The organism is Photobacterium jeanii, assembly GCF_001650345.1.
GTDB lineage: Bacteria > Pseudomonadota > Gammaproteobacteria > Enterobacterales > Vibrionaceae > Photobacterium > Photobacterium jeanii.
In genome coordinates, this window is sequence record NZ_LVHF01000029.1 from 1 (window position 1) to 115,343 (window position 115,343).

At 43.5% G+C, this 115,343-nt stretch carries 98 protein-coding genes, 1 tRNA gene and 3 pseudogenes; 49 read left to right on the forward strand and 53 right to left on the reverse strand.

From position 1 onward, the window contains the following. Positions 1 to 177: 177 nt before the first annotated feature. From A3K86_RS23115 to A3K86_RS14860, 3 genes and pseudogenes are all read right to left on the reverse strand, one after another. Positions 178 to 342, reverse strand: a pseudogene (locus A3K86_RS23115) (hypothetical protein); the annotation flags it as partial. A 713-nt stretch (positions 343 to 1,055) separates the two neighbouring features. Further along, positions 1,056 to 1,391: a ribonuclease E inhibitor RraB gene (locus A3K86_RS14855; protein ID WP_068332672.1), complete on the reverse strand. Its 336-nt coding sequence runs from the start codon at positions 1,389 to 1,391 to the stop codon at positions 1,056 to 1,058. 103 nt (positions 1,392 to 1,494) lie between these two features. Beyond that, a complete protein-coding gene (locus A3K86_RS14860) occupies positions 1,495 to 1,848 on the reverse strand; it encodes a cell envelope integrity TolA family protein (RefSeq protein WP_068332674.1) in 354 nt (117 codons plus the stop codon). Positions 1,849 to 2,097: 249 nt separating this feature from the next. Here A3K86_RS14860 and A3K86_RS14865 point away from each other — a divergent pair, with 249 nt between their 5' ends. Then, positions 2,098 to 3,087, forward strand: a complete 990-nt coding sequence (locus tag A3K86_RS14865) for an integron integrase (protein ID WP_068332676.1) — start codon at positions 2,098 to 2,100, stop codon at positions 3,085 to 3,087. Positions 3,088 to 3,532: 445 nt separating this feature from the next. Here the strand turns inward: A3K86_RS14865 and A3K86_RS14870 are convergent, their stop codons facing one another. The 16 genes from A3K86_RS14870 to A3K86_RS14945 all read right to left on the reverse strand — a co-directional run bounded on the left by A3K86_RS14870 (position 3,533) and on the right by A3K86_RS14945 (position 17,359). Further along, positions 3,533 to 4,432 (reverse strand): metal ABC transporter solute-binding protein, Zn/Mn family, encoded by a 900-nt coding sequence (locus A3K86_RS14870; protein WP_415860039.1) that lies wholly within the window; start codon positions 4,430 to 4,432, stop codon positions 3,533 to 3,535. Positions 4,433 to 4,435: 3 nt separating this feature from the next. Continuing rightward, positions 4,436 to 5,311: a metal ABC transporter permease gene (locus A3K86_RS14875; protein ID WP_068333894.1), complete on the reverse strand. Its 876-nt coding sequence runs from the start codon at positions 5,309 to 5,311 to the stop codon at positions 4,436 to 4,438. Beyond that, the gene (locus A3K86_RS14880; RefSeq protein ID WP_068332684.1) at positions 5,311 to 6,054 is read right to left on the reverse strand and encodes a metal ABC transporter ATP-binding protein; all 744 of its coding nucleotides are present in this window, start codon (positions 6,052 to 6,054) and stop codon (positions 5,311 to 5,313) included. The genes A3K86_RS14875 and A3K86_RS14880 overlap by 1 nt, the downstream gene beginning before the upstream one ends. Positions 6,055 to 6,056: 2 nt before the next feature. After that, positions 6,057 to 6,968, reverse strand: coding sequence for a metal ABC transporter solute-binding protein, Zn/Mn family (locus A3K86_RS14885; protein ID WP_068332685.1), 912 nt, complete (start codon positions 6,966 to 6,968; stop codon positions 6,057 to 6,059). 37 nt (positions 6,969 to 7,005) lie between these two features. Continuing rightward, complete coding sequence (locus tag A3K86_RS14890; protein ID WP_068332686.1) at positions 7,006 to 7,626, reverse strand: DUF6162 family protein; 621 nt, start codon at positions 7,624 to 7,626, stop codon at positions 7,006 to 7,008. Beyond that, positions 7,623 to 7,940, reverse strand: coding sequence for a hypothetical protein (locus A3K86_RS14895; protein WP_068332687.1), 318 nt, complete (start codon positions 7,938 to 7,940; stop codon positions 7,623 to 7,625). The genes A3K86_RS14890 and A3K86_RS14895 overlap by 4 nt, the downstream gene beginning before the upstream one ends. Before the next feature lie 48 nt (positions 7,941 to 7,988). Next, a complete protein-coding gene (locus A3K86_RS14900; protein WP_068332693.1) occupies positions 7,989 to 8,825 on the reverse strand; it encodes a DUF4198 domain-containing protein in 837 nt (278 codons plus the stop codon). Positions 8,826 to 8,840: 15 nt separating this feature from the next. Continuing rightward, positions 8,841 to 9,371, reverse strand: coding sequence for a DUF2271 domain-containing protein (locus A3K86_RS14905; protein WP_068332697.1), 531 nt, complete (start codon positions 9,369 to 9,371; stop codon positions 8,841 to 8,843). Between the two features lie 87 nt (positions 9,372 to 9,458). Beyond that, complete coding sequence (locus A3K86_RS14910) at positions 9,459 to 10,085, reverse strand: PepSY-associated TM helix domain-containing protein (RefSeq protein WP_198160431.1); 627 nt, start codon at positions 10,083 to 10,085, stop codon at positions 9,459 to 9,461. 137 nt (positions 10,086 to 10,222) lie between these two features. Next, the gene (locus tag A3K86_RS14915; protein ID WP_107270342.1) at positions 10,223 to 11,431 is read right to left on the reverse strand and encodes a tetratricopeptide repeat protein; all 1,209 of its coding nucleotides are present in this window, start codon (positions 11,429 to 11,431) and stop codon (positions 10,223 to 10,225) included. Beyond that, positions 11,428 to 12,042: an energy transducer TonB gene (locus A3K86_RS14920; RefSeq protein WP_068332700.1), complete on the reverse strand. Its 615-nt coding sequence runs from the start codon at positions 12,040 to 12,042 to the stop codon at positions 11,428 to 11,430. Before A3K86_RS14920 ends, A3K86_RS14915 begins: the two co-directional genes overlap by 4 nt. Continuing rightward, positions 12,042 to 12,446: an ExbD/TolR family protein gene (locus A3K86_RS14925; protein ID WP_068332707.1), complete on the reverse strand. Its 405-nt coding sequence runs from the start codon at positions 12,444 to 12,446 to the stop codon at positions 12,042 to 12,044. The genes A3K86_RS14920 and A3K86_RS14925 overlap by 1 nt, the downstream gene beginning before the upstream one ends. Further along, positions 12,446 to 13,000, reverse strand: coding sequence for a MotA/TolQ/ExbB proton channel family protein (locus A3K86_RS14930; RefSeq protein WP_068332714.1), 555 nt, complete (start codon positions 12,998 to 13,000; stop codon positions 12,446 to 12,448). The genes A3K86_RS14925 and A3K86_RS14930 overlap by 1 nt, the downstream gene beginning before the upstream one ends. Further along, on the reverse strand, positions 13,000 to 14,340 hold the full coding sequence (locus tag A3K86_RS14935; RefSeq protein WP_068332715.1) for a MotA/TolQ/ExbB proton channel family protein: 1,341 nt from the start codon (positions 14,338 to 14,340) through the stop codon (positions 13,000 to 13,002). Before A3K86_RS14935 ends, A3K86_RS14930 begins: the two co-directional genes overlap by 1 nt. Position 14,341: 1 nt before the next feature. Continuing rightward, positions 14,342 to 15,121, reverse strand: a complete 780-nt coding sequence (locus A3K86_RS14940) for a DUF3450 domain-containing protein (protein ID WP_068332718.1) — start codon at positions 15,119 to 15,121, stop codon at positions 14,342 to 14,344. A 168-nt stretch (positions 15,122 to 15,289) separates the two neighbouring features. After that, positions 15,290 to 17,359, reverse strand: coding sequence for a TonB-dependent siderophore receptor (locus tag A3K86_RS14945; protein ID WP_068332720.1), 2,070 nt, complete (start codon positions 17,357 to 17,359; stop codon positions 15,290 to 15,292). A gap of 282 nt (positions 17,360 to 17,641) precedes the next feature. Here A3K86_RS14945 and A3K86_RS14950 point away from each other — a divergent pair, with 282 nt between their 5' ends. Continuing rightward, positions 17,642 to 18,070 carry a hypothetical protein gene (locus tag A3K86_RS14950; protein WP_068333902.1) on the forward strand — a complete coding sequence of 143 codons (429 nt, stop codon included), beginning with the start codon at positions 17,642 to 17,644 and terminating at the stop codon, positions 18,068 to 18,070. Positions 18,071 to 18,230: 160 nt separating this feature from the next. Here the strand turns inward: A3K86_RS14950 and A3K86_RS14955 are convergent, their stop codons facing one another. The 3 genes from A3K86_RS14955 to A3K86_RS14965 all read right to left on the reverse strand — a co-directional run bounded on the left by A3K86_RS14955 (position 18,231) and on the right by A3K86_RS14965 (position 22,733). Continuing rightward, positions 18,231 to 20,264 carry a hypothetical protein gene (locus tag A3K86_RS14955; protein WP_068332721.1) on the reverse strand — a complete coding sequence of 678 codons (2,034 nt, stop codon included), beginning with the start codon at positions 20,262 to 20,264 and terminating at the stop codon, positions 18,231 to 18,233. Positions 20,265 to 20,627: 363 nt separating this feature from the next. After that, complete coding sequence (locus A3K86_RS14960) at positions 20,628 to 22,001, reverse strand: sensor histidine kinase (RefSeq protein ID WP_068332724.1); 1,374 nt, start codon at positions 21,999 to 22,001, stop codon at positions 20,628 to 20,630. Positions 22,002 to 22,070: 69 nt separating this feature from the next. Then, positions 22,071 to 22,733: a response regulator transcription factor gene (locus A3K86_RS14965; protein WP_068333905.1), complete on the reverse strand. Its 663-nt coding sequence runs from the start codon at positions 22,731 to 22,733 to the stop codon at positions 22,071 to 22,073. 805 nt (positions 22,734 to 23,538) lie between these two features. Here A3K86_RS14965 and codB point away from each other — a divergent pair. After that, positions 23,539 to 24,780 (forward strand): cytosine permease, encoded by a 1,242-nt coding sequence (codB, locus tag A3K86_RS14970; protein WP_068332725.1) that lies wholly within the window; start codon positions 23,539 to 23,541, stop codon positions 24,778 to 24,780. Between the two features lie 10 nt (positions 24,781 to 24,790). Beyond that, positions 24,791 to 26,083 carry a cytosine deaminase gene (locus A3K86_RS14975; protein ID WP_068332727.1) on the forward strand — a complete coding sequence of 431 codons (1,293 nt, stop codon included), beginning with the start codon at positions 24,791 to 24,793 and terminating at the stop codon, positions 26,081 to 26,083. Positions 26,084 to 26,239: 156 nt separating this feature from the next. Here A3K86_RS14975 and A3K86_RS14980 read toward each other — a convergent pair whose 3' ends face one another. Together A3K86_RS14980 and A3K86_RS14985 are read right to left on the reverse strand one after the other, a co-directional pair. Further along, entirely contained in the window at positions 26,240 to 27,562 is a 1,323-nt protein-coding gene (locus A3K86_RS14980; RefSeq protein ID WP_068332729.1) for a S1 family peptidase, read from the reverse strand. Between the two features lie 212 nt (positions 27,563 to 27,774). Next, positions 27,775 to 28,245 (reverse strand): hypothetical protein, encoded by a 471-nt coding sequence (locus A3K86_RS14985; RefSeq protein ID WP_232322009.1) that lies wholly within the window; start codon positions 28,243 to 28,245, stop codon positions 27,775 to 27,777. Between the two features lie 237 nt (positions 28,246 to 28,482). Between A3K86_RS14985 and A3K86_RS14990 the strand changes: the two genes are divergently transcribed. Then, positions 28,483 to 29,058 carry a PhnA domain-containing protein gene (locus tag A3K86_RS14990; RefSeq protein ID WP_068332734.1) on the forward strand — a complete coding sequence of 192 codons (576 nt, stop codon included), beginning with the start codon at positions 28,483 to 28,485 and terminating at the stop codon, positions 29,056 to 29,058. 140 nt (positions 29,059 to 29,198) lie between these two features. Here the strand turns inward: A3K86_RS14990 and A3K86_RS14995 are convergent, their stop codons facing one another. From A3K86_RS14995 to cobU, 3 genes are read right to left on the reverse strand one after another with little or no spacing between them, the layout of a single operon-like run. Then, positions 29,199 to 30,695 carry a cobyric acid synthase gene (locus tag A3K86_RS14995; protein ID WP_068332736.1) on the reverse strand — a complete coding sequence of 499 codons (1,497 nt, stop codon included), beginning with the start codon at positions 30,693 to 30,695 and terminating at the stop codon, positions 29,199 to 29,201. A gap of 60 nt (positions 30,696 to 30,755) precedes the next feature. Next, positions 30,756 to 31,382 carry a histidine phosphatase family protein gene (locus tag A3K86_RS15000; RefSeq protein WP_068332738.1) on the reverse strand — a complete coding sequence of 209 codons (627 nt, stop codon included), beginning with the start codon at positions 31,380 to 31,382 and terminating at the stop codon, positions 30,756 to 30,758. Positions 31,383 to 31,396: 14 nt separating this feature from the next. After that, positions 31,397 to 31,945 (reverse strand): bifunctional adenosylcobinamide kinase/adenosylcobinamide-phosphate guanylyltransferase, encoded by a 549-nt coding sequence (cobU, locus tag A3K86_RS15005; RefSeq protein ID WP_068332745.1) that lies wholly within the window; start codon positions 31,943 to 31,945, stop codon positions 31,397 to 31,399. Positions 31,946 to 32,122: 177 nt separating this feature from the next. On the opposite strand from cobU, the gene A3K86_RS15010 reads away from it, so the two are divergent. From A3K86_RS15010 to A3K86_RS15045, 9 genes are all read left to right on the forward strand, one after another. Next, positions 32,123 to 32,509, forward strand: a complete 387-nt coding sequence (locus tag A3K86_RS15010; RefSeq protein ID WP_068332765.1) for a YgiW/YdeI family stress tolerance OB fold protein — start codon at positions 32,123 to 32,125, stop codon at positions 32,507 to 32,509. Positions 32,510 to 32,929: 420 nt separating this feature from the next. Next, entirely contained in the window at positions 32,930 to 33,097 is a 168-nt protein-coding gene (locus A3K86_RS22685; protein WP_157599467.1) for a hypothetical protein, read from the forward strand. Between the two features lie 144 nt (positions 33,098 to 33,241). Further along, positions 33,242 to 35,368, forward strand: a complete 2,127-nt coding sequence (prsK, locus tag A3K86_RS15015) for an XrtA/PEP-CTERM system histidine kinase PrsK (protein ID WP_068332766.1) — start codon at positions 33,242 to 33,244, stop codon at positions 35,366 to 35,368. A 120-nt stretch (positions 35,369 to 35,488) separates the two neighbouring features. Beyond that, entirely contained in the window at positions 35,489 to 36,826 is a 1,338-nt protein-coding gene (prsR, locus tag A3K86_RS15020) for a PEP-CTERM-box response regulator transcription factor (RefSeq protein ID WP_068332772.1), read from the forward strand. 240 nt (positions 36,827 to 37,066) lie between these two features. Further along, the gene (locus tag A3K86_RS15025; RefSeq protein WP_068332774.1) at positions 37,067 to 37,924 is read left to right on the forward strand and encodes a hypothetical protein; all 858 of its coding nucleotides are present in this window, start codon (positions 37,067 to 37,069) and stop codon (positions 37,922 to 37,924) included. Positions 37,925 to 38,037: 113 nt separating this feature from the next. Continuing rightward, a complete protein-coding gene (locus A3K86_RS15030) occupies positions 38,038 to 38,391 on the forward strand; it encodes a hypothetical protein (protein ID WP_068332777.1) in 354 nt (117 codons plus the stop codon). Then, a complete protein-coding gene (locus A3K86_RS23005; RefSeq protein WP_068332785.1) occupies positions 38,372 to 39,385 on the forward strand; it encodes an HprK-related kinase A in 1,014 nt (337 codons plus the stop codon). Before A3K86_RS15030 ends, A3K86_RS23005 begins: the two co-directional genes overlap by 20 nt. A gap of 64 nt (positions 39,386 to 39,449) precedes the next feature. Then, positions 39,450 to 40,445 (forward strand): nucleotidyltransferase domain-containing protein, encoded by a 996-nt coding sequence (locus A3K86_RS15040; RefSeq protein WP_232322018.1) that lies wholly within the window; start codon positions 39,450 to 39,452, stop codon positions 40,443 to 40,445. A gap of 291 nt (positions 40,446 to 40,736) precedes the next feature. Next, the gene (locus tag A3K86_RS15045; RefSeq protein ID WP_068332791.1) at positions 40,737 to 41,375 is read left to right on the forward strand and encodes a porin family protein; all 639 of its coding nucleotides are present in this window, start codon (positions 40,737 to 40,739) and stop codon (positions 41,373 to 41,375) included. A gap of 83 nt (positions 41,376 to 41,458) precedes the next feature. On the opposite strand, the gene A3K86_RS15050 is transcribed toward A3K86_RS15045, so the two are convergent. After that, positions 41,459 to 41,947 (reverse strand): ComEA family DNA-binding protein, encoded by a 489-nt coding sequence (locus A3K86_RS15050; RefSeq protein WP_068332793.1) that lies wholly within the window; start codon positions 41,945 to 41,947, stop codon positions 41,459 to 41,461. Positions 41,948 to 42,489: 542 nt separating this feature from the next. Between A3K86_RS15050 and A3K86_RS15055 the strand changes: the two genes are divergently transcribed. The 9 genes from A3K86_RS15055 (at position 42,490) to melA (ending at position 51,481) form a co-directional block, all read left to right on the forward strand. Further along, positions 42,490 to 43,059, forward strand: coding sequence for a TadE/TadG family type IV pilus assembly protein (locus A3K86_RS15055; protein ID WP_068332795.1), 570 nt, complete (start codon positions 42,490 to 42,492; stop codon positions 43,057 to 43,059). Beyond that, the gene (gene tadF / locus A3K86_RS15060; protein ID WP_068332797.1) at positions 43,046 to 43,588 is read left to right on the forward strand and encodes a tight adherence pilus pseudopilin TadF; all 543 of its coding nucleotides are present in this window, start codon (positions 43,046 to 43,048) and stop codon (positions 43,586 to 43,588) included. The genes A3K86_RS15055 and tadF overlap by 14 nt, the downstream gene beginning before the upstream one ends. A gap of 1 nt (position 43,589) precedes the next feature. Next, complete coding sequence (locus tag A3K86_RS15065) at positions 43,590 to 45,341, forward strand: pilus assembly protein (RefSeq protein ID WP_068332800.1); 1,752 nt, start codon at positions 43,590 to 43,592, stop codon at positions 45,339 to 45,341. Between the two features lie 163 nt (positions 45,342 to 45,504). Beyond that, entirely contained in the window at positions 45,505 to 46,479 is a 975-nt protein-coding gene (locus A3K86_RS15070) for a DMT family transporter (RefSeq protein WP_084406636.1), read from the forward strand. 7 nt (positions 46,480 to 46,486) lie between these two features. Further along, positions 46,487 to 47,014, forward strand: a complete 528-nt coding sequence (locus tag A3K86_RS15075; protein ID WP_068332802.1) for a MerR family transcriptional regulator — start codon at positions 46,487 to 46,489, stop codon at positions 47,012 to 47,014. Positions 47,015 to 47,266: 252 nt separating this feature from the next. Further along, complete coding sequence (locus tag A3K86_RS15080; RefSeq protein ID WP_068332817.1) at positions 47,267 to 48,283, forward strand: sugar ABC transporter substrate-binding protein; 1,017 nt, start codon at positions 47,267 to 47,269, stop codon at positions 48,281 to 48,283. Further along, positions 48,283 to 49,038 (forward strand): ATP-binding cassette domain-containing protein, encoded by a 756-nt coding sequence (locus tag A3K86_RS15085; protein ID WP_068332819.1) that lies wholly within the window; start codon positions 48,283 to 48,285, stop codon positions 49,036 to 49,038. The genes A3K86_RS15080 and A3K86_RS15085 overlap by 1 nt, the downstream gene beginning before the upstream one ends. Then, positions 49,038 to 50,027: an ABC transporter permease gene (locus A3K86_RS15090; protein ID WP_068332826.1), complete on the forward strand. Its 990-nt coding sequence runs from the start codon at positions 49,038 to 49,040 to the stop codon at positions 50,025 to 50,027. The genes A3K86_RS15085 and A3K86_RS15090 overlap by 1 nt, the downstream gene beginning before the upstream one ends. Positions 50,028 to 50,116: 89 nt before the next feature. Next, positions 50,117 to 51,481 (forward strand): alpha-galactosidase, encoded by a 1,365-nt coding sequence (gene melA, locus A3K86_RS15095; RefSeq protein ID WP_068332829.1) that lies wholly within the window; start codon positions 50,117 to 50,119, stop codon positions 51,479 to 51,481. Between the two features lie 106 nt (positions 51,482 to 51,587). Here melA and A3K86_RS15100 read toward each other — a convergent pair whose 3' ends face one another. Continuing rightward, positions 51,588 to 52,127 (reverse strand): redoxin domain-containing protein, encoded by a 540-nt coding sequence (locus A3K86_RS15100; RefSeq protein ID WP_068332832.1) that lies wholly within the window; start codon positions 52,125 to 52,127, stop codon positions 51,588 to 51,590. A gap of 206 nt (positions 52,128 to 52,333) precedes the next feature. Then, complete coding sequence (locus tag A3K86_RS15105; RefSeq protein WP_068332835.1) at positions 52,334 to 53,179, reverse strand: enoyl-CoA hydratase/isomerase family protein; 846 nt, start codon at positions 53,177 to 53,179, stop codon at positions 52,334 to 52,336. Positions 53,180 to 53,354: 175 nt separating this feature from the next. On the opposite strand from A3K86_RS15105, the gene A3K86_RS15110 reads away from it, so the two are divergent. The 4 genes from A3K86_RS15110 to A3K86_RS15125 all read left to right on the forward strand — a co-directional run bounded on the left by A3K86_RS15110 (position 53,355) and on the right by A3K86_RS15125 (position 60,576). Next, entirely contained in the window at positions 53,355 to 54,341 is a 987-nt protein-coding gene (locus A3K86_RS15110; RefSeq protein ID WP_068332837.1) for a zinc-dependent alcohol dehydrogenase family protein, read from the forward strand. 145 nt (positions 54,342 to 54,486) lie between these two features. Then, complete coding sequence (locus tag A3K86_RS15115; protein WP_068332840.1) at positions 54,487 to 55,836, forward strand: MATE family efflux transporter; 1,350 nt, start codon at positions 54,487 to 54,489, stop codon at positions 55,834 to 55,836. A gap of 11 nt (positions 55,837 to 55,847) precedes the next feature. Then, a complete protein-coding gene (locus A3K86_RS15120) occupies positions 55,848 to 56,741 on the forward strand; it encodes a LysR family transcriptional regulator (protein ID WP_068332843.1) in 894 nt (297 codons plus the stop codon). A gap of 196 nt (positions 56,742 to 56,937) precedes the next feature. Continuing rightward, positions 56,938 to 60,576 carry a hypothetical protein gene (locus A3K86_RS15125; protein WP_068332846.1) on the forward strand — a complete coding sequence of 1,213 codons (3,639 nt, stop codon included), beginning with the start codon at positions 56,938 to 56,940 and terminating at the stop codon, positions 60,574 to 60,576. Between the two features lie 65 nt (positions 60,577 to 60,641). Here the strand turns inward: A3K86_RS15125 and A3K86_RS15130 are convergent, their stop codons facing one another. From A3K86_RS15130 to A3K86_RS15145, 4 genes are all read right to left on the reverse strand, one after another. Further along, the gene (locus A3K86_RS15130) at positions 60,642 to 61,568 is read right to left on the reverse strand and encodes an FAD:protein FMN transferase (protein WP_068332849.1); all 927 of its coding nucleotides are present in this window, start codon (positions 61,566 to 61,568) and stop codon (positions 60,642 to 60,644) included. Between the two features lie 95 nt (positions 61,569 to 61,663). Next, positions 61,664 to 64,678: an NADH-dependent flavin oxidoreductase gene (locus A3K86_RS15135; RefSeq protein WP_068332852.1), complete on the reverse strand. Its 3,015-nt coding sequence runs from the start codon at positions 64,676 to 64,678 to the stop codon at positions 61,664 to 61,666. A 474-nt stretch (positions 64,679 to 65,152) separates the two neighbouring features. Beyond that, complete coding sequence (locus tag A3K86_RS15140) at positions 65,153 to 66,970, reverse strand: RICIN domain-containing protein (RefSeq protein ID WP_068332855.1); 1,818 nt, start codon at positions 66,968 to 66,970, stop codon at positions 65,153 to 65,155. Between the two features lie 592 nt (positions 66,971 to 67,562). Then, positions 67,563 to 67,653 (reverse strand) — tRNA-Ser (locus A3K86_RS15145). A gap of 327 nt (positions 67,654 to 67,980) precedes the next feature. Here A3K86_RS15145 and A3K86_RS15150 point away from each other — a divergent pair. Together A3K86_RS15150 and A3K86_RS15155 are read left to right on the forward strand one after the other, a co-directional pair. Then, positions 67,981 to 70,185: a sensor domain-containing diguanylate cyclase gene (locus tag A3K86_RS15150; RefSeq protein WP_068332858.1), complete on the forward strand. Its 2,205-nt coding sequence runs from the start codon at positions 67,981 to 67,983 to the stop codon at positions 70,183 to 70,185. A gap of 717 nt (positions 70,186 to 70,902) precedes the next feature. Next, positions 70,903 to 71,871 (forward strand): TDT family transporter, encoded by a 969-nt coding sequence (locus A3K86_RS15155; RefSeq protein WP_198160433.1) that lies wholly within the window; start codon positions 70,903 to 70,905, stop codon positions 71,869 to 71,871. 147 nt (positions 71,872 to 72,018) lie between these two features. Here the strand turns inward: A3K86_RS15155 and A3K86_RS15160 are convergent, their stop codons facing one another. Further along, positions 72,019 to 72,372, reverse strand: a complete 354-nt coding sequence (locus A3K86_RS15160; protein ID WP_068332861.1) for a DUF2750 domain-containing protein — start codon at positions 72,370 to 72,372, stop codon at positions 72,019 to 72,021. A 267-nt stretch (positions 72,373 to 72,639) separates the two neighbouring features. Here A3K86_RS15160 and A3K86_RS15165 point away from each other — a divergent pair, with 267 nt between their 5' ends. The 3 genes from A3K86_RS15165 to A3K86_RS15175 all read left to right on the forward strand — a co-directional run bounded on the left by A3K86_RS15165 (position 72,640) and on the right by A3K86_RS15175 (position 75,020). Then, positions 72,640 to 73,236: a methyltransferase domain-containing protein gene (locus A3K86_RS15165; protein ID WP_068332864.1), complete on the forward strand. Its 597-nt coding sequence runs from the start codon at positions 72,640 to 72,642 to the stop codon at positions 73,234 to 73,236. Between the two features lie 167 nt (positions 73,237 to 73,403). Further along, positions 73,404 to 74,306 carry an EamA family transporter RarD gene (gene rarD / locus A3K86_RS15170; protein WP_068332867.1) on the forward strand — a complete coding sequence of 301 codons (903 nt, stop codon included), beginning with the start codon at positions 73,404 to 73,406 and terminating at the stop codon, positions 74,304 to 74,306. A 312-nt stretch (positions 74,307 to 74,618) separates the two neighbouring features. After that, the gene (locus A3K86_RS15175; RefSeq protein ID WP_068332870.1) at positions 74,619 to 75,020 is read left to right on the forward strand and encodes a globin; all 402 of its coding nucleotides are present in this window, start codon (positions 74,619 to 74,621) and stop codon (positions 75,018 to 75,020) included. A gap of 77 nt (positions 75,021 to 75,097) precedes the next feature. Here A3K86_RS15175 and A3K86_RS15180 read toward each other — a convergent pair whose 3' ends face one another. From A3K86_RS15180 to nrdD, 4 genes are all read right to left on the reverse strand, one after another. Continuing rightward, the gene (locus A3K86_RS15180; RefSeq protein WP_068332871.1) at positions 75,098 to 75,361 is read right to left on the reverse strand and encodes a DUF2960 domain-containing protein; all 264 of its coding nucleotides are present in this window, start codon (positions 75,359 to 75,361) and stop codon (positions 75,098 to 75,100) included. A gap of 178 nt (positions 75,362 to 75,539) precedes the next feature. Further along, positions 75,540 to 75,749: a hypothetical protein gene (locus tag A3K86_RS15185; RefSeq protein ID WP_068332873.1), complete on the reverse strand. Its 210-nt coding sequence runs from the start codon at positions 75,747 to 75,749 to the stop codon at positions 75,540 to 75,542. Positions 75,750 to 76,205: 456 nt separating this feature from the next. Beyond that, positions 76,206 to 76,679, reverse strand: coding sequence for an anaerobic ribonucleoside-triphosphate reductase-activating protein (gene nrdG, locus A3K86_RS15190; protein WP_068332876.1), 474 nt, complete (start codon positions 76,677 to 76,679; stop codon positions 76,206 to 76,208). Between the two features lie 110 nt (positions 76,680 to 76,789). Next, the gene (gene nrdD, locus A3K86_RS15195) at positions 76,790 to 78,910 is read right to left on the reverse strand and encodes an anaerobic ribonucleoside-triphosphate reductase (RefSeq protein ID WP_068332878.1); all 2,121 of its coding nucleotides are present in this window, start codon (positions 78,908 to 78,910) and stop codon (positions 76,790 to 76,792) included. A gap of 317 nt (positions 78,911 to 79,227) precedes the next feature. On the opposite strand from nrdD, the gene A3K86_RS15200 reads away from it, so the two are divergent. The 4 genes from A3K86_RS15200 (at position 79,228) to A3K86_RS23085 (ending at position 83,835) form a co-directional block, all read left to right on the forward strand. Then, complete coding sequence (locus tag A3K86_RS15200; RefSeq protein WP_068332880.1) at positions 79,228 to 80,340, forward strand: GGDEF domain-containing protein; 1,113 nt, start codon at positions 79,228 to 79,230, stop codon at positions 80,338 to 80,340. A 123-nt stretch (positions 80,341 to 80,463) separates the two neighbouring features. Beyond that, positions 80,464 to 82,026 carry an MltF family protein gene (locus A3K86_RS15205; protein ID WP_232322010.1) on the forward strand — a complete coding sequence of 521 codons (1,563 nt, stop codon included), beginning with the start codon at positions 80,464 to 80,466 and terminating at the stop codon, positions 82,024 to 82,026. A 118-nt stretch (positions 82,027 to 82,144) separates the two neighbouring features. Further along, positions 82,145 to 83,227 carry an endonuclease/exonuclease/phosphatase family protein gene (locus A3K86_RS15210; RefSeq protein WP_068332883.1) on the forward strand — a complete coding sequence of 361 codons (1,083 nt, stop codon included), beginning with the start codon at positions 82,145 to 82,147 and terminating at the stop codon, positions 83,225 to 83,227. Positions 83,228 to 83,700: 473 nt separating this feature from the next. Then, the gene (locus A3K86_RS23085; protein ID WP_269747616.1) at positions 83,701 to 83,835 is read left to right on the forward strand and encodes a hypothetical protein; all 135 of its coding nucleotides are present in this window, start codon (positions 83,701 to 83,703) and stop codon (positions 83,833 to 83,835) included. A 177-nt stretch (positions 83,836 to 84,012) separates the two neighbouring features. Here the strand turns inward: A3K86_RS23085 and A3K86_RS15215 are convergent, their stop codons facing one another. From A3K86_RS15215 to norR, 5 genes are all read right to left on the reverse strand, one after another. Then, positions 84,013 to 87,165, reverse strand: a complete 3,153-nt coding sequence (locus tag A3K86_RS15215) for an efflux RND transporter permease subunit (protein ID WP_068332886.1) — start codon at positions 87,163 to 87,165, stop codon at positions 84,013 to 84,015. Positions 87,166 to 87,176: 11 nt separating this feature from the next. Continuing rightward, a complete protein-coding gene (locus A3K86_RS15220; RefSeq protein ID WP_068332889.1) occupies positions 87,177 to 88,316 on the reverse strand; it encodes an efflux RND transporter periplasmic adaptor subunit in 1,140 nt (379 codons plus the stop codon). A gap of 482 nt (positions 88,317 to 88,798) precedes the next feature. Next, positions 88,799 to 89,188: a SirB2 family protein gene (locus A3K86_RS15225; RefSeq protein ID WP_068332892.1), complete on the reverse strand. Its 390-nt coding sequence runs from the start codon at positions 89,186 to 89,188 to the stop codon at positions 88,799 to 88,801. A 130-nt stretch (positions 89,189 to 89,318) separates the two neighbouring features. Beyond that, the gene (locus tag A3K86_RS15230) at positions 89,319 to 91,589 is read right to left on the reverse strand and encodes a nitric-oxide reductase large subunit (RefSeq protein WP_068332895.1); all 2,271 of its coding nucleotides are present in this window, start codon (positions 91,587 to 91,589) and stop codon (positions 89,319 to 89,321) included. 170 nt (positions 91,590 to 91,759) lie between these two features. After that, positions 91,760 to 93,349, reverse strand: coding sequence for a nitric oxide reductase transcriptional regulator NorR (gene norR, locus A3K86_RS15235; RefSeq protein WP_068333921.1), 1,590 nt, complete (start codon positions 93,347 to 93,349; stop codon positions 91,760 to 91,762). 226 nt (positions 93,350 to 93,575) lie between these two features. On the opposite strand from norR, the gene A3K86_RS15240 reads away from it, so the two are divergent. The 4 genes from A3K86_RS15240 to hemF all read left to right on the forward strand — a co-directional run bounded on the left by A3K86_RS15240 (position 93,576) and on the right by hemF (position 95,378). Next, positions 93,576 to 93,779 (forward strand): hypothetical protein, encoded by a 204-nt coding sequence (locus tag A3K86_RS15240; protein ID WP_068332898.1) that lies wholly within the window; start codon positions 93,576 to 93,578, stop codon positions 93,777 to 93,779. Between the two features lie 91 nt (positions 93,780 to 93,870). After that, positions 93,871 to 94,191: a TehB-like domain-containing protein gene (locus A3K86_RS15245; protein WP_068332901.1), complete on the forward strand. Its 321-nt coding sequence runs from the start codon at positions 93,871 to 93,873 to the stop codon at positions 94,189 to 94,191. Positions 94,192 to 94,210: 19 nt separating this feature from the next. Next, on the forward strand, positions 94,211 to 94,426 hold the full coding sequence (locus A3K86_RS15250) for a hypothetical protein (RefSeq protein ID WP_068332904.1): 216 nt from the start codon (positions 94,211 to 94,213) through the stop codon (positions 94,424 to 94,426). A 28-nt stretch (positions 94,427 to 94,454) separates the two neighbouring features. Then, positions 94,455 to 95,378 (forward strand): oxygen-dependent coproporphyrinogen oxidase, encoded by a 924-nt coding sequence (gene hemF / locus A3K86_RS15255; RefSeq protein ID WP_068332907.1) that lies wholly within the window; start codon positions 94,455 to 94,457, stop codon positions 95,376 to 95,378. An 83-nt stretch (positions 95,379 to 95,461) separates the two neighbouring features. Here hemF and A3K86_RS15260 read toward each other — a convergent pair whose 3' ends face one another. Further along, positions 95,462 to 96,652 carry an acetate/propionate family kinase gene (locus A3K86_RS15260; protein ID WP_068332910.1) on the reverse strand — a complete coding sequence of 397 codons (1,191 nt, stop codon included), beginning with the start codon at positions 96,650 to 96,652 and terminating at the stop codon, positions 95,462 to 95,464. A 576-nt stretch (positions 96,653 to 97,228) separates the two neighbouring features. Between A3K86_RS15260 and A3K86_RS15265 the strand changes: the two genes are divergently transcribed. From A3K86_RS15265 to A3K86_RS15275, 3 genes are all read left to right on the forward strand, one after another. After that, the gene (locus A3K86_RS15265; protein ID WP_068332913.1) at positions 97,229 to 98,155 is read left to right on the forward strand and encodes a Rossmann-fold NAD(P)-binding domain-containing protein; all 927 of its coding nucleotides are present in this window, start codon (positions 97,229 to 97,231) and stop codon (positions 98,153 to 98,155) included. Between the two features lie 227 nt (positions 98,156 to 98,382). Next, a complete protein-coding gene (gene trxC / locus A3K86_RS15270; RefSeq protein ID WP_068332916.1) occupies positions 98,383 to 98,817 on the forward strand; it encodes a thioredoxin TrxC in 435 nt (144 codons plus the stop codon). Between the two features lie 269 nt (positions 98,818 to 99,086). After that, positions 99,087 to 99,941 carry a hypothetical protein gene (locus tag A3K86_RS15275; protein WP_068332920.1) on the forward strand — a complete coding sequence of 285 codons (855 nt, stop codon included), beginning with the start codon at positions 99,087 to 99,089 and terminating at the stop codon, positions 99,939 to 99,941. 159 nt (positions 99,942 to 100,100) lie between these two features. Here the strand turns inward: A3K86_RS15275 and A3K86_RS15280 are convergent. The 4 genes and pseudogenes from A3K86_RS15280 to A3K86_RS15295 all read right to left on the reverse strand — a co-directional run. After that, positions 100,101 to 101,577: pseudogene (locus A3K86_RS15280) on the reverse strand (alanine/glycine:cation symporter family protein); the annotation flags it as partial. A 296-nt stretch (positions 101,578 to 101,873) separates the two neighbouring features. Further along, positions 101,874 to 103,169, reverse strand: coding sequence for a sensor domain-containing diguanylate cyclase (locus tag A3K86_RS15285; protein ID WP_084406637.1), 1,296 nt, complete (start codon positions 103,167 to 103,169; stop codon positions 101,874 to 101,876). A 199-nt stretch (positions 103,170 to 103,368) separates the two neighbouring features. After that, the gene (locus A3K86_RS15290) at positions 103,369 to 104,190 is read right to left on the reverse strand and encodes a response regulator transcription factor (RefSeq protein WP_068333927.1); all 822 of its coding nucleotides are present in this window, start codon (positions 104,188 to 104,190) and stop codon (positions 103,369 to 103,371) included. Between the two features lie 195 nt (positions 104,191 to 104,385). Further along, positions 104,386 to 104,886: a DUF2059 domain-containing protein gene (locus tag A3K86_RS15295; RefSeq protein ID WP_068332926.1), complete on the reverse strand. Its 501-nt coding sequence runs from the start codon at positions 104,884 to 104,886 to the stop codon at positions 104,386 to 104,388. Between the two features lie 388 nt (positions 104,887 to 105,274). Here A3K86_RS15295 and tyrS point away from each other — a divergent pair, with 388 nt between their 5' ends. The 6 genes and pseudogenes from tyrS to A3K86_RS15325 all read left to right on the forward strand — a co-directional run bounded on the left by tyrS (position 105,275) and on the right by A3K86_RS15325 (position 110,994). Then, on the forward strand, positions 105,275 to 106,537 hold the full coding sequence (gene tyrS, locus A3K86_RS15300; RefSeq protein WP_068332929.1) for a tyrosine--tRNA ligase: 1,263 nt from the start codon (positions 105,275 to 105,277) through the stop codon (positions 106,535 to 106,537). Between the two features lie 386 nt (positions 106,538 to 106,923). Further along, positions 106,924 to 108,693: pseudogene (locus tag A3K86_RS15305) on the forward strand (FAD-dependent oxidoreductase); the annotation flags it as partial. A gap of 300 nt (positions 108,694 to 108,993) precedes the next feature. Continuing rightward, complete coding sequence (locus tag A3K86_RS15310) at positions 108,994 to 109,473, forward strand: hypothetical protein (protein ID WP_146145601.1); 480 nt, start codon at positions 108,994 to 108,996, stop codon at positions 109,471 to 109,473. Continuing rightward, positions 109,470 to 110,072: an SCO family protein gene (locus A3K86_RS15315; RefSeq protein ID WP_068332937.1), complete on the forward strand. Its 603-nt coding sequence runs from the start codon at positions 109,470 to 109,472 to the stop codon at positions 110,070 to 110,072. Before A3K86_RS15310 ends, A3K86_RS15315 begins: the two co-directional genes overlap by 4 nt. A gap of 12 nt (positions 110,073 to 110,084) precedes the next feature. Then, positions 110,085 to 110,534 (forward strand): copper chaperone PCu(A)C, encoded by a 450-nt coding sequence (locus A3K86_RS15320; RefSeq protein ID WP_068332940.1) that lies wholly within the window; start codon positions 110,085 to 110,087, stop codon positions 110,532 to 110,534. 196 nt (positions 110,535 to 110,730) lie between these two features. Beyond that, positions 110,731 to 110,994, forward strand: a complete 264-nt coding sequence (locus A3K86_RS15325; RefSeq protein ID WP_068332943.1) for an Lpp/OprI family alanine-zipper lipoprotein — start codon at positions 110,731 to 110,733, stop codon at positions 110,992 to 110,994. Between the two features lie 78 nt (positions 110,995 to 111,072). Here A3K86_RS15325 and A3K86_RS15330 read toward each other — a convergent pair whose 3' ends face one another. The 4 genes from A3K86_RS15330 to A3K86_RS15345 form a co-directional block, all read right to left on the reverse strand. Continuing rightward, positions 111,073 to 111,984, reverse strand: coding sequence for a L,D-transpeptidase family protein (locus tag A3K86_RS15330; protein ID WP_068333930.1), 912 nt, complete (start codon positions 111,982 to 111,984; stop codon positions 111,073 to 111,075). Between the two features lie 342 nt (positions 111,985 to 112,326). After that, on the reverse strand, positions 112,327 to 113,451 hold the full coding sequence (locus tag A3K86_RS15335) for an acyl-CoA desaturase (RefSeq protein ID WP_068332946.1): 1,125 nt from the start codon (positions 113,449 to 113,451) through the stop codon (positions 112,327 to 112,329). A 156-nt stretch (positions 113,452 to 113,607) separates the two neighbouring features. Further along, the gene (locus A3K86_RS15340; RefSeq protein WP_068332950.1) at positions 113,608 to 114,108 is read right to left on the reverse strand and encodes a hypothetical protein; all 501 of its coding nucleotides are present in this window, start codon (positions 114,106 to 114,108) and stop codon (positions 113,608 to 113,610) included. A 181-nt stretch (positions 114,109 to 114,289) separates the two neighbouring features. Next, positions 114,290 to 115,114, reverse strand: a complete 825-nt coding sequence (locus A3K86_RS15345; protein ID WP_068332953.1) for a DUF5718 family protein — start codon at positions 115,112 to 115,114, stop codon at positions 114,290 to 114,292. Between the last annotated feature and the right edge of the window lie 229 nt (positions 115,115 to 115,343).

Here is a 115,343-nt window from a genome sequence, read left to right on the forward strand (position 1 = left end):
TGGGTTATTTAAAATATGCTCTTTATTAAAAGCATAAAGCTGAACACCTAGGTACACTACGCTCTCCTTCGCATAACGCCGAACATAAGGTGCGCCACGATAAACTCGCCAAGTGCACCGGACTTCGCACCAAAACTGCCGAGTGTGACGCGTCACCTTGATGTTTTTGTTAGCAATTTACTCACGGTTCAGCTTCGCATATTTGGTGACAAGCCACTTAACACCTTCAACGTCAAAATTAACTTGTACTCTCGATGAAGCCCCCTTACCCTCGAATTTTATCACTTGCCCCGCACCAAACTTAGGATGAACAACTCGTTCCCCTGGTGAAAATACAGATTCTGATTTAGAGACTTGGGGTTCCTCTTTGTAGACTTCCGAATACGAGTCAATAATTAGTTCGCTGACATGATTTTCTAATATTGAAAGCCTGTCTGCTAGCGTAGCTTCTTCTTTTGTCGCTGGAGGCTCATACTCCCGAAACGTATGAGGGATAGCTTCTGTCGGTGAAGATAAAGTTTCTTGAATTGCGCTTGAGATGTTTGCCTTTAATGTAGCCCCCCAATCAGGGTCGTTTTTATCGTATATAAGAACGCGCAATGGACGCAAATCGAATGGGACATCTTCTATATTTGAAGCAATTAGGATTGCTGGTTTTTTAAGAGCATGAGCTAAACCCAGCTCATAATATACGTTTGGATTTTTTCCTGTTAGTTCTGCTATGACCAAAGAGGACTCTTTTATGGAATTCCATATGTCATCCATAATATGAGTAGATCTAAATAAGCTATCACCTCGCACAGCATATAAATCATTTTTATCAATAGCTGGTTTGATTATTCTCTTGTAATAAGTCTCAAACGGTTCTGCAAACGGCATGATTACAAAACAAGATTGTTTATCCATACTTGATTATTTCCTCTAATTGCTAACGACCTGCCATAAAACGCCAGCAACACATTACTACAATCTTTAGTTGACCACCGCAAACACTAAAGCCAATTCAGATCTAAAATGTCGAGTGTTGATGGTCGTTTTGATGGCTTTGTTATGTTTTAATTCAGGGTGTACGGGTCAATAAACACACCCCACGCTTCGCAAACACCATCGAATTCTTGAGCTAAGTCAGATGCCTTAGCTTGAGTATTGATCACTAATTCGTAGGAAAGAATGTCACTGATGGTAAATAAGACATATCCCAAACAGTCATCTTCCGGTTGATAAAATTCTAGAGCACCAAACTCACTCTGAAGAGCATAAATAGCCTTATCAGGTGGTGGCCAAGAATTAAAATCAACCATAAATTCAATTGTTGTTGGCAGTGAAAATTCGAAACCGTCTTGATAGAGTCGATTTAAAACCTCTCCATCTGAATCATGAGGAAATTTCATATTTACCTTTTAAAAATAATGCCTATTGGTACCCAACATTAAACCAGAAGAGTACTAGATGCGGATGGTTCTGTATCGAGAAATAAATAGCCCCGGTTAACAATTACAGAGGTGTTACTGTTAATTTTATTTTCTTTACTTTACTATATTCACTTTCAGAAAGGTTCAATAACTCTTCATACGGAAAGGTTGCAGATACAGCCTTGATAATTGCATTCTCAAACTCTATGCCGCCATCATTTTCTACAACTTCAACATTTTCAAGGGCGCTTTTACTATCTAAAGACAGCTCAACCACGGCCCTCTTACCAGCAAAATTCTTATCAATCAGAAGGTTATTCTGAATTCTATTAGTAATCCCTACCGCACAGCTATGTAGCGTTGTACATTCTTCATGTTTAGACGAACAGCCAGATACTAATAACACTATAAATACAGTAAACCAAAAAATTCTCATAACCTACCTCTGAAACATAACAGCTTCTTCTACGCATAAGGGACATACTATTCCCCCATTTCAGGTTGATATACGCACAAGAAGATATACGCCTCTGTTGCGTGTATCCTGATTTCTGTAATTACTAGTTCTCTTTATTACTTATTAAATCAAGTGAAGTTCACCTTTTCAAAAAGTAACTTTCTGTTTTCTTGCTCTCTCACTGTGCTCTGCCATCATAACTGTATATTTAACAGTTATTGGACAGCTATGGACATTCCACAACCCGTTAAGCAAGGTCAATCCAAGTTTATGAACCGATACCAGCGTTTTATCCGTGGTAAAGGTTTAGCTTACAGCACCGAGAAAACTTACCTTTATTGGTGTAAGTGCTTTTTACGCTTTAAATGCTATAAAAGTGAAGAGGAGATTCAGGCTGAAGATATTGCCTCATACCTTGAGTATTTAGTAATAAATAGAAATGTTTCACCAAACACACAGAAAACAGCACTTAATGCTCTCGTTTTTCTTTGCCGAGAGTTCTTAAAACAAGAAACCAAACACTTCAAGTTCAGTAAATCCAAAAAACAAACTCGCATACCCGTTGTCTTTACTCACCAAGAGGCATCAATGGTGATAAACCAGTTAGATAATCCGTATAAGTTGATAGCTCAAATAATGTACGGTAGCGGATTGCGTTTAAATGAAGTATTAAGGCTTAGGCTCAATGATATTGACCTTGGGAAAAATACCATCACAGTTCGTAGTGGTAAGGGTAATAAAGATAGGCAAACCCTACTCGCAAAAATAATAAAACCGTATTTAACCGCGCAAATGAATCACGTCAGTAACCTACACAAGTTTGATCTCAGTAATAACCTTGGCTTTGTTTATATGCCCTATGCACTTGGTCGTAAATACCCAAACCATGCTCGTTCAATCGGGTGGCAATATCTTTTCCCTGCCCAACAGTTGAGCACAGATCCACGAACGGGTGAACGCATGCGACACCATATAATGGACAGAACAGTTCAGCGACAAATAAAACTCGCAATCAATGCGACAAAAATCATGAAGAAAGCAAGCAGTCACACCTTTCGGCACAGTTTTGCAACTCGCTTACTTGAACAAGAGACTGATATCCGAAACATTCAAGAATTACTTGGCCACTCAGATGTCAAAACAACACAAATTTATACCCATGTTGCAGGTCTACACCATACAGGAGCTATCAGCCCTATTGACTCGCTCACCAACTAACTTGCACGCTACCGCACGCCATTTAAGACGTAGTTTCAATGCATTAGCATGCATGTATAATTTTCTGGTCATTTTACAGATAAATAAATGCGGGAATAGCAAAATATTGAACCAAACTCGAATTTTTACCATTTATGTGATTTACGGTAAGAATCTGAATTACAAAGAATAAATATATTATCCATCATTTTACAAAAACATAATAAATTTCAATTAAATATGAAACTGTTCCTCTTGGGGTGAACATTATTCAAGCAGGCGTGCCAACAAAAGTGAGCATTGGTAGATAAAAGAGGTAGAGGTAGAGGTAGAGGTAGAGGTAGAGGTAGAGGTAGAGGTAGAAAATTAAAGAATAAGAAACAAAAAGCCCAGTAAGATCCCTCACTGAGCTTAATAAGTTGCAGATTGTGGTTTAAGTTCAGACAGGTAAAGTCTGGTTATCGACTCACAAAGCTAACTGCCAGCGTTTAAGCGGCTGCGCTTGATCAATCCCAGCTCTACCCCAGCGATCAACGCTATCAATAACCAAGACTTTTTCAGGATTCGGAACTAACGCTTTCAAGTTTGCGCTCATTTTACGTGAAGTTAAAACCCACACACTATCATCTTCTGTTAGCATTGATTTCAGGTTTGCCTTATCTTCTTCAGTCCATTCAAGCTCTGGTTTTGTTAAACGCTCAACCACAAACAGCTGATTACCAGAAGCAAAATCTTCTAGCTCAGAAGAAAGTAAAATCACTGAGTCAACTTCAGCATCCATAAGTTGCTGTTGCTGCTTATTGATAAGTTGGCGAACGGCAATCATCAACGACTGTTGGTTTTTCTCAATTTTGTCTGCTTGTTCAGGCCAAACTTTTTGCAGATCAGTACTCACAATTGCAGCCATGCGAGTCAAGTTAGCTGGGTTTAACCATGCAAATGGAGAAATTGAACCGTCATCCAAACGCAATGCCGCTACCCCAGTCGCGCGAGGTGAAATAGACTGAGTTGCGTCAACTTCAATAATACCGATGTTACCTTGGCGAGCATGAACATAAAGCGGTTCGCTTGGCCATACCGCACCGATAGTTACTGCAACTTTTGCCTCTTTTGCTGCCTTTGTTACAACTTCACTACCTTGACCATTAAACCAATTTGGCATGCGTGTTACACCGTAGCGTTTTGGCGGCAAGTATGAAACGTCAAGCTCAGTGCCTTTAGTTAGCTCAGATGCCAGCATATAAGTAACAGGCGTCGCAGTAAGAATATCTTCGGCATGAGCAAAGCTACTCACAACAGATAGCGACAACGCTGCCGCTGTTACTGCAAGTTTTTTAGATGATGACAATTTAAATAAACGACTCACAAATTACCCCTTCCGTACAATGCGGTAGCAAGTTGCAATTAAAAAGAAAATAGCTGAAACAATAATAATCGCCGCACCTGATGGTACTGGGAGTTTTAATTCCATCGGCAAAATCGTACCGACCAAACAACTTACCGTTGCCAGCACCGCAGAAAGAACTACAAAACTACCCATTGATTTAGTCAATAAACGGGCTGTTGCGCCAGGGATCAACAACAGAGCACCAACTAAAACTGCGCCAATAATTTTCACTGATGCAATGGTGACTAGCGTGATCATCATTACGAATAAGTAATCGTAAAAATTAGTTGCGTAACCACGCACACGGGCGATATCAGGGCTAATACAAGTTAACAAAATGCGGTTAAAGGTCGGTATTAACACCAAGATAATCAACAAACAACTCACCGCAAGTAATAACAAATCGCTATCTGTCACTGTTAAGATCGAGCCAAACAGGACATTTTCTAGCAAGTGAACATTGATCTTACGTGCCACGTACATCAGCATTGCAGCACCAACAGCTAATGCCAGTGCCAAGAACACTCCAACTAACGTATCGTAAGGCACGTTAGTGCGGTTACGAACAAAGTGAAGTAACAACGCAAAGATCATGCAGAAGCTAAACAGACCAATAATTGGATTATCAGGCGGCTCGCCAAGTAATACACCGAGTGCAATACCGGTAAGTGCTGCGTGACCTACCGCTTCAGAAAAGAAAGCCAGACGTTTTGCGATAACAAGCGTTCCCAAACCACCAAGCAAAGGCCCCACCATTAAAGCAGCGACTACGGCATTAACCAAAAATGCATAAGAAAAGCTTTCACTCAACATTCCGGCGTCTACGCCAGCTTGTGCCCATAAACGTACAGAATCCATCATGCTGCACGCTCCTTAGCATTCATTTCTTTTGTATCTGGTGTCGCACTGTAATGATTGAACAAACGTTCAATCTTCTCTGGAACTAACACCTCAGCTACGCTGCCACTATCAATAACACTGCGGTTAACAACATGTACATGGCCATTCAAACGACGAACGGCAGTGACATCATGGTGCACAGCTAAGATTGTCTTATCTTCTGCGACCAACTCATGCATCAACGACTCAAGATAACGAACGCCTTGCTCATCCATACCTGTTGTGGGTTCATCAAGTACCAATAGATCCGGATCATCCAATAGCGCTTGAGAAAACAATACGCGCTGTTGTTCACCACCAGAAAGCTGTCCCATACGACGCGAGGCACGGCTTGCCATGCCCACACGATCGAGTTGAGCAAGAGCTTTGGCTTTATTCTTAGCGTTTTGTCTCCAAAACAGCGGGAAACTACTTTGATTAAGTAGAATAAAATCCATCACTGTCAGCGGCAGGCTTGCTTCAAACATTGCCTTTTGTGGCACATAGCCCAAAACACCTTTTTCTTGCTGCCACTGAATATCGATTTGACCAGTAAATGGCGTTAAGCCAAGGATGGAACGCAGTAGTGATGTTTTACCACCACCATTGGGTCCCATCACGATATGACACTCCCCCGCTGCGAACTGGTGATTAATGTCATGCAAAATGGTGTTATCACCGTATTTCAAGCCAACATTGGCTAATTTGATTGAAGGTCCCACAGTTAGCTACCTTTTTTCTCTGCAGCAAACTTCATCGCTTCAACAAGTGTTGCTAGATTTTCGCGGGTTTCGATTTCCACTTTCTCAGCCGTGTAAGGACCATGCGTCATATGTGAAAAGCGATATAGTTGAACGCCCGTTGCTTTTTCAATGGTATCAACGTAACGGTTTGGCATGTTCAACTCGTAAAAAAGAACATCAATACCAGACTTTTTAATCTTCTCAATGGTTTCTTGCAGTTGGCTGGCGCTTGGTTCAACACCGTGAGCAGGTTCGATCACAGTCGCAACATCCACACCAAACTCCTGCAGTAAATAACCATAAGCGTTATGGGTTGTAGCTACCGTCATACCAGCGGTATCTAAATCGCCCAGCATAGTCATGGCTTCATGTTTCATCTTACGGAAAGTTGTCGCGTATTTACGTGCGTTTTTACGGTAGAAGCGCGCGTTTTCTGGATCAATCTTCGCCATTTCATTGGCGATGGTGTAAACCTTTTGAATCGTGGTCGATAAGCCGACAAATGTATGAGGATTAACAGCCCCATCACCCACAGACTGCCCCATTGCAGGTAGTAAAGGCACATCTTTGTTCGCTTCGATCACTTTCAGATCGCTACGATTAGCCGCTTGAATCACTTTCATCGCAAAGTCATCGTGACCAATACCATTAACCACGATGATGTCCATTTCACGCAGGCGGCGCATGTCATTTGGTTGCGGTTGGTAGTTATGTGGATTAAAGCCAGCATCAACAAGCGGTAAGATCTCCGCTTTATTGCCAACTACCGCATTCACGTAGCTGTAATAAGGTTGGAGTGTGATGCCAATTTTCAATTTATCAGCGGCATGGCTGATAGAAGCAAAGAATGAAAGTGCAAGAATAGATGCAATTTTTGCTGTTGTTTTAATCATAGCGTTACCACTACTGCCCTATAGGCGAAATAAAAAATTAGTGAACGTGACCATTCGCGGTAGCTTGCTCAAAAACCACTTGAGACCAACCTGCGTCAATCAAAGCTTGATCTGAAATCACGCTCTCTGAAAGAGATAAAGCTTTTGCCTTACCATCTAAATCAATCCACAGCTCAGGCTCTTGATGAGCTGCAACCAAAATGAATGAACGCGCTGTTTTTTCTTGGTCTGAGCTTTGAACTAAACCTTGATACATAGCTGGCGCGATCAATGTCCATTGGTGTTTGCCATAGAAATCCCAGCTTTTATCTTCAACAAAAGGGGCTAACCATTGCTCTTTCAGCGAATCAATCGGCTCCCAATCAAGGCGTTCACTTTGCTGAATTTGAACATTAAGATCCGCATGAGACTCATCAATATTTTCAAGATAAATATTACGAATTTCCTCATGCGCTAAACGTAAGTCAGCCAACAAACCAAGCGATGCTTGATCTACGTCTTTTAATGCAATTTGATGAGAAGCAAGAGAGAGACGTGCATGATGCTGTTGATGAAAAGGTAATAACACGGCAGCTGCAGTCAGAATAATTAGGATGCAGAGCGCAACCCACTTACCTTCACGTCCACCGTTGTCAGAACGTACGGTCTGAATGATCATTTTTCTTTGATCTCAACGACATCAACTTCAACTGGGCTTTCATGGCCAGCATCGAAAACAATGTAGAAGTCAGTGTCTGGTTTAGTAAAACGTACCTTAGAGCCTTTATCCGTTGTTTCTTTGGCAATTAAGGTATCGTCATAGTCATACAAGTGAATATCGTAGTCTACCGCTGTGCTACCGTCGCTGTAACCCGCGTGGCAAACAATTTGTTCAGACTCTGACCAGCAGCTCATAATTGGGAAATGTGCAAACGCCGATGCAGAAAATAGTGCACCACATGAGAGAAGAAATAGTCCCGCTTGCTTTTTCATAACAACCTCGAATCAAAAAAATAGCCTGCCGAAGCAGGCTAGTTAGAATTATTGAAGTACAGCTTCAAATGTTAGGTGAACGTTCACACTTGCTTTATCGGCTAATGTGTTGTCTTTTAATTCACCTTTGTGGTTTGCACGTAGCAGGTAACGACCTGCGTGCTCAGGTACGAAGCGGATGAAACCGTCTTTGTCACTCACCACATCAAGTTGCTCTTGGTGGTTACGGTACATAGTGCCTTCGCGTGTAATATCTGCGGTTACGCCAGCTTGTGGTTTACCGTTGAAGAACATCTGGAATACCACTTCTTCACCTTCCACAATATCTGCAGGGTGAGTGATAGGCTTAAGCTCTAGTAGCTTGCCTTCAATCTCAAGTGCTTTTTGAGTTGGTTTACCTACCGTGATGTAAGACTCAGCACGAGTGAAACTAATTTGTGTTACAACGTCACGAGACTTAGCAGGAAGCTCTGCTGCGCGCTCGGCTTTGTTTGCTTTTAACCATTTAACCGTGTCACGACGACCCGCTTTGTACTGAGTCCAGTATGATGGTGAGTTGTTAACTGCAACCTTATGTGTCCCTTCTTCTTCAAAGTAGAAATCGAACATTGAGCGGCGTTTGCCACGAACCACAAAGTTAGGGCGTTCAGAGCGACCATCAGGCATCAAAACGAATGCAGCTTCACTACCCGCAGGCTTATCGAAAACGAAAGTACCGTGTGATGCAGTCACATCAAAAGTCAGCCAATCACCACCTTCTTTAGACACAGTAAAGTGAGAAGGAAGGATCCAACGTGGGTGCGCGTTTGCCGTTGCAGAAACAGCTAGGCCAGCCAGTACAGAACAAGCGAGTGCTGCTGCTTTTAGTTTATTGTTTTTGATCATTTTGATGTCTAAGTCCTATTTAACTTTATAATTCAGTTTTACTTTGCCGGTCTCGTCAGTCGGCTTAATATCAACACTGAATCCTTCAGTGCCAAAATCTAATTTCTTGCGTAGTAAGCTTCGGCCACCGTGTTCGCGTACCACTTCGGCATAGAAGGTGTATTCACCTTGTTCAACTCGCTCACCAGCATGGTTTTTACCATCCCACACAAAGCGGTACTCGCCAGCAGGTCGAGTTGCAGACGTTACGCCATCAACCAAAGCACGGTCGTAGCGGCCCACTTTTCGCCACCAACTACGTAGGTCTTTTAACCATTCATCTTTACCAACCCACAGCTCTAGAGTACGAACAGGTTGACGATCTGCACCTTCAATCCACACCGCAACATAAGGGCGGTTATAATTTGAAGATTGAATCAGTGGAAGTTCAAAAGACACATCCATCTGAGCGTCTAGAGGTAATGGCTTAGCCTGTGTCATCAAAGGCATCGCCACAACAGCGGCAAGTGCAGACAGCTTCAACATACGCTTACATGCGTGTTTCATTCTTTATTCCTTGTTTACTTAGCAGCTCTACTTCCAACTACAGGACAGCAAAGCAAATTGAATTCTTAGTAAATGTGCATTTCGCAATTAGGGTACGGCGAAGAAGAAAATGAATAAGGTCACAGCCGTTCCTAGGCCCATCCATTGCAGTGAGGTGGTTAATGTCTTCTTCTTAGGTAGCAGCAAACAAACGCCTGTCAGTACAAACAGCACCATCAATACGGCTGTAATATCAATAAACCAGCGCCACACTTCCCCGCTGTTACGACCTTTATGTAGATCGTTTAATACCGCCACTAGCCCATAATGGGTTTTCTCAATAACCGCCTCTTGGCTAGTCATATCGATATATACTGCAACGTTAAAACCAGGGCCTTTGTAGTCGAGTGAGATTTCCCCCTCAATCAATTCACCATCTTCAACATCGGTATACACGTTCAATCCAGATGGTTGACCAGAAATCTTTCCCTTTGCAGTTAGGTAGCTAACCAGCTTGTCTTCTTGTGGACGGTACTGACCTTTGTCCGAGTGAAAGAGTTCAGCCGGAATATTAAGTGTTAATTCGGTAACGTCTGGCTGACTCTTAACGAAAATATGTGGTCTATTTAGCGTGATGCCAGTGATAGCAAAGAACAGCACAACAAGCAGTAAAGCCATTGAAATGTAGACATGTAGTCGTCGAGACCAAAGTTGCACTGTTTTATTCTTAAGCATGGATATTGGGGTTGCTACGATTCCTGAATGGCACGCATTTTAATTGATAATAATTTTCATTGTGATTCAATTTACAAAGTTTACAATAGGCAAAAATAAAGCCGCATAAAGCGGCTTTTGAGGTTTCGTTATCAACACTATATAGCGGTCAATTGTTGTTCAGCACTGTTGTTCTGTTGCATCTTACGCATTTGCGTTAGATATTTAATCCAACTCTTAGAAGCCGCCGTTGATTTGATGTTGTTCGCACGCTTAGCGTGGATCAATGCTTTCTCAAATAACGACAACTTGTAATAAGCACGGACACGAGCCAATTCAACATCTGATTTACGACCAGAAACCCGATCCAACTCTTTTAATGCATTACGGTGATGACCTTCTTGCAATAACAATTGCGCTAGAGCCCAGCGATGTTTATTGTTTTTCGCCGCAGCCAAACGCCAATACTTAATTGACGTATCCCATTCTTTCGCTAACTGCCAATAGGTAGCTTGGTCTGCCAGTAATTGCGGATCAGTCTTCGCGTCATCGATTTCAGCCAATACTTTCGCAGCACGCTCAGGAATGCCCTGTTGGGCATATAACTGTGCCAAGGTACGAAGGTTTTGCTGACTTAATGCCACACCTTGACGTTTTGCCAGTGCCAAGGTTGCTAAGGCGTCTTTTGAGCGATTAAGCTGCAACTGAATACCTGCGGTTTGCTGCCACCAAACAAGTTTATTTGGCTCAAGCACTATTAGACGTTGCAAAGTCGGCAAGGCGCTTTTCCAACGCTGTAACTGCAGTTGAGCACCTAACTTAATGGTTAGCGGAGCCACTTCATCTTTCTTATTCAGTTGCTCATAACGCTTCATCGCAGAAAGTACAGGCTTCCAATCTTCAAGCTGATAATGAGACTGCGCGATACGCAGCCAAAGCTCATCAGCTTTCTGATTTTCAGGGATCGATTTTGTTAACGCATAATAATGTGGCAGTGCTTTTTTATACTCTTCGTTGGAGAGTAAAATATCAGCCAACATCCGCTGCGTGATCCACGCCTGATCGTCATCAAGCAAACCACTATTGACGGCTTTAGTTAGGTTAACCACAGCCAGTTTGGTTTTACCTTGCTGCCAATAAAACACACCCAACATACGCTGAACAAACGCTTTGTCGTAAGCTTTTGATGGCTCAAGTTCAGCCAGTACAGCAATGGCTTCCGCCATTTTCTCATCTTGTTGCAACTGATGAGCACGCTGTACTTTACCGGCGGTAAACTGTGATAACTGTGGTCCAGCAATGGCGGTTTGGCTCGCTAAAGCTAAACCGATAGAAAGCACCAAAGTTTTAGTAATTGATCTGATCATTTGCTTATTTTGAACTCCAGTCTTACCGTTTGTCCAAGTTGCGCAATTGCTTTGCCATCAACAACTTTAGGCTGGTACTTCCATTTACGCAGTGCTCGAATCGCTTCTTTTTCAAATAAACGACGTGGGTTGGCTTCTAACACTTTGACATCTGTTGGACGCCCTTGCGGATCAATCGTAAACGACATCACCACATAACCTTCAGCCCCTTGTTTCAATGCGCGAGGCGGATAACGAGGCTCGACACGATAGAGTGGCATCGCCTGTTGGTTTGATCCAAAATCGGAAAACTTAGGCATATTGATCGCAACACCACTTACCGCAGCATCCAACGCTAATGTTGGCATGACCGGCGATGATACCGCTACCGTTTGACTTTGCGCAGTCGGTGTCGCTTGTGGTGGCGGCTCTGGTGTGTCAGGCTGTTCTGGCACAGCACGTTGACGTCGTTGCGCCGCACGTTCTTGTTCCACCATCACCATGTCAAATGCCAATGTTTCACTCGTTTCAGGTTTACCTCGGTGACCGTTATCCACCATCCAAGCCATAAAGGTGAACAAACCTAATGTCACCGCCATAGCTAACGGCAAGGCGAGTAAAAGTCGACGCATTAACTCTTCTCCGCAGCCAAAGCAATACTCTTAACACCCGCCCCTTTCGCGGCATCCATCACTTTTACAACCGTGCCGTTATAGGCATGTTCGTCGGCTTGGATCACCAAAGACGCTTCTGGCTGTTCAAGTAACATATGCTCAAGGGTTGCTTGTACGCGTTCAACGTCAATAACACGCTTATCGATGTAAATATCGTTGGCAGATGTAATCGCAACAAAAATACCCGCATCTTTTTTGCTAACCACATTGCTAGCCTGCGGACGATTCACTTCAACACCTGACTCACGCACAAACGAACTGGTCACAATAAAGAAGATCAGCATGATGAAAACGATATCCAACATAGAGGTCATATCGATTTGCGCTTCATCGCGTGCGGAAGATGGACGACTAAGTCTCATCATCGGCTCCTTAATAATTTTTCTAATTTCTGTTCACGCCACAAACATGCTTTTGCTAAACGTGCGTGAACAAACATGCCAGCTAATGCGGCAACCATACCTGCCATGGTCGGCAAGGTGGCTAATGAAATACCTGATGCCATCAAACGTGGTTGGCTGCTACCCTGCGTCGCCATTACATCAAACACTGAAATCATGCCTGTTACTGTGCCAAGTAGTCCCAACATTGGGCAAATTGCCACCAGCACTTTGATCAGATTCATGTTTTGGTTTAAGGCAATATGGGCTTCGCTTAACCAACCGTCACGGATAGCATGTGCGTACCAAGACGTTTGATCTTCACGTGCCTGCCACTGAGTTAACCAGTGTTTCTTTTGTGCCGGGTACGAAACGTAAAGATACAACACTCGCTCAACCACTAAGATCCAGCACACAGCCACCGCAGCAGCCAACCACCATAAGATGGGGCCACCTTGGTGCATAAAGTGAGACAGCGATAACCACCAGGCTTCGAAAACCGTTGAATGCAAGGCTTCTGAAAGACTGAATCCCATTAGGCTGCTTTTCCTACTTTCTCGGCTTGCTCAGCAACTAGGCTGATGCCTTGTTTTTCAAGAATATTGCGAATGTTCTCCGCTTGCGTACCCAAAATATTGTGCGCAAGAAGAAGTGGCATTGCTGAAATCAAACCTAGCACCGTTGTTACCAATGCCATTGAGATACCGCCCGCCATCACTTTAGGATCGCCGTTACCAAACTGAGTGATCACTTGGAAGGTTTCGATCATACCGGTTACTGTACCCAGCAGACCTAGCATAGGAGCCAACGCTGCTAGTAGTTTTAGCATCGATAAACCTTTTTCAAGCTGCTGTTGTTCATCAACAATGGTTTCTAGTAAACGAAGTTCTAGCGCTTCTACGCTACGGTTTTGTTCTTTATCGTAAACAGCAAGTACGCGCCCTAGCGGGTTATCACCCGGTTGTTGTGGATTTTTCAGTTGTGAGCGAATTTGCTGGCGAATCGCCATCAGTTTCACACCACGGAAAACCGCAATGATGGCACCAATCGCTAACAGACCAAGAATGATCTTACCTACCACACCACCGTGCGCTAAACGATCTTTCATCTCTGGCGCATTTGCCAATTGTGACAGCATCACACCACGAGATGGGTCTACAACAATGGATTGAACTGCATTCTGTTGAGAAGAGTTTTGAGCGAAGTTAGCAGCGACAGGACCGTTCGCTGGTTGCTTTAAGTAAGGCTTAGCAGTTTCTTTTGCCCCATCCCACTCGATGTAGCCTTGATCTGCCACCATGCCGATACTACCTAGACGGTAAGCATTTAGTTGTGATTTATGACCTTCACCATTGATGTAAGCCACATCAACATTGGCTAACTCACCACTTGCTTGAATCTGCTCTTGCATTGCCAGCCACAAACCTGTCAGTTGTGGTAATGATGGCAATACTTTTGCATCAACAATCGCATCAATTACCGCATTGTTTTGGTGACGATCGACGGCTGTTACCGAAGTATCAAGCTCGGCTTTCACATCTTTAGCCGTTTGGCGAACCACACCAAATAGCTCACCCAAGCTGCCTGTTTCTAGGCGCAGTTGCTCTTCCAAAATAGCAAGCTTGTTTTCATTATCACTAAAGGTATCGCTCAACTGCTCTGTTTCTTTTTGCAGTTGATTTCGCTGAGCAATAAGCGCATCACGTTGTGCACGAATGCTACGTTCCGTTTGCTTAAAGCCAGCTTCACGATCTTTATTGTGTGCAACTTGTACTTTTTGTTCTTGGCGAGTGTCTTTTAGTAGTTCAGTTGTCGCTGATGCACAAAACGGGACGCTAAATAAACACAGAACCGTTACTAACGCTTTCAATTTCATCTTACTTTGTCTCCACGTTAGTTGCGGCAGTGTGCAGTGATACAGGTAGGTTGATAAGGCTTGGCGCGACTTGCTTGTTCGCAATCGCAAACGCTTTATCAACATCACTTGCGTATTGGCTATCAAGAGATTGCCAACTACTTTGTTGCTCGTTCCACGCCCAGTAGCGTTGACCGTCAAGGCTACGCGCCACTAGCGAAATACGGCCTAAGTACAGCAATTCAGCTTCAATAGAATCAGCATCACTCAGTGCCAATTCACCTTGGTAAACACCTAACTTAGTGCCGTAGTCCATTTCGATTTGGTAGGCTTCTAAAATACGACGGTATTTTTCAGCATCACTGATATCCGCTTGCGACATCATCAGCTTCAACTTAGCCACACGCGCTAAACGTTGATCGCGTTTGATTGGCTTGTCGTCAGTAATAATGGTTTGCAGACCATCGATCATTTTGTACATCAAAGGCACTACCCCTTGGCGGGTTTCTTTAATGCCTTGAATTTGATCGCTCAAGCTGGCGCTTTCTTCCTCTTGGTTTGCGACCAAGCGTGCCATGTGATCTCGGTAAACAGTCAAGTTTTCAACTTCTTCCTGAAGTTGCTCAATCTCCGCTTTCATCGATAACGCTTGCTCTGCGCTTTTATCGATTTTCTTCTGACTAACACTAGACGCGTGATTGATTTTATTCTCGACAGCACGAGCGCTATCGAGGCTATTCGCTTGCGCGCCATAAGCAACACTTAAAGCTAGAAACACTAGCGAAGGCTTAAATCCCTTCATGATCTTTCTCTTAAATATGGAATTAGACGTAAACAAAAATAAAAAACAGACAGTGTAAAAACAAAGAATCCCGACTCAAGTGCGGGCAAATTGCTTACAATACTAATTGAAAACAAATCTCATTTAAACAAATAAAGGGGAAAGCTAATGCCTTCCCCTAAAGATTAATTAGTAACGGAATTGAATTGAGGCCATGAAGTTACGACCTTCTCCAACAGTTACGTTTTTAGCGCCAGGGTAGCTCTTGCTCGTTGAACCGCCACCAGCAAGGTAATCAGTATCGAACACATTTTCTACATTCAAGCGACCAATAATATCTAGCTTGTCATCGTATTTATGCGTGTGCGATACGCCTAGGTCAACACGAGTGTAGCCATCTTTCTTAAAGGTGTTAGACGCATCACCGTAGCGCTCACCAACATAGATCACCCCAAGGTTCATATCTGTACCTGTGTCTAGGCTGTAACGAGACCAAACACTTGCACTGAACTCAGGCACGTCTGCTGGACGGTTGCCTTGGTAGCTCTCGTGACGAACGTACTCAGCTTTTAGGTACATTGCACTTGCGCTTAGCGAGAAGTCTTCTGTGATATTACCTTGTGCGCCTACTTCAGCACCACGGTGGTTTTGCTCACCCGCTTGAGTCAGCTTCTTCTTACCACCACCCACTTCTTCAGAAATAGTGCGACCTTCTTCCGTGATGTCAAACAATGCACCTGTTAGGTACAAGGTGTCGTCAAGAAGGTTCCATTTAGTACCCACTTCGTAAAGTTTGCCGCGACGAGGATCAAGCTGTTCGCCATCATTCACGTACTCACTACCTGAAACTTCACGTTGGTGCTCAAAGCTTTCAGAGTATGTCACGTAAATCGAACCATTCACTGCTGGGTGGTAAATTACGGCAAACTTAGGAGACAGCGCGTTATCTTTACGACCTTCATCACGTGTTTCATCAAAACGAGCACCTGCCAACGCTTGCCATTGATCATTGAACGTGATCATGTCTTGCACATAGATACCGTAAGAATCGTAGTGACTATGTGAAATACGCGGCTTGCCTGCTTTTGGTGTCGGTGTAGGCACAGGCTCGCCCGGCTTCACATCCACCTTATTGAAGCTAGTCTGATTACGGTCATAGGTATAACCTAACCAGTTAGCACCTAATAGCAATTGGTGAGTCATGCCTAGCGCATCAAAATTACCAACAAAGTCAGTGTATGCCGTTTGGAAAACCCAATGATCTTTACGATCAGAGCCACCATGGGTAATTACACCCTGCGATTGGTACTTCGAGAAATCTGGGAAGCTCTCAATATCTTGACGCTTAAAGTCTTGGTAGTTGTAGCCTGTTGTTAATGCCCATGTATCGTTCAAACGAGCATTAATATCAAAGCCAATATTTTCAGAGCTATTATCAATGGTTGACCACTGTGCATCCCAAATATGGTCACGACCATTAACAACGTTACCGTCTACAATGTAGGCACCTGAGTCAACGTTGCCTTTATCTTGGGTATTATCGTAGTGAAGCGATAGCGTCACATCGTCATTGAAGTCGTAGTCTACAAACAAACCACCAACAAAACGCTCAGTTGAATGCTCGCTACCATCGCTGTATTTACGCCAAGAATCTTCTGTCATCTTTGACAATACTGTACGTGCGCGAAGCGTTTTGTCTTCGTTTAACGCACCGCTTACATCAAGCACGGTACGAGAGTGATTATTCGAACCAACATCTTGGCTGAAATTAATTTGCGTCTCGTGCGTTGGCTTCTTCGACACCATGTTTACCATGCCGCCTGGCGCGGATGTGCCGTAAAGTAGACCTGAAGGACCTTTTAGAATCTCAACACGCTCTAGAAGCTCGATTGGTTGCTTATAGTGAGACCAGTGTTTACGGCCGTCACGCAATACTTGTAGATCGAAACCACGAGATTTGAAACGTTCACGGTTACGGCTCTTATCACCAGCAGAAATACTTGCATCATTCGCAAGTACTTCACCTAGTGTGCTAGCACGTTGCTCATCGATGATTTGCTCATCAATGATGGCAACCTGCCCTGGGGTTTCCAGTTGTGTTGCTTCAATACGCATCGCGGTTGTGTTGGTATCGGCCTTGTAACCGTGGTCACGACCCGTAACAACCATGTGCTCGTCAACTTTTGTTGTTTCAGCGTAAGCGGCAGGTACGGCTAAAACAGCACCAATCACTAACGCCAACTGGCTTTTTGAAAACATATTCCGTTATCTCCAATAATGTGTAGTTAAGCCATTTTTTATTAGGATTCAGCAATAACTTAATCTACAGCCTCTCGGCCCACTGCAATTTCGAGCGGAATGTTAGTGATAACCGTTATTATTTTCAGTCAAATTTACATTCTTTGCATTCGTAAACTTGTGTAAAGACAATCACTATCACCGTACTAATATGCACTTAATGCACATAATTACTGTGAAAGATGTAATTCAGCGCTATCCATGTATAATGCCGACGTTTTTATTGAAAATTCGGAACACAATGTGACTCAATTGACCCTCGAAGCTGCTCACGAACAGTTAGCAGCACATAACCTAAAACCTGAAAACATGCGCTTTGTGACTGTTGAGGCTATGGATCCTGAACTACTGGAAAGTTGCACAACAACTGAAGATGAGAGCTTTTATAACAGCTACATGAATGTCATTTTCGGCAAGGGTGATCGTTATGTTTTGGGCTATCGTTGTGAAGATGAAGTGATTGATCACGCCATCATTAAATCTGGCGACAAATACTATGATCCAACACTGCAGATCAAAGGCGATTTCAAACCTTATCGCTATGCAATTTTGACTGAATTTAAAGTGTTTGATGTTATGCGCCATGCGAAGGCAAACAAAGACTTCCCACCTGATGTTGACTACCTAAGATCTAAGCCTAAGCAATACAAAAACGTGATCATTACGGCTTAAGCTCCTTACCTAGTCAGACGGACGCGTCATTTTTGACCGAGCGTTTAACACAAAAACGGCTCTTAGATTCCAACTTATTATCAAGTTAGGATCTAAGAGCCGTTTTTTAATGCTTACATTCCATCACGCTTATGCAGACTGTTAGCTATATCGTTTTTGCTTAACGCTCACCATAGAACTGATTGGTTTCGCTCACGTAACAAATAAATGGATATTTTTTCTGTGATTCAGCCACTTGCTCAACATCAGCATCAATCACATAAGCACCTTCATACTGTTTAGTCAAAAAGGCTTGCTCCATCAGCGCCATTGGCCAACCGTATAAATCAGTCTTACTCGCACGTAAACTCGCAAACAGTGGCGATGAAATAACGCCTTGAGCACCAAAAGTACGTCGACAGAATTGATTCGCTTGCTCTGGCGTCATCTTCAAGCCAACAATATCACTACCAGTAAGAACAACTGGCTCAGCACTGTTGTATTCATCGTTATCAGCAAGCCCTGTTTGCACAAACTCCGCCCAAGTAAATGGACGACGTAAGTCATAATTAAAGCCTTTATAGTTGTACTTCACACGCTGATTGACGTTCATCGCGATTCGCGTTTGATCGCTCAGATCTAGCTGTACCCCACGATGTAGCCTGTTGTTGAGTGTTACCTCACGACAAACATCATCTTCATTCAACACGCGTTCGTCAGGCGAGATACAAAACTTAAGCGAGTGAAGGTTATTAATGCTAGCGATGGCTTCATCAATCTTTAGCACTGCGGGCTGATTTGGCTCCGAGACTAACCCAATAGGCAATGGCAAAGTTTGCGATGTGGAAAGCCAATAAGAGCGCTTAAACTCTGGATAACCTTTAAGGCTAACCTTGACTTCACCATTCGCATTCAACTCACCTCTAGCCTCTAGAGCCGGCATATCGTAGTTAACACATACAGTGGCGCCTGTTTCTTTCGCATTCTCAGGGGTAACACACAGCGCCAATTGATTTTTAGCACCTTCATCGCCCGTTGCTACCGTATAACTTTGCGTGGTGCTAACAAGGCTTAACTCATCATCTCTAACCATGAACCACTCAAAACGCTTAGTGGTGTCCTCATCTTGATCAGCATCGAAATAATCATATTGAGCCATCAAAGTGTTACCAGCAAAACGCGAACCAGTAATTGCGAGATTTTGAATCCTCGGCTTTGTATCAGCCACCGCAGTAACCGTGCTAGGTGCAGTACAGAATATATCTTGCGCTTTTGGGTGCCCAGTTAATGAATAAGGTGTCACACACCCTTTCACTTGCTTGCCTAACATCTCAGCGGTGGGAATAAAAAGACGGGAATCTGAAGTGAATTTGTCACCAACATACCAGCTGTATGCTGTGGTGAAGCTATCTTCTTTATCATTGTCAAAGTCGATGAACTCATAGATAAGATACTGAGGTAGACCAACCTCAATGGTCTCACCTAATGGCTGAAGATCAACAACGGGAGGCTCACCCTCTAACCCCGCGACCTTGTTTGCCATTTCATAGCATGACACTAGCACATTGCTTTTGGTGTCTATGATGCACACCGATAGATGCTTGCCTTCATCTTCGGCTCTCGCGGTATAGCTATCTTCGTTTTCACCAGCAATAAGTTGTCCGTCGCTGTACCACTCAAACAAGTATTTCTTCGCTTCCTCTTCAGATACAGGCGTACCATCAGGGTCGACTAACGCTGTCTGAACTAAGGAACCAACATAAATAGGAAAATAGCCATGCTCAATAATGCCAACACTGGGCAAATCGGACATAGGTCGACTGTTAATTAAGTAATATGGAGAGCACGTTTTATCACCGACTTTACGATCGACATGATTAACAGGCACAACACAAAATCGTATGCGCTCCCCCGCGAGGCTGTTGTCGTACGGAACGCGATATTCTAAGCCACGGTGAACGGCATGACCTGACAGCGTTTCCCAATACACCCACGAGGCATCAATAGCGGGAGGGACACTCTTTGAGGAAAAGGTATACTGACCGATAAGTTGCTCACCGGCCTCCACTTCTTTCTCTGTTCTCGGTTCTTTGAAATCGACGTTAATCGCCTGAGGTTTTACCGAAACTCTTTGCGGTTGGGCATTATCTCCACCACCGCCACCACAAGCTGTCAGCCATGCAGAAATCAACAGAGTACAGATACGTCTTTGCATAAAATGGTTCTTTTATTTATTCGTGCCGCTAAATGATGAAGCTCGTTTACGCTTTCGGTTTTTACCAACCGATTTGAGTGCACGCCATTTTACGCATTTAATCCATCCACTCAATGAATATAGAACGTAAATATTGTGTATAAATGCCCTTAAATGTCTGACAAATATCGTAATTAGTTGAAGATTAGGGATTCTTTTTAATAAGCGTGTTAATTAACACAATAAATATTTTTTATACGATGAAGAAAAACGGAAGATCCCACCCGCTCCTTAATGACGTAGAACTTGGAATATAACGGCTTTGCTTAATCCGCTCAAACAAAGCCATGTTTCACCTTAACCGTTTAAGCCAACCCTTTGTGGTTAGCGGTAGGCAGGAAAAGATAAAGTGATACGCAACCCGCTCGGCTGGCAGTTTTCAGCTTTCACTTTGCCATTCATGACTATCATTGCTTCTTTCACGATTGCTAGACCTAAACCTGTACCACCAGACTTTTTATCCCTAGCTTCTTCTATCCGGGTAAAAGCGTTAAAGATATGCTTGAGGTGCTGCTTAGGGATCCCACGACCATTATCGGTCACTTCAACATTGATATATTCACCAAACTCATACGCGGAAATCGTGATCGTCGCTTTTTCGCCAGCATACTTCATCGCATTACTCAGTAGGTTTTTAATCACTCGTGACGTTAAACGATTATCAGCCATAACCAGTGGTAACCCTTTCGGTACCTGACAAAGAATGGTCTGTCCGTCACCTTTACCATATTGCGACTCCAGCGTGTGCAATGAACAAAGCGTTTCAAGCTGAAGAGGAACAAGTTCTGGCGCATAGCTCGCATTTTCTAGTCGGCTAAATTCTAAAATCTCACTGACTAAGTCGTTCATCTCTTCCGACTCGCGTTCTAACTTATCAGCCATGGCTTGCTGGTCTTCCGTCAAGTGACGGCGTAACAAGTGTAGAGCAAGACTATGTCGCGCCAGTGGCGTTTTTAGCTCATGCGATACATCTCGAATCAAACGACGCTGCTTTTCCGCTAAGTCGTAAATGCGCTGAGTCATGTGATCAAAGTCTTTTGCCAGCTCACTGAACTCGCGCACACCGTCTCCAACTTCATTGCCCACTCTGACCGAAAAATCCCCCTCTGCTAAGCGTCTACTAGCTTCTTGAAGCTGCGTTAAAGGCTTTTGTAAGTAACGAGCTAATAACCATGAAAAAACCGTAAGAATGAGTACCGCAATCACCACTTGGCTAATAGCGAAATAATAACGGAACTGATGCGCTGGGTGCTTTTCATGGGGAAACTGGATCACCAATTGATTTTGATTATTCAACGGCACCGCAATGATAGGCTGATTGACCTGAGAATCGAGAATCGAATCAAGCTTACGAATGAAGTTAAGCTTGAACTCAAAATGCGGGTGCATTTTCCTACCGCTTAAAACATTCCGATCCTTATCCAATACAAACAAATAATAGTCTTGGGCTTTTTCCCAGTCAGCAAGTTCATCCATATCGCCCTCACCTAGCATAACCTCTGCTTGTATGGCTAAGTCCAGCATCTCTTTTTGTACCTTAGTCGGTACTTGAAGTAAGGTTTTGACCAAAGCATGTTCTGCGGCATTCTGCGCCCCTAAGATGAGCAACAAAATAACAGCAAAATAAGAAAAGAGCCGATACGCCAGCGAGCCTTTGTGATGGCGAGAAAAGGTATTAATCGCTTGTAGGTTTACCATATATCCTCAATAGAAAAAGGCTACGCACTGCTGCGTAGCCTTGAAGTTCTGACGTGATAACCAAGAGGCTCACGATACCATTTGTAAAAAGCTATAACCTTTGCCACGAATGGTTTTGATGTGTTGTTTCGACAGCCCAGACTGGACCATTTTGCGACGAATGTTGCTGATGTGCATATCTAAATTACGATCAAACGGACTTAAGTCTTTCTTCAGCACTTCTTTTTGTAATTCAGCTTTCGAAACCACTACTTCGTTATTTTTGATCAAATATTCCAGCAGCTCTGATTCGGTACCCGTTAACGGCAAACGTGCTATTTGTTCTGATAAATCCGGCTCTGAACAATGCTGCGACTGACGCTGACGCTCTAAACCAACACGTCGTAAAATCGCGGTCATGCGGGCAAGCAATTCAGGCACACGGAAAGGCTTGGGCATGTAATGATCGGCCCCAGCCTGCAAACCATCCATCAAAGAAGCTTCGTCTGCTAATGCAGTTAACATTAAAATCGGTGTCGCAAAACGTTGGCATATGCGCCTCGCCACTTGCATACCGTCGATGTTAGGTAACATGACATCCAACAAGACAAGATCAACCGAGTAATCTTGCATGTAATCCAATGCTGACTCACCACAATGCTTACACTCGACCTCATAGCCTTCAGCCGTTAACACATCGGTAAGCAACTCACACAGTTGGATATCATCATCCACAAGCAAAATACGAGACACAACAACAAACACCATTAACACAAACTATTCGCATTTTAATTAACACTATCAATGGGAGCAACTGTCTAAATGCTTTAGTTGCTATTAATTTGCATGTTTTTTAGGCGTTCATAACTTTACCCACAATCCTCCCAATTATTCAGGCGGTTATAAGCAAAGCGATATATTGCGCGCAAGTCATAAGATAATAAAAAACACGCATATTGCTTTATCTCTAGGCAATCTTTTTTCGAGAATTGAACTAAATCAAAGCAAGCGTTTTTTCACTATTTTCTCTCACCATCAAGTATTGACATTGGCAAACACGGCACCAGCGCTAGCTTGCAAGTATTTCCCACAGACTTATACACAGCTTTTGTGGATAACAAACCAAAAACCATCTAATGTTCAACCTAACGTTCTGTATTTATTGAAATATATTCTTTTTCACAATCCAATGTTAACTTTCTAAACTGTTTTACCCAGCTCTAGCACGCAACATTCCCGCCTAAAATTATCGCAGCCTAGTCATTACCCTCACTCGCTCACACTAGATAAAAGCCATTTACAGCCACCAAAGCACAATAAAAACAAATGTATCGATTGCATAGCAACAAACAAACACAAAGCAAACGTTTCGCACTACCATTTAAATCACCAAGCACCAACCTAAGACATTGAATAAACTAAACAATAAAAATCACAGTTAAAATTAAGTGCTTTTTGCTTAAAAAACGCTTGATCTAATAATTTACATCAATAGAATACGCGCCGTTTATCAAAAATATGACAACTACATTTTAATTACGACGTTTAGAGGTAAAGAATGGCTGGCGATAATAACTACAGCTTAGGACCCGTGCCGCAATCAGCACGAAAGGGCGTTATTTCACTAACAATGGTCATGTTAGGGTTAACCTTCTTTTCCGCCAGTATGTGGACAGGAGGTAAGTTAGGCACTGGCTTAACTTATGATGATTTCCTTCTTGCTGTTCTCATTGGTAACCTCATTCTCGGTATCTACACTTCTTTTCTTGGTTACATCGGCTCTTCTACTGGCCTCTCTACTCACCTTCTTGCTCGATTCTCTTTTGGCTCTAAAGGCTCTTGGCTTCCTTCTCTTCTTCTTGGTGGTACTCAAGTCGGTTGGTTCGGCGTAGGTGTTGCTATGTTTGCCATCCCGGTACATAAAGCAATGGGCATTGATACCAACATTCTAATTGTCGTTGCTGGCTTACTTATGACAGTAACTGTCTACTTCGGTATTGCAGCGCTCATGATTTTGTCAGCCATTGCTGTACCAGCCATTGCCCTACTTGGTGGCTATTCTGTTATCGAAGCCATCAGCAGTGTGGGTGGCATGGATGGCTTAAAAGCCATTCAACCTAAAGATCCCATTGAGTTCTCGACAGCCCTAGCGCTCGTTGTTGGCTCGTTCATCTCGGCAGGTACACTAACCGCAGATTTCGTGCGCTTTGGTAAGAAACCAAAAGCAGCGGTATTTATCACTATGGTGGCTTTCTTTATTGGTAACTCTTTAATGTTTATCTTTGGCGCTGCAGGTGGTGCCGCTACGGGTCAAGCTGACATTTCTGAAGTGATGATTGCTCAAGGGCTACTATTGCCAGCAATCATTGTGTTGGGTTTAAACATTTGGACGACCAACGACAACGCACTTTACGCTTCAGGTCTTGGCTTTTCGAACGTAACTGGGATTCCAAGTAAGTACCTATCAATGATTAATGGCATTATCGGTACGCTATGTGCGCTATGGCTCTACAATAACTTTGTAGGCTGGCTAACTTTCTTGTCAGCAGCCATTCCACCAATCGGCGGTATTATCATTGCAGATTTCTTGAAAAACCGTCATCGTTACAAAGATTTTGCTAACGCTGAATTCAATACGGTGAACTGGGCTGCCATCATTGGCGTAGGTGTTGGTGTTGCTGCGGGTCACTTCCTACCTGGCGTAGTACCTATCAATGCTGTACTAGGTGGCGCTATCAGTTACTTGATTCTAAACCCACTATTAAACCGTGACGCTCAAACAGTAAAAGCTAACGCATAAGGTAAATACGATGCATCAGTCAGACATGCTAATTAAAAACGTAACACTACAAGGCAAGGAAGGACTGCATCAGATCCTGATCCAAAATGGCGAATTTGCCAAGATTGCTTCAGCTGATGACATTATTGACTATCAAGGTACAACCCTTGACGGTGAAGGCGGGATGGCGATCCCTCCTTTTTGTGAACCACACGTTCACTTAGATACCACTCAAACGGCGGGTGAACCAAGCTGGAATATTTCAGGAACGCTTTTTGAAGGGATTGAGCGCTGGTCGGAGCGTAAAGCGCTGCTTTCAATCGAAGATGTTAAAGCTCGTGCCAAGCAGACACTGAAATGGCAAATTGCTAATGGCGTACAGCACGTACGTACCCACGTTGATGTTTCAGACCCAACTTTGATTGCCCTTCAAGCCATGCTTGAAGTAAAAGAAGAAATGAAAGAATGGGTTGATATCCAAATTGTGGCATTCCCACAAGAAGGTATCCTCTCTTACCCTAACGGTAAAGAGCTGCTAGAAAAAGCGGTTCAGATGGGTGCTGATGTCGTGGGTGCAATTCCACATTTCGAGTTCACACGTGAATACGGGATCGAATCACTTCACTTTGCCTTTGAGCTAGCACGCAAATACGACCGTTTAATTGACGTTCACTGCGATGAGATTGACGATGAACAATCGCGTTTTGTTGAAACACTGGCAGCGCTTGCACATAAATACGAAATGGGTGCTCGCGTAACGGCAAGCCACACTACAGCAATGCACTCATACAATGGTGCTTACGCCTCTCGCTTGTTCCGTTTACTAAAAATGTCAGGTATCAACTTTGTTGCTAACCCACTGGTCAACATTCACCTTCAAGGCCGTTTCGACGATTACCCTAAACGTCGTGGTATTACCCGTGTGAAAGAAATGCTAGCGGCTGATATCAATGTTTGTTTTGGTCATGATGATGTCTTCGACCCATGGTATCCGCTAGGTACTGCCAATATGCTGCAAGTTCTGCATATGGGTCTGCATGTGTGTCAGGTGATGGGCTACGATCAAATCAACAACTCACTTGATCTGATCAGTACCAAGTCAGCGCGCACCCTAAATATTCAAGACCAATACGGTATTGAAGCAGGCAAAGCAGCGAACTTACTGATCTTGCCAGCAGAGAATGGTTTTGATGCTGTGCGCCGTCAAGTACCAGTGCGTTACTCAATCCGTGGCGGTAATGTAATTGCTGAAACTCAACCAGCAACTACGCACATTACACTTGGCGAAAATGGCGAGAAAGAAGCTGTGACATTCCGCCGCTAATTTTCTAAATCGCGTATGTGACTCTCAGTCGCTTTCGTATAAGTAAGCCCCTGCAAGCTAAGCTTTGCAGGGGCTTTTCTTTCTAGCCAACACATTTATCTGTGTTTCATTATTTTTAGTCTGTCCAGCCGAAAGTAATCACTATTCCGGCAGATATCACTCGATTCTACGTCGCCAAAACGCCAGTAAACTAAGAAGGCCCATTAAGTAAAAATTCACCGAACCACCATCGTGTTCAATAAAGTTACAGTTGTTCGGTGAGATAGCACCAGTATCTACATTTGGATCACAACGAGGATCAACATTCGGATTTTTATTTTTGTTTTTAATGAAATCAGGTTCAATGACCGCTAGATCCGGCACTGTGCCTAGATAAGATTGAATCCAGTCGTAATAAGTGCCAATACGAGTATAAAAAGCAGGTTGATTGATTGAACCACATAAGGGTGATCCACCAGATACGCCACTCATAATACCTAGCTGGGTAATATTTCCTGAATTGTCTTCATAGGTCAACGGTCCGCCACTATCACCTTTACACACATCTGGACCGTAAGGTGGAATATCACTGTTGATGTTTTGGTTTGTTATCTTAAAGGGTAAAGAACAAACCTTACTCAGGTTAAATGGACTTTCGACAATGGATGGTGATGTATCACCACCTTCCATGCGCTCATAACAATCCGCCATTGGCAAGTATGAGACTTTCGCGGTTTGTAACTCATCTGCCGCGCTATCACTGCTACCATCAATAGCAGTTGCCCCCCACCCTGTAACACGAAGATTGCTAGGACGTTCCCCTTGCTTTTGCCCTTCAGCCCACTGCTGCTCTAAGGTATCAACAATTTCACCCGCGGTTTGACTATCTGTTAGCTTGATACGGGTTAAGTGATCAGGAAACGGACGCGACACCCTAAGCAAAGCAATATCACTATCCAAAGCTAGCGCTTTTACATCAGTCACAACACTGCCATTGGAGCCGACTTTCTTTTCAACTTTAGCTAATCGTGTGTATTTGGGGTGAACCACAACGTGAGTCACAGCATGAAAGCTATCGATGGGTGCAGTAGATAAAGTCGTGATCCCCGCCGTTACACTGATTTGATAAGGTTTCAGAACAAAGTACCCCGATTCCTGACTCGGATCTTCACCCGGCATAACCACGCAGTGTGCGGCCGTTAAAGCCCAGTGAGAATCGATGATCGTGGCACCACATAGTGGCACTTCATTCATCACACTTAAACGTAGCGATGCCATCCAAGGATGTTGCTCTACCGTTGTTCTATCACCATCAATAATGCGTGGTACAACCTGATGTGAATCATCACCTTGCGGTGTATTTTGTACTTTGGCGTTAATAGCAGGAGAAAAAGTTGCGGTTGCTAATCCAATGCTTAGAAGCAAAGGTTTAAGCGTAAATGAACAATACGGTAAAAATTCGTGATGCTGTAATTCTAATAAGTGTTTGTTTCTAGACATAATAAACCTGACGGACATCCTTGTACTATCAGGAGATATAAACACACGCTTATTTATTAACCACAGCAATATTGCTCGCTATGCGAGTGAGTTAATAGCTTGCTCCGCAACTCACATAACTTAACACTGATAACGTTAACTCCATCCAATAAAAAACCGCACGGTAAAGCCGTACGGTTTTGCATCAATCAAGGTACTATTACTAAATAAAATTAATTACAAGCAACTTCTTGAATATCAATTTGATTCAAGCCTTCGATACCAAGCTCGGTAGCTAAAGTTGGGAAAAACTTAGCGTTATAAGCCGTTTTAATATCAGTGATATCGATCTTATACACTTTCAAATTCAGCTGTTTCAGCTCTTTAGGTGTACATTCTTCTTTTTTGTCATCAAAGCATACAGGCGTTGTAGTATCGATTTTTCCGCAAGTCGTGCTGTGAACACCAACCCCTACATTGTCCAAGTCTGCACGTGTTCCGTTAGGAAAACCTTGGGGAATAATTTTGGCAATTTCGCCCTCATTCACCGAGTGAGTGCCATCGCCAAGACTACCTAAGCCTTGAACTTGAACGCTCTCTACCGCAAATACTTTAGTTTTTCCTTGCAAGGTATCTTTCAATTCTTCTTCCGTACAGCCAAAAAGTGCCAAAAGGCTTAAAAGTGCTACTGCTTTTTTCATCATGGTCCTTCCGTTCTTATTCATGAACGTATTTGTTGTGTTGTTACTCTTTATCGTCACAGTTTACCGTTTCTTTATACTAAACGGAAAAAATGGTCGCGTTTTTTTACTTTCGCACCATTTGTGTTTTACTAAACCGTATATCACAACAATATAATTGTGTGATATATGCCCATTTGCCTTTTAATAATGGAAAATGCTGGCATAATACGCCCACACAAAATCTACGGACAATTTCTAATGACTATTGAAAATATTCTAAAAGAGCGCAGCGAGTCTAAATGTGAGCTTTGTTCTTCTGACAACAACCTAAGCGTGTATGAAGTTCCTGCATCTCCGGATCAGACTGCTGGTTGCTGTGTAATGGTTTGTGATACTTGTCGTGGACAAATCGAAGACGCAGACACTGTAGAAGCAAACCACTGGCGTTGTCTAAACGACAGCATGTGGAGCCAAACTCCTGCAGTTCAAATCATGGCTTACCGCATGCTTAACCGTCTATCTGCATCTGAGTCTTGGGCACAAGATCTTAAAGACATGATGTACATGGAAGAAGACATGATCGAGTGGGCTGAAAAAGGCATCGCACTAGAAGAGCTAGAATCAATCCAAACTGTTGATGTTAACGGTACCGCACTACAAGCTGGTGACAACGTAACAATCATCAAAGATCTACCAGTTAAAGGTTCAAGCCTAGTTGTTAAGCAAGGTACTGCGGTACGTGGTATTCGTCTAACAGACAACCCACTACACATCACAGGTAAAGCTGCTGGTACTAACATGGTTATCATTGCTGCTTACTGTAAGAAAATGTAAGCCGTAACATATCCATACGCTTAGTTAGTTATAGCGATGTTGGCGCTCTCTTAAACCTCTACCACTAAGAGCTCGCTAGCCCATCGCACTAAAGGATGGTTCATGATTTGAACCATCCTTTTTTACATTTTTCTCTTACCTTAATAATCCGTACTTTTCTCCGCTGTAAACTTCTCTGCCCACTGCGGCCAAAGCTTGGCTAAGTCCATGTACTGCTCTAGCGTATCTGCCACGCGATCGATTCCTTGCTCTCGAATCAGATCAAAATCAGGGGTTTGTGTCGCTTCTAAACCCGCCCAAGTCAGAATGGCATCGCAAGCTTGTTGTTGTTCAAAAATCCCGTGCAAGTAAGTACCAAACACTTGGTTATCTAGCCCCAATTGACCATCTGGACCATCTTGTAATTGCACCGGTGCATCAGCACTAACACCCGAAGTCACGCCTGCGTGAATTTCATAACCACGAACAGGGACGGTTTCTTGTTCTGGCAGGGTCAAACTTCCTGTGGTTTGCTTAAGCTGCTTTTGCTTAGCGAGCACAGTACTTGTTGCCAAGTACCCTAGCCCCTCACTTTCACCTGCAGGGCCTTCAATGCCATCAGGATCGGCGATATGTTCACCCAACATCTGGTAACCACCACAAATCCCCATCACTTTGCCACCAAGACGAAGGTGACGAGCAATTTGTTTATCCCAACCTTGTTCACATAAATATGTGAGATCGCTACGCACACTCTTAGTACCTGGGATAATAATCAAATCAGCAGGAGGAAATGGCTGATCTTTGCCGACAAATTGAAGATTAACTTGCGGATGCATACGCAGCGGATCAAAGTCCGTATGATTACTCACTCGTGTAAGTACTGGTACTACGACATTAAGTTGTTGCTCAGCCGCTTCAACCTGCTGGCTATTGATGGCATCTTCAGCTTCGAGCATCAACCCATGAAGATAAGGTAAGACACCCAGCACTGGCTTGCCCGTTTTTTCTTCCAACCAATCTAAACCTGATTCCAACAACTTTACATCGCCACGAAAACGGTTGATCACAAATCCTTTTACTCGCGCTTGTTCCGATTCAGAAAGCAGTGCCAAGGTGCCATACAAGTGGGCAAACACGCCACCACGATCGATATCAGCCACGATGATCACAGGAATATCTGCTTCTTCAGCAAATCCCATATTCGCAATATCGTTCTGGCGTAAGTTAATTTCAGCAGGACTACCGGCACCTTCTACAATGATGGTTTCGTATTCATCTTGAAGCAGCCCAAAAGATTCCATAACAGAGCCCATCACCACCTTTTTGTAGCCGTGATAGCCAATGGCGTCCATATCAGTAATGGCTTTACCTTGTACGATCACTTGTGCACCAATGTCAGTATTGGGTTTCAGCAACACAGGGTTCATGTGCACTGTGGGTTCAATGTTGGCTGCTTGTGCTTGTACCGCTTGAGCACGACCAATCTCACCGCCATCTTTCGTCACAGCACTGTTTAGCGCCATGTTTTGCGATTTAAACGGCGCGACTTTGATCCCTTGGCGTGCCAGTACTCGACATAATCCTGCAGTAAGAATACTCTTCCCCGCATCAGACGTGGTACCTTGCACCATCAGTGCTTTAATTGTTGGTTGCATCTTGTTCCTTATTTACCCATAGCGACATGTTGTTAATACTCGTCTTAGCTAGGTTAATCATTATTTCTGTTCAAAATCTTGGCTGATCGGCAATTGCACTTGCGGCCAGTCTTGGCCGTTGTCGTCGTGATAAACTGTCACTCTTAAGCGTGAGGCATAAGGCAAATGTAAGCGTTGTAAAAAGCCCGCGGTCTGCGGCATTTCCAACAATTGACGCAATAACTGCCTCATGACTCCCGCATGTGTCACTACCAAAATTTTCTTACCGTGGTGTTGTGCAAGCAAACTCTGCCACGCGCCTTTTATACGCTGATCAAAATCTACTAATGTTTCACCTTTGTGTGGTGTATGCGACCACGGATCTTGCCAGTAACTCTCGAGTTCTTTTGAATATTGCTGCCAAATCTGTTGTTGGGAATGACCATCCCAATCACCGAAATCTAATTCTTGCCACTCTTTTTGCAGTGTCATTGGTAATGCTTTTTCTTGCGCGTACTGGCGAGCAAATTGACTGCAACGTTGAAGCGGGGAACTCACAACAGCCTCAAGTTCTGTAATATCAGCAATTGCGGTCGCCATTTGTGCCAAACCTTGCTCTGTAATAGCAAAGTCCGTGACACCACGAAAATGACCGTCACCTTCAGGCAAGCCGTGACGCAAGATATCAATTTGGGTAAGTTGCGACATACTCAAACTCCTTTTCAGTTATTCGCGCCTTTCAATACTTGTGGTAACCCAGCAACAACGAACACGACTTTATCCGCAATCGCCGCAATCTCTTGATGCAGCCAGCCGCTTTCATCAACAAAACGGCGCGACACTTCGCCTAACGGCACAATCCCCTGCCCAACTTCGTTGCTGACCATGATGACCTTGCCTTCAACATCGCGTAAAGCAGCCAGAAGATCCGCTTTTCGCTTAGCCCAAAGCACTGTGTTGCTGTCATCAAATAAACAGTTACTGAGCCACAGCGTTAAACAATCCACCAGCAAACAAGTATGTGGCGCACTATGAGTACGGATAACGCCAGCTAAATCAAGTGGTTCTTCAATGGTTTGCCATTGTGATGGTCGCTGCGCTTTATGCTGAGCAATACGTTGGGACATCTCATCGTCACCCGCGCCTGCGGTCGCAATGTAAATGACGGTTTGCCCACTCGCCACCGCTTGTGCCTCAGCATAGCGGCTTTTACCTGAGCGAGCGCCACCTAATACTAGCTCCGTCCTTTGTGCTTCCTTTGATTGCTGCATGCTTTTCTCAATATCAAATTTTCCGCGAGTTCTTAGTGCCATATTGTATTGATTTAACGATGAATTGGGTACTGACAGCCAAAAAAATCCAAAATGAACGAATTATGAATATCGACCTCATCATTAATTCAGTTTGAGTGTTGTTTAATACAACCATCAACAGAAGGAGAACATACTATGACTACTAAACGTACCCTAACAAACACAGTTATCGCTATCGGTGCCGCTCTTGTACTCGCTCCAACCATTGCGCTAGCAGATGAACATAAAGACAACGCAATCATTAATTACACAGGCCCAGTAGACACAGTAACAGTGGCTGAATTATTGGAAAACACCAGCATGTTCACTGAGCGTAAAGCCGTTGTCGAAGGTGTACTACTACGCCAAATCAATGCTGATACCTACATTTTCAGTGACGGCACTAAAGAGATTCAAGTTGAGTTAGATGATGATATTCATATGCCTCAAGCCATTAACGCAGACACTAAACTTCGTCTATACGGTGAATACGAAGGCGGCAATACACCTGAAATCGAAGTTGACCGTCTACAAGTAATCTAACACCCACTCCACTCAGTTGGTTAGTCATGCGCTGTCATCTGAATGAACTCTGGATATTCCGTCAAGTTTAAACGTACAACACCACTGCCTTTGTTTGCTCACCACCAAGCCTATCTTGGTGGTGTTTTTTTGTCGGGATCTTTTACAGATCAACAACAGTAAACACACTTCACCTTCGCCACACTAAGCAAGCCTTTGAATTTTATCACCTAAAATAATGGCGTTAAATTTGCAGCATCGATCCCTGTGCTGGCTGCAACATCAATTGGTGTTTTTATCACCATTCTTAACTATAAGTCAGCAGACTCACACTCAATCATTACACTTTAATGAGAAAACAACGGATGTGAACACAGGAGTGGGATAAACATGGAATAAGTGCCACTAAACAACTCAACGACCTTATAGATAGGGGGACGGATGATTAAATTATTACTCATACTCGCACTCAATAGCGTCCCTGTTATTCTATTAGTTGCTAATATTTTCCCTCTTGATTGCAATTCAGTGCTTAACAGTCTTCTTAACCTATTTTCTGCTGAAGACGTTAATTGGTTATGTGAGCAAAACAACCTTAGCGACTCTTAATGACCTCTTAATCACTAAAGCTCTCGCACTTATTCCCCACTCAATGTTAAAGCGCGTCCATCACTTCTAAGTAAACATCCGTTATTGGCTAATAGCCATGCTTGTCTATGATTAGACTAATGATCAATGGCAAGGATGCATATTGTGAACATTTTAGTTGGGCAACTTGGCTTTATTGTCGCAGGCTGCGGTTTCATCTTCTTGGCGCTGCTTCTACTCACCACAAAAAAATACAGCCTTCAAAAGAAGCTGCTTTACAGTATTTGCGCCATTGGCGCGGTATGGAGCGTTGTTTCCTACTTCCAGCTCACAACAAAAAGCAGCATTGCTAGTGTGTTGGTTGCCGAATCACTGCTTAACCTTTGTCTATTTCTATTACTCAGTGCCAGCTTATCTAACCAGCAACGCTTAATATCAGCCCTTGCCTCACCATTACAAAAAGGGCTTGTGCTCACCTTTATTATCATTGCTGGGCTAGCAGCTACGCGGCTATTTACACCAATTCTTAGCCTCAAAACCTTCTTAATCCTATTTCTTACCCAGGCCATCATCGGATTATGGGCAACAGAGCAACTTTTCCGCCGCACTCACCGTAGCGAAACATGGGCGATAAAACCGTTATGCTTGGGATTAGGGGTATTTTTTGCCTACCACTTTGCCCTCTACTCTGATGCCCTACTCACCAACTCTATCGAACGAGGCTTTTGGCTGGGCCGAGGTTGGGTTGCGGTATTGGCTATTCCATTGATCTTGCTCACAGCACGACGCGTTACCAACTGGGGAAGCCGTGTTTACGTTTCACGAGAGGTGATCTACCACAGCACTCTCTTACTTGCCGCTGGAGGCTACTTGTTAGTCATGGCGGTGGCGGGTTATTACTTAAAGTTACAAGGCGAGACTTGGGGAACACTAGCCCAAGGGCTTTTTTTCGCATTAAGCGGTGTGGTGTTCGCGAGCCTATTCTTATCAGAATCATTTCGCAATAACATTAAAGTATTCATTACTAAGCATTTTTTCGCCAATAAATATGAATACCGTGTCGAATGGATGAAAGTCGCTGAAGTGCTCGATAACCAAGACCACACTCCCTACGATAACGCGCTCACCGCCATGGTCAGTCCTTTCGGTTGCGAAAAGGCATTACTCGCAATCAAAGATGGCAACAAATTTAAAATTAAAGCGCATTATCAAACTGAAGATGTGGCCGAAGAATCTCAACAAATTCTTGAGCAGCTCGCAAACCACGCTATTGATTACCAATGGATCATTGATATTCCTTTGCTCAATCACAGTAGCGAAAAAACACCTTTTGAAACCCAGACACTCACTTTGCCCACCGAGCATCCGTTTTATTATGTTGTCCCGCTTACTTGTGCCACTGGCGTCAAAGGTGTGTATTTGCTATCGCGCCCAACGTCAACCGACAAGTTAAACTGGGAAGATCGCGATCTAATGCGGGCTATTAGTATGCAGTTGTCCGTGTACTTAAACGTATATCACACCAACCAGAAACTAGCAGAAAGTCGTCAATTCGACACCTTCAATCGTATGTCAGCTTTTTTGGTTCATGACTTAAAAAATGTGGTCGCCCAGTTACAACTCATCAATAAAAACGCCATCAAGCATAAACAAAATCCTGAGTTTATTGATGATGCTTTCGAGACTGTCGATTCAGCGGCCAATCGTTTAAACAAAGTTCTCGACCAGCTTAACAACAAGCGAGTGGACTCACAGCAACAGCAACACTTTGATGTTATCGCGACTCTCGCTTCAGCCTGCGAACGTCGCTCAGTCTTCCTACCTAAGCCAGAACTGAAGTTACCGCAAGCAGATAGAAATACAGACAAAAGCCTGTTTAAGATCTCCGCCGATCAAGAAAGATTTAGCAACATTCTTGGCCATCTCATTCAAAATGCGCAAGATGCCACGCCAAACGATGGCAAGATTGGCGTCTCCGTAACGGCGCAAATGTCCCACTCCACAAATCAAAATCAATACTTAGTGATAAGTATTAAAGATACAGGTTCAGGTATGAGTCAGGAGTTCATTGAGAACCGCTTATTTAAACCTTTTGATACCACCAAAGGTAACGCGGGGATGGGAATTGGCGCCTACGATGCTAAGCAGTTAGTTGAAGAACTAGGCGGATTTATAGAAGTGCACTCTGAGCTAGGTAAAGGTTCAGATTTTCAGCTATTTCTTCCGCAAATTGCACTGCGACAGCAAACAGAAAAAGCACCACAAACGATTAGCGAAAACAGCACAGTGTAAATTTGTAGGTATATACTTTTCTATACCAATGGCACTTATTTGCAGATAAGAAAATATTAATAAGCTCAATATTTTTACATTAAAGAGCCTTGGTATCACCAACATTTAAGAGGATGGCGCATGGAATCACTACTTGTCATTGAAGACGATTTAGGTATTCAAAAACAACTTAAATGGTGTTTTTCTGATTACGACGTCGTTACTGCTGGCGACCGCAAGAGTGCCATTACAGCGCTTCGTCGTCATGAACCCAAAGTTGTTACCTTGGATTTAGGCTTACCACCCGATGAAGCGAACGCTTCAGAAGGTTTAGCGACGCTGAAAGAAATTCTCTCACTGTGCCCTCAAACAAAAGTCATTGTTATCACAGGTAATAATGACAAAGATAACGCGTTAAAAGCCATCGAATTAGGTGCACACGATTTTTATCAAAAGCCTATTGATGATGAGATTATTAATGTTATCGTCCAACGTGCTTTTGTCATTGCGCAACTAGAAGCTGAAAACCTCGCCCTGAAACAAACGTCGCTAGATGCAAACGGCTTCATTGGTACTAGCCCACAAATTCAGCAAGTGTGCCGTATGGTCGAACGTATCGCGCCAACTGAGATAACCACACTTTTACTTGGTGAAAGCGGTACAGGTAAAGAAGTGCTCGCCAGGGCGATACACGACAAAGGACCAAGACACGATCAACCTTTCATCGCCATCAACTGTGCCTCTATTCCAGAAACGCTTCTAGAGAGTGAACTCTTTGGCTTTGAAAAGGGCGCATTTACTGGCGCTCATAAAACCACCAAAGGAAAAATTGAATGCGCCGATGGCGGTACCCTTTTCTTAGATGAAATCGGTGACATGCCCTATCCTTTGCAAGCGAAAATCTTACGCTTTCTTCAAGAAAAAGTGATTGAACGTGTCGGGGGGCGCCAAGAGATCCCTGTCGATGTGAAAATTATTTGTGCGACACACCAAAATCTACAAGGCATGGTGGAAGATAAGACATTCCGGGAGGATCTTTTCTACCGCATTAGTGAAATCACAATCAATATTCCACCATTAAGAGATCGCGGCGAAGATGTACTACTGCTCGCTCGCTACTTCCTTCATATGGCAAACCAACAAACCCAACGCAATTTGACCGGCTTTTCTGATGAAGCCATTGATGCCCTTATGACACACCACTGGCCGGGCAATATTCGTGAACTGCAAAACAAAGTGAAGTCTGCGGTAATCATGGCTGATAGCAAATTAATCACAGAAATGGACTTAGCACTGTTTAATCTAGACCAAGAGAAAATTGCCCTCAATTTACGTCAAGTACGCGAAGAGGCAGAACGCGCCGCAGTAAGCCGAGCTCTGTCTATGAGTGACGGCAACATGTCGAATACAGCCAACTTACTAGGCATTACTCGCCCAACCCTTTATTCATTGATGGAGAAATACACAATCGAGAAGTAACAAAAGGATAAATTAGCCTTGTTACAAGCTTGTCGAATACGAAAACCTCGTCTTTACTTAAGGTATCTATTTGCGGTTGTGATATTAAAAAAACCACATCAGCACTATCCGCAAGCAAAATTCTTACAGCGAATAATTAAGTTAACTGCAGTAAGAGTGATGCAAAAAGCGAAAAATTAGGACAACACATTCATTTAGGGGAACAAACCTGCCTTCGCTGGCGGCTGATTGGGGGATGTTATGGACAATGAGCATCAATCGCTGAGCAGTAGTAAAACTGCACATAGAGATAACGTGGCACAAAGTGACAATATGCAAGACAAATATGCGCAACATAGTAACCCGCATGGAGAGCAGGCTAAGAACGAGCAAGCGGAGTCACGTTTCTCGCGCCGCCGCTTTTTGCGTTCATCTGCTGCGGTTTCACCGGTGCTTTTATCACTAAAAAGCCCTACTGCTTGGGGTAGCGGTTTAGGCGGTCAAAATTGCAGTATTATGCTCTCTGGTAATGCTTCGAATCCACAAAACTGTATTTCTGAGCCACTTGCTCCGCGCGAGTGGAAAAAGATTTTAAACAGCCGACGTGATTCACCGCAATATCCATTACGACAATCACTTCAAAGTGGTGGTGTTAGTGGTAACTCTGCATTCAATGGTAAATTCCTGCGCCCTTTTAACCAATGGCGCTATTCGCCGACAAAAGGCTGGATGTTCAAGGTGTCTTTTCGTAAAAGCAGTAACCCTAAGTTCAAGCACACTTTAAAAGGTGGTCTCAATAAAAAATACAAGATCACCATTGCATTCAAGCCAACGTCTCAAAAGAACAAGAACATGGGTGATGACTTTGTGATCACGCTTGAGCCTCGCCACTTCCACCAAACCGTTGTCGCGGCTTACCTAAATAGCTACTTCACACCAGGTTTAATTAGCTACAGTTACTACCCAGAACAAATCAATACGTCTGTCGTTCAAACCATGATGGACGTTGCTAATCTGATCATGGATGAGCTCAATAAAGGGAAAAAGCCTAACAACCAACAGGCTACCATTCATCAACCGTTTACCAGATTAGTACGAGATTTAGCGCGATGGACGTAAACCTTCATCGACATTGATGCTCAGGTATTAAGGAATTAACCCAGTGTTATTTCCTTAATACTTTCCACACCGCCATACAGAAGTATGAGTGCGGCATATAGCAAAGGAATGCTATGGCAGAGACAGTCCCTAAGAGCGCACAGCTCAACTTTCACCCTCGTTTCAATACGAAGGCATGCACCTTTTCTGATAATCAGAACGGGGTTATTTTTAGCCCTGCAACTTCTGAAACCCTCTTGTGCGAGTTATCCGCATTGGCATTCATTCAACGACTAGAAACCCATCTTAACGGTCAATCGCAAACTGCATCATTCAATCAAGACACATCTAACGCCAGTGGCTTACAACCTGATTTCACACATGAAGAGCAGATCATCGTTCAGCAATTATTAAATATGAAGATCCTGCAGCAACACCAATCTCAATCTGTACTTTCGGAGAGATCACATGTTGAATTTCTCCTTTAAACGTAAATATCTCATTCAAACAGGCCCCTTTACGTTAGCCGTAAGCACTTCAATTAAAGATGTGCAAACTTATATTGAAAGCCATTATGGCGACCAATTACGCGATGAGACCCCAAACACATTTATCGACTTTAACCTTGAGCTCAATCACGGCAAAGGCTTAAGGCGCTGGTTCAAACAACAAGCCACTTTTCACTTTAATCATCACGAACCCTTTAAACCACTTCCACTTGAGCAGGCTAACGCAATGCTTGAATGGGGAATGAACTGGGTTATCGCAAGTTACGCTCACCAGTACCTAATAATTCATGCCGCTACATTAGAAAAAGATGGTCAAGGTATTATCATTTCAGCGCCATCTGGTTCAGGGAAAAGCACCCTCTGTGCCTACCTCGCCGCCAATGGCTGGCGACTCCTTTCAGATGAGCTTGCTTTAGTCGATCCCAATACGCTTGAGTTACATGGACTTGGGCGTCCAATAAACTTAAAAAACCAATCTGTTGATATTATGCGAGGCTACTACCCTACAGACTCTTTCAGCCGCATCATAAAAGATACCCACAAAGGGCAAATAAGTTTGGTTAAACCATTGAATCAGGGCCAATATAAAAATGATAAGAGCTCACCATTAACAGCAATACCTCAGCTACTTATTTTCGTGAATTACCAAGCGGACGAGGTCTGCTATGCCGAGCCCGTATCAAAAAGTGTCGCACTAACTGAAGTCATTCAGAACAGCTTTAACTTTGGCTTACTGAACCAAGATGGCTTCTCGACCGCAAGTCAGTTGGTTAATCAAGCTGATGCCGTTTTTATCGAATACGGACAGTTTGAAGCTTGTGAGTCTGTGATTGAGGAGTACTTAAATGCCAAATCCGCCAACATCAACACAAAAGGTAACCAACCACAAATCAACCAAGACAGCGGAACAAGCGACACAAACAGAAAAAAAAGAACGGCCGTTGATGTTAGTGGATGTACTGACTTCTCCTGAGAAATTGATCCACGCCTCACCTCGCAGCCAATCACAACTAATTGCAGAAGCCCGCTACTTTAATATGCTGGCACAGCTGAAATTCGTTTGTGAAGATGCCGGGATTTGGTACCAACTGCCCCTAAGAGTAAAACAGCATATCTGCTCAGCTGAACATTCATTTAAAAATCAACGCCGACAACTAGAAATCGAGCATCAAGCCATTCATAGTGCACTGCATCACTTAGGATGCCGCTGGGTGTACCTTAAAGGTGCTGCCTATCAAATGCTGGAACTACCGTGTTTTTTCGGTCGACTAATGAATGACATTGATATTCTTGTCGATGAGCAAGAATTACCGAGAGTAGAAGCTGCGCTTAACGAACACGGTTGGACCCATAAGAAGCTCACAGATTATGACGAGCAGTTTTATCGTGAATGGTCACAAGAAATTCCACCACTTCGCCATTTTGAACGTCAAACAGAGCTTGATGTCCACTTCAATATTCTGCCGAAGAAGCTCAATAGCGCACCAAAGGCCGAATTATTACTAGAGCAGGCACAATCACTCAATGATGGAAGCCATGCAGCGAGTCTCTCCCCTGCCGCACTTCTGATCCACAGTGCAATCCATCTGTTCTATGAAAGCGAATATCACAAAGGTATTCGCGATCTCTTTGATATCCATTTACTCATCAAGCAATTTGGCAAAGACGATCATTTCTGGTCACAACTAATAGAGCTTCAGCAGCAACTCGGAAATGCTAGCAGTACTTTTTACGCACTCCACTTTTCTCAGTGGCTTTTTGAAAGCGATGTTCCCGATAAAGTAAATCAGTTCTATCAAGCATTTAAGCCTAATGCTCTGATCTGGGCATTTACTAATCCCGCTTTCTATTACGTATTTACTTCCATGTACCCTCCGCACAACCACTCAGGGCACTTTAAGTCTACCAGCACTCTCTATCTACGCGGTCACTTTAAACGCCTTCCTTTCTACAAACTCATCCCACACTTAGCCAAGAAGTTAATTATCAAACTAAAACCAAATAAAGATTCTGAAAACCCTTTAGAACAGTAATAATATAAATATTATTAATGCTAAATTTTTTTCGCTTTATCTTTAGGTCTTTTTCTTTTTAAAGAGTGAATCACACTCATCCACCGCTCCCTGAAAAAACGCTAAAAACCCATCTACAGCCAAGTTGCAACAGCTCACATAAAAATAAAAAACAATATTCATTCATAATTTTTATTTCTTACAAAGAGCTCAATAAGAAACTAAAAAACGACATTTTTTATTTTGACAATCGAAAACATGACCATATAATTCGACGCAAAACCTAACATCAAACATTCAAAAGGTAAGACAATGAAAAAGGTTCTTTCTGTAGCAGCAGTAGCCCTAGCTCTTTCAGCAACAACAGCTCAAGCAAACGAAGGTATGTACCTTGGTGCTAACTACCAGTTCAACAAAATTACAACGTCTGAGCTAAACGAAGTATTCAAAAACGACACAAAGACTCTAAACCTTGTCGCGGGTTATGATTTCAACGAGTTCTTCGCTGTTGAAGGTAACCTTGGCCTAGGCATGGGTAGCAACTCTGAGTCTTTCGATACAGGTGTTATCAAGGCTACAGAACAGCAAAACCTTCACCTAAAAGGCAAAACAGGAAATAAGCAAGGTATGTCTTACGGTATCTATGCTGTAGGTAAATTACCAGTACACGACATGTTTGGTCTATACGCAAAAGTTGGTTACTCCAACATGAATTATGAATCAAGCTTCGAAGCAAAAGATGCTCTTAGCAACGAAGGTTTTAAAGCGACAGAAAAAACTGATATCGGCGGTCTAAGCTACGCGATCGGTGCAGAGTTCAACGTAATGCCTGAACTTGCTATCACAGCTGAATACACAGGTCTTGGTGAGTCTAAAGAATATGACCTTTACTTTAAAAAATTAAATTTCCAAGCTTCTGCATTCAACATTGGTATGAAATACAAGTTCTAATCTAGGACTAATACATTGCTGAATATTATAAAGCCGCTTTATTTTAAGCGGCTTTATTATGATATTAATTATAAATAAGACTCTTAAAACTTCAGATACTTCTTCATACCTGAAACACTCTTCTCACCAAGGCCTGGTACTGATTCTAAATCTTTCGCTGACTTAAATTTTCCATGTTTCTTACGGTAATCAACAATCGCTTTCGCTTTCTTTTCACCAACACCCGGTAATGATTCAGCTAACTGCGCAGCAGAAGCGGTATTCACATTCACTGGTTTAAGTGCTTTTTTGGTTGCTGATTTACTCGATGCAGCCTTCTCAGGCTTGGATTTATCTGCTTTTGCTGTTGCCTTGTCTTTACTCGACTTACTACTCGCTGTTTGTGCTTTCTTTTTAGCCGCTTTTTCGGCTTTCTTTATACAGTCTGTTTTCTTATTTTTGTCAGATTTATACTTAGTCTCACATTGTTTGATTTCAGCTTTCAATCCTTTATCTGCTGTTGCCGCTTGTGCTGAAAACGAAAACAGACTTATCGCCAGCAAAATAACACTCGCCCATCCTAGATTTTTCATCACTGCTCTCCTTTATTATCTGTACCTATCTACTTATTAAGAAATATCACCACCAACAATTGCAATGTTACTTCCTCAACAATCAATACAATTAAAGCTGATAAGCTAAATGTTAGAGGTGTAAATTTCCAGTTTTCTCATTTTTGATGCACTGTAGGAGTAACTAATAGTATTCACACGTTCAATAGCGCTCAATAGATAGATTCAATGGTCACCTTTGCGATTTAAATCTTAGTAAAAAGAAACACATCTTTTCTATAGTATTTATTAAATTCTAAATCATGCTTAACGATGTAATTAATAGTGCGCTTTTAAATTTGTAACTTAATATTAGCCCACTTAATTCCCACGTAGCATAGAGCCACTAGGTATCATGCTCCACATGTAAAGTTTAAATAATTATAACGTGCTACCAACCTTTCTTTTATTCAGCAAAGTATTAATGATAAATATATTATTTCATTGCGAGCAACTGATCGGAGTTGAACGTTCAACGAATAAACTCTAAGCTGTCACAAAAGTTTCACAACAAGAAAATTGACATGATTATCAGAAGGTTAAACAAGCAAGGCGGTGTATTTGCTATCGAGTTTGCCCTTGGCTTTATTGTGCTATTTATGTTTACCATGCTGATTTTTGAAGCATGCCGGTTAACCTATATATGCTCCGTTCTTGATTATACAGCTGCAGAGGCCGCCCGTGACACTAGAGTTCAACTTAATAAAAGTGATGACTTTATTAAGTATAAAGGTAAAAACTGCGACACCGATGTATCTGAGAATGAAAAGCAAAAGTGTAAAACCATACAGTCCTTTTCTGGCGACCAATTTGCGATTTGGTTTCATACTTTCATCAATAACAACGGCGGCAAACTATGGCAAGTATTTACTGCACGCAATGAAATGACGATTACTGCTCAGCACTACAAAAACCTATACGCACTTGCCGCTAATAGACCAAGTTCGGGATGGAATAAAAACTCCGTTTCACTATATCAAGTAACTTATAAATACCAGCCAATATTTTTTAAATGGTCGTTTAGCGATAGTCAAATTAAACGCCATGTTCTCGTTATTGATGAATTTGAGAGAAAACAAAGTGCGAAGATATAAACAAAAAGGCGTATTTTCAATTGAGATGGTCTTTGTATTAATGGGTATGACAGCTTGTCTCTATTTTTGCTTCGATTTGGGTTTTCAGCAAATACGCAAAAGCCAATTAGAACGGGCTGCACACTCTCTCGTCTCGCTTCTAAAAGAGCGATCGCTTTTTTACAATAAATCAAGTTCTAAACAAGCCAAATATATAATCACATCCGGGCAAGCTCAGCAGCTACGTACTGTTGGGGCAAGGCTATTAAATACAACAGAAGACAATGTCTCAATTGTGATTGAATCTAGGGTCAATAGTAACTATACCTCCCCCTCTGTTGCTTTAGCGCCTCAATTAAACTGTGTTTCTCCAAAACCACTCTCTAATAACACGTTAGATGTTAAGCGTGAGAGGAGTGGTTCCTCTGCACCTATCTATCAAGTGACGATTTGCCAGCGCGTTCCAGCTTGGTTCGAGCGTGTCATGGGGAACGAGCCCAAGAAGAAGGATCGTGTGATCACCGCCCACTCCACATTCATAGGTAGATAAAATGATAGCGAAGCAACAAGGCGCGGCAGCCATCTATTTCATTTTTATTATTGGTGCCATTATGTCTATGGGCGTTTTAGCCATAGAAGGTAGCCGCTATATAGGCAAAAAAGCACGCTTAGGTGATGCGATGGAAGCGGCATCTATTGCGGTTGCCGAAGCCGACATTACCAAAGCCGATTTCAATCAAGCTAAGGCCAATCACCTAGCAAAACAGTGGCTAGGTCATCTTGTTACTGACGCACAGAAAATGGAAATTAGCACTTCACGCAAAATAAAAGAAAACCACTACGGTATAAGCAACAACTCACCAACCAAATTTGCTTACTATCGTTATGATATTGAAGCTGTATCTACACATGAATCTTGGTTTAAATTCACCAACTGGCCTGCATTTGATAAAGAAGTAAAAGTAGCCAACACTGGCGCTGCTGGACGAATACAGGGAGCTCCGATCGATATCGTTTTTGTCGCTGATTTTTCTGAGAGTATGGATAACGACCAAAAAGGTTATCAACCAAATGGTAAAGAAGATGACGATGATAAAATCGATCTTCTAAAGAAAATAGTTACAGATGTGACAACAGCTCTTCATAAAAACAACCCTGAATCTAGTTTTGCGTTTATTCCTTTTACTAAACGTATTGTTATCCAAAGAACCGACGCCAAAGGCAAGCTTCGTTTTTATTGCGTCTCCCCCCTCCTTTCTCCTCAGGGCTCAGTTTTTGAATCAGTCAGAAAATCTCCAGCTTTTCCTAAGTTAGTTCTTACCATGCATAAAAAGGATCATAAATGTAAAACATCAGACACCGAAGCGTATGGCAGGAAAGAGCGAACTCACATCTATAACGACTATTGTTTTACAAAAGAACAAATTAGCGTTGCGGAGCGTTATCTTTTCTGGCTTTGCCCATTTGAAGACAGTGATAGCAAGAGCCATTTTGATCTTAAAGATAACGATGATGATTGCGATGAAGATGAGGATTACATCATTGGTCACGAGTGCAGTAAGATGCCATTTCGGTATAAAAACAACTTACGTATAGATTACAACCCAACCGATATGACCAATTCTCCACAATGGAATAATCATATTGATATCAAACGAACAGCCAAGGAAATCAACCTTTCCAAACTGCCACTATTCTCAAGCATTATTCCTTACGATCATCTTCAAGATGGTCTCTTTGACGACGATGATGATGACGGTATCGATTTTGAAAGGCACTGCGCAGAATGGGAAGACGATGATAATGTTCCTGAACACTATGTCCTAGATCGCCGTAAATACTATTCAACAAAAGATCTCAACAAGCATTTCCTCGATAAAATAGAAGAAATGGAAGAAGATGGCGGCACTGATATGTATCAAGGTTTACTCGCTGCCCCTTCTCAATTCTACGGTGCTACCAATAAGGAACGTGTAATTGTTGTTTTATCTGACGGGCTAGAAAATAACGATATGTTCGATAAGCTTGAAAAAGCTGGTCTTTGCAAGAATATCAAACGCGCATTGAGCCATAACAGTAAAGGCGAATCGCATAACGTTCATCTTCTGTTCGTCAAATTTAGCCATAGAGAAAAAGCGAAAGGTGATGACGACGATGATGAAGAACTCGACCATCACAACAGCTTACCAGTCTACAAACGCTGCTTTGGTGAAAACATTATCGATGCCAATAAGCATGACAAAATCAGCGATGCCATTTTGAATCACCTCACCGACGAAACGGGTCATAATTTTTATCGCTAGAGTTATGTAGCGCCTATCGCAAACTCGCTAAATCAAACCACCTTGCTCCCAAGGTGGTTTGCTCTCAAGGTGGTTTGTTCTTTTAACTCAGTCGAACTTGTGTTGACCTGTCTACAAGTGTCGGGTTCATGATAATGAGCCTTAACACAAAATGTAGATCTCCATGTTTAGTTGCTCTTTCAATTCCATCAAGCAAAATACTCAATGCCAACTTAACCATTTGCTGGCCAACATTCCCAATACCACAAAAGGTGTTTTACTCGCCTTGGTATCCACTGCGTTGTTTGTGGTGGTAGGCATGATAGTGCGCATGCTGAGCGATACGATAGATACATTCCAAATTCTATTTTTTAGGCAGTTGATTTTCATCGCAGTGCTCATGCCCGCAATCGCACGTAACCTTGATATTTTGGTTAAGCCTAAACAAATAAAACTCCACACCATGCGGATCATAGGTGCGTTCACCGCCTTGTATTTGGGGTTTGTTACCGTTAGTCAGCTTCCCTTTGCCGACGCTCAGGCGCTGGGTTTCTTGCAAGTATTATTTGTTGCACTTATCTCGCGTAGTTTTCTTGCAGAAACTGTCAGCCCATCACGCTGGTTTACCATTGCTGTCGGCTTTGTCGGGGTAATATTAATCGTTCAGCCAAGTTTTTACGCAGCCAGCTTTACCTATGTAATTACAGGGGTGATTGCCGCAATAGGCGCTGCAGTGGCTGTTATCTGCGTGCGAAAAGTGGCACAAACAGAGCCACAAATTACATTACTTACTTATCAAGCTGTCTTTATCGGATTGATTGCCTTTATCCCTAGCTTGAATCACTGGCATTGGCCAACTTGGCAAGAGCTAAGCTTATTAATACTGGTTGGCTTGCTTTCGTCTGTTGGACAATGGGTTGGGGTGACGGCTTACAAGTATGGTCAGGCAAATATCATTGCTAATGTTCAGTATGTCAGCATTATTTATTCTCTTATCTTGGGCTTTCTTATTTTTGCAGAAACTCCAAACCTGATTGCGATAACGGGCACTGGTGTATTGATTTTAAGTGCTGCACTACCACTGCTTTACCAAAATTGGAAAACGCAATATAACGAAAGTCAAAGCAATGAAAAATCACCAAGCAAAGTCTCGGAGTAAACAAGCTATGTTCACCATCACTCAACTCGCTCGACAGTGTGATGTCTCTCGTACCACAGTACTATATTACGAACGAGCAGGATTATTAGAACCGGCATCTAGAACAGAGAGCGGTTATCGTACGTATAGTCATCGAGAAGTCGAACGCCTTAAAAGCATTCTTTCTTATCGCTCCTTTGGCGTTCCGGTCAGTGATATTGCGCCACTGTTAGAAACAGCCAATGAGCAGGAACAAGAGCATATTTTACGCAGACAATTTAACGCGTTAGAAAACGAAATCCAAAAGCTCAGAAAACAGCAAAAAGCCATCTTCGTTATGCTCAATCAAAATCACGAAGCTCAACCTAGTATCATTTCCAAAGAACGTTGGGTTGAAATGATGGCTGCATCAGGAATGAGTGAAGATGACATGACTAACTGGCACATTCAGTTTGAGAAAATGGAGCCTGATGCCCACCAGCGTTTTTTAACTTCACTCGGTATTGATGAAAATGAAATTTCTCAGATGCGAAAACGATTTAGCTCTGAGACGTAGCCTCCCCCTCCTTTATGCCACCCTCTTCAATAAGGGGGTGAAACTCAAAGCATTAACAGTAATTAACAAGCTCGTTACCAAGCTCTCCTCAGTTAAGTATTTCGAACTTATAGGTTCTGCGAATACTGTCATATTTCTCACAATCGTAATGATTCGATATCTTATTTTTTAGTGTTTTATTTTGATCTAGTCATCAATAAGTAGGATTATTATGCGCAATTAGTGTATATACCATATCGGAGTATCATTCCAATGAATAAGATCAGAACATTCCTCTGCTCACATGTACAAAAACCGTGCACAACATTAGCTACAGCCGCACTACTGGCTGGTGCCTCTCTGAGTGCTAACGCAGCGCCTTCAGGCAAAGATATGTCAATTTGGTTTGATGTGGGTGGCCCGGTTGGCGGCCCATACGCTACCGTAGTACAGAACGGTGCAGTACAAGCAGCAGAAGATCTTGGCGTTGATTTACGTGTGATCTACTCTGATTGGCAACCACAGAAAATGGTAGAAAACTTCAAACAGGCTATTGCAGCTAAGCCTACAGGAATAGTAGTGATGGGCCACCCTGGAGACAGCGCATACAAGCCACTCATTGACGAAGCCTATACCAAAGGCATTCAAGTCACAGCTGTTGATACTGCGTTACCTGAAACCATGGCTGCCCAGCAAGCAAACGGTTTTGGTTATGTTGGCGTAAGCAATGCCGAACGCGGTATTCAATTAGCAAACCAAGCACTTCGCGAAGGCAAATTCAAAGCGGGTGATCGCGCTATGGTTTGGGGTATTAAAGATATCGCAGAACGAAGTGATTCAACTCGCGGCTTAATTTCAACCCTTGAAAAAGCAGGCTTAAACGTCGATTTCATTCAAATCTCACCAGAAGTCGATAAAGACCCATCACTTGGTACTAGCGTGCTTTCTGCTTACCTTGCTCGCACCCCAGACGTAAAACTCATCATGGTGGATCACGGCGCACTGACCTCTCAAATGGGTAACTTTCTTCGTAATGCAGGTGTTCGTCCAAATGAGCTATTTGTCGCGGGTTTTAGCCTTTCACCAGCAACATCAGATGCCATTAAAACGGGTTATGTTCAGCTAGTTGCGGACAGCCAACCTTACCTAATGGGTTACCTCTCTGTGGTTCAAGTTGTACTAAGCAAACGCTATGGCTTCTCAGGTCTAGACATCAATACTGGTGCTGGCTTTGTCAACGCAGGCAACATTGATTTCATTGCGCCATTGGCTGCCAAAGGCGTGCGTTAATGAGCAACAATGTGTTAGAAATTACAGGGCTGAACAAGTGGTTTGGCCCTGTTCATGCGTTAAAAAATATCGAGTTCTCCCTTCGTCGTGGCGAGGTTTGTGCCTTGCTCGGCGATAACGGTGCTGGCAAATCAACCCTAATCAAATTAATCAGTGGCGTGGAAACCATAGAGCAAGGACAGGTGCGCATTAACGGTCATCGCCTTGATATCCCAAACTATGGAGTAAAACGCGCTCGTCAACTAGGCATTGAAACCGTCTATCAATCTGGCTCTTTAGGGGAGCAACAGAGCGTTTGGCGCAATTTGTTTTTGGGTAGGCACCTTAGAAACAAACTGGGCTTTATCGATCAAAAAGAAGAACGCCGCCAAGCGGCTGCGCTACTTCGCAAACTTGATTTACGTGGTGTCGGTGCTGACATAGATACTCCCGTCAATTTACTTTCCGGTGGCGAACGCCAAGGGCTTGCTATTGGTCGCGCGATGTTATTTGATGCTAGCGTTGTCATTTTAGATGAACCCACTACCGCCCTTTCTCTTGGCGAAGTCGACAAAGTTTTACGATTCATCGAAACGCTCAAAGAACAGCAACGTGCTTGCTTATTAATTACCCATAACATGAATGATGCTTTCCGCGTTGCTGATCGCTTCGTCGTCATGGATCGCGGACACATTGTCGCGGAATACCACAAATCAGATATGACTCAAGACGCGCTTCATAAAGCACTGCTCGATGCAGTTGGGAGAGGCGCATAATGATGTCGTTTTTATCCCGTCACCGCATTCCAACCTTAACCGCGATTATCTTAATCGGTTTATGGGCGATTTTTGCCTATCTCAGTCCGCAAACTTTCCTTCATTTGCGGATTTACACCTCGTTCATGTCAACCATTCCTTTCACTGCAATGTTGGCTTTTGCCCTGACACTATTAATCATTGCCCGTGAAATCGACATGAGTTTCCCCTCCGTGGTTGCACTAGGCGGGTATGTGTTTGCTGCGATGTTCAAAGCAACGCAATCGCCAATAATCGCTTTGGTTGCAGCGCTATTAGCTGGTATTGCATGCGGCGTTTTGAATGGTTGTTTGGTGGTGGTGTTTCGCATTCCTTCCATCATCGCCACTATTGGTACTCAATTCTTCCTTGGCGGCTTAACCACGGTCTTAGCCGATGGTATTGCACTCAGCATTCCAGAGGTGCGTGAAACCGCGCTTCATGGTTTGTTAGTCGGACGCATTGCCGAGATCATTCCAGCGCAAGTCCTATGGGCTGGCGCGCTCCTTGCCTTACTCTGGCTCTTGCTCGCTTGGCATGTATTTGGCGATAACGTCAACTTCATTGGCGACAACCCAAACGCGGCAAAAATGATGGGCGTCCCCGTTGCTCGCACACGTATGTTGCTCTTTATGCAAATGGGCGCGATTTCAGCCTTAGTCGGTGTTTTTGTCAGCCTCGAAATGAGCAGTTGGTGGCCCAATCAAGGGCAAGGATACATGTTGCTAGTATTCGCTTCGGTATTTATTGGTGGCACCTCGGTACTTGGAGGCAGAGGTACATTAATCGGCACTCTCTTTGGCGCCAGTATCATCGGTATTTTAGAAGCTGGGATCATCAGCGCAGGATTGGCAGGGTTTTGGACCCGCTTGATTTACGGCGTGATCATCTTGTTATCACTGGTCGTTCACAGTGTTCTACTCAAACAGCATTCACGCTCATGGCGACAGCTTTTCACAATAGACTCCTAAGGAGTTAAGCCAACCAATATCATAGTTGGCTTCATCGCTGCTCGTCTGAGTGATTTTCGTTTTTTGGTTTCATAGTAAAAGGATTCGTTATGGCACAAATTACTATCATTGGGGCGGGCAGCGTTATGTTCACTCGCCAAATTTGCTCTGCATTGTTGTCTTATCCTTCGCTGGCAGGTTCAACCATCATGCTTATGGATATCCAACAAGATGTACTGGCAAAAAGCGGACAAGTAGTCGCTAAAATGATCGAGCAAGCCCAATTACCCGTTACCGTCAAAATGAGCACAGATCAACGAGAAGCACTTCAAGGTGCTGACTTTGTGATTAATGCAATTCAAGTGGGCGGGCTTGAACCTTGGCGATTAGATATGGATATTCCAGCCAAGTACGGTGTTATCCAAGAAGTGGGCGATACCATGGGACCTGGAGGGATTTTCCGCGCTCTACGCCACATTCCACCTATGCTCGCGATACTGCGAGATATGGAAGACATTTGCCCTCAAGCACTGTTCATCAATTATGCTAACCCACTTGCGCCACTAACTTGGGCAGCGAAAGAGTTCAGCTCTATTCAATCTATTGGTCTGTGCTACGGCGTGCGATACACAGTGGCTCAACTGGCGGGTTATTTACAACAAGGGGCTTGGGTTGATCACCCTTCAACTCCTGAGCGCTGGCAACAATTGATGTACCATGAAGTGCCTGACCATATTGATTATGAGTTTGCTGGTATCAACCACATGACGTGGGTCACCAAGATGCACGCCAACGGTGAAGATCTTATGGCGCAGATCCGTGAACTTCCCAACCAATCAGAGGTTTACCAAGCCGATGGCGTACGCTGTGAAATGCTAAAATTCTTCAACTACTGGTGCACTGAAAACCACTGGCATTGCAGCGATTACGTACCTTACTTCCGTAAAAATGAAGAAATGATCAATCACTTCTTGCCACTGCGTTGGGATCTACTCGCGCTAGAAGAAAAAGTCCATGCCGCGGGTAAAGCCGAAATTGACGCTCAGCTAGCAGGCAAACAAGACTTTATCATTGCACCCAATATGTTGAATGCACCGAAAATCATTAATGCCATGCTTAGTGGTGAGCGCACACGTATTAATGGCAATGTGGCAAACCAACAACCCGATGGTTTGTTAATTGATAACCTTCCGCAAAACTGTGTGGTAGAAGTGCCAATTTGGGTTGATGACAAAGGGCTTCAGCCACAAGCGATGGGAAGTTTACCAACACAGTGCGCGAGTTTGATTAAATCCAATACTGCCGTACAAGAGCTAATTGTTGAGGCTGCGCTTAATCGCGATCTCGATGCCGCACGTTACGCATTAGCCTTAGACCCAGTTACCGCAACCGTCTGTACCTTGGAGCAAATCAACGCCATGTTTGAAAAAATGGTCGAGGCACAGCAACCTTGGCTACAGAGCTTTAACAGCTAGCGCTAACTCACCTCAAAAACGCTTTTAAACAAGGCACCATAAACAAATCAGCCCATTCGATAAAAATGGGCTGAAATAGCATTCTCATGGTGGACATAAGTTAAAGCTAATAATCCAAAGTCCCGCGAATAGGATAATGATTTTCAGGATCTCGTATCCAAGCAAGACCGCGAGTCAACGCCCCCAACTCTGGACGAACAAAAGGATTATTGGAAATATCAACAACGTGCAAGTTTCCATGCTCATTTACGATAAATAAACCGGGTTCAGAGAAGTTATGATCCGTTTCTTTTTCCGAGCGCGGCAATGAAATATACACGCCTAAGGTTTTCATTTGCTCTTCGGTTAAGCCGTAAGCGATAGGAAAACTTACCTCTAGCTGCTCTAAATGCGCTTCTAGTTGATGTTTCGCATCCCCCGATACAGCAAGAATATCAACACCTGCATCAGAAAATGCTTGTTTGTAACTTTCGATTTCATTCAAATACTTAGTACAAAGCGGGCAATGCTTACCACGATAAACAAACACCGCCTGCCATGTCGCTTCACCTTGCGGTTTCCCCAACGTTACCCTGCTGCCATCCAACAACGTCGCATCTAATGAAGGGAAAGTATCTCCTGCCTTAAGCTTCACCGAATGTGCCATGTTCACTCCTATTCCAGTACTGATAACAAAGCCTAAAACTAATTTAGATACCCACGGCGGAATGTACAAATGCTGCGTTATTTCCTTAAATAAACAAGCAACAAGGCAACAAGCCAGCTATTGAGCTAAGGGACAAGAATAATTTCGCCCCAGTATCTCGGGGCGAATGAATAGCAACAAAAGCACTGCTCACTTAGCCTCAGAAGTTATTTAATATCTTGCACCTTCATCACCAAGGTTTCCCAGTTCCTTTGATTTTCAATATCGTGTTCTAAGCCTTGTTCATCGGCAATTTGGAAGCGTTTCACTGCAGGCGTTTTACTGGTCGCTTGATATAACCAGTACGCCTCTGCTTTCAAGGCATCCTTAATAGGCTGATCAATCGATTCATACACCATTTGTTTACATGCATTAATTGATTCAGCCGGAAATTTCGCAATACGTTGCGCTAACGCATCAACATAAGGACCAATTTCATCAGGTTCTAACGCTTTATTAATTATGCCGTAAGCTTCTGCTTCATCCGCATCAAAATCCCTTGCACTTAGCACAATTTCTAATGCTCTACCTAGCCCAATCTGACGAGCCATACGCGATGCACCGCCACCACAAGGTAAGATCCCCATCCCCACTTCCATTTGCATGAATTTATACTTACCTCGTGCGGCAAATCGCATATCACACGCAAGCGCAAATTCATGACCACCACCACGAGCAAAGCCTTCAAGCTTGGCAATCGTGGCTTGCGGTAGTTTACTGATCCTCTCTAATACCACTTGCAAATCAAGTAGCTGCGCATCTTCACGAGAGACCGCCTCTGTCGACATATCTTTAAGCAAGTCGGTATCGTAATGACAAACCCAAATTTCAGGATTAGCCGATTGAAACACCACCACTTTCACACGGCGATCTCGCTCAAGGCGCAAAGCTAATCCATTCAAATCAGAAAGCATCTCTTGCCCTTGTACATTCACTGTACCAAAGTCGAATGTTACATAGAGAATCGCGTCTTCTTGTTTTGCCGTAAACGTTGCGTAGCCTTCGTAAGCCATAACACTTTCCTTTCTTCAAGTTACTGCGCTTGCAAACAACAACTAAAGAATAAGAACAGAACGCCTGCTCAACTATTAAAGAAAAGTTAAAACTGATTCGTCATTTAGCGCCATTATCAATTAAAACTGAGTACTTATACTGAAACCATACAAATTACAGTAGAGGTTAAGTGCAATGAAAGCAGCGGTCATTCGTCAGTTTGGTGGAACAGAAGTATTTGAATTAGCAGAAATCCCAAAACCAGAAGTTAAAGCGGGTCATGTTGTTGTTAAAATCGCCGCATCGAGCGTCAACACCATTGATATGATGCTGCGTGAAATGGGTGAGGCACTGCCTTTCCATCCTCAACTACCGGGCGTTTTAGGTATGGATTTCGCAGGTACTGTGGAAGCTATTGGTGACGGTGTCACTGGTTATGCCATTGGCGATGAAGTTTTTGGCTGCGCTGGAGGACTTGGAGATATTCAAGGCTCATTAGCAGAATACATGGTCGCAGACGCTGAGCTAATCGCACACAAACCCAAAAACCTTTCAATGCGTGAAGCCGCTGCAATACCTCTTGTCGGCATTACTGCATATGAAGGTTTACAGCGAGCTGGGATCACACAAAATCAAAAAGTACTGGTGCACGGTGGTGCCGGCGGTGTTGGTCATATTGCCGTTCAATTAGCACGACACTTTGGTACTGAAGTCTTCGCTACTGGCGCAGCAGGCGAACAGACCGATTTAATCAGCAACCTTGGCGCTACCGCCATCGACTTCAAAGCAGAATCAGTCGCTGACTACGTTGAAAAATACACATCTGGTACTGGCTTTGATCTCATCTTCGATTCTGTAGGTGGTGCTAACCTGAATAACTCCATCGAAGCGGCAAAGCTTAACGGACAAATTGCCACTACCCTAGCCATGCATGAGCAAGATCTAACTATGGTTCACATGAAAGGACTCTCACTGCATGTCGTATTCATGCTGATCCCTATGATCCACAATCACAACCGCAGTGAGCACGGTAGAATCCTTAAAGAACTCGCAACCATTGCAGAAGCTGGCGCATTAAAGCCTGTACTTGATAACCAAGCGTTTACGCTTCAAGAGGCTGGAAAGGCACATAAGCGACTTGCAAGTGGTCAAGCAATTGGTAAAGTTGTCGTCACAATATAAGCGTGTAGTTACATAATTTCATGAATTTTTACGATCAACCTTGAGGTCTGCGAATGTAGACCTCATTTACTGTATTCGTTACATATCAATCTGATCACTTAATCATTCAGGTTGATATTACTTTAATGACTGAGGTGATGTTGTAATGCCCATGCTTTCCCCGACACTAAAACTTGTACTTCATAAGACACTCCCCCTAACTATGGGCGTGTTTGCAATTATGCTAGTACAGTTAGTCGATTCGATTTTTATCGGCATGTTGGGGATTAACGAGCTTGCTGTACAAGGGGTCACCCTCCCCTTTCAAACCGCAATAATTGGTTTGCAAGTCGGCATTGGTGTTGCCGCTACTGCCATCATATCGCAAGCTTGTGGCGCTAAAGATACAACTAAATCCACTTCAACCGCCACCATGACAGTTACACTTGGCACCAGCTTAGTGGCTTTAATCTGTGTCGGACTTTGGGCGTTGAAAGGTCCCATTCTTGCCGCTTTCGTGACAGAGGATGTGTCATCATCGCACTTTCAGATTCTGCAAGATATCTTCAATTCGTACTGGCCATTTTGGTTATTGAGCGCGACCTCGGTCGCTGCACTCTATTTAGTCACCTGTGTATTTCGCGCAAACGACGATACCAAAACCCCTGGGCAAATGTTCTTCTTAGCCAGTGTGATAAACCTTATTCTTGACCCTCTTTTCATCTTTACCTTTGATATGGGTATTGTAGGTGCAGCCGTCGCAACAACCACAGGCTATGCCTTTTGTGCCGTCTATATGTTGCTAAAAGCAAAAGCCAAACATTGGTTCAATGCAATCAGCGACAGCTTAAACCGCTTCAATTATCTGATCGAACTTGCACAAGTCAGCTTAGCGACCACTCTCAATCAATTACTTCCTGCGATCAGTGCCTTTACCTGCATGGTACTGATTTCACGCATCAGCACCAATGCGATGGCGTTTTGGAGCTTGCTTACTCGAATGGAAAGCTTTTTGCTGGTGTTCACGCTCGCGTTGACCATGTCAGTTCCACCTATGATTGGGCGCTATTTAGGTGAAAAACAACCCGAAAAAATCGCAGCGTTACTTACAACGACTGCCAAGTTCTTACTCTTCTTTCACTTGACAATGGCATTAGTGATCGCAACGAGCTCAAGCCTGTTAATTCCATTTATTAGCCAAGAACCCACTATTCAAGATTGGCTTTCGACTGCACTTTGGGTGATCCCATTTAGCTATGCGCCGCTAGGTTTATGCATGCTAGTGGTCTCTGTGCTTAATGCGCTTGGTGTGGCAAAACAAGCACTGCAGGTATCGTGCGTTAGACTTATTGTGTTCTACATTCCAGCAATTTGGATTGGCGCCTCGACCGGAGAAACCCTAAATGCGGTATTTGCAGCAGCTGTTGCCAACATACTAGCTGGCACTTATGCTTGGTACCGACTCAGACTCTACATGCGCACACCTGAACCTTGTAAACAGGCGATTGAAATATAAGGAAGTTAGCGATGAACATTGACCATCTTCGACTGTTTGTCAGGGTCGCAGCTACCCGCAATATTAGCCAAGCAGGAAAAGAGATGGATCTGTCAGCCCCTGTGGCCAGCATGCACATCAGCAAACTCGAAGAGAGTATTGGCGCCCGTTTGATTCATCGTACAACCCGAAAAGTATCCCTCACCGAAGAAGGTGAAGCTTTATTGCCTTATGCGGAAGAAATTATTCACAGTGTTGATGCTGCTCGCGCTACCGTAGGAACAGGTAAAGCCCAACCTAAAGGAACATTAAGAGTCACGGCACCCGCTTCTTTTGGGCGTATGCATTTAATACCCGCTTTGAATGGCTTCCTCGATCAATATCCTGATTTATCGATTGATATACGGCTTACCGACTCCATGGTTGATTTAGTCGAAGGGGGTTTTGATGTCGCCATTCGCAATGCAGATCTAAAAGATTCGAGCCTTATCGCCAAAAAACTCGCTTCTGATCAGCGCATTATGTGCGCCTCTCCTGACTACTTAGCACAATACGGTGAGCCCAAATCACCCAACGATCTAAAAAATCACTTGTGCATCAATCAAGCAGGACTCGATGGTTGGACATTTGACACACCAGACGGTGCACTGCATATAAAACCCAAAGGTAAAATTCGAATCGACCATGGTGAAGCCGTTCGTGATGCTGCCGCGGATGGAATGGGAATCGCTAAGTGCGCGACGTGGATCGCCTATCAGCATCTTAACAACGGCTCTTTAGTCAGAGTGCTACAAGACACCCCTTTGATTGATAATGCCGCCATTTGGGCGGTATACCCAAGTTCTCGCTTATTGGCACCCAAAGTACGCGCTTTCATTGATTACTTTGCGCAATATTATGGTACTCCACCCTATTGGGACTGCTGAATAACGACAATACGCATACTTCAACATGGAAAGATGACACTCACCAATTCGCTCATATAACGAACAACCTGTATGAGCATATAGGCAAACACATCAAATTTTTCGGCTCAAACGCGCACTATCCGGCAAACTTGCTTTTACCACTAGCAGATAAAAGTTACTGTTATAAAAGTAATTAATTTAATAATGCCGCGCTATGAACCAATTCGATAAAAATAAAATCATCCCCCTCGATGTCCAAGACCCACAACAAATCAAAACTGCGTTAATCCAATACCAAACGCTACTGAACACAGATCAAGCATTCCATAACCAAGAGTTTGATGTGGAATTCATACATAGTAGTAACGATGAACAGCGACGCTTACAGCCAAGTGATGCTGGCAGTAACCTAACGTTATTACAATCTGCATTAAATATGGGCCAAGAAGGCGGTTCCCATTATTACGATCATGAAATCACCGACGACTGCGAAACTTATATCTCTGAAGTGATCTTGTTCGCGGCTGCACTTCAATATCCTGAACTCAAAGATACCGTTGTCGATACTGCTAAAGCCATTGTTGCCATCACTCGTCGTATGAACGATACCAGCGATATGTGGATTGATGACATGCGTGTCTTTGGTATTGAAGCCTTGTACATGCTGACATGCACAGACCTGCAATATGCTTACCTTATCGGGCAATATTTCATTCCTTACTGGGACGATGAGCACGCCACTCAGTATGAAGACTATCTTGCTTCGTTATTACAAAAACACGGCTGGCATCCAGAAATCATCAAAGCCTTCATTTGGTGTGATAATCCCTCGTTCCGTAAAGGGATGTTCATGAATGACCCTTACAGCAATACAGTTAGTTATCAACCGCTTGGTGATTACTTGCAAGAAAATCCCGATCAATACGCTAGCTTTAAGCAAATGGTGATCGCACGTTTTCAAGCTGAGCCTGTTTTATTGTGCCGTATTGATACCACGGAAGAAGAAGAGGAAGATTACAGCCAGCATAGCCCTGTGGTATGGCTATACCAGAGCCTTTTCCCTCACACCAGTTTTTACGATGAGGAAGAAGCACTCGATGCCTTCATGCAACAGCCATTTATGGCAAGCACGTTGGAAAATGAAGCTTATGATCTTGAAGCTACCATTCGTGACCAAGTTTCAAACATCTTAGTTAAACCTTCAGAAGGTGCATTAAAAGAACGAGCAGAATACCTCGCTTATCTGGCTCGTGGTGAGCGCCAATGCGAACTTAACTACGGCACCGAAGTGCTTAAACCTCTGATCCTGGCCATGCCTCAAGGTGAGGATCTTTGGCTCTACATTGAGAATGGTGAAGACCGAAGTGCGTTAGATGCATTGGAAGAAATTGAGCTGATCCCACTTGCCAAAGCGCATGCGCCTGAGATGTCAGCTCAAATTGAAGATCATCTTTGTAGCTTTGAATATAACAACCAAGGTATTACAGAAGAACTCAGTAGTATTCTAGAGTTGGTGCGCGGTGATCTGCTAACCAATCATTTCGGTGATGAGTCCACTATTGAACATGAAAATGGGTTAATTACTACACTAACTGTCACTCCAGATAGCAAAAAAGCGCTACTCGAGGCTCGCCGCCAACAATACCTTCGCGTGATTGACGTTTTCTATCATGCACTAGGTAAACGTGAGCTTCGAGAATACATGATGGAGTCTCTTACTGAAGATGATGAGCCACTCATTTCACGTCAAGACTATTTTCGTCGCTACAGTCAGTTATCTAACGCTGAAATCGATTCAGACAACGATTCTGAAGCTGACAGCGAGGCATTAGAGCCAGCACTTTCACGCGATGTGGAATCAATCTTTGCTCAGTTCACCGATGAAGATGAGATCCTTTACAGCAAAGACTTAAAACACGTAGATGAAGTGCTGCGAACATCACGTGAACTGTGCCACCCGCAACATTGGCCTGAACCTGATATGGGCTTTATGGCTCTAGCGAGTTACCAGCTATATCGCGATTTCAACGAGCAAATTGGCGACGATGTTACCCATGCCTTGTTCAATTATTTAAATGAACACAATGTTTGGGAAATGGCCGCTTCAAAGATCATCAAAGAAGCCTATAGTCATGGTGCCTATTACTGCCCTGATGATAGAGGCTTAAAAGAAGATGATATTGCTCGTATCAAAGCTTACTTCAGCGCAGAAAAACCGGAAGATGACCAAGCAAGTCTATTAGCTTTGCTGGAACCACAACTATTCCGTGACGATTGCTGCCGCAGGAGTAACATCTACATCAACAAGTACAGTGAATATCAGCCGGGCTATAAGCTATTCAATGATCATGATGAAGACTTCCAGCGCTTTACTCTCATTGCATTCTGGCTACGCCAACTTCCGCTGCCTATTCGTGTACAAGCCGATCGTCTATGGCAATTTATTATCACTCTAGCGCCAGTACGGGCTGCTCGTAACGTCTTACGTGCCTACTCGGATGATTCCTACGATATTGAATTTGCCAATGTTCTTGATAGCATCAACATTCATGAGCAACTTGAAAAAGCGGGGATCAGTCAAGGCATTTTAAGTGCTTATGAAATGAGCCGTCAGTTCTATGATGAAACGCGCTACTCACAATGGCTGAGCATCTACAGTGAGATCACAAGTACCAGTACGAGTATGTTCGGCAGCATCGACCGTAAAAAAGCAGAAGCGATGGCTGACGGTTTAAAATACATCAACGAACACGACAAAATTGAGTTTCTTCATCATGCTTCGCTTAAATACCCTGAGATCCCACTCGATCTCAAGCATGATTTAAAGCGTGCGCTTAACATTATGGTGCAGCTGAATATTCATTCTTGGGAGCAAGCCCTTGCTCACGAATACGGCAAAGCATGTTTGTTCAATGGTGATGGCGATAAAACACCCGCCAAACTTCGTCTTCCTATTCTTAGCGATGAAAATACAGTGCATGACAAGCCTTGTCATATGGACGGTATGAGTTGGATGTCGCTCACTGTTGTACAAAAACGTGCTAGCTCAGAGCATGGTGATCATCATGCAATCATCATGGCCGATCATGAAGTACCGTTAGAGTTATACCAAGAAGCGCTACCACGTGGTCCGTTGCTCATTTTTGCAGAAGATGTCGATAGCCAAGCTATAGTTTCACGTATCGCTGAACTGCAAAACCTAGAAGCGCGTATTGAGCATATTGTGGCACAAACTCTAAGCTACCTTGATGGCGATGTTGATTTCGACGCCATAGCGTCACTGTATGCTGAGCACCTCTCCGGCGAATACTTCAGCCCGAACGCTGAAGAGTACACCATGTACGGCTTGGATCAGTTCATTTGGACTATGGAACCTGAGCGCCGTGATCGCTTCACTAAATTGTTGTTCAACCACAACTATCGTGGTTTCAAGATCATTGAGCGCAACTACGAGAAACCATGGCTGCACCACCAGCTTACTCAAGGTGAAATCAACTTCGAGACCTACCTTGAGCGCGTACGCGAATATGAAAATGAAGCGACAGAAACTGGCATGCGCTTCTTGCTTAACTGGCTAATGGAATTGGAAGTAAACCCTGCCCACATTACGCTGTTCTGCATTAAGTATTCGCAATTCGATGCTTGTTGTGAATTTATTCATGAGCATGCTCGTGAAAGATTAAGCAGCTTCAAAAAGGCGCTAGCCTACCTTCATGCAGGTCGTCGCGCAGAACTACCAGAGATACTTAGCAAAGCAAGCGATGCCGAAAACCTCATCGCCCTACTCGCAAAAGATCGCTCACGGGTTGTAAAAGAAGCGGTAGCTAAATACCTACCGAGTGTAGCTGAGTAACCTTGGTCACTTTCAAGTGAAACACGAGTTATTGATAGTTCAAAGCCAGCGTAAAGCTGGCTTTATTACATTTGAAAACCACGAGTCACATTCACTCGCCCTTGTTTTGACACTATCACAGCTTCAATTCCTGCTTGCGCATTTAAATATGTAAGTGCACTTTCAACTGACGGTAAAAAGCCAGCTGTGCTCCAAATTTCACCATCAACCGATTGCTGAGAAATAATGGTTAAGCTAGCAATGTCCGTTGAAATTGGCATCCCAGTTTGAGCATCCAACAAATGATGGTAGCGCTGCCCGTTTGATTCAAAAAATCGCTCATTGATACCTGATGTCACCATCGACATCCCCTGTAAAGGCACAACACGAAGCACATCACCACGATCTGATAATGGGTTCTGAATCCCTACATTCCATGCTTTGTTGCTGTTATCTGGCGAATGACCGATGGTCAGTACGTTCCCACCCAAACTGATAAACCCGCTTTGCACGCCAGCTTCAACCAGTTTGTTTTTTACCTGATCGGCAAAGTAACCTTTAGCAATCGCGCCCAAGTCTATCTCCATCCCCTTTTGGCTGAGAAACACCAAGTGATCATCTTCATTCAAAATGATCTTGGTGGGATCAACCAAAGAAAGCTTTTCAGCAATGATCTTCTGTGAAGGCACTCTGGCATCTTTAAAACCAATTCGCCAAGCTTTTACGAGCGGACCGACTGCAATATTAAAAGGATTTCTTGTGTCTTCACTGTGCTGTTTAGCAAGCTTTACTAAGCCAAATAGATCCTGCGCTACGCCGACAGGCGCGATGCCCGCATGTTGGTTGACGCGCATCAACTCAGAGTCAGGTTGATTGACCGTAAATCGCACTGCGTAATCGGCGAGTTGGGCGTAGGCTTCTCTGATCAGTTGCTCACCGTTCGAGTGATACACCACCACATCGATAAAGGTGCCCATCATCTGAAATCTAGCGCTGTATTTATTCGTACTCATCGATTTCTCCAAACGCTGAATGCGGAAAAAGAGGGAAGCATTACTCCCCTCTTATTTATTACTTATCTTGCTCTGTTTCGCTCTTGAATGAGAGCTTAAACAAGATCAGACGCACTCTCACCAGCGATACGACCATAAGTGAAGATATCGATCAGCGCGTTACCACCGAGGCGGTTACCCGCATGGATGCCACCCGTTACCTCACCGGCAGCGTACAGACCTTGAATAACGTCGCCATCTTTACCAATCACTCGCGCCTTTGTATCAATCTTCAAGCCGCCCATTGTATGGTGAACCGAAGGCTGACGTGGCGTTGCGTAGAACGGTGCTTTTTCCACTTTCAAACCGAAGGCACTCTTATGGAATTTAGGATCCTGCCCCGCATCCACACAAGCGTTGTATTGTGCGATGGTGTTAGTTAGCTCTTGCGTCGGAACGCCAATTTTCTCTGCCAACTCTTCTAGCGTGTCAGCTTGAATAATGATGCCTTCTTTGATTTCGCGTTCGATGGTTTCATCTGATGTATTCGCTGCGGTTTGACGAATGTTCTCGTCAGCAATCATGTAAATCAGACCACCATTATCGAAAAACGCCTCAGAAAGCACGTCACGGCTACCACACTCATCAACAAAGCGCTTACCTTGCTTGTTCACGAATACAAAGTTCTCTGGTGGCACAATCAGACCGGTTAGCAGCGCACCTGATTTAGGGTCACCAACTGGCATTAATTGCACAAAGCCCATACCAACTAATTCTGCGCCCGCTTTCTCACCAATTTCGATGCCGTCACCAACCAATGCTGGTGAGTTTGTGGTCTTGATGTCGTCCGCGATTTCTTTCCAGTATGTGTTGTACTTTTTGATCATCTGAGTGTTTGCGCCGAAACCACCAGAAGCCAACACCACACCATGATTCACATGTAGGATAAGCTCGGTACCGTCCGCTTGAACCGCTTTGATGCCCACCACTTTACCGCTATCAACCATCAAATCCGTCGCTCGTGTATCTGTAATGATGCGACCGTTTTGCTCTTGGATGCGTTTTGATAGTTTGTCGACAAACTCTACGCCTTTTGGACGTTTAGGTTTGTGTGCACGACGCCACAAGGCACCAACTGGGATCTCAACAACGCTACGGTCAAAATCAATGCCCTTTTCACTCAACCAATCAATAGATTCCATAGAGCGAGATGTTAGGGTTTCAACCAAATCGTATTGACCATAAATCGATTCACCGTTTAGGTCGGTACGTTTACCGCCAAGGTAGGTTTGAATGCGGTGTAACTCGACAGAATCAAACAAGTACTGCTTGCCGTTTTCAAGGTCTGTAAAGTAACCGTCTAGTTGTGCTTTAAGTACTTTGAAATCTTCAAGGTACTCACCCGCAAACTCGGATTCCGCTGTTTTCGCTAACAGCATCAAGGTTTCTTTTTCGCCAGGGAGTGCTGGGAAATCACCTTGCCATTTTGGTTCTGCCGCGTTCACCCAACCGCCAGTACGCACCGTGTTACCACCGATTGCAGGGAACTTCTCAAGCAAAATAACCGACTTGCCTTTGTCTAGTGCCGTCAAGGTTGCACTCAAGCCAGCACCGCCGCCACCAACAACCACGATATCCACGGTTTCTTCGATGGTTTTCGATGACCATGCCACCGCTTCTTTAGCTTTGCAGCGCAGTGCCTCTGAGTTACCACCCGCCAGATCAACCGCGTTCGATACCCCGTCCAGTACCGCTTGGCTGCTGACTGTCGCACCTGAAATCACGTCGATGTTCAGTGTTTGACCATCTAGGATTTGCTGTGGAATACGCTCAAAAGCTGGGTTCGCGATACCGTCTGATTCTTTTGATGAATCGACCACAATATTAAGAATTTTGTCTTCTGAGAAAGTCACAGTCACAGGCAAATCACCATTGTGGCCTCGTCCGTATGCTGTGTATTCCCCCGTGTTAAATTTAATAGGAACGTTCTGCAATTCTTTGATGCGTTGATGCTTCAATGCTTCCGCTGCGCTATCTACAATCATGTAATCCATGATTTCCCAAAGCGGTGTGGGAATTTGCAGCGCTTCTTGCTGAGCAATATCAGCAAACTCAGCACAGGTTTCATCGTTTAACGCTTTGCTTGCCCAAGTTGGCTCAACCAAATACCCTTTACCGACACTGACCATGTCGTAACCTTGCTCAAGTGCGTTTTCTGCATCTTTGCGCTGAGCAATGCCACCCACACCGATCACAGGCACTTTCGCCACACTTTCAGACTGAAGCTTACGGTATTTATCGATAAGTGGTTCTTGATCTTCTGGCGTAACGATTGAGTTACGTAACCAACTCCCCATTGAGAAATGGAAGTAATCCAAACCGTGAGTCGCAAGCTTGTCTAGTAAGAACATGGTGTCAGCAAAGCGAATGCCCGGCTGTTCAATCTCTTCAGGAGAGAAGCGGTAACCGATAATGAAATCAGATTTATTGTGCTGCTCAGCCACTTGCTTAGTTTTTGCAAGTACAGCTAGTGGAAAGGAAGTGCGTCTCTCAATGTTACCGCCCCATTTGTCTTTACGACGATTAGAGTGCGGCGAGAAAAATTGTTGAATCAGGTAGGTGTTAGCACCGTGGATTTCAACACCATCGAAGCCTGCTAGGATTGCACGATTGACTGCATCACCAAAGCGTTCGATCATCTCTTCGATTTGCGCTTTGGTCATCTCAAGTGGCGTTTCAGCATTGTCACGAAGTGCAGCCACAGGGCTCGCAGAAATCGGTTGGTGTCCGCCATTGAACTCAGGATTTGCCATACGACCCGCATGGTAGATTTGCAAAATTGCTTTAGAGCCTTTCGCTTTAATCGCATCGGCAAGCTTAGTTAAACCTGCAATTTTGCTGTCGGTATCAATACCGAGCGCACCCGGGAAAGCACGGCCGTAATTCTCTACAAACGCACTCTCGACAATGATCACACCTGCATCACCAGAACGTGCCGCGTAGTAATTGATCATCTCTTGCGTTACGCCGCCATCGAAGAATGCAGATTGAATCGTCATCGGTGCCATCACGATACGATTGTGCAGTTTGACCCCTGATTGAAATACAATTTCATCGACTAACTGAGTCATAAATAATTTCCTTTAACAGCTTAATTCTCATATCAAAGGCACCTACATTCCGACTGTCGCAACACAAGTATTTTTAATATGAAAACCAATACTTTCCAGCTTGATAACCACAAAAATACTATTGATTTATTAGTATGAGTAAAATGAATTGTTTGCATTTTTGACATTACCAATACGCATAATCCAGTAAATAACTAAACCCAAATCGCTGATTTAGCCATCTAATCAATCGTAATTAGCAATTTAAAAACAATAGGTTAGAGATAAAAGCCAACAGAATCAGCCAGCAAAAAAAGCTTTGGTTTTCTGGCACGGTCATGGTGGAATTTAAATGAAAAACAAGGAAGTTAATGAAAGTAAAGCCTGTCGTTGCTTGTTGAACGCGAAGTTACAAACTATGTAAATAATAAAAAAGCCAACGCTAAAGTTACTTAACGCTGACTTTGTGATCATATTAAGTTTCTGATTTTGAGATTAACCACCGACTTTAAAGTCACCTAGACGAGAGTCGAACAAATTATCATTCGATGCCATATCAGCAGATTGGACTTTTAAAACATCAATCCTATCGCCGCTATCAGATGGTTGAAGCACTTTTAATCCATCAATAGTTTGCGTGTATAAAAGTGAGAAGTTTCGAGCTTCATCGTGCCATTGCCATACCAAATTATTGTTATTCACTGTACGAGAACAATCAGCCACAGCTAATTGTTCCTGCTGAGTTGATAAACATTTGTTGAGGTCATTTGCATACACATACTTTTTGTTATTTGGCGTATAGTAGAAAAGTTGACGAATATCACCTGCAACACAATTTGACAGTGAGATAGAATCATCTTTTCCTACGGTCATACACTGTGATTGCTGATCTGAGCCTTTCAAGGAGGATAATGTTACAGGCTGAGCCCCAGAGAAAATTGAACTACTCCAATCAATAGTAAACTGAGTCGATTTTCGATATTGATGTAGAATAAATTGTTTATCATATGGATTATAACCTGCCTGAGAACCATGATAATAAAGTCTACCTGCAGCCCAGTAGCTATAACCCAACACATTCATACCTGTAACCTCTGCATTAATATTCAATGTAGAGAGCCCTGTTTTATAATATGGGCTAGCATATGTTGATGAAAAGACTGGTACAAAACCATTGGAGTAAGGTGTGCCTTTTAGCTTATATAAATCCATTGGATCATCATAAGAACTACTTGCGTAATTCCAACACCAGTTCTCTGTATTTTTTAACAGATTACAGTATCCTTTGTGATCAGTAATATGAGATCCATAACGTTTATTACGATAGGTGATTTTAAATGACTTGGTGTCATTTGTGACATCAAATCCCATAAAGTCACCATTTTCGTACGTGACTGTCTCAGACGATTTCACGCCAATAGACTTAATAGGCACTTTAGGAACACTAATACCAATATTGATATCTACTGTTGAAGTTTTGCTGAACTTGGAAAGATTCTTATCCGTATTTTTTGGTTCAAAATCATAGAGTTCTACATCACTCTCATTTAGAGATGTGTTAATTGAGACTTGATCAAGATAATCTGGGTAAGAATAATAGCGAGACTGATGAGGTGCATATCCATCCTGAGTCCAGCCTCGAGGCGACTTACCTGTAGCATGGAAATTTATACCAGGACTTTTCACCAAACTGACCCTAACAAACTTCTTGTTATCAGGTGAAACTAAGCCAAATTGGTGGAAAAAAGGATATCGAGAAAAGAAATCAAGTTTATATTCAAAAACCGCTTTTTGGCTACCGTCATAACGTTCTGTTTTTGAAAATGGAATTTCTTCTCTAACATATTTCGTTGTAACCAGATTCTGTTGGGTACTACCACTGCTAAAACTTGTAGAGCGCTTATGTCTCGTAGGTGATTTTACCGCTTCCTCATTATAAGAGTTGACAGGTTGGTCGACTTCAGTGATTAACGCATCAGGTTTTATCTCATTCAACAAGCTAATCACGCTATTTAACTGGCTATATGGGTTCTTAATGAGAAGATAAGGGTGTTCAAACCCAACACCTATTAAATGTGCCGTTTTCTCTTTTCTTTGTTCAATGTCAACAGCACTGGAGTTGATAAATACATATTGATTACAACCACTAGGTATCATTTCTGTCTCTAAATTAGAAAGATCAACAAAGCATCTTTCATCATAAGAAACAGCTCCGGTAAGAATAGACTGAATCTCTTCATTACTCATATTTTGAGCAAATACCCCTGAAGAAAAAAGCAAGCCTAAAGAACTTAATGCTAATACAGTTTTCATTATTAAATTCCATATTAATTGATTATAAATGACAAACTTAATATTTACGCACTAAATAAATACCACAGCTATAAAGATATTTTTGAAAAAGTTTCAATTGATGTGCAACAAATCAAATGACAAACGATTGCTTTTTAATGAAAAATAAAATTCATCATATTTCATAAATATTATTTACTTTCAATATTAATTTCTTACTACAATCAAATAGCCGTTAAGTCATCTCTTAAGCTATTTTAAACTCATTAGAGCTTTATAATTGAAAATGCTAGTTCTAGACATGCGCTAAAAGCCCTAGAGGCAACAGAGATAGGGATTTACTGCTCGCAAGCTCGCGCCCTTCGGGCTATTGCCTGTTCGCGCCTTCGGCACAGGCAATGTGCTTTCGCTTAGCTCAGGTGAACCCAGCTCTAGGATTCAGCACCCTATTTCATCATCACAAAATTTAGGCGAAAAAAAAACCGCTGAATGTTCAGCGGTTTTCTTAAATGTGGCGGAGCGCTCTGGGTATGGCGGATTTGATTCAAATCCAATTCCACCACCATAGCCAAATGCAAAAAAGGCGCTGATAAATCAGCGCCTTTCTTAAATGTGGCGGAGAGATAGGGATTTGAACCCTAGATACGCTACAAACGTATGCCGGTTTTCAAGACCGGTGCTTTCAACCACTCAGCCATCTCTCCGTAAGTGCGGCGAATAATATAAGGTTCTCAGAAGGCTGTAAAGACTAAATTTAACGTGGCAACACCGACCGAACAGTAACCCAACAAAGCGAAAAAGTTTTAAGCAAACCAACAGCAAACATCAACGTTGCATATCGCATGATCACATAACAAAACTATTACCCATGTAATATCTTCTCAATTTTTGAATCAAGATATACTTTATGCAAATCTGTAACTATTAATAAAAACAACGGAATGTGTAGTTAATTATATTATTGTCCAGCTGACACAAATACGGTATAACATACCGTTTATAAAAATGGATGCCTACATGGATAGTGAACCATGATCAAAGCCCGCATACTTTCACAAATACTAACCATGCTCACGCGCTTGCAACAAGAGCAAGGTCGAGATGCTGTTAAGCAAGTTCGTAAGAAAATCGAGCTAATGATTAAAGAAGCGGATATAACGCTTCCAGAAGAATACGTTAGTTTTCTGAATGCTTACGACGTTTACCGCTGTCGTCCCATTGAAGAAGCAATCCCTCACTTCATTCATTGCCAGATGCTGTGCGAGAACAACCAAAATACAGTACTTTATATTTACTGTGATCTTCACTTAGGAACTATCTACTCTCTCATAGGGCAATTTCATCAATCGCTGAAACACTTTTTAGCAGCATTATCAAACAACAGTATCGAAGATGATAACCTCAAGCTGCTCCTCAATTTAAACATCAGTGATGCTTACATCTCTCTTGGTGACTTCTCACGAGTCAAGAGCTATAGCCTAAAAGCTATTGGCCTTGCCGAACTATTAAACGACAAAAGTTGCTTAACACTTGCGCTAGACAATGCCGCTATTGCAGAAGGCTATATCGGCAATTTCATCGCGGCCAATTTCTATATTGAGCGCAGCATTACCATTGCTCATGAGTTAGCGTGTCCACGCTCACTCGGGTTTGCGGTTGGCTATAAAGCCCGTATAGAAGCAATGCAAAACAATGACGAAGAAGCAAAACTTCTTTTTGAACAGGCCGATGCACACTTCAAAGCGTCTTACGAATACTATGGGAGAGGTGACTGTTTATGTTACTTCGCCGCTCTGCTATTTAAGCTCAATGACTATGAGCTTGCCTTACAACATGTTCACCAAGCCCTTGCTCTGATAAAAGCAGAAAAAAACTACCAGCTACGTATTCGTTTATTTGAACTCGAAGCCAAGATCTACAAGCGACAAGGCAAATTACTGCTTGAAAACCTAGCCATCGAAAAGCAAGCAAAGCTTTCCGCTGAAGAACTCAAACGTGCTACTCATAGTGAAACGCTTTATATCGAGAGTATCCTGCAGCTAGGCGAACAAAAACGCGAACACGACACTTTACAGCAACTGCATAGCAAGCTGAAAATCATCACCGAGATCGGACAAAACATAGCAACGATCACCAACCTTAATGATTGTTTGCTCGATGTAAGCCAGCAAGTAAACAAAATCATCCCTATCCATGTGTTTGGGATTGCGTTGTTTGATGAAGAAAATAAGGTTTTAAATTATAACCACTTCATCGAAGATGAGACTTTAATTGCTCCTTTCACCATCAATTGTGAGCACATTTCGAGCCTAGGTGCCTACTGTATTTACCACCAGCAAACTCTATTGCTTAATACCAGCTCATTAGATGAAGTGACAGGGTACATTGATCCTAAGTACCTTGATAGACAAATGTATTTTGGCGATGGTGAACAAAATCAATCCGGCATTATCACCCCGATAAAATTGAACAACAAAACCATTGGTGCTTTGTTCTTAGAGCACCGCACTGCGTTTTTATATCAAAGTTATCATTGTGAGTTAGCCGAGCAGTTAGCCAGCTTTATTGCTGTCGCGCTAGAAAACCAACGACAAACCCAAGCTTTGCATCAACAACAACTTGCCTTGGCGACTATAAATCAAAAGCTTGATATGTTGTCGCGCCAAGATCCTCTAACCCAGCTTTATAACCGCTACGAACTAGAGAAAGTCGTTCCTGAAGTCATTGCCAATGCAGTAGAAAAGAATGAGCCACTAACCTGCTTGATGATAGATGTTGATTACTACAAGGGGTTTAATGATTTCTACGGTCATCACAAAGGTGATCAAGTGCTAGTGACACTCGCCAAAACCTTCCAGCAAGTATTTAACGCTCCCAATGACTATGTGTTCCGCTATGGTGGTGACGAATTTTTAATGCTGCTTGCCGGGCAAACATTGCAACAAGCAAAAGAAAAAGTAGCGATCGTTGAGAAAGCAGTGGCAGATCTTGCTATCTCGCACAGTCAGTCAGCCTGTAGCTCAGTACTCACCTTGTCAATCGGTGGTTATTGTTGCCACGACCTTTATAATATGGGGCTAAATCGCCTGATCCAGAAAACTGATAAAGCGCTTTATCAAGCTAAAAGCCGAGGTCGAAATACCTTTGTTGGCTACGAAGAGCAGCAAGCAGTGAAGAAGAACACAATGCAGCACAAACAAGTAGATGAACAGGCAAAGATCAGTGATAGGTGCTGAACACAATAAAAAAGAAATGAAATCCAGATAAAAAATATAAAAGAAAAGCCGCACCATTGCAGTGCGGCTTGGTTTGTTTTGGACCCCAGTCTACCTAGAACAGTACACTCGAGGCTATCTGCTACTACTTATTGCTACCGTGTATCTCTTTTCTCAGTACAGCACTTACATACTGGCAATATCACACCAAATATGAATTGTGACTCGTGTAACAACCGCCTACTGCGACGTTTAGCGTAACAAATATAACGTGTATCAGGCTTCGCCACTCACTACGTTGAGTTTGCCGTGCTCGTAACGATAATCGTTTTTTCCGAGCGCTTATTTTATTGGCGAAGAAGTATCGTTTTTTGTGTGTTGCTATCCAAATTGTAATGTGCCGATTCAATCACCATCGACGCATTTGACGATGCAAGAGTACAGTTTCCACTCTCTACACCCGAACCTACACCCTTGAGCAAGATTAAAACAGCTTTCCTCCGAAATGCTATGAAACAACTCATTGCAGGTTCACTATAAATATGGTCATTAATTCGGTAATTGGCAAATTAATTAATCCATTTTTCTGCATTAGATCTACATTTCTAGAACATGGCGCTAAGCTATTGAAAAATAAACATCAGATTTTCAAATGCCAACCTAGATCTAAGGAAAAATATGGGATTAGTGTAATATAACCAACCTCTCAATAACTCAATTAAGGAGTTTGCAGCACAAATGATCAGTTTGGCGCATCGACTACAACGCATTCCAACCGCGCAAGCCTCGTTAGCGCTTGGCACGACCGGGCTTGGTTTGGCTTGGTCGCTATTTTTTCCCGATCACGCCCACCTGCTTCGTAGTATTTGTGCTGTTATTGGCGCTGCTCTACTCATTCCTGTTGTGCTCAAATATTTGTGCCACCCGAGTCTATTTCTGCAAGATCTCAAGCATCCACTATATGGCAGCTTGATGGCACCAATGACCATGACCATGTTGGTACTGGCTGATTACCTTTCTTCAATTCATATTAATAGTGCACGGTTATTGTGGTACCCAGCCCTTAGCTTGCACTATGTCATGCTGTCTACTTTCTTTTATTACCAATTAAAAAACTTTCGGTTGATTAACCTCTACCCAAGCTGGTTTCTGTACCCCGTTGGCGCAATCAGCGGCACCTTGGCAGGTGTTCAAATTGGTCATCACACCTTCTCACTAGCCATGACTGATCTTTGCATCATGATTTACTTCATCATGCTACCCGTGGTGCTTTACCGCCTTTGCTTTGCTAGTCGTTTACCACGTAAAGCACGTCCGACTCTTGCCATAATGGCAGCACCAGTTAACCTTTCCCTTGCCGCGTATTTATTGAATGTATCAGAGCCAGATTTAATTTTAACTGGCGCGTTAGGCGGTGTAGGTATCACCATGACTATCTTGGTGTACCTCTGTTATTTCGATTTATTGAAACAAAGATTTCAGCCATCTTTAGCTGCGGTGACTTTCCCGTCAGTGATCAGTGCCGTTGCCAGTGAACGTCTACGTCAGTTCTTGGTAGACGATTTCCCGCAATGGGCATGGCTTGAAAAGCTTGGGTTATTGGAAATTACCGTGGCCACCTGTTTAGTCTTTTGGGTGGGTTATCAATACGTGCGTTATTACTACCATCAGCACCAAACGCGCGAACTTGCGAAACAAGCCTTGTAATAACACGGGGATTACAGCTGTAATTTACCACTCTGAGTTACAGGCCAAATATTTCCTAATCAAAACAGTGAAAACAAAAAACGGCGCTGAAAAATCAGCGCCGTTTTCACTTTCAACCTTAACGCTTTATCAGCGTTAACAATGAAATTAAAGGTAAAGCTTAGCCACGTCTTGTGGTTCTAGCTCGCTACCTTCAAGTTGTTCGTTCCAGTTTAGACCAACAAGCACACCATCTTCAGCTAGAGTGATCATCCAATCTTCTAGGAAGATATCTAGTGGTAGTTCAGATACAAAGAACTCAGCCCACTCGTCTACGCAGTGAACTTGTGCGTCTTCTTTATTCGACCAAAATGGCATTACTTCTGAATTTTCAAACTCTGAAGATTCAACAGCTAGCCAGTCACCTTCTTCATTACGAAGACCCCAAACAAAACGCGTTTCTTGGCTTTCAGTCACGAATAGATCCTGATTCGCTTGGATATCCGACGTTAACTTGGTCATAATTTTCTCTCTACTGTTCGTTGCCACTTGGCGATAATTGCCGCCTATTCTACCAAAAAACCTGACTTAGACGATATTTCCAGATTAACTTTATTTGAAATATTAGCGTGTTCATGCTGTGAATCGCCCTAGCACTCTACTTACTTGATAGACGAGTCCAAAAAGTGAGCAATCAGATATTTGCGTGCTCATTATACTTATCAAGCAACTCTCAGCCCTTATGAAGGCTTATAGCATTGGATTTGGTAAGTAGGAACTGAAGACGTTATGGCAACTGTGGACTGGTTAAACTATCTCAATACTCAAAGCCTGTTACCGCCTCGTTCACATGTGGTGGAAGCCAACCAGTTTCTTGGTGAACGCCAATCTACCAATATTGCGGTTGATTGTGGCTGTGGCTCGGGTCGTGATGCTCTATATCTATTAGAGCAAGGTTTTCAAGTTTATGCCTTTGACAAAGATTTAGCCTCGATTGAAAAGCTCGCTCAGCATACGCTAGCAGCAGACAACCCTATGCTTGATGTCAAAATCAGCACCTTTGATGAATACCAATTTCCTCGAGCACACTTGATCAACGCCAGTGCCTGTCTGTTTTACAGTAAACCAGATGAATTCAATACCTTCTGGAAAAACATGGAAAAGAGTTTATTCAGCGGTGGGATCTTTTGTGGTCACTTTATTGGCAAAGACGGCAGTGATGAGAATGAACAATTACCCATTCTCACTCACAGCAAAAATGACATCGAAACGCTACTCGCAAACTTTTATATTATTGCTTGGCAAGAGAAAAAAGAACGATCTGCACAGCTCACCGGTGAACAAAGGTATTGGACTGTCTATACAGTTACCGCCCTGAAAAAATAAGCATGACAGTAAGTGGTTTAACGAGATATCATTAATTTCGTCATGCTTTAACGTAAAAGTAGCTCTGGTTAGAATTCTTCATAATAAATTTACACAATTCGCTTCAATCCGACTAAGTTTAGTGACAGAATCGCACTCATCTAATTCACTCTCGATGGAATTCAACCATGCAATCTCAACGTGCAGGCAACGCGTTAGCGGCCTTCTCTTTTGTACTTTGGGGCTTGTTACCTCTTTATTATCAATATTTGCCACAAGCAAATATTAACGACTTGCTGGCACTACGTATTGTATTCTCTGTGCCATGTATGTTTTTGATTTGCATGATGTTGCGCCAGCCTTTGCCTAAACTGGCTGAATTATTAAAAGATAAACGCTCATTGGTTATGGCTTTTATCGCTGGCCTCATTATGTGTGTCTCTTGGTATGCCTTCACTTGGGCCATGACCCATGGGCAAGTATTAGCAGCCAGCCTAGGATTTTTTATAAATCCCCTATTTGCGATCGCTCTGGCGGTATTCTTCCTAAAAGAGCGTCTTTCCCATGCACAAGTCATGGCTGTAATTTTGGGTATTTTAGGTATTGGTTACCAAGTTTGGCATTACGGCGAACTTCCTTGGATCTCATTGATCATGGGTAGCTTCTTCGCGCTTTACGGCCTGTGTAAGAAAAACATTCGCTTCGATGCGATGACATCAGTAACTTTAGAAGCGGCTTTGCTAGCACCTTTGGCAATCGGCTTCCTCGCTTGGACATACATAGATGGCACCAGTACGGCGCTCTATGCCGACAGTAGCACCTTGATGCTTTATATAGGCTCTGCACCTGTAACGCTGGCACCTTTGGTCTTTTTTGCGCTGGCGATCAACCGCACTAGCCTAACTATGGTGGGATTGATGCAATACATCGAGCCAAGCCTACAATTCATCTTAGCTGTCGTGCTATTTAATGAAGTGTTTGACGGCGTTAAAGCCGTAAGCTTTGGTTTTATCTGGCTAGGACTCATACTTTGTACACTAGAGGCAGTGCTTCGTATGGTAAAGCGCCGCAAGCGAATGCAGACCAGCTAAAACGTTAGCTCTTGTCGTTAGCTCTTGTCGTTAGCTCTTGTCGTTAGCTCTTAGAGTAAGAGCTAGGGTCAGCACTGGCGCAAATCCAAATATGGATAGGCTTAGCGGAAAATTCGCTAAGCCTTTTTTCCATCTGGTTGCACACACGTGCATAACACAACACCTATCACACAAATCACCTTTCTTGTTGTCATCAGAGTTAATCTGGTGAAATCTGTGCCACTATAATAATCAGTAAGCTAAGTAGTTGATCTTAAATTTGTTAAGTAACGAATCTCCCCACATTGGCATGGAGCAGCCTTAGGAGGATAAATGGACATTCATCAGGTTTTTAACGACAGTTTTGACCGCTGTAATCGTAACGAAGCATTCCTCAAGAAGTTCTATGCGCGCTTTTTTCTAAAAGATCAGAAATTTAAAGAAATGTTTGAAGGCGTTGATATGGCGAAGCAAATGACCATGATTAAAGCGTCGATGATCATCATTATGCTTGCGCCAACGTCGGCTTCTGCACGCCAAACAGTAAGAGGCTACGCCAAACGCCACGGTAAAGATGGAATTGGCATTACCACAGACGATCTCAAGATTTGGTTTGAGTGTTTACTGAAAACCATTGAAGAATGTGATCCTAGATTCTCAGATCAAGTTGCGAGGGCATGGCAAGAAGCATTCGCTGATGGGCTTGCCATCATGCAGACAGAATGCGAGGTGTAACGCAGGTTCAGCAATAACATAATCAGGTCTACCTAATAACTACTCATGTAAGCCATTTAGGTAGACCAATAGCACAACTACTTATGGCCAACGCCACGGTTTTCTTTTTGCGCCAGAGTGATACGACCGAAGCCTAATTTTTTGAAGTAGTTATCGCGGTAATCTTTCGCTGCTTTCGATGAGTTAGATACCATTTCTACCTGAAGTTCCATCTTCAAGAACTCTGTAAGATCAATACCTTCCGCAGCAGCTACCGCTTCGTGGATAGTACGGAACTGATCGTATGAAAATGTCAGAGTTTTTTCCTGTTTTTTGTAGGTATATAGGATTGTGCGAGACATAAGAAGTTACCAATTTTGCAAATAGGCGCTGACTTTACCTTATTTTGCCGCCAGACCCAACTTTTCCCCTCTTTTCTTAACCGCAGCACCTAACCTCAGGCATAAAAAACACCCTTTAGCCATTGCTAAAGGGTGAACTGACAGTGGATATCAACAACAAGTTTATGAAGTTAAACGCTTAGCGCCCTTCCTGAATTTCTTGGCGCATTTTGCATGAATGGTAATTAGCAGCATCAATACCATCCATATTGTTGCTCGCTTTGGTCAATTTAGCTGACTGACAAACAACAGAAGTAGGTTTAGCTTGGTTTTCAGTTGTGCTGTTATTCGCCATTGCATTAACCGAAAATAATGAAATAAACAATGCAGGAATAAGTAACTTTTTCATAAATCACCTCAATTGGTTAATTTAATAATCAGAGTTCTTTCCATATAGAGAAATAAAGTTAGAGCTGCATTAAGCTATTTTATAAATATTCCAATGATGAGAAATAAAATAGTATTAATGCTGACCTCTTCATTTCAATTAATTCCTTTTACGCATTCACAGTAGCACTATAAACTTAACTGTTCTTGAACATAAAATTAGCAAAGATACCGTTTATAATTAATTCAAGTTAGGTTCAGATATAAAGCTATGTATTCAAGCTTCTTTCGTTAATAAAGCTTCATTTATAGCTACAACAGCAATGGCTTGTTCTAACGGCATAAATTTAATAAAAGAATATAGCTCAATCGTATTTGAGGGCAAGATAACAGTTTTTCAGAATAATGGTGAGTCAGTGGAAGGGCTATAAAACAAAACCCAGCAACAAAAAGAGGTATGCTACTGGGCTTTTGAACGCTATGAAATGTCTTTAAAGTAATGAATAACTTGATTATCGCTTCCGCGCCAAACCAAAGAAGGATCATGCCTCTCCTTCTCAAACTTGCCATCGATCATGACATCCACTAGCTCAATCACAGCTTGTTGCTCTGGTGTCAGTTCAGCTAGCAAATAACCTGACCATAACCAAATATCTTTACCTGGGCACTCTTCTCGCACTCGTTTCACCAATTTAAGCACTGCTGAAACATTCTCAGGGTGCAATGGATCACCACCTGAAAGTGATAAACCACGGCGTTTGATGCGATCGTCATTCAAATCATGAATAATTTGATCTTCCATCTGCTGAGTGAACAAGTGACCACTATCTAACCGCCATGTACTTTTGTTGTAGCACCCACGGCATTGATGCACGCAACCAGACACGAACAAGGTGCAACGCGTGCCCGGTCCGTTCACTACATCAACAGGGTAATAATTATGATAATGCACTATGAGCCTCACTCAGTCGCTAAGAACTGCGGTAGGTGGAAAATAAAAGAAGTGCCCGTGAGCACTTCTTTATTGATATTAGTTAAGTCAGCTTTGCTTTTTAATAGCAATTACATGTGCTTAACGCGACGCTTCACTTCTTCTTGTTTACCGAAGTTAAACGGACGCGCATCAGGGCTACCTAGGTAACCACATACACGACGCGTTACAGACACACGAGATGGCTCGTGGTTGCCACACTTAGGACAAGTAAAGCCTTTGCTTGTACAGTCAAATTCACCAGTAAAGCCACAGTCGTAACACTCATCGATTGGTGTGTTCGTGCCGTAGTAAGGTACACGTGAGTAGCTGTAATCCCATACGTTTTCTAACGCTTCTACGTTATGCTGAATGTTCGGGTATTCGCCGTAACAAATGAAACCACCGTTCGCGATGTCTGGGTACGGCATTTCAAAGTCAATCTTGTCGTATGGGTTTACTTGTTTCTCTACATCTAAGTGGAAACTGTTTGTGTAGTAACCTTTGTCGGTTACACCGCCAACAACACCAAACTCTTTAGTATCGATAGAACAGAAACGGCTACATAGGTTTTCACTTGGCGTGCTGTATAAGCTAAAGCCGTAACCTGTTTCAGCTTTCCACTGCTCAGTAGCATCTTTCAGACGCTGAACAATCGCTAGTGCTTTGTTACGTAGTTCTTCGCTATCGTAAACGTGCGTTTCTGTGCCGTATAGCGCATTGATCGTTTCGTGGATACCGATGTAACCCAAAGAAATCGATGCACGACCGTTCTTAAAGATCTCAGATACGTTGTCGTCAGCATTTAGACGAACACCACATGCACCTTCCATATATAGGATTGGCGCTACGCGAGCTTTCACGCCTTCAAGACGAGAAATACGAGTTTCTAGTGCACGACGTGCAAGCTGTAGACGCTCATCAAGCAGCGTAAAGAATGCCGCTTCATCACCTTTAGCTTGTAGCGCAATACGCGGTAAGTTCAGGCTCACAACACCGATGTTGTTACGACCTTCGTGGATCAACTCACCATTTTCTTCGTAAGCACCAAGGAAGCTACGACAACCCATTGGCGTTTTGAACGAACCCGTTACTTCAACCACTTTGTCGTAGTTCAAGATATCTGGGTACATACGCTTAGATGCACACTCAAGCGCCAGTTGCTTGATATCGTAGTTCGCGTCACCCGCTTTGTGGTTCAAGCCATCTTTGATTGCAAATACCAGTTTCGGGAATACCGCTGTTTTACGGTTTTTACCTAGGCCAGCAATACGGTTCTTTAGGATAGATTGTTGAATAAGACGAGATTCCCAAGACGTACCAAGACCAAAACCAAACGTCACGAACGGTGTTTGACCATTTGCTGTATGCAGTGTGTTTACTTCGTACTCAAGTGATTGGAATGCGTCGTAACACTCTTTTTCAGTACGCTTGATCGCGAAATCTTCCGGCGTTGGAATATCCCACTCTTTCGCTACAGCAAGATGTTTCTCGTAGCTTACTGTCACAAACGGTGCTAGCACTTCATCGATACGGTTAATCGTTGTACCACCGTAAATGTGGCTAGCAACTTGCGCGATGATCTGTGCAGTCACTGCTGTTGCTGTTGAAATTGATTTTGGCGTATCAATTTCAGCATTACCCATCTTAAAGCCATGCGTTAGCATGCCTTTCAAATCGATAAGCATACAGTTAAACATCGGGAAGAACGGTGAGTAATCTAAATCATGGTAGTGAATGTCACCCATCTCGTGTGCTTGCACGATGTCACGCGGCAACAGGTGCTGTTTCGCGTAGTGCTTAGCTACAATACCTGCTAGCAAATCGCGTTGAGTCGGGATTACCTTGCTGTCTTTGTTTGCGTTTTCGTTTAGCAGAGAAGCATTGCTCTGCTCGATCAAACCACGGATCTCATTATTTAGGTGGCTTTTCTTCTCACGCGAGATATCACGGTCGTGACGGTACTCAATGTACGCACGCGCAACTTCTTTGTGAGGACCTGCCATAAGGTGGTTTTCAACTGCGTCCTGAATGGCGTGAATTTCAACTTCTTTCGCCGATATGAACTGTGACAGCACACCATCTGCAACCGAAGCCGCATAGGCCTCATTCATGGCTTCAACTGACTTAGCAGCGCTAAGTACAGCTTCTTTGATGCGTAGTGTATCGAATGGTACACGGCATCCATCACGCTTAATAACAACAGGGTTCACAGCTGGCTCCTATAAAATGACACTGTCACTTAAAACACTAAATATAGGTATCTGGTTAACAGTCACTACAATATATGGGGGTGTATTAAGCAAAATTTACGCTCAATAAACATTGATCAAAATCAAGTTTTCACAATAGGCGGATAGGGATCGAACGATGATTATGAGCAGCTGCAAAATTTGAAATGTAATTTATTTTGCAACCCTTTTTGTCAATCAATTTATTAGCTTCAAACTCACTTTTTCACGAAAAAAGTCCTTGCATTCTATAAATTCAAGTACACTAATCGCAGTGGATAATAATACGTATAATTGACATGGATAAGCTCAGCTTAATGCGTCGCGTTGACAACGCCGCACTTAGTAACATTACAACTGGATTACAACTTGCTTCCGCCCTCTCCCTTTTCTTACTCGTTATGGTTGTCATTTCCGTAGGATCTGAATTATGGCGTTTTGCTCACCCCTATTTCGTTTTTTTGCTGGTATTACTTGGCATCTGCGCGGGAGTATTTATTCTTGGACTACAAGCCAAACAGCTCAAAAAGATAAAGCCTTACTGGAAAATTGCGACAACCGCATATGGCGCCGCATTCAGCGTAAGCTGGGCTAGCCTTATTCTTTATCTTTCAGATCAGCCCCGCTTTTTTGCTGCCGCAGACATTCTGACAGACTTGATGTTGATGATTGTACTGCTCGCCTTCTTTGCTTACCGTCCAATGCTGTATACCTGTGTCACGCCACTGCTCGTGATCACAACTTGGATTGGTTTCGACAAAATGGACACCTTCTACGTCTTACCGATCGAGAAGTTCGTTGCTATCTGCATCATCATTGAATCTGGTCGACATGTTCTGTACCGCTGGTTCATCAATAACATCGAAAAAGAGCATGAAAACCAGCGCCTGATGAAACAACTGGCAGAACTGGCCTCCAAAGATCAATTAACCGACATTCATAATCGACGTTACTTTGAGTATGAATTAAATAAGCAATGCAACATTGCGAAACGCCAAAGCAGCGAGCTTGGACTTATCATGCTCGATATCGATCACTTTAAAGACTACAACGACAAATTAGGCCATCCTCAAGGGGATAAATGCTTAAAAGACGTCGCACAAGTGATCCAGCAAAGTTTGATGCGCACGACTGACAGTGTTTCTCGGTACGGGGGTGAAGAATTTGTGGTGCTGCTTCCTTGCACTGACATTGAGGGCACTATTTTAGTGGCTGAACGTATCAAGCAAAATCTCACTAACGCTGCGCTGTTGCATCCAAACTCAGCCACCAGCGAATGGGTTACCGTCAGCCAAGGTATTGCGCAGTGGCTAGATCACACAGGTCCTGAGTCTTTATTAGAGGAAGCCGACCAACACTTATACCAAGCCAAAGCTGCTGGTCGTAACCAATACTGCTATAAAGCCGCTTAATAAGCGGCTTAAGCAAAACAGTCATTCCATCAGCGTCAATCATCTCGACTATACTGAGTTAACCGTCAGTAAGTGCTGATTGCGCAGAATACTTCACCTTCACTCCCCCTGTGATACCAACAAATGATGAAGGGAATAGACCAAATCAGAGGTGGAATGATGGCCTATGTTGAATCACTGCAACTCAAAGTACAAAGCTACTTGTCTTTGTTCATATCCCTTTGCCATAACTACCCGCTTTCATCGCACCTAAAGCTGCACACCATACTGGGGCTAACCTCTTTGCTGTGTTTACTATGGCTACCGCGCCCAGTCAGCGCGATTGAAGTAGCGCCACTTCCCATCGTTCGTCATACCGGTGACTTCAACACCATCAAAGATGAGGGAGTGATCCGTGTATTAGTCGCTGCCGATCTTGGTTTCTACTACCTCGATAAAGGTAAGCCTAAAGGTGTGGTATCAGAAATGCTGATTTTGTTCGAAAAGTACCTCACTAAACACAGTAAAAAGCGACTGCATTTAAGTGTGATCCCAGTACCTCGCGATCAACTGCTACCCGCACTTGTATCAGGCTTGGGCGATATAGCTGCGGCAAACCTCACCATCACCACCCAGCGACAGAAGCAAGCCGATTTCAGCACCCCGATTCTCAAAGACATTAACGAGCTTTTCATCACCACAGATAAAGTGAAGCCCATCAAGAGTTTTGAACAACTGGCGGGACAAAGCGTTTGGGTAAGACCCAGTTCAAGCTATTACCAAAGCCTACGCAAAATCAACGCCGCCCTTCGCCAGCAACAGCTAAAACCGATGCAAATTCACTTCATCGAGGAAACCTTGCAAGACTATGACCTGATCAAAATGCTGCAATCAGGCATGATCACCATGACTGTGCTCGACAGCCATAAAGCGGAGTTTTGGGACTTAGTGACCGAAGATCTCCAACTTCATACTCAAGCCCCTATTCGAACAGGTGGTGAAATTGGTTGGATGTTCCGTAAAAACAGCCCTGAACTTGCCAAAATCATTAATGGCTTTATCGAGAACAATCGTCACGGCACATTAAACGGTAATGTGATTTTTAAACGCTACCTTCATAGCCAAGCATGGTTTAAGAAAGTGGTTAGCCCTGACAATATTAAAAAATTCAAAAAGCTCGAAACCCGTTTCACTCGCTACGGTGATAAGTACGATATCAACTGGCTAGTCATCGCAGCCCAAGCCTTTCAAGAATCACAATTTGATCAGTCGAAACGCTCACGCGCTGGGGCTATCGGCATCATGCAGGTGCTCCCGCAAACCGCCCGCGAACCTTATGTCAACATCCCCAATATTTACAACTTGGATAACAACATTCATGCGGGCGTAAAGTACATGGATTTCATTCTCGATCACTATTTTGGGCATGAAAATATCGATGAAGTAAACAAGATCTACTTTGCCCTCGCCAGTTACAACGCAGGGCCTGCACGTATAAAGCGAATGCGTCGCCTTGCGAGTGAACAAGGGTTTAATGAAGATGAGTGGTTCAATAATGTCGAGGTCGTTGTACGCAAAAAAATCGGACTCGAACCTGTGGTGTATGTCGGTAATATCAGCCGCTACTACACGATCTACAAGCAAATTTTTGAATTGCAAAACATCACAGGGCAACGCAACCTTTCACACATTATGCCGGGGAAGTGATACCACTCGCAGTTATACACTTCTGTGCTTAAGGTCACTTTTACTTTAAATAGAAAAGCGCATGCTAAACAGGTAGCTCGTCATTGTTTTCTAGACTCTTATGTAGCGACGTATCAATATGAACTCACCCCTTAAGCTCATTTTTATCACAGCGATCATCACCTGTTTTATCACCGCTAGCACGGTTTATTCTTGGCTAGCACCAGAAGATGATGCATCAAGCCTGCAAGCGAATATCAATAGCCAACAAACCCTAGATCGCCCATTGACCTTAATGAGCTGGAACATGGAATGGCTAACCCTGAATGAGTTTAAATATGCGCCATCACGCCAAGAGCAAGACTTTGCTGCCCTTCGCCAGATTTTTGAATCTATAAACCCTGACATTTTGGCTTTTCAAGAAGTTGACTCAATAACTGCACTAGAGAAAGTGGTTTCAGGCGATCATTACGATTTTTACTTTTCTGAACGACAACAACAAAGCCACGAAATCTTTGAAGACGTTAATCAGTTCACTGGCTTTGCTGTGCGTAAAGGCATCACGGTCACCGATATTGAAGACTTAGCCGGATTAAACGTATCTCGCTATTCATCCCATAAACGAGGCAAACTACGTTACGGTAGCGTGATTGCGATCCAAGCAAACCCTGATGCTCCAAGTGTGACCTTAATGTCCGTCCATCTAAAAAGCGGCTGCCACACCCCAAATAAGCACCATAAAGCTTCAGGCTCTTGCCAGTTACTCAAACAGCAACTCGCCGAGCTCGGGGATTGGCTACAAAATAACAAGCAACAAAGCCATCAACAAAAAAGTCAGCAACAGAACTGGGTGATTATGGGTGACTTTAATCATATTCTCACCAGTCAAAACGACTGGCTAACCCAGACTCTCAATCAAGCACTTAGCCAAACGCTGAACCAAACATCAAACCACCCAGGTACTCGATTGATCTCGTTATGGCATCACGATGAAAATAAACACACAAAGGATACCTGCGTGGTTAAAGCTCACTCCAAACATGGTAAACGCCTGCGCCCCTATCCCGACTTAATTGATCACATTTTGGTATCACAAGCACTGCTGGATCAACAGCCGTCACCGCCTACTACCTACCAATACATCTACACCCAAGAGCAATTGGATAAATACCAGCTAAGCGATCACTGCCCGTTGATCAGCCAACTGTACTTACCGCAATGATCCAAACGGGCAATTTGGACAAAAGTTAAGCACATAGACTCTCATACCATTGAAATTTTGAGATCCAACACCAATTTTCATAAATATGAGATATTCATCGAAGATGATTAAGACTAATTGTAGTTTTTAAGGTAAGTCATTTTCTTATTTTGCGTATACACACTGGTACTAAGCCATTCACACAGACGCCCTTTAAAGATGTCTGTGGTTTGTCATTTCCCATTGATCCTGTTCGCTCAAGTTTTAAAGCTTAGCTGGATTAACTGTGTTGCTCTAGAGGAAGAGTATTGCGCTAAGAAGATGTAAATACCCATTTTGCAGGTTATTGAATGTTGAGGTTCATGTTTTTATCAGCAGTTTTTTGCCTCACACAAAACTCAAACAATGCCTTTAAAGGTGGGTATCTGACCAATCTGATAAGTCAGTAAAGAATAACGACTTATCGCGATTGGCAACAATCAAGGAGATAAAAAATGGATACGATTCATAACACAACTTTCGTCGCACCAACTGACGATGAGCTACTACTAGAACAAGTGGAACAAAGCTGCTCTAGTGATATTACGACCGAATTAGAAGACAGTGTGATTATCCTTAACACCCTGTAATCGCAAAAGTCAGCCAATCAGTTAAGCGGTCATTGCACCGCTTTTGATGCAAACTCTTTGGCTGACTATTCAGACAATATTGAACAAAATGAACGAATAAAAAAGGCTTCACATCGGTGAAGCCTTTTTACTATCTGAATGTTTAACGATATGGCTTATCTATAACACCAATCATGATCACTCATCATCAAGGTTTACCAGCTTGGTTGAACCACCGTGGAATTTTTCACGGCGACGCTGAACCACAGCAAAGAAACCAGGGATCAAGAAAGTACCCGCTAATAGCACACATAACAGACCACCAGTGAGCGACACACCTAACGAGTTCTGACTAATGTGGCCGGCACCCGATGCGAAGATCAGCGGCAAAATACCCAAGATAAACGACCACGATGTCATATTCACCGCACGGAAACGTAGCTTACCACCCCGTACCGCTGCTTGTTCGATGTTCAGATTCTTCTCTTCACGCTCTACTTTGGCAAATTCCACAATCAAGATCGCGTTCTTCGCGGCAAGCGCAATCAACAGAACCAAACCAATTTGTGCGTACAAGTTAAGCGGTGTGCCTGTCATTGCTAGCGCAAGGAAAGAACCCAAAGTCGCGACCGGAACGACCAAGATAATTGCCAGTGGAATACTCCAACTTTCGTATTGAGCAACCATGAACAAGTAAATAAACAGCAAGGCTAATGCGAAGGCATAGATCGCTTGGTTACCCGCTTTTACTTCTTGGTAAGACATCCCCGTCCATTCAAACTGATAGCCTTGCGGTAACACCTCTGCGGCTACACGCTCCATAGCGGCAATCGCATCACCACTTGAGTAACCTGGCGATGGCGCACCTTGAACCATTGCCGAGCGGTACATGTTGTAACGCCAAGCCACATCAGGCTCAAACACTTGCTCAACGCTCACCAAAGTACTGAGTGGGATCATGTCACCCGATGTTGAACGCACGTGGAAACGTTCTAACGACTCAAGAGTATTACGGTAATCGCTGTCAGCTTGAACCGTTACGTTGAAGTTCTTACCGTACATAGTGAAATCATTCACGTACATCGAACCCAAGTTACCTTGCAGTGTTTGGAATACCTCTGTTAGTGGTACACCTAACTGCTTCGCCTTCACACGATCAACATCAATGTAGTAATGCGGAACATTGGCACGGAACGTACTGTAGGTATAAGCAATTTCAGGTTGTTCATTCGCCTTTTGGATCAGCTCGCCCATCACTTTGGCAAGATCTGAACGGCTTCGCCCTAAGCTATCTTCCAGTACAAACTCAAAGCCAGAGGCAACACCCATCCCCGGTACCGCAGGCGCACCCATTGCAAACACAACCGCTTCAGGAATTTCCATTGCTGCGCGAGCATTAACACGGTTGATCACTGCAAATGCCGAGTGATCACCTTCCATTGCGTTACGCTCATCCCAAGGCTTTAGCTTGATGAACATAGATGCGCCGTTCGATGCCGCAGCGCCCGTTAAGAATGCGTAACCATTCGCAACCGTGATCCCTTCAACGCTTGGCTCTTCATTAATCATCTTCTGAAGTTTCAATGTCACTTCTTCAGTGCGGTTTAATGAAGCGGCATCTGGCAACTGAACGTTTACCAACATGATGCCCTTATCTTCCTGTGGTACGAAACCAGAAGATGTGGTTTTCGCCAAGAAGGTTACCGCACCAACCGCGATCACGAACAAAGTACCTAAAATAGCAACTTTGCGAACCAAGAAGCCGGCAATCGCGCCGTATTTGAGAGTGACTTTATCAAGACCTTGGTTGAACTTCTGGAACCAACGTGCCGTGTTATCACCGCCCTGTTTAAGCACCAGTGAACAAAGCGCTGGCGATAGCGTTAAGGCGTTGATCGATGAGATCACTACTGAGATACAGATTGTCAGTGCGAACTGGCGATACATGATACCAGTGATACCCGGTAGCATGGCGACAGGCAGGAATACTGCAAGTAGAACGATGGTCGATGTAACGATTGGCCCTGTTACTTCCTTCATCGCAATCAAGGTCGCTTTACGCGGTGACAACGATGGATCGCGCTGCATGTTGGTATCAACGTTCTCGATAACCAATATGGCATCATCCACCACGATACCAATCGCCAAGATCAAACCGAACAAGGTAATGGTGTTAATGGTAAAGCCCGTCACCAACATGATGGCAAAGGTACCAATCAAGGAAACAGGAATTGCTACTACCGGGATCAAGGTCGAGCGCATGCTCCCCAAGAACAGATAAGTAACCGCAATTACCAAAATAATCGCTTCAATCAAGGTGGTCACAACCCCTTTGATTGACTCGGTCACAAACAAGGTCGTGTCGTAACTGGTTTCGTAAGTCATGCCTTCCGGCATGTTAACGCTCAGCTTTTCAAGCAACTCCATCACGGCTTGACCACTTTCCAGTGCGTTAGCCCCCGCTTGCAGCGATAAGATCACGATAGAAGCTGGTTTCTCGCGGAATGTACCGTTCGCGGTGTAAAACTTTTTACCTAGCTCAACGCGGGCAACGTCACGCAAGTAAACGACAGAGCCGTTAGCATCAGCACGCAGTACAATCTCTTCAAATTCAGCAGCTGATTCAAGGCGACCTTTAGTTACCAAACTAAACTGCATTTCTTGCGGATTATTAAACGGTGGCGCACCAATGTTACCCGCGGCAACCTGTACGTTTTGCTCTGCCAATGCCGCAGTGACATCCGAGGTCGTTAACCCCAAATTCGCCATGCGCTCAGGGTCAAGCCACACACGCATTGCGTATTCACCACCACCAACAACATTAACCTTGCTAATGCCTTTCGCACGTGCCAGTTGGTCTTTCACGTTAAGGTTGATGTAGTTGATCAAAAACTGATCATCGTACTTACCTTCTGGTGAGTAGAAGTTCAGTACCATCAACATATCTGGTGAACTTTTCTCTACCGTCACGCCCACCATGCGAACTTCAGATGGCAACTTAGATTCGATCTGCGAAACACGGTTTTGAACGTTAACCTGTGCCATATCGGGATCGGTGCCGATATCAAATGTCACATCCAGCGAGTAAGAGCCATCATTGGCACTTTTCGATGACATGTAGATCATGTTTTCTACACCGTTGACCGACGCTTCAATCGGCGCGGCAACAGCTTCTTCCACAACCTCGGCGCTTGCACCTGAGTAGTATGCCGTTACGTTTACAGACGGCGGACTGATCTCTGGGTACTCCGCGAGAGGCAGATTCAATAATGCAATCGCCCCTGCAAGGGTCATGATTATTGAGATTACCAACGCAAACTTCGGGCGCTGGATAAAAAAGCGGCTAAGCATACTTCTTTTCCTTACGCCTGAGGTTGGTCTTTGCTAGGTGCAGCAACTGGCTCTTCGATACGTACCGACATGCCATTACGCACGCTTTGCAGACCTTTCGTTAGCACGACGTCATCTTGAGTAATACCTTGGCGAATGATCACGCCTTGTTCCGTTTGAGGACCAAGCTCAACGTTACGACGCTCTGCAACTTTGTCTTCGGTAAGCACCATTACAAAATCACCTTCAAGGTCACTTTGTACTGCGCGACGAGGGATCACGTTAACTTGCACTGGCTGTTTTTCACGTAAGAATACTTGCACGTGTTGACCCGGTAGTAGCGTATGATCAGGGTTAGGGAAACTAGCACGAAGTGAAATCGTACCGGTTTTCAGATCAATACGGTTACCAATGTAATCAACAAAACCAAGGTGATCGTAAGTTTTACCCTGCCCTAGCGACATCACAACTTCGATATTCTCATTGCCGCTACCTGCACCATCTAACGCATCAATACCCAAGTTCAGACGTTCACGCTCGCTCACCTTAAAAGTCGTGTGCATAGGGTCTAGGCTAACTAGCGTCGTTAAAGCACCTGTCGATGGAGAAACTAAATCACCGATACTGGCTTTGCTATCACTAATACGACCATCAAAAGGCGCCACAATCTTGGTATGTGAAAGGTCCACTTCCGCTAAATGCAGTTGCGCTTTAGCTGCTTTTAGCTGCGCTTCTGCACTCAACTTGGTTGCAGTCGAACGGTCGAAGTCAGACTGACTGATACTGCCTTTTGGCAACAAGTTTTTGTTACGCTGCCAGTTTTGCTCTGCGTTACTCAATTCTGCTTTCGCTTGCGCTATCGCAGCTTCAGCACTGGCTACTTTGGCTTCATAAGCCGCAGGATCAATTTGGTACAAAAGCTGACCCGCTTTTACCATTTGACCTTCAGTGAAAAAACGTTCTTTTAGATAACCTGACACTTGGGCAATGATAGCCGCATCTTCTTGTGCTTCGGTACGTCCTACGTATTGTTTACCTTGCTGATAATCAATCACTTTAACCGCTTGGGTAGCTACTAACGGCGCTGGCATTGCATGTTGACCGCTGAGTTGATCACCACAACCCACCAACAATCCTGCACAAATCGCCGCAGCAATAATCTTCTTATTCATTACGTGAAACCAATTAAATGTAAATTCGACCAAAAAAGGCGTGCTATAAATTATTATTCGCCTATAAAGTAACAATCCGTGATTAATGAAACCTGAATAGCGACAGGCTATCTCGATAGCAAAAACACTATTTGTTTCAAAATATTTCCTGCTGTCATACCGCATTCATAACTGAATGTTAATAATAAGCGAAAACACTTTATTGCTGAGGTAAGGAAACAGCACAAATACACACAGGTTCGCCATTAAACCACTTGGTGTGTGTAATGAAAATGATAAAGAGAAAATAATTCGTAGTTTTGTTCAGCAATTAGTCAGATAAATAAGCATCTGACTAGGCAAGATTCAAGGAGGAAACTATTGCAGAAGGGGCTGATTTCAAGCTAAGCAAGCAAACCAATGGTTCACCTATGAACCAGTCTTAGCAGAAATATGTTACCACGTTTAAAAATAAGGTCTTTAGAGCTTGTTCAGCAAAAAACTTAACCAAACAACAAATCAATGTTCTTAAACACAGCCAGACAAATGACAGTAACGAGCCATGCTAACGACGCAGTGAAAAATCCCCACCTCACCCACACAGTTTGTTTTTTGCTCAGCGCGTAAAAACCACAAAAAATATAACCGAATACTGCGCCTAATTTTATTGTTAGCCAAGGCGCCGCATCTGTAAAAGGGATAAAACCAGTAATACCAATTAATGCCAAACCAGTAGAAAGTAACAAAGTGTCGTTAATATGTGGGATCACCTTTAACCATTTAGGTGATGTTTTTACCTCTGTGGTCGAATAATACATAGCGAAGCGATATACGTAGAGCAATATACTCAAAGTGACAGATGTTAGGTGTATATTCTTAATAATAAAATACATTCACTCAATACTCCGAGAAAAGGCGCGTAATACCCATAAAATTAAGGAGATATTCAGGTAATTACGCGCAATGTTAATTCACAATCTAATTTTAGTTATTATCTCTCTTCGCCTAGAGACATTCGTCCATTTAAGCTTGGCTCTCAGCTTGAGGTTGCGGTTGTTTCTGAATCGCAGCCATCACAAGCTTAGCAAGGAAAGCAGCAAGGAAAATCCCGCCCATACCAAATAAGATATCGCCTGGCACACGAAGCCAAACAAGTGTTTCAACCAGCTCACTATGAATCACTTCTGGTGATCGTGCGTACCAATAACCGTGATCAATCGCGGCAAAAAACTGCACGATCCCCACAGGTAGTAACGACATAAACACCATTCCAAGTAGACCAAGATTCAGTGACCAAAAGCTCCACTTCAACAGCTTGTCATCCCACATGGTGGTGGTGTTACTTAAGCCACGAAGGCAGGTTAGCATCAATCCAATACCCAACATGCCATATACGCCCATAAAGGCACCGTGAGCATGAGTTGCCGTGGTATTCAAACCTTGAATGTAGTAAAGCGCAATCGGTGGGTTGATCAAGAAGCCCAGTACACCAGCACCGACCAAGTTCCAGAATGCGGTCGCAACAAAGAACATGATCGCCCACTTGTAACGGCTCATCCAGCTCGTCATCTTACGCATACGGTATGTTTCAACCGCTTCAAAACCAATCAATGCCAGTGGCACAACTTCCAGAGCTGAGAACACAGAACCCCATGCAATCACAGAAGTTGGTGTGCCAGTAAAGTATAGGTGGTGCAAAGTACCAATCAGGCCACCCGTTAGGAATACGACAGTCGCGAACAGCACTGCGCTATTTGCTGATTGAGCACGAACCAAACCAAGGCGCACAAACATCAACGCAATCACGGAGGTCGCAAAAGTTTCAAAGAAACCTTCTACCCATAGGTGTACCACCCACCAGCGCCAGTATTCTGCAATCGCAAGGTTTGTATGTTTACCTTGGAACAAACCTGCGCCGTAGAATAAACCAATAGCCACACAAGATGCGTACAGCACCCAAACCACTGGCTTCATGTCGTTATCATGATTTAGTGCTGGCTTAATTGCTCGTGTTACGAGTGCTAGCCAAATCAACAAACCAGCCAGTAATAAGATCTGCCAGATACGGCCTAAATCAATGTACTCCTGACCTTGGTGACCCAACCAGTAGCTCATATCAATATCAAAGTACTGCTGAATAGCCAGCCACTCACCCGCCATTGAGCCAAGTACAACAATCACAAGCGCAACCCAAAGGACATTCACGCCAAGACGTTGGAATTTAGGCTCATGACCTGAAAGTGCTGGTGCAATATAAAGACCTGTACCTAACCAAGCGGTTGCTATCCAAAATACCGCTAGCTGAGTATGCCAAGTACGGGTTACAGAATAAGGAAGGATCTCAGCGAGTGGAATACCATAGAAGTTTTGCCCTTCAACCGCGTAGTGCGCCGTAACGCCACCTAATACAATTTGTAGCAAGAACAAACCTACCGCAGTCAGGAAGTATTTACCCAGTGCACGTTGTGATGCGGTTGGCTTAACACCAAAAAGTGGATCGCTAGCAGGCAACTTAGGTAATGGATGTTCTTTAAGTGTTGCGTGATACCAAGCTAAAGCACCAACCCCCGCAATCAGCAGCACCACACTCATTACTGACCACACAATGTTGCTTGAGGTAGGAGTGTTACCAATTTGCGGATCGTATGGCCAGTTGTTGGTATAGGTGTAGTTCTCGTTTGGACGTTCTGTTACCGCCGCCCATGCGCCCCAGAAGAAGAAAGCAGAGAGCTTTTCACGATTTTCCTCAGAGGCAATTGTGCCCTCTTTCATCGCGTAAGCTTCACGCGTTGGCTGCATCGCAGGATCATCACCAAACAAACTCGCATAATACGCTTGTAGCTGGCGGATCACTTGCGCACGACGCTCTGACACAACCAATACACCTGATTCAGGATCGTATTGGTTTGGACGCATTTCTTCACGCAAGCGACTTTCAAGCCCTGCTTGCTGATAACTGTCCAGTTCAGAAAATGACGAGGAAAATTGGTATTGCGCCGCTGACTCTAACCACATTTCAGCCTCACGATGAAGCCAATCTGCCGTCCAATCAGGCGCAACATACGCACCATGTCCCCAAATCGAGCCCAATTGGTGACCACCCATCGAGCGCCATACCAATTGTCCATTTTGTATATCGTCTTTAGTGAATACCACCTCACCAGATAGTGTTACGACACGTTCTGGGATCGGTGGCGCTTGACGATAAATCTCACTCCCTAAGCTCAAAAGTATGGCGAATGAGGTCACACATACAATCACGAGCGCGATCAGGGAAAATTTTTGCTTTGTCATTTTTGACTCCAAAAGCGGTTTACGTTCGCCCTTGTAAACCAACTTTCGTGCCAAAATTTAACCTATTGATTTTATTGAATACACCAACCTACAATTATCTTTATGACAAAACCATTTTATTCTCAAAAACACAAAGCATTGTTAATATAACAATGCTTGTGCCTTCATCTTTACTTTAGTTGCAACCGCTTCATCAAGCGATGCAAATTACCTGGATTCACTTTGAGATCACGAGCCGTTTGGCTCAGGTTTTGCGCATTCGCTTTATATACCTTCGCCACTAATTCCGCTTGAAACTGATCCAAGGCTTCTTTTAGTCCCAGTTCACGGTACGCCGCAAAATCTAATTCTCCGTCCACTGCATTGACAGCTGAATCATTCACACGGCTTTCTGCCGCACGACTAACTGAACCAGTACTTGCCCCTAATGCACCGTGCTTAGCAAAATTGAAATGATGTGGTTGAAGTAGTAAGAATTCATCAACACTTTCTGCCCTTGCCAATACCGCCGCACGATTAATGGCATGCTCTAACTCACGTACATTTCCTCGCCAAGGGTGGGACTGGATCATACGCAGCACTTGAGCATCCAAGCGTATGGTTGAGCCGCCTAACTTAGCTGCACAGCGCTCAGCAAAGAATCCAGCCAGCAGCACAACATCTTTATCACGTTCTCGAAGCGGTGGCACAGTTACGGGGAACACACTCAAACGATGATACAAATCAGCACGAAAACGTTCAGCAACCACCTCCTCATGCATGATCCTATTGGTTGCAGCAATGATCCTGACATCAACCTTGATATTCTTCTCGTCACCCACGCGCTGAATATCACCGTACTGCAGTGCTCGAAGTAACTTGGCTTGCAGTGGCAACGACAGCTCACCAATTTCATCGAGAAACAGAGTGCCACCATCAGCCAGTTCGAATTTCCCTTTACGGTTACTGATCGCGCCAGTAAAGGCCCCTTTAACGTGACCAAACAACTCACTTTCCGCCACAGATTCAGGCAAGGCCGCACAGTTTAGGTAAATCATCGGCTTATCAGCACGGCCAGACTGGTGATGAATTGATTTAGCAACCAGCTCTTTACCCACACCCGTTTCGCCCATGATCAAAACTGAAAGATCGGTATTGGCGACAACTTCAATGTGTTGTTTAAGCATCGCGATTCCCGCAGATTGACCAATAATATCAACTGCTTCACTTACCATTTTTAATGAGTGGTTTTCGGTAGGCGTAAAGCCCGTCGATTTTTCGAGCTTTTCTTGTAACAGCGCTGTATTGAGGCTGCTGGATGCCAACGCACTGATCATCCGCAGCGAGTTATTCGATAAACGATCAAAACGCTCAGGATCGAACGCATCAATGGTCAGTGCACCAATCAAACGGTCTTCTTGCAGCAATGGCAATCCGATACAAGCATGCACTTTCAATTCATCATCATGATTTGGGATCAGACCATCGTAAGGATCAGCCAAATCACTATCAGCAGGAAAACGCACCACATCACCTGCGCGAGCAATCACTTCGAGTCTTGGATGCTGTTGGATATCAAAACGCCGCCCCAACACATCGTGGCTTAACCCGTTGATAGCCAATGGCACAAACTGCTGATCTTTAAATAAAAGTAATGCTGATGCATCGCTTTTTAAGGTTTGATTAACGGTTGAAAGTAGTTGGGTAAAGCGCTCTGCATTCGACATTCCCGAGGTAATGCCAAGCGCAACTTGTACCCACTCTTTACTCACTTGCTCCATCATACGAGCCTCACAAATCACAATTGTCATCATGATAATGAAGTTATCAATTTAACAATAGCCCAGCCTTGTCTTTTGGACAAAAAGCAATCACACAAAAAGATTAAGCACTTGTTTATATTGAAGTTTAAATATTGGCATGGGCTCTGCAATACATCTATCAAGCGAAGTAAACAAATAACGTGAAAAGTTAACAGCGAAAGCCGAACTAGAAAGCGAGGTCACCATGCACGAGTTATATCTTGAAAATGCACATCCTGAATTAGGCATCGAGCGCTTTCAATGCCAACAAGTTGAAAGCCAGCACTCACTAGCACCTTCAATTAGGAAAGAGCTACCACCTCAAAAGCCATATACAGCAACACAAGGGTCAGCCATCAAATCACGCCTTGCAACTTGGTTCTGGGGCAATGGCTGGCTCCACCTTTAAGGCCTTGGTTCACCTTTAAAATTTGGTCACCAGACATACTCGGTTTCGCATTCACCAATTAATACAGCATTATCAAACTTAGGAGTTCATTATGTCTCATCAAATCATTCCAGCTGATTGGACTATTCAACGCTCAACCCCTTTCTTCACTAAAGACACAGTGCCAAGCGCCCTGCTCAACCGCCATAACACCCGTAAAGGTGTTTTTGCCCAGTTATGTGTTATGGCAGGCGAAGTTACATTTTATGGATATGACAGCAAAGAAGCTGAGCAACATGAAATGAAAGTCGTGATCTCTGCGGGGCAATTCTCCACCAGCCCACCACAATACTGGCACCGTGTTGAACTAAGTGATGATGCTCAATTCAACTTGAATTTTTGGTCATTACCTAAAACAACCGAACAAGAATAATACCAACGAGGGTATTGAGATGAATAAAGCCGCTGACATACCAAGCTACTCACCACAAGAAGATAAAGAAACGCACCAAGCAGTATTAGCTCACAGAAAATCAAAAGTGACATTGTCACTTACCATCTCGCAGTGCAAATACGTTATTGCACTGATGGGAATGGTAACTGGGATCAAACTCTCTATCTGGTTCCCGCTTGCCCTAACCCAGTTGTACCTAAAAGTTTTTAATTAATAACACTAGCAGTTAGAAATAGAAAATCATGACTCAACAAGCTATCGATAAAAAAGCTGTGCTTCAGTTTTTAACTGAACTCCAAAGCCAAATTTGCTCCGCTTTAGAACAACAAGACGGACAAGCTCTTTTCCAGCAAGACACTTGGCGCAATAACAGTGGTGAAGGTTTACAAGGAGAAGGTCGAACGCGCGTCATTCGTAACGGTAACCTTATTGAACAGGGCGGAGTAAACTTTTCCCATGTGAAAGGCGTTAGCCTACCCGCTTCCGCAACGGAGAAGCGCCCTGAACTTGCAGGCTGCCAATTTGAAGCAATGGGTGTCTCATTGGTTATTCACCCGAAAAATCCGTATGTGCCGACATCTCACGCTAACGTACGCTTTTTTATTGCAGAACGTGAAGGACAACCGCCTGTATGGTGGTTTGGCGGCGGCTTTGATCTCACGCCGTTTTATCCATTTGAAGAAGATTGCCAGCACTGGCACCAAGTCGCTAAACAGCTTTGCCAACCTTTTGGTGACGGTGTTTATGCCAAGCACAAAGCTTGGTGCGATGGCTACTTCTTCTTACCACACCGTAACGAAACTCGCGGTGTCGGTGGTTTATTCTTTGATGATTTAAATGAATGGGGCTTTACGCGCTGCTTTAATTACATCAAGGCGGTTGGACAAGGCTACCTTGACGCTTATATCCCGATTATCGAAAAGCGCAAACTGCTGCCGTATGGAGAGCGTGAACGCCAGTTTCAACTGTATCGCCGTGGTCGCTATGTGGAGTTTAACTTAGTGTACGACCGTGGCACGATTTTCGGTCTGCAAAGCGGGGGGCGAACCGAATCTATTTTAATGTCGATGCCACCGCTGGCTCGCTGGCAATACGATTATCATATCGCGCCAAACACACCGGAGCATGATCTCTACGCCAATTACTTAAAGCCAAGAAATTGGTAAGGCACAAATGAAAAAACGGCCCTGAAAAATCTTCAGAGCCGTTTTCCCGTTCCAAATAACCCCGTTCCCGCAGGGTCAATCTATTAAGCGTGTAGTAGCGCCATAGATTCGTTTGCGATTACCCACTCTTCGTTAGTTGGGATAACCATTGCAACTGGTGTGTTTGGCTTAGTGATGATGCCACGGTTGCCAAAGCGTGCTGCTGCGTTACCTTCTTCGTCTTCACGGTAGCCGAAGATTTTTAGGTTCTCTAGGATCTTGCTACGGATTGGCTGAGAGTTCTCACCGATACCCGCTGTGAAGATGATGCTGTCTAGTTCGTCTAGCGCAACCATGTAAGAACCGATGTATTTAGCAACACGGTAACAGAAGATTTCAAATGCTAGTGTCGCACCTTCGTGACCATTTTCCATCGCTTCGATGATGCCACGACAGTCGCTTGTTAGACCAGAAACGCCTAGTAGGCCAGATTTCTTGTTTAGCTCAGTGAATACTTCTTCTTGAGACCAACCTTTCTTCAGAAGGAACTCAATGATACTTGGGTCAAGGTCACCACAACGTGTACCCATCATTAGACCTGCAAGTGGGGTGAAGCCCATGCTTGTATCAACTGATTTACCGTTCTTGATTGCACATACAGATGCGCCGTTACCAAGGTGAACAGAAATGAAGTTACTTTCTTCAACTGGCTTGTTAAGTACTTTCGCAGCTTCACGGCTAACGAAGTAGTGGCTTGTGCCGTGGAAACCGTAACGACGGATACCGTAGTCTTCGTAAAGCTTACGAGAGATAGCACCTGTGAACGCCTTAGCAGGCATTGTTTGGTGGAATGCTGTATCAAATACCGCGTACTGAGATAGTGATGGGAATGCTGCTAGAGAAGCGCGCATGCCGATAACGTGAGCTGGGTTGTGAAGCGGAGCTAAATCGCTTAGGTTTTCGATTTCTTTAAGAACTTCATCATCGATTTTCACAGTACTTGTGAATTTCTCACCGCCGTGAACAACACGGTGGCCTACTGCAACGATGTCGTCTTTAAGACCAAGTTCGTCAACTAGTGCAACGATACGGTCTACAGCTAGTTGGTGGTGATTACCTTCGCTTAACGCGTACTCTTTTTTCTCACCATTGTATTTCCAGCTAACATTCGCCTCTGGAAGACCGAAACACTCACCAAGACCGCTTAGTACTGCATCGCCAACTACTGTGTCGATCAGTGCGAACTTAAGTGAAGAACTACCAGAATTAATTACAAGAACTAGTGAATTGCTCATGGTTATCTCATCATATCTAGGGTAGAGAGGACATCTTGTCCCGTACACGTCATTAACTGTCACTAAATGAAAATGGTGTGGAGCAGCATTTTCTTAGCGCTTTATGTTATGTCGGTATTATTCAATTTTTTTTGAAAAACTCAACTTTTGTTTTCAGTTATTTGTGAAAATTTGAAAAATCACTGGTTAAGATCAATAAATCGATTAGAAAACGTTTGCCTTTGCTCACAAATACAGCATTTTCTAAACTATTGTTTGGGTTGATTAGACAAAACTGTCTCAAACTCAAATAAAGTTAGAAAAACACCTGAAATATTATTCAAAAAAAGTTTAATGCACCTTGTGGCACATTTATTTCCCTTTTGAAAAATTCAACTCAAGTTTAGTCTGCGAGTTAATATGTTTTCACCTATTATGCAGCTACAGCATATACCGCATTTAAAACAACACTTTACACATATCCTACAAATGTATTGCGACCATAATCGCAAACCTTCCGAATTCAAGATAAAACAATAGTCAGGCCTTCCTCTGATTCGCTATAACAGAATGACTAAAGCAAGCAGGAGATTTGAAATGAAAAGAGCCTTAGTACTAGGCGTCGAACATCTGATGGGAGCCAGCTTGTGTGAATCATTGACCCAAGCCGATTGGGATGTATTGGGAATAGTGAGCAGCACGGATGCCAACGCACCTATCCTTGCGAACCTCACTTTGGCAGAGTTACTACCAGAAGATGTAGATTTTTTGTATCAACTAGCAGAAGAAGTTGATACCGTTTTTTTCCACCAAACTTACGAAAACACCTCAAACAGTACTCCTTTCTCACTAGAAACCATTATTTCACTGTGTGAGCGATTGCGCCTTCAACTGGTGATCACCAGTAACTACTATGACTTTAGCCCTAACTGGCTACCGTCATTGGCTTTCTGGCGAAAGAAGCAACCTATCCCTGTATCTATCCCAGCCAAGCTACTAGAGCGTCTTGAACAAGCAAGCCAGCGTTGTGAGCAGATACATTTAATCTCTCTTAGCCACACTCTTGATTGCCGCAACGACGAAGGCTATTTGGGGCTGCTAATAAAAGAGACTGCCGACCAACTTTATATTCAATCGCCAGGGGCAAGCCATATACAGCACAAATGGACTTACCTACCCGATGCCGCCAACAGCATTGTTAATCACCTCTCTAAAGGAACGGCATCAGAGCCCGCGCTAAACATCAGCTATTACTCGGGGCACGAAGCGAGTATTGATGACATCGCACGCTGCCTATCGCTAAGTTCGGGCAAACCCGTCAAAGTAACCCCACTACCTTGGTTAGTCATGGAAGTCATTAGCCTGTTTTCCCCCCTCTTTAGGCGCTTTATGCACCTACGTAGCATTTGGGAACAAGGCAGTATTATCACGACGAAAGGCAACGCTAACCTGACCATCAAGCCTGACCATACCCCACTTGAATTAGCACTATCGAACGCATGGCGAAATAAAATCACTCGCTAATAAAATCATAAGAGCGATAACACAATGTATTGATTGGGTTATCGCTTTTCTGTTTGTAAGTCAGAAATCAGCACTTCACCTTATTTCTTCATTTCATGTCCTAATTGTGTGCAATTCCCGACTTTAATTAATCGGGTTTGTCTATCATAGCTATTGATATAATCTGCTTTTGCTTTGCGGCTGAAACCGTTACATTGCAATGCAAATCAGCTAAAGGAAGAATAATCATGACCACAATGACCACCCGCTGCCCACACTGTAAAGCAATGAACCGCTTGCCAATTGAACGTATTGAAGACACAGCGACCTGTGGTTCATGTAAAGAAAAGCTTATCGACGGTAAGCCTGTTGAAGGTACAACGGATAACTTTTTATCTCTGATCCAGAGTGACAAGCCGGTTGTCGTCGATTTCTGGGCACCGTGGTGTAACCCTTGTGTCGGCTTTGCGCCAATTTTTGAAGATGTTGCTGCAGAAAAAGACGGTCAAGCACGCTTTGTGAAAATCGACACTGAAGAACAGCAAATGCTGGCTGCTCAATACCGTATTCGCAGCATTCCTACCATCATGGTATTTAAAAATGGCCAAATGATTGACCAACTAAACGGTGCACTACCAAAAGGTCAATTCAGCCAGTGGCTTGATGCTGTTATCAGCCAATAAGATGATCTTGCGTTAACCAGCGGCACTACTGCCCTTGGAAAATTAGCGCTAGCAAACTACAAACGCCTTAGCCAATGACGCTAAGGCGTTTTTGTATCCATCACTAACTTGTTTCATTTCTAAGACACACGCGCTACCGAGCACTCTTTTACACTTATAGCTTGTTCGTGCAACTCCCTATATTGGCATTAAGACACTTGTATCGTTTTACTTAATCGATACACGCCTTTACGCCAAACACAGCAGTCACAGCAAGTTGAGAGGTAGTTATGGTGCAGGTGTTAAGGCAAGCTCGATGGCTCTTTATTGCATGTCTCAGTTTCTTGGTGGCCTGTAGTAGTAAGACACCACTAACTAAAGCCCCTGAACTTTACTTTAAGCAATCTACCCTCGCCTTTATTGATTTAAACGAAACTCGCCGCAACGGTGCTGTTGTCGATAAAGGACTGTTCTACCCTAAAGATACTTATTCTTTCACCTACCGTTATTGCGCAGTCAGCCCAGAGTCTGCCCTTAACGACATTGCAGAATATCAACAACTGGCAAAACGTACTTGTGATGCAAATGGCGGCAAACTAGTCCACCAGCAAACGGGGACGTGGTGCGTCAATAACGCAAACACATCTGATGAATTCCCCATTTTTTATGCGCGGATCTCAAGCACTGAACTTTGGGCCGATCTCTGCCTTGATGGTCCTTTTGTTACCCTTCGAGTGGTTGAAAACACCAATGCCCCTGCTGATGAATGGTTAGCTTCGGCAAAAGTATTAGGCTATCAACCCTACACAGCGACCCGTCAGCTAGTTTCAAGTAACGACAGCTATGGTCAGCTTTATCAAGCACCTGCCACCCCTGTGGAAGATATCGATATGTGGGATCAAGAAAGCCTCTATATCTATAACTCACCAGGGCAAACCGTGTGCTTATATAACCAAGAAAATACCAATCAGCTTGGTCACACCTATCAAGGCGTGGTCGAGAATGTCAATCTAGGCAAAGTTCGCGTACTCGTCACCCGTAAACTAAAAGGCGATATCCGTACTGCCCCCACTCTCGAACTCCAGCATTGGCACGATAGAGCCTACATCACAGCCCCAGCCCAATCCTGGTTTGTGTGTGGATAATAAAAAGAGAGGCAACCAATGGTTGCCTCTCTTAGATAATGGCTATTAAACCGCAGTCAAAGCCGTTTATTCAATATATTCCTAGCCATTAGGATGCCGTCGGTTTCACTGGCTGACCGCCTTCAACATCCCCATTCGCCTTAGCTTGTGCTTGACCGTTGTACTTCTTCTCCCAATAATCAGCACCTTTGATACCAAGTTTCACAGGGTTAAACGTAAACTCAGTCACGCCAGCTTTTTGCTGTGCTTCGTAATCTTCTAGGGCTTTCATCGCGGGTTTTGCCATGAAGAAGATGATCAAAATACCCACGATATTTAGCCACGCCATCAGACCAACACCAACATCACCCATTGCCCACGCTAAATCAGCCGCTTTCACCGTACCGTAAAATACGGACACCATAAGCACGATCTTCAGTACAAACATCATGCCTGAAATTTTTAACTTACGGCGGATAAACGCGATATTGGTTTCAGCAATGTAGTAGTACGCCAAAATAGTTGTGAAGGCGAAGAAGAACAGTGCGAACGCAATGAAAGGTTTACCTAAACCAGGTAGCGCACTTTCAATCGCCATTTGAGTAAACACAGGGCCATTAGCACCAATTTCAGCAGATAGATTCTGAACAATAAATGCTCCGTCACCACCGCCATGTACGTTATAAGCACCCGTTAGCAAAATCATAAACGCGGTCGCTGAACACACTAACAAGGTATCAATATAGATAGAGAACGACTGCACCAAACCTTGCTGCGCTGGGTGTTGTACATGTGCTGCCGCAGCGGCATGAGGACCTGTACCTTGACCTGCTTCGTTAGAATAAACACCACGCTTAACACCCCAACCAATTGCAGCACCAAAGCCAGCCATAGGCGTGAACGCATCACCCACAATCATGGCGACGATACCCGGTACTTCGCTGATGTTAAGCAGAATGATAACAAACGCAATAATGATGTATGCCAGTGCCATGAAAGGCACCACAATTTGTGTAAAGTGCGCGATACGCTTAACACCACCAAAAATGATAAAGCCCAAAATGATGGAAATAATGGTGCCTGTTGCGATCTTTGCAAAACTAAAAGTACCGACTGCGGTTTCAATCATAGCGCCAGAACCGAACGCTGCCTCAACCGCGTTACCGATACTGTTTGATTGCACACCCGGCAGTAACACACCACACGCAAAGATAGTCGCGATAGCAAAGATCCATGCATACCAAGATTGCCCCATACATTTTTCAATGTAATATGCCGGACCACCACGGAATTGACCTTCGTCTTCCTCTTTATAGATTTGCGCCAGTGTTGATTCTGCATACGCAGTTGCCGCCCCCAAAAAAGCAACAACCCACATCCAGAATACTGCTCCCGGACCACCAAAGCCGATAGCCGCAGCGACACCGGCAATGTTACCCGTACCGACACGACCTGAAAGCGATACCGCTAACGCTTGAAATGATGAAATCCCTTTATCGGTGCTTTTGCCCGACAACAGCAGACGCCACATTTCACGAAAATGACGTAGCTGTACAAAGCGCGTTGTTACCGAATAGAAAAGTCCGGCCCCTAGGCATAAGTAGATGAGCACTGGGCTCCAAATAATGCCGTTTAAAAAATCGACGATTGCTTGCATGAAACACTCCCTGTTTTGCATTACTGCGCGATTAATTCTTGTACAGAATAATAACCACAATGTAAGCAATTTGTTAAGAGATTTATTTCATGGTCAATTTGAGTGTGAGCCAACGCACAACAACATCGAAGTTAGAGGCAATATTATGATTTCAATTGAGTATTAGTAACAGTTGAGTAACAAGAGAGTAATTTATAAAATATGCACATCACAAGCATAAAACACCAACCACTCAACGATATTAAGCGGCAAATGCCCAAAGATAACGACGAGAAATGACGTTGAAAGAGAAGGGATTATCCCTGAAGCGCGCACACGACACAGTTTTTGCCGTTACGTTTAGCTTGGTATAAAGCGCGATCAGCGGCGACAAGAAGTTGATCAACCGTACTGATTTTTCCGGCAACACATGCGCTAGCAAGAGTGTCGGGCTCCATCGTCGCGATCCCCATACTGGCAGAGAAATTTAACCTACCTTGCTCTGTATCAACCTGAACTTGATTTAATCGCTGACACAAGCGCTGAGCAATAACATTGGCTTCAGCATGAGAGCACTCAGGCAAGATCAAGATAAACTCCTCCCCGCCCCAGCGTGCCATGATATCGTCTTGGCGAATATTTTGGCTGCTCACTTTAGCAAACTGGCGCAAAACTTCGTCACCAACAAGGTGCCCGTAATGATCGTTAATCAGTTTGAAGTTATCTAGATCGATCATCACACAACTTAGTGGCTTGCCTGCTTGTTTCAGCAAATTAAACTGCTGTACCAATAGTTCAGAACTGGCGCGTCGATTAAGTAAGTTTGTTAAACCATCATAATTTGCTTGATGCTCTAACTTCTCTTTCAATAAATTCTGCTCAGTAATGTCCATTGCGGTTACCTGCACCGCTGGTTCACCATCCCAAATAACATGGCGCGACAGCAAACTAAGCCAAATGGTCTCACCATTACGTTTAATCCCTTTGACTTCGGCTTTAATATTCTCGACATCACCATTTAACAGTGCCGCATTTTCTTCCCATGCTTGCTGATGAAACTGTGGCGTTATCAAAGGCAAGATGGAATCTTGCGCTAGCAGCACTTGTTCACTCTGATAACCGTGCATGTCGGAATATGCCCTGTTGCAGAACAGCGGCTTAAAATTACGGTGGACTAAAATGCCTTGGATAGAACCATCAACCAATTCACGGTATCGCTTTTCGCTTGCTTTAAGCTGGCGCTGCATTTCAATTTGCGAACTCAAATCAATGATGGTGATCTGCATCGCAGGTTCACCTTGCCATTCAATAACGTGATCAACCGTTAATACAATGAGTTCATTGCCGCTGTTATCAATATTTTTGTATGAACGCACACCCGGCTTCAGCTTTCCACTCATCACATCTTGATAAGTTTGACGGGCTTTTTGCTGTTCTTTAGGTGCAATTAAATCCAGTAGAGAGGGTAAAGATAAAATAGCGTCTGCATTTGAGTAGCCAAAGTAATTGGCATACGTATCATCAGCATAGAGAGGTTTAAAGTCGCGATGCACCACCACACCATAGTGAGAGTCTATGAATACTTTCTCATCTTTAGAAATTTGTAAGCTCACGGTGGGTACTCACGCTATGGTTGGAACAGGACTTAGATTGATACTTGCGCGCAAAAGTTCAAACTATGAGACTTAGCCAATTGCAAAATCAAAAATAATCGAATTAAGACTGCATCTTATCACGCTTAATAAAACGGTCGATACTACTAACCCTGCTTTAGCCGCGCGATTTTATCTACGTGGCAACATGTATACCTGCTTAAGGACTGTAAGTTAGCAAATGGTTAAGAAATAAGCCATGCAGCTCACTTAAAGACGCAACATGTAACTGTGAATATATGCGCTTACGATGATTTTTGACCGTGCCTTCTCCTATCACTAATTGCTCAGCAATCGCCTTAGAATCGAAACCTTGCAGGATCAAGCGAACGACTTGGTGCTCTCGTTTAGTCAACACTGCGGCACCGAAATCAGACAGTGCGGCGTTCACATGCGCCTGCATAGCTTGGTTTGTCAGTGGTGGCTCAGCCAATACAAACGGCTTAGTCCCCCAATGCTGACGACACAATGCCGCTATTAACTCAAACACCTCGGTTAACTGATTGAGCATCGCCTTTTTCTTAAACGACACAGGCTGTGATTTGTTTGCGATAAAGCCTAAATTAATCACTACCCAGCGATTCTGCTCGATAGAAATAACTAACCCTAACTCTTCCTGCCAACCTGTTGCTTGGTAAAAGTCGTTAAGATAATCAGGATTTAAGCCGAGATCTTTAGCTAGCGAAGCAAGATCAAACACCCCTTGCATTGTTCGTTCATCATCTTGAAGCATTCGATAAAAAGGATCATCAAGATAAGCACGGTTAAGGTAGTACTGGAATAACAGCTCGCGTTGAATAGGTAGCTCATCAAATAAATAAACCGGACGACGCTTAGCACTATAACCAAGGATCACCGCACAATCGAAATCCACCAGCAAGCGAATAAGCTCCACCAACGAAGAAGCAAAGTTGGGCTGATTCACTGCAGCTATTGCGCTAGTAAGCGCTTCTATCCACGTTTTTCCATCTGTTTTTGTCATAGTTTTTGTCACATGGCTCATATTAGTGCACCGAACAAGCAATCATTCACGAGCTAACGAGGTCAGCCCTTATAATCAACAACTTATAGTGTTCTACACTAACGTATTTGAACTATTGGAAAAAGACTTAGTGAGAGTAAATGGCTCAATCAGAACGATTGAGCCTAAGAAGAGTTCCACATCAATAATGATGTCTCATAACCACCCAGGAAATTCTGATTCAAAGTTAGATTTAAAGCTTTCGAGAAAATCTGAATCTTTTAGCGTTGCACTAACATAACTCATTGTACTAGTTTGCATTTGATTCATAATTTCAGGTGTTGCCGCAACCCACTTACTCCCAATAGGAGATGTATAAAATTCTTTCAACTGTTTAATTTCAGATTCTGAAAATTGCTGCTTTAAGACTGGAGCTACAACAGAAACCATAGCATCAGCAGTCACAATTTTTTCGATTCTTTCGAACCAAAACGTATAGAGCCTTATTTGTTCTGCTTGCGATAGCTTCCGATCTAAATTGTTCTCAATAATAGGGATCATACTATGTACTGATTGGACAGTAGCTTGCTCATTCAGTGCCGCTATTGTCTGCTCGTTATAAATAGCTCTAACAACCCATTCCACATCTTGATCTACATCTGCATTTGCTACGGCTGAAAACAACATAAACAAAATAACGGCCAAAGACTTTTTCATTTCATTCCTATTTATTAGTTATATAACTTAATTTTTTGCATGAATGCCATACTCAATAACCGCACTAAGTTAATAAACATATGAAGTCTATTGGAATATGCTCACTGTCATACACAGCGATACACGCAATAAAGCGCCTGCAATATATCAACTCACAACATATAAAACTTGATGTGCATTATGTTTTCGCAATTAAAACATAATGATAATCAATATCACCAACCATTCGATTAGTTTGTAAACAGTCAGCCACAACGCGTAAATCACAATATCTAAGAACCATCCCTATAGGGATAATAGTCAAACGAACCACAGACGGCACGATAACCCCTTTATCGACCATTCAAGCGCGACAATTCGTGCTAAAAAGCGAAATACAGGAAAGAGCATGCCGACAGTCAACCCAACACTTTTTGATGACTTACAGCAACGCGGCTTAATTGCCCAAGCAGCCAACCGCGATGAATTAGAACAGCACCTTACTCATGCTCGTACTGTGTATTGTGGCTTTGATCCGACTGCAGGCAGCTTACACATCGGACACCTTGTTCCTTTACTGATGCTTAAACGCTTTCATGAAGCTGGGCACAAAGTACTGGCGTTAGTCGGCGGTGCGACGGGCATGATTGGAGATCCGAGCTTTAAAGCGACTGAGCGTAGCCTAAATAGCGCAGATACAGTGCAACAATGGGTAGCGGATTTGAGTATGCAGATTGCGGCGGTATTACCTGAGTCACAAGAAAACCCACCCAAGATAGTAAATAATGCCGACTGGATCGGTCAGATCAACCTGATCGACTTTTTTCGTGATATCGGTAAGCACTTCTCAGTAAACGCGATGATCAACAAAGAGTCTGTTAAGCAGCGTTTAAACCGTCCCGATCAAGGGATCTCGTTCACTGAATTTTCTTACGCGCTATTACAATCGTACGACTTTGTTCATTTAAACAAGGCTTATGAGTGTAGCCTTCAAATTGGGGGCAATGATCAATGGGGCAACATCACTAGCGGCATTGACCTAACACGCCGCCTGAACCAGCAAAAAGTATACGGTATGACGCTGCCGCTGATCACCAAATCAGATGGCACTAAATTTGGTAAAACCGAAAGCGGCGCGGTATGGCTTGATCCAAGTAAAACCTCTCCGTATGCCTTCTACCAGTTCTGGCTCAATACCGCAGATGCAGATGTTTACCACTTTTTGCGTTACTACACCTTCTTATCATTAGAAGAAATTGACCAAATTGAAGCAGCGGATAAAGCTCACCAAGGTAAACCACAGGCGCAGCAAATTTTGGCACAAGCCGTCACCAAGTTAGTCCATGGTAATGATGCTCTCGTCTCTGCCGAACGAATCAGCCAAGCCTTGTTCTCTGGCGAGTTCAATACGCTTACCATGGCTGAGTTACAACAATTAGAGCAAGACGGCATGCCAGCAAGCAAACTCGATAGCCAACAGAAACTATCGCAAACGTTGGTTGATGTCGGTTTAGCCTCATCGCTGCGCCAAGCGCGAGAGTTTATTGCCAATAATGCGATCAGCATTAATGGTGAGGTAGTTGATCATGAACAGCTTTCAGATTGCCGTCCACTTCATGACAAATACTGGATTATTCGTCGAGGTAAAAAACAATTCCACCTAGGCTACTAACAACAAGATAACTAAACAACAAGGCAACACAACATCGCAATCAAAAGTCATCTTTGATTGATAAAAAAGCGCGTAATGAGTTCATCACTCATTACGCGCTTCACTTATCCGCTAAACCTGGCGTTTCATTCCTCTAAGCTTTTATACCTAGCACATCGCCCTTACTTTCAAGCTTACCTTCCGAAAGTGCGCTAGATAGCACGTCGTTCACACGAAAACATGACCTACCCAACAACCCGTTGTTATTCATAGACTTATTTCGCAGCGCGGTCATTAAAACTAGAGCAGGAGCAAATTTACTAATCGAGTATTCGTCTAAGCTTGCTTGGATAATCAGTAATTAATTCAAGTTCATAGGGCTAAAACAATAGAATACCGAGGTAACAATGATAACCATCACAATAAATGGCAAGTTGCTTGAGGTTGAGGATAATCAAACCCTACTCTCCATCGTGAGACAGCACCACATTCCCCTACCTTCACTCTGCGATTCAGATAATGATAGCCATGGCCATTCTTGCGAACTTTGCGATATAGAAGTTGCAGGTATTGGCATTAAGAAAGCCTGCCAAACAACAGCGGTTGATGGCATGACAGTAATGACAGAGTCTGAGCGCTTATCGCAGCGGCGTCGCAATACCTTAATTCGCTTACTGTCTGAGCATAAAACGGAGTTCTGTGAGCCTCCGTGTCAAACCGCTTGTCCAGCAAAAGTTGATATTCAAAGTTACCTCGCGCATATCGCCAATAACGATCATCGAAAAGCAATTGAAGTCATTAAGCAGGCACTACCTATGCCACTTTCCATCGGACGCGTTTGCCCTGCTTTTTGTGAGGCAGGGTGTCGACGCGGGCTTATTGATGAACCGCTGGCTATCCGCCAATTAAAACGCCATACCGCTGATATTGATATGGCTGCTTTTGAATCCTATGTTCCGGAAAAAGCTCCAGACACTGGAAAATCTATTGCTATCGTCGGCAGTGGACCTGGCGGACTTACCTGCGGCTATTACTTGAGTAACAAAGGCTACGACGTCACTGTGTTTGAAAGCATGCCACTCGCGGGAGGCTGGCTACGTTACGGCATTCCTGAATATCGCCTACCTAAAGCCATTCTTGATAAAGAAATCGACCTTATGTGTCGTAATGGCATGGCGATACAAACTAATTGCACTTTAGGCAGTGATATCACCCTAACTGCGCTCAGCGAACAGTATGACGCGGTTTGTATGGCGGTTGGCGCTTCCAAAGCCGTTGCCATGAACTACACGGGTAGCGAGCTTAAAGGCTGTTATCTTGGCGTTGATTACTTAAAAGACTTTGTCACTGACCGTCACTTCACAACTGGCAAAAAAGTTGCTGTTATCGGTGGTGGTAACACCGCAATCGACTGTGCAAGAACGGCGGTTCGCGCAGGTGCTGACACAACCTTGATTTACCGCCGAACAAGAACCGAAATGCCAGCGGAAGCTTATGAAATTGATGAAGCTGAGAAAGAAGGCGTGAAATTTCACTTCTTGACCAACCCAGTTGAAAATATTGCTAATGAAGATGGTTGGGTAAGTGAAGTTAAAATGGAAATCATGAAGTTAGGTAAGCCAGATTCTTCCGGTCGCTCTCGCCCTGAACCGACCGGAGAATACTTCACAGAAGAATACGACACTGTGATCGCCGCTGTTTCGCAAGCGCCCGATCTTAACTTCTTAGAAGACGATGGCATTCAGCTAGCACTCACGCGCTGGAATACTATCGATTGTAACGAAGCCAACATGTATAGCGGCATAGATAACATTTTTGGTATTGGCGATTTTCGTCGTGGCCCTGCTACTGCCATTGAAGCTATCGCTGATGGCAAAACCGCAGCCGAAGCAATCGATGCATTTTTGAATCAAGGCTTAGCAAACATGGCTACTACGAGTCAAAATGCATTTACGCTAAACAAAGACAGTAAACAAAAATACATCCATTCCACACACCTTACCGATGTCACCAAAGTCATGCGAGCCTTAGCTAAAGGGCAAACTGAACAGCAGCAAGAAGTACGTTTCTCTGATGCTATGACTCATATTCTCCGCTTATCGGTACCAGAGCTCACGCTGGAACAACGCGATAAAAGTTTTGATGAAGTTGAAAAAGGCGTTACCCAACAAGCTGCATCCATTGAGGCGCAACGTTGTATGGCCTGTGGCTGTGAACACCGCAATCAATGCGCACTGCGTGATTACGCTTCACAGTGTGACTTTACTGAATCAGAGCTCATTAAAATTAACCGAGTAGAGGCATAAAAAAGAGCACCTTAAAGATGCGGCATAGTCATGAATACATTAAAAATTATGCCGCAACCTTAAATCTTCACAGGCTTGGTTTGGCACAAATCACAGAAAACGTTGAACAATCTGCTGAAAGTTAACAGCAATGTTAACATTTACAAACTCGCAACAAGCCTTGTTACCATTATGTTTGTATCTTCAGCATCCCATAAAAAAAGTTTCCTTCAATCGCCATGGTTCGCTTGGCTGAAAATCACGATCTTCTTTTGTATTGGGCTTGTAGCCTATGAGTTCTTTATTAACCCAGCGGTACAGAAAAGCGTCGAATCCGATTGTCAGCTCAGCAGCACTGTATGCCAAATAGATGATGCTAACCTTAGTTTAGAGTACGACATTGTTAACCCTATGGTTAGCAATACATTATCTGTGGATTGGTCTTCAATCCCGCAAGACGTTAAGCAATTAGAACTTAAGCTTGAGGGGCATGAAATGATGATGGGGATCTACAAGCTACAGCTAAAACGTACAACTAACGATACGTTCAGTGGTGAACTTCTGCTACCTTTCTGCACCTCCGAAACCATGACTTGGTACGGCACAATTACACCTTTAGCAGCTCAGACGCAGATCTCGCCATTACATATTTCAGTAAGGATGACGCAATGAAATTTCAATGGATTGTTTTAGCTGTCGCTCTTGGGGCTGGCTTATTAACGCGACACCTCGTTGACGGTGACAACGGTGCTACAACGCAAGCTCAATCAGCCACAGAAGTCAGCGATCTAACCCAACTTAAAAGTGGGTCTGACTCCATTAATTTATTCTCAAATGAGGACGATCGATTACGTATCGTCTACTTTGGCTATACCCACTGCCCTGATGTTTGTCCGACTTCATTAGCGGTATTATCAGCCGGATTACAAACGCTGCCAGAAGAAAGCATGAAACACATATGGCCTGTGTTTATTACCCTAGATCCTGAACGCGATAACGCAGAAAAAAGTGCGGAATATGCCCAATACTTCCACAAAAGCATTATTGGGGTGTCAGGCAGCGACAGCCAAATTAAAGCGCTTGCGGAAAAATACGGCGTGCTTTACATGCGCACAGAATTGAAAGACTCAGCAATGAAGTACGCAGTCGATCACAGCTCTTACTTTTACCTATTACAACCAGATGGCACCTTACTTGAAAAAGTGCCACACACGTTAAGTAGCGCCATTATTGTTGATGCTATTTCACGTCACTTGCCTACAAAAAGCTAATAAGGAAATTAAATGAAATACCATGCTATTGCCCTCGCCTCTTTGCTCTTCACGTCAGCCGCTTCTGCTGATGTCATGGTGCACGATGCCTATGCTAGAGCAACGCCACCCAATGCCGTCAACAGTGCGATTTTCATGCACCTAATGAATAACGAAAACAAAGCTCGTCAAATTATTAATGCGCAGAGCGACATTTCTAAAGTCGTTGAGCTCCATAACCATGTAATGCATGACGGCATGATGCAAATGCGTAAAGTCGATAGCATCGATATTCCTGCAAACGGTATGGTAGATCTCAAACCTGGCGGTATGCATGTCATGTTACTTGGGCTAAATCAGCCTTTAAAGGAAGGCATGGATCTCGAACTCACCTTGACCTACGCCAATGGTGAAACTCAACTTTTATCGGTTCCAGTGAAAAAAGTGATGGCAGGAATGAAAAAATCACATGCTCATCACTAAAAAATAGAAACCAAGCAATACTCGCAAAACCAAGTAAACATCAGGGCTAGAGTCATTATTCTCGGGATTGAGAGCTCTTTTTTTAAGCAAAAAGAGTTTTTAGCAAGCATTTTTAGGAAGTTATGCCATAATCAATTTGCCGACTAAAACATTTTGTTACTCGGTTTGTAGTGGCAAACTAGGAGAATGTAAAAAAATGAATCGTTCATTACCTATCCTTGCTGGTATTATCTTAAGTGCAGCACTTGTTGGTTGTTCTAACTCAGATAAGCCAGATGCAATGCAACAACTAACCAACAAAGTAGACATGCTATCTGACCAAGTTAGTGCTTTACAGAGCCAACAAGATCAAATGGCTGGTGCAGTGAACGATGCGAAAGCATCTTCTGATGCAGCTTACCAAGAAGCAATGCGTGCAAATCAGCGTATTGATAATATGGCTAGCTCTTACACAAAATAGACGTTTTATCTAACTAAAAAAGAGGCACATTTTCATGTGCCTCTTTTTATTTGTTCTACTCTACATTTTGCATTGTGATCAATTCATCACCTTGATCTCAACCGGAATGCCCATTTGTAGGTTTAGCGCAGCATTTAATCGAGAGTATGCGCGATCATCATTGGCTATCGCTAACAGTAGGTCTTCATCAGCTTTTACTGTTTTTTCTTGCCCTAACTGTGCTTCGCTTTTAGATAACGGCTGATGCACTTCAACATAAAGCGAACCATCTGGCTCTTCAGTTTGCTTCAAAGCTTGGTCGATAATACGTACCTTGGTGCCTTTCGCCACTTCTGGGAATAACCATTCGATATCCCAAGGGTTCATACGAATACAACCTGAACTCACTCGCATACCGATACCAAAGTCTTTATTGGTTCCGTGGATCAAATATTGACCGTTCCCATGAGCTAAGCGCATGGCATAATCACCCAACGGATTCTCCGGACCGGCAGGTACAACGGCGGGAAGCTCTATATTGCGCTTTTCCAGATACTCTTTACGAATATTGGCAGTTGGCGTCCAAGTTGGGTGCTCAGTTTTCTGGCTGATCTTGGTTGTCATCAATGGTGTTTCACGCCCGACTCGACCAATACCAATTGGGAAAACATGAACAACATCCTCACCTTCTGGGAAGTAATACAGACGTAATTCCGCAAGGTTAATAACAATCCCATCACGTGGCACTGTCGGTAGAATCAACTGAGTGGGGATCGCCAGTAGCTTTCCGGGTGCAGGTAAAAAAGGGTCGACGCCTTTGTTCGCTTCTAACAACGCAAGAAAGCCGACATTATATTCATTGGCTATATCCGCCAAGCTATCGCCTTTTTCTACTTGGTAATACTCCATTGTACCAATCAAATTACTGCCATCTTCTGGCAACGGGTACTCAATCGCATTCGCGATAGAGGATGCTAAACAAGTAAGTGAGAGTAATAACTTGCGATACACTGCTTCATCTCCAGCCATATTAACAATCAACATTATTAAGTATGGCAAATTCTTTCTTAATCGTTGCGTTATACCAATGCCAGCATTGAGAAAGTCAGTAAATTGTCAAAATTACATGACGAGGCTCACTCACTAGCTATTTTTATGTCTTAGCCATCTTTATATCAGATGGTTGGTCAATTGATAATCAAAGAAACAAAGGAGATATCAATTTCATCAAAAAAAAGAGGAGCCGTAGCTCCCCTTCACTTTGTCACCAAAATAGTCTTACTCACTGCACTCAGTATTAGTCAGCTTTAAATACTGAGTCCGCTATCGTAATTTCACTATTTTCGATTGCCGTTATGCATATTGTGCTGTGACACGTCTCCAAGCACGACGTTGCTCTTCAAGATGGTGCTTCATTTGCTCGTATTGCTGCACAAATTCAAAGTTTTCGTAGTGTTTAACCAGCTTGGCTTTACGTAATTCCATCATGCGCTTTTGAGCTACATAGTAATCTGAGATTTTCACCATCAAGGCGTCATACTCTTCCTCTAACCGCGCCAAGCGAGCTTGGTTATTAGGTGATGTTGCCAACTTCTTTTGCAAACTCTGCAGCACCATAGTTGCACGGGCTTTTTCAATTTTATCAGCTGGGCACACACGTAAATTCTTTGTCCAACCAAACCATGAGCATGACTTGATCAGCCATTTGGTCGGATCAAACTGCCACCAGCGAATACCATTTCGGTAGTCGTTTTCAAAAATATGGTGGTAATTATGGTAACCCTCGCCAAAAGTAAGAAAAGCCAACACGCCATTATCGCGGGCCGTATTCTTATCTGTGTAAGGTTGAGATCCCCAAATATGTGCCAAAGAGTTAATGAAGAAGGTCGTATGATGGCTCAATACCAAACGAACCACACCAACCAAAAGTAATGCTCCCCAAATATCACCGTGGATCACACCAAACAGCAACGGAATACCAAAGTTAGTCGCAATCGCAAGCAAGGTGTAATGTCGGTGCTGCCACATAACAACATTGTCTTTTTGTAAATCGCGGCAATTTGAGTAATCGCTATAGCGGGATGCTTGGTATTCACGCAGCATCCAACCTATATGGCTGTAAAAGAAACCACGTTTCGCTGAGTAAGGATCTTTATCGTTGTTATCAACATGACGATGATGGATGCGGTGATCAGAAGACCAATGAAGAATGCTGTTTTGCAGTGCAAATGCCCCACCAATAGCAAAAATCACACGAAGCACAGCGTTTGCTTCATAGGCTTTGTGTGACCATAAGCGGTGATAACCAGCCGTAATCGACATACCACAGTAACTAAAGGCAACCAACAGCATAATTATTTGTGCCCAATCAAAGCCAACATAATATGCGTACAAAGGTGTAGCGATCGCGGCGATGGCAAATGTCACACTAAAAATCGCGACATTTAGCCAAATCACTGGTGGTTTATTCGTTTCCATTTGCATAACTCTCAACTCAGCGAACAAGTGTACGCTAGAATAATCAGCTCGTTTTGGTTGGTCAACGGCTAATTACGCATTGAGTTAACAATTTTCAACAAAGTGGAAACACAACATCAGCAGTGCATATACCGCGCTTCACAACACAAACCGAAGCTATACACCATCAATATGAATATTTACTTTATCGAAACGAGCTGTCGATTTTTGATAATCTTGATGACTTGGTTGGTAGTAAGAGGCTGGCATCGTGGTTTGTAATCCTTTCTGCTTTAATGCTTGTGCTTCTCCACGAGTTAAGATCACATATTGCAATGCGCAATCGAGCACCGCCTGAATATTCGTTAAAGAAAGTTCTTCATCACGTACTAAAGCTTTTAATTGACCAACAACAACACTCGTCGGCAGTAACCATTCTCGTACCAACTCTTTGCGCTGGCTGACACCTCTTGCCGCTTGTGAGCGTGGTGCAAAGTCAAAAATAGCCTCCCAATCAACCTTGCCTTGTTTAGTCACTAAGTTATGGCGATGACAATAATAAGCTTCAAAAAACTGTGGCAAGTAATGGTAACGCTCTGCATTTACTTCCAAGTAAATATGCTGAAGCTCTAACTCAAGGTCAGAAGAAAGTTGAGAAGGAAGGTGAAAACGATTCATGACTGGCGATTAATTAGTGATATCTAACACTAACTTTACCAATCATCTGATCCTTGTTACTAGCTAATGCTAGTAATCTCATCAAAAACGAGGCATTAAGAGGGGAAATAGAGCGATATATCAACGCCACTCATCTCACTATGAGTGGCGTTGTAATGTTCAGGGGAATACTAATGGCGAACTAGGCGACTGCTTGAACTAGCGCTGAGATCCCGTCTTGTGGGAACTGATTATCCTTAGCCATTTTCACAATTTCATCTTGCTTATATTTAGTGCCATCGTACACCACCACAATACTGGTATCGCCAGATTGCAAGAAGTGTGTTTCGCCATATTCGGTATAACGAGTCGCACCAATGCTGATCAGCGCTTGTTGTGGGTAATTAGCATGAGCCAGCAAAGCTGCAATATCTTCTGTTGGACCAACATCTTGTTGGTTGTTCATACGATCGACAATCCAATCAAGTAAGCGTTGATGAAAGTAGCTGTAACCCAAAACAGGGCTATCTTCACCGTAGGTTGCCATTTCACCCTGACGCTTGTGGAAACTCGCGATACGGTAATTATCAAGCACACCACCTTCCGTTAGGTGATCCAGTGCCATTAGATCTGCCGCAATACCTTTTGTTTCCTGTCCCCAGTTTTTCTTTTCACTGATCTTTTTCGCATTAGGCTTACGAATAGAACAATCGTTATAGGCTGCAAATTTAACCGGCGTTAAGCCCACCACTTTCTGACCGTCGTATTCGATATCGCACAAAAGTGCTACCTCAGGCTCAATCTGCAAATTATCAGCATCATTGGGCGGTACTATCGTGTTTGATGACAAAGGATAAGTCGATAAGAATCCAGCCGCTTGTGCTGGTACATAGAATGGAAAAATCGCTTTAGGTTGAATGGCTTCTTTCACTTCAACCGCGAGAAAATCGTTCGCTTCACCCGCTTGCTCTAAATGACCAGCAAAGTTACCTGCAACACCAAAACCAATTACATCTCTAAAAGCCATAACACAATAATCCTTAATATAAATGTTTAGAGCGCGTTGACCTGAGCTATCTTAATCAGCATCTACGTCAGTTTCTAACACTCCCGCCACTAAACTTGCTCTGGATCAGGTTACTTTTTTGCGAGTGCTCACAAATAACGCATAAAGCAGGCACAATCATGGCATTTTTATCTGAGAACACCCTCACGTTTAACAACAAACCAACAAGGCACTTATTCCACTTTCGGTA

Bases quoted from the DNA above. Each gene is read 5' to 3' on its own strand.
- A3K86_RS14885 (WP_068332685.1), bottom strand. From the start codon at position 6,968: ATGATTAAAACAACAGCAAAAATTGCATCTATTCTTGCACTTTCATTC.
- A3K86_RS14895 (WP_068332687.1), bottom strand. From the start codon at position 7,940: ATGAAAAAGCAAGCGGGACTATTTCTTCTCTCATGTGGTGCACTATTT.
- A3K86_RS15040 (WP_232322018.1), top strand. From the start codon at position 39,450: ATGCTGGCACAGCTGAAATTCGTTTGTGAAGATGCCGGGATTTGGTAC.
- A3K86_RS14995 (WP_068332736.1), bottom strand. From the start codon at position 30,695: ATGCAACCAACAATTAAAGCACTGATGGTGCAAGGTACCACGTCTGAT.
- A3K86_RS15120 (WP_068332843.1), top strand. From the start codon at position 55,848: ATGAACATTGACCATCTTCGACTGTTTGTCAGGGTCGCAGCTACCCGC.
- A3K86_RS15335 (WP_068332946.1), bottom strand. From the start codon at position 113,451: ATGGAAACGAATAAACCACCAGTGATTTGGCTAAATGTCGCGATTTTT.
- hemF (WP_068332907.1), top strand. From the start codon at position 94,455: ATGACTCAACAAGCTATCGATAAAAAAGCTGTGCTTCAGTTTTTAACT.
- A3K86_RS15200 (WP_068332880.1), top strand. From the start codon at position 79,228: ATGGATAAGCTCAGCTTAATGCGTCGCGTTGACAACGCCGCACTTAGT.
- A3K86_RS15345 (WP_068332953.1), bottom strand. From the start codon at position 115,114: ATGGCTTTTAGAGATGTAATTGGTTTTGGTGTTGCAGGTAACTTTGCT.
- A3K86_RS15115 (WP_068332840.1), top strand. From the start codon at position 54,487: ATGCCCATGCTTTCCCCGACACTAAAACTTGTACTTCATAAGACACTC.
- A3K86_RS15025 (WP_068332774.1), top strand. From the start codon at position 37,067: ATGGACAATGAGCATCAATCGCTGAGCAGTAGTAAAACTGCACATAGA.
- A3K86_RS15045 (WP_068332791.1), top strand. From the start codon at position 40,737: ATGAAAAAGGTTCTTTCTGTAGCAGCAGTAGCCCTAGCTCTTTCAGCA.
- A3K86_RS15010 (WP_068332765.1), top strand. From the start codon at position 32,123: ATGACTACTAAACGTACCCTAACAAACACAGTTATCGCTATCGGTGCC.
- A3K86_RS15310 (WP_146145601.1), top strand. From the start codon at position 108,994: ATGTTTGTATCTTCAGCATCCCATAAAAAAAGTTTCCTTCAATCGCCA.
- A3K86_RS14945 (WP_068332720.1), bottom strand. From the start codon at position 17,359: ATGTTTTCAAAAAGCCAGTTGGCGTTAGTGATTGGTGCTGTTTTAGCC.
- A3K86_RS15160 (WP_068332861.1), bottom strand. From the start codon at position 72,372: ATGACCAAGTTAACGTCGGATATCCAAGCGAATCAGGATCTATTCGTG.
- A3K86_RS14900 (WP_068332693.1), bottom strand. From the start codon at position 8,825: ATGATCAAAAACAATAAACTAAAAGCAGCAGCACTCGCTTGTTCTGTA.
- A3K86_RS15185 (WP_068332873.1), bottom strand. From the start codon at position 75,749: ATGAAAAAGTTACTTATTCCTGCATTGTTTATTTCATTATTTTCGGTT.
- A3K86_RS15220 (WP_068332889.1), bottom strand. From the start codon at position 88,316: ATGAATAAGAAGATTATTGCTGCGGCGATTTGTGCAGGATTGTTGGTG.
- A3K86_RS14990 (WP_068332734.1), top strand. From the start codon at position 28,483: ATGACTATTGAAAATATTCTAAAAGAGCGCAGCGAGTCTAAATGTGAG.
- A3K86_RS15125 (WP_068332846.1), top strand. From the start codon at position 56,938: ATGAACCAATTCGATAAAAATAAAATCATCCCCCTCGATGTCCAAGAC.
- melA (WP_068332829.1), top strand. From the start codon at position 50,117: ATGGCACAAATTACTATCATTGGGGCGGGCAGCGTTATGTTCACTCGC.
- A3K86_RS14935 (WP_068332715.1), bottom strand. From the start codon at position 14,340: ATGAAATTGAAAGCGTTAGTAACGGTTCTGTGTTTATTTAGCGTCCCG.
- A3K86_RS14920 (WP_068332700.1), bottom strand. From the start codon at position 12,042: ATGCGTCGACTTTTACTCGCCTTGCCGTTAGCTATGGCGGTGACATTA.
- A3K86_RS15245 (WP_068332901.1), top strand. From the start codon at position 93,871: ATGTCTCATCAAATCATTCCAGCTGATTGGACTATTCAACGCTCAACC.
- A3K86_RS14955 (WP_068332721.1), bottom strand. From the start codon at position 20,264: ATGCAAAGACGTATCTGTACTCTGTTGATTTCTGCATGGCTGACAGCT.
- A3K86_RS14930 (WP_068332714.1), bottom strand. From the start codon at position 13,000: ATGGGATTCAGTCTTTCAGAAGCCTTGCATTCAACGGTTTTCGAAGCC.
- A3K86_RS15225 (WP_068332892.1), bottom strand. From the start codon at position 89,188: ATGTATTTTATTATTAAGAATATACACCTAACATCTGTCACTTTGAGT.
- A3K86_RS15065 (WP_068332800.1), top strand. From the start codon at position 43,590: ATGATAGCGAAGCAACAAGGCGCGGCAGCCATCTATTTCATTTTTATT.
- tyrS (WP_068332929.1), top strand. From the start codon at position 105,275: ATGCCGACAGTCAACCCAACACTTTTTGATGACTTACAGCAACGCGGC.
- A3K86_RS15290 (WP_068333927.1), bottom strand. From the start codon at position 104,190: ATGACAAAAACAGATGGAAAAACGTGGATAGAAGCGCTTACTAGCGCA.
- A3K86_RS15100 (WP_068332832.1), bottom strand. From the start codon at position 52,127: ATGGCACATTCGGTGAAGCTTAAGGCAGGAGATACTTTCCCTTCATTA.
- A3K86_RS15050 (WP_068332793.1), bottom strand. From the start codon at position 41,947: ATGAAAAATCTAGGATGGGCGAGTGTTATTTTGCTGGCGATAAGTCTG.
- A3K86_RS15295 (WP_068332926.1), bottom strand. From the start codon at position 104,886: ATGAAAAAGTCTTTGGCCGTTATTTTGTTTATGTTGTTTTCAGCCGTA.
- A3K86_RS23085 (WP_269747616.1), top strand. From the start codon at position 83,701: ATGGATACGATTCATAACACAACTTTCGTCGCACCAACTGACGATGAG.
- A3K86_RS15265 (WP_068332913.1), top strand. From the start codon at position 97,229: ATGAAAAGAGCCTTAGTACTAGGCGTCGAACATCTGATGGGAGCCAGC.
- A3K86_RS15055 (WP_068332795.1), top strand. From the start codon at position 42,490: ATGATTATCAGAAGGTTAAACAAGCAAGGCGGTGTATTTGCTATCGAG.
- rarD (WP_068332867.1), top strand. From the start codon at position 73,404: ATGCAATCTCAACGTGCAGGCAACGCGTTAGCGGCCTTCTCTTTTGTA.
- A3K86_RS14980 (WP_068332729.1), bottom strand. From the start codon at position 27,562: ATGTCTAGAAACAAACACTTATTAGAATTACAGCATCACGAATTTTTA.
- A3K86_RS15320 (WP_068332940.1), top strand. From the start codon at position 110,085: ATGAAATACCATGCTATTGCCCTCGCCTCTTTGCTCTTCACGTCAGCC.
- A3K86_RS15150 (WP_068332858.1), top strand. From the start codon at position 67,981: ATGATCAAAGCCCGCATACTTTCACAAATACTAACCATGCTCACGCGC.
- A3K86_RS15130 (WP_068332849.1), bottom strand. From the start codon at position 61,568: ATGAGTACGAATAAATACAGCGCTAGATTTCAGATGATGGGCACCTTT.
- norR (WP_068333921.1), bottom strand. From the start codon at position 93,349: ATGGAGCAAGTGAGTAAAGAGTGGGTACAAGTTGCGCTTGGCATTACC.
- A3K86_RS14860 (WP_068332674.1), bottom strand. From the start codon at position 1,848: ATGAGAATTTTTTGGTTTACTGTATTTATAGTGTTATTAGTATCTGGC.
- A3K86_RS14985 (WP_232322009.1), bottom strand. From the start codon at position 28,245: ATGATGAAAAAAGCAGTAGCACTTTTAAGCCTTTTGGCACTTTTTGGC.
- prsR (WP_068332772.1), top strand. From the start codon at position 35,489: ATGGAATCACTACTTGTCATTGAAGACGATTTAGGTATTCAAAAACAA.
- A3K86_RS15205 (WP_232322010.1), top strand. From the start codon at position 80,464: ATGATGAAGGGAATAGACCAAATCAGAGGTGGAATGATGGCCTATGTT.
- A3K86_RS15175 (WP_068332870.1), top strand. From the start codon at position 74,619: ATGGACATTCATCAGGTTTTTAACGACAGTTTTGACCGCTGTAATCGT.
- A3K86_RS15155 (WP_198160433.1), top strand. From the start codon at position 70,903: ATGATCAGTTTGGCGCATCGACTACAACGCATTCCAACCGCGCAAGCC.
- A3K86_RS15230 (WP_068332895.1), bottom strand. From the start codon at position 91,589: ATGACAAAGCAAAAATTTTCCCTGATCGCGCTCGTGATTGTATGTGTG.
- A3K86_RS14975 (WP_068332727.1), top strand. From the start codon at position 24,791: ATGCATCAGTCAGACATGCTAATTAAAAACGTAACACTACAAGGCAAG.
- A3K86_RS15090 (WP_068332826.1), top strand. From the start codon at position 49,038: ATGATGTCGTTTTTATCCCGTCACCGCATTCCAACCTTAACCGCGATT.
- A3K86_RS14905 (WP_068332697.1), bottom strand. From the start codon at position 9,371: ATGAAACACGCATGTAAGCGTATGTTGAAGCTGTCTGCACTTGCCGCT.
- A3K86_RS14910 (WP_198160431.1), bottom strand. From the start codon at position 10,085: ATGCTTAAGAATAAAACAGTGCAACTTTGGTCTCGACGACTACATGTC.
- trxC (WP_068332916.1), top strand. From the start codon at position 98,383: ATGACCACAATGACCACCCGCTGCCCACACTGTAAAGCAATGAACCGC.
- codB (WP_068332725.1), top strand. From the start codon at position 23,539: ATGGCTGGCGATAATAACTACAGCTTAGGACCCGTGCCGCAATCAGCA.
- A3K86_RS15340 (WP_068332950.1), bottom strand. From the start codon at position 114,108: ATGAATCGTTTTCACCTTCCTTCTCAACTTTCTTCTGACCTTGAGTTA.
- A3K86_RS14890 (WP_068332686.1), bottom strand. From the start codon at position 7,626: ATGATCATTCAGACCGTACGTTCTGACAACGGTGGACGTGAAGGTAAG.
- A3K86_RS15135 (WP_068332852.1), bottom strand. From the start codon at position 64,678: ATGACTCAGTTAGTCGATGAAATTGTATTTCAATCAGGGGTCAAACTG.
- cobU (WP_068332745.1), bottom strand. From the start codon at position 31,945: ATGCAGCAATCAAAGGAAGCACAAAGGACGGAGCTAGTATTAGGTGGC.
- A3K86_RS14960 (WP_068332724.1), bottom strand. From the start codon at position 22,001: ATGGTAAACCTACAAGCGATTAATACCTTTTCTCGCCATCACAAAGGC.
- A3K86_RS14940 (WP_068332718.1), bottom strand. From the start codon at position 15,121: ATGAAGGGATTTAAGCCTTCGCTAGTGTTTCTAGCTTTAAGTGTTGCT.
- A3K86_RS14855 (WP_068332672.1), bottom strand. From the start codon at position 1,391: ATGAAATTTCCTCATGATTCAGATGGAGAGGTTTTAAATCGACTCTAT.
- A3K86_RS15325 (WP_068332943.1), top strand. From the start codon at position 110,731: ATGAATCGTTCATTACCTATCCTTGCTGGTATTATCTTAAGTGCAGCA.
- A3K86_RS15165 (WP_068332864.1), top strand. From the start codon at position 72,640: ATGGCAACTGTGGACTGGTTAAACTATCTCAATACTCAAAGCCTGTTA.
- A3K86_RS15215 (WP_068332886.1), bottom strand. From the start codon at position 87,165: ATGCTTAGCCGCTTTTTTATCCAGCGCCCGAAGTTTGCGTTGGTAATC.
- A3K86_RS15030 (WP_068332777.1), top strand. From the start codon at position 38,038: ATGGCAGAGACAGTCCCTAAGAGCGCACAGCTCAACTTTCACCCTCGT.
- A3K86_RS15085 (WP_068332819.1), top strand. From the start codon at position 48,283: ATGAGCAACAATGTGTTAGAAATTACAGGGCTGAACAAGTGGTTTGGC.
- A3K86_RS15080 (WP_068332817.1), top strand. From the start codon at position 47,267: ATGAATAAGATCAGAACATTCCTCTGCTCACATGTACAAAAACCGTGC.
- A3K86_RS15105 (WP_068332835.1), bottom strand. From the start codon at position 53,179: ATGGCTTACGAAGGCTACGCAACGTTTACGGCAAAACAAGAAGACGCG.
- A3K86_RS15070 (WP_084406636.1), top strand. From the start codon at position 45,505: ATGTTTAGTTGCTCTTTCAATTCCATCAAGCAAAATACTCAATGCCAA.
- A3K86_RS15250 (WP_068332904.1), top strand. From the start codon at position 94,211: ATGAATAAAGCCGCTGACATACCAAGCTACTCACCACAAGAAGATAAA.
- A3K86_RS15315 (WP_068332937.1), top strand. From the start codon at position 109,470: ATGAAATTTCAATGGATTGTTTTAGCTGTCGCTCTTGGGGCTGGCTTA.
- A3K86_RS15110 (WP_068332837.1), top strand. From the start codon at position 53,355: ATGAAAGCAGCGGTCATTCGTCAGTTTGGTGGAACAGAAGTATTTGAA.
- A3K86_RS15210 (WP_068332883.1), top strand. From the start codon at position 82,145: ATGAACTCACCCCTTAAGCTCATTTTTATCACAGCGATCATCACCTGT.
- A3K86_RS15275 (WP_068332920.1), top strand. From the start codon at position 99,087: ATGGTGCAGGTGTTAAGGCAAGCTCGATGGCTCTTTATTGCATGTCTC.
- A3K86_RS14925 (WP_068332707.1), bottom strand. From the start codon at position 12,446: ATGAGACTTAGTCGTCCATCTTCCGCACGCGATGAAGCGCAAATCGAT.
- A3K86_RS15240 (WP_068332898.1), top strand. From the start codon at position 93,576: ATGCACGAGTTATATCTTGAAAATGCACATCCTGAATTAGGCATCGAG.
- A3K86_RS22685 (WP_157599467.1), top strand. From the start codon at position 32,930: ATGATTAAATTATTACTCATACTCGCACTCAATAGCGTCCCTGTTATT.
- A3K86_RS14875 (WP_068333894.1), bottom strand. From the start codon at position 5,311: ATGGATTCTGTACGTTTATGGGCACAAGCTGGCGTAGACGCCGGAATG.
- A3K86_RS15180 (WP_068332871.1), bottom strand. From the start codon at position 75,361: ATGTCTCGCACAATCCTATATACCTACAAAAAACAGGAAAAAACTCTG.
- A3K86_RS15000 (WP_068332738.1), bottom strand. From the start codon at position 31,382: ATGTCGCAACTTACCCAAATTGATATCTTGCGTCACGGCTTGCCTGAA.
- A3K86_RS14915 (WP_107270342.1), bottom strand. From the start codon at position 11,431: ATGATCAGATCAATTACTAAAACTTTGGTGCTTTCTATCGGTTTAGCT.
- A3K86_RS14865 (WP_068332676.1), top strand. From the start codon at position 2,098: ATGGACATTCCACAACCCGTTAAGCAAGGTCAATCCAAGTTTATGAAC.
- A3K86_RS15075 (WP_068332802.1), top strand. From the start codon at position 46,487: ATGTTCACCATCACTCAACTCGCTCGACAGTGTGATGTCTCTCGTACC.
- A3K86_RS15140 (WP_068332855.1), bottom strand. From the start codon at position 66,970: ATGAAAACTGTATTAGCATTAAGTTCTTTAGGCTTGCTTTTTTCTTCA.
- A3K86_RS15260 (WP_068332910.1), bottom strand. From the start codon at position 96,652: ATGAGCAATTCACTAGTTCTTGTAATTAATTCTGGTAGTTCTTCACTT.
- A3K86_RS23005 (WP_068332785.1), top strand. From the start codon at position 38,372: ATGTTGAATTTCTCCTTTAAACGTAAATATCTCATTCAAACAGGCCCC.